This is a genomic window from Bacillus sp. FSL M7-0558 (assembly GCF_038003245.1).
GTDB lineage: Bacteria > Bacillota > Bacilli > Bacillales > Bacillaceae > Bacillus > Bacillus pumilus.
Genome location: NZ_JBBOOU010000001.1, coordinates 1,672,475 through 1,787,817, shown reverse-complemented (window position 1 = coordinate 1,787,817; position 115,343 = coordinate 1,672,475). Strand labels below are relative to the sequence as shown.

At 40.3% G+C, this 115,343-nt stretch carries 114 protein-coding genes and 2 pseudogenes (2 of these 116 running past the window's edge); 23 read left to right on the top strand and 93 right to left on the bottom strand.

The annotated features are described in order from the left end of the window. The 7 genes from MHB79_RS08895 to acnA form a co-directional block, all read right to left on the bottom strand. Positions 1-158, bottom strand: the 5' portion of a protein-coding gene (locus MHB79_RS08895) for a hypothetical protein (protein ID WP_050944893.1). 154 nt of this gene lie to the left of the window's left edge; only the first 158 of its 312 coding nucleotides appear in the window; its start codon is at positions 156-158; its stop codon lies beyond the left edge, outside the window. A gap of 3 nt (positions 159-161) precedes the next feature. After that, complete coding sequence (locus MHB79_RS08890) at positions 162-584, bottom strand: acyl-CoA thioesterase (protein ID WP_003211985.1); 423 nt, start codon at positions 582-584, stop codon at positions 162-164. Positions 585-687: 103 nt separating this feature from the next. After that, complete coding sequence (gene tlp / locus MHB79_RS08885) at positions 688-930, bottom strand: small acid-soluble spore protein Tlp (RefSeq protein ID WP_003211760.1); 243 nt, start codon at positions 928-930, stop codon at positions 688-690. Between the two features lie 13 nt (positions 931-943). Then, positions 944-1,087: an acid-soluble spore protein N gene (locus MHB79_RS08880; RefSeq protein WP_008357830.1), complete on the bottom strand. Its 144-nt coding sequence runs from the start codon at positions 1,085-1,087 to the stop codon at positions 944-946. A gap of 51 nt (positions 1,088-1,138) precedes the next feature. Beyond that, the gene (locus MHB79_RS08875; protein ID WP_003211002.1) at positions 1,139-1,264 is read right to left on the bottom strand and encodes an FbpB family small basic protein; all 126 of its coding nucleotides are present in this window, start codon (positions 1,262-1,264) and stop codon (positions 1,139-1,141) included. Between the two features lie 71 nt (positions 1,265-1,335). Beyond that, positions 1,336-1,839: a TlpA family protein disulfide reductase gene (locus MHB79_RS08870; protein ID WP_050944895.1), complete on the bottom strand. Its 504-nt coding sequence runs from the start codon at positions 1,837-1,839 to the stop codon at positions 1,336-1,338. Between the two features lie 72 nt (positions 1,840-1,911). After that, entirely contained in the window at positions 1,912-4,641 is a 2,730-nt protein-coding gene (acnA, locus tag MHB79_RS08865) for an aconitate hydratase AcnA (protein ID WP_050944896.1), read from the bottom strand. Between the two features lie 220 nt (positions 4,642-4,861). Between acnA and sspO the strand changes: the two genes are divergently transcribed. From sspO to MHB79_RS08845, 4 genes are all read left to right on the top strand, one after another. Further along, positions 4,862-5,008, top strand: a complete 147-nt coding sequence (sspO, locus tag MHB79_RS08860) for a small acid-soluble spore protein O (RefSeq protein ID WP_003210995.1) — start codon at positions 4,862-4,864, stop codon at positions 5,006-5,008. Positions 5,009-5,024: 16 nt separating this feature from the next. Beyond that, complete coding sequence (locus tag MHB79_RS08855; RefSeq protein WP_003211331.1) at positions 5,025-5,171, top strand: small acid-soluble spore protein P; 147 nt, start codon at positions 5,025-5,027, stop codon at positions 5,169-5,171. A 102-nt stretch (positions 5,172-5,273) separates the two neighbouring features. After that, positions 5,274-5,675: an Hsp20/alpha crystallin family protein gene (locus MHB79_RS08850; protein ID WP_050944897.1), complete on the top strand. Its 402-nt coding sequence runs from the start codon at positions 5,274-5,276 to the stop codon at positions 5,673-5,675. 260 nt (positions 5,676-5,935) lie between these two features. Continuing rightward, positions 5,936-6,364: a DUF2621 domain-containing protein gene (locus MHB79_RS08845; RefSeq protein WP_044141405.1), complete on the top strand. Its 429-nt coding sequence runs from the start codon at positions 5,936-5,938 to the stop codon at positions 6,362-6,364. 171 nt (positions 6,365-6,535) lie between these two features. Here the strand turns inward: MHB79_RS08845 and MHB79_RS08840 are convergent, their stop codons facing one another. Next, the gene (locus MHB79_RS08840; RefSeq protein WP_050944898.1) at positions 6,536-7,018 is read right to left on the bottom strand and encodes a CcdC family protein; all 483 of its coding nucleotides are present in this window, start codon (positions 7,016-7,018) and stop codon (positions 6,536-6,538) included. A gap of 94 nt (positions 7,019-7,112) precedes the next feature. After that, complete coding sequence (locus tag MHB79_RS08835; RefSeq protein ID WP_113387035.1) at positions 7,113-7,820, bottom strand: cytochrome c biogenesis CcdA family protein; 708 nt, start codon at positions 7,818-7,820, stop codon at positions 7,113-7,115. A 208-nt stretch (positions 7,821-8,028) separates the two neighbouring features. On the opposite strand from MHB79_RS08835, the gene MHB79_RS08830 reads away from it, so the two are divergent. Beyond that, a complete protein-coding gene (locus MHB79_RS08830; protein WP_371475009.1) occupies positions 8,029-8,202 on the top strand; it encodes an aspartyl-phosphate phosphatase Spo0E family protein in 174 nt (57 codons plus the stop codon). 263 nt (positions 8,203-8,465) lie between these two features. On the opposite strand, the gene MHB79_RS08825 is transcribed toward MHB79_RS08830, so the two are convergent. The 6 genes from MHB79_RS08825 to yneA form a co-directional block, all read right to left on the bottom strand. After that, a complete protein-coding gene (locus tag MHB79_RS08825) occupies positions 8,466-8,684 on the bottom strand; it encodes a YneF family protein (RefSeq protein WP_003212379.1) in 219 nt (72 codons plus the stop codon). Positions 8,685-8,768: 84 nt separating this feature from the next. Beyond that, positions 8,769-9,215, bottom strand: coding sequence for a sporulation inhibitor of replication protein SirA (gene sirA, locus MHB79_RS08820; RefSeq protein WP_050944900.1), 447 nt, complete (start codon positions 9,213-9,215; stop codon positions 8,769-8,771). Between the two features lie 198 nt (positions 9,216-9,413). Beyond that, positions 9,414-11,417 carry a transketolase gene (gene tkt, locus MHB79_RS08815; protein ID WP_137054580.1) on the bottom strand — a complete coding sequence of 668 codons (2,004 nt, stop codon included), beginning with the start codon at positions 11,415-11,417 and terminating at the stop codon, positions 9,414-9,416. Between the two features lie 187 nt (positions 11,418-11,604). Beyond that, a complete protein-coding gene (locus MHB79_RS08810) occupies positions 11,605-11,835 on the bottom strand; it encodes a DUF896 domain-containing protein (RefSeq protein ID WP_003211509.1) in 231 nt (76 codons plus the stop codon). Positions 11,836-11,904: 69 nt separating this feature from the next. Next, positions 11,905-12,552 carry a YneB family resolvase-like protein gene (locus MHB79_RS08805; protein WP_003211322.1) on the bottom strand — a complete coding sequence of 216 codons (648 nt, stop codon included), beginning with the start codon at positions 12,550-12,552 and terminating at the stop codon, positions 11,905-11,907. A gap of 17 nt (positions 12,553-12,569) precedes the next feature. Next, positions 12,570-12,881, bottom strand: a complete 312-nt coding sequence (yneA, locus tag MHB79_RS08800) for a cell division suppressor protein YneA (RefSeq protein WP_003211955.1) — start codon at positions 12,879-12,881, stop codon at positions 12,570-12,572. A 159-nt stretch (positions 12,882-13,040) separates the two neighbouring features. On the opposite strand from yneA, the gene lexA reads away from it, so the two are divergent. Further along, the gene (gene lexA / locus MHB79_RS08795; RefSeq protein ID WP_003212311.1) at positions 13,041-13,661 is read left to right on the top strand and encodes a transcriptional repressor LexA; all 621 of its coding nucleotides are present in this window, start codon (positions 13,041-13,043) and stop codon (positions 13,659-13,661) included. 45 nt (positions 13,662-13,706) lie between these two features. Here lexA and MHB79_RS08790 read toward each other — a convergent pair whose 3' ends face one another. Beyond that, positions 13,707-14,141 (bottom strand): hypothetical protein, encoded by a 435-nt coding sequence (locus tag MHB79_RS08790; protein ID WP_003212431.1) that lies wholly within the window; start codon positions 14,139-14,141, stop codon positions 13,707-13,709. A 294-nt stretch (positions 14,142-14,435) separates the two neighbouring features. Between MHB79_RS08790 and MHB79_RS08785 the strand changes: the two genes are divergently transcribed. Then, entirely contained in the window at positions 14,436-14,978 is a 543-nt protein-coding gene (locus MHB79_RS08785) for an IseA DL-endopeptidase inhibitor family protein (protein WP_003211360.1), read from the top strand. A 32-nt stretch (positions 14,979-15,010) separates the two neighbouring features. Here MHB79_RS08785 and MHB79_RS08780 read toward each other — a convergent pair whose 3' ends face one another. The 7 genes from MHB79_RS08780 to MHB79_RS08750 form a co-directional block, all read right to left on the bottom strand. Continuing rightward, positions 15,011-15,859 carry an STAS domain-containing protein gene (locus MHB79_RS08780; RefSeq protein WP_044141412.1) on the bottom strand — a complete coding sequence of 283 codons (849 nt, stop codon included), beginning with the start codon at positions 15,857-15,859 and terminating at the stop codon, positions 15,011-15,013. Positions 15,860-16,007: 148 nt separating this feature from the next. Beyond that, positions 16,008-16,388 (bottom strand): NucA/NucB deoxyribonuclease domain-containing protein, encoded by a 381-nt coding sequence (locus MHB79_RS08775; RefSeq protein ID WP_223251181.1) that lies wholly within the window; start codon positions 16,386-16,388, stop codon positions 16,008-16,010. 262 nt (positions 16,389-16,650) lie between these two features. Further along, positions 16,651-17,559: a trypsin-like serine peptidase gene (locus tag MHB79_RS08770; protein WP_106032497.1), complete on the bottom strand. Its 909-nt coding sequence runs from the start codon at positions 17,557-17,559 to the stop codon at positions 16,651-16,653. Positions 17,560-17,757: 198 nt separating this feature from the next. Then, the gene (locus MHB79_RS08765) at positions 17,758-20,901 is read right to left on the bottom strand and encodes a bifunctional cytochrome P450/NADPH--P450 reductase (protein ID WP_340989528.1); all 3,144 of its coding nucleotides are present in this window, start codon (positions 20,899-20,901) and stop codon (positions 17,758-17,760) included. A 21-nt stretch (positions 20,902-20,922) separates the two neighbouring features. After that, entirely contained in the window at positions 20,923-21,468 is a 546-nt protein-coding gene (locus MHB79_RS08760; RefSeq protein WP_050945461.1) for a TetR/AcrR family transcriptional regulator, read from the bottom strand. Positions 21,469-21,724: 256 nt separating this feature from the next. Next, positions 21,725-22,435: a DUF421 domain-containing protein gene (locus tag MHB79_RS08755; RefSeq protein WP_340989526.1), complete on the bottom strand. Its 711-nt coding sequence runs from the start codon at positions 22,433-22,435 to the stop codon at positions 21,725-21,727. 64 nt (positions 22,436-22,499) lie between these two features. Continuing rightward, positions 22,500-24,716 carry an RNA ligase gene (locus MHB79_RS08750; RefSeq protein ID WP_268458575.1) on the bottom strand — a complete coding sequence of 739 codons (2,217 nt, stop codon included), beginning with the start codon at positions 24,714-24,716 and terminating at the stop codon, positions 22,500-22,502. A gap of 110 nt (positions 24,717-24,826) precedes the next feature. On the opposite strand from MHB79_RS08750, the gene MHB79_RS08745 reads away from it, so the two are divergent. Beyond that, the gene (locus MHB79_RS08745) at positions 24,827-25,018 is read left to right on the top strand and encodes a hypothetical protein (protein ID WP_340989521.1); all 192 of its coding nucleotides are present in this window, start codon (positions 24,827-24,829) and stop codon (positions 25,016-25,018) included. Positions 25,019-25,030: 12 nt separating this feature from the next. Here MHB79_RS08745 and MHB79_RS08740 read toward each other — a convergent pair whose 3' ends face one another. The 8 genes from MHB79_RS08740 to MHB79_RS08705 all read right to left on the bottom strand — a co-directional run bounded on the left by MHB79_RS08740 (position 25,031) and on the right by MHB79_RS08705 (position 32,944). Continuing rightward, complete coding sequence (locus tag MHB79_RS08740; protein WP_050944906.1) at positions 25,031-25,939, bottom strand: DMT family transporter; 909 nt, start codon at positions 25,937-25,939, stop codon at positions 25,031-25,033. A gap of 143 nt (positions 25,940-26,082) precedes the next feature. Then, positions 26,083-26,805, bottom strand: coding sequence for a LutC/YkgG family protein (locus tag MHB79_RS08735; protein ID WP_340989519.1), 723 nt, complete (start codon positions 26,803-26,805; stop codon positions 26,083-26,085). Beyond that, a complete protein-coding gene (locus tag MHB79_RS08730; RefSeq protein ID WP_340989518.1) occupies positions 26,805-28,226 on the bottom strand; it encodes a LutB/LldF family L-lactate oxidation iron-sulfur protein in 1,422 nt (473 codons plus the stop codon). Before MHB79_RS08730 ends, MHB79_RS08735 begins: the two co-directional genes overlap by 1 nt. Before the next feature lie 21 nt (positions 28,227-28,247). Continuing rightward, on the bottom strand, positions 28,248-28,964 hold the full coding sequence (locus MHB79_RS08725) for a (Fe-S)-binding protein (RefSeq protein WP_113387071.1): 717 nt from the start codon (positions 28,962-28,964) through the stop codon (positions 28,248-28,250). 240 nt (positions 28,965-29,204) lie between these two features. Next, a complete protein-coding gene (locus MHB79_RS08720; protein WP_340989516.1) occupies positions 29,205-30,800 on the bottom strand; it encodes a M48 family metallopeptidase in 1,596 nt (531 codons plus the stop codon). Between the two features lie 255 nt (positions 30,801-31,055). After that, positions 31,056-31,907 carry an SDR family oxidoreductase gene (locus tag MHB79_RS08715; protein ID WP_340989514.1) on the bottom strand — a complete coding sequence of 284 codons (852 nt, stop codon included), beginning with the start codon at positions 31,905-31,907 and terminating at the stop codon, positions 31,056-31,058. 101 nt (positions 31,908-32,008) lie between these two features. Next, a complete protein-coding gene (locus MHB79_RS08710) occupies positions 32,009-32,422 on the bottom strand; it encodes an Rrf2 family transcriptional regulator (RefSeq protein WP_061407918.1) in 414 nt (137 codons plus the stop codon). 48 nt (positions 32,423-32,470) lie between these two features. Next, the gene (locus tag MHB79_RS08705; RefSeq protein ID WP_050944912.1) at positions 32,471-32,944 is read right to left on the bottom strand and encodes a VOC family protein; all 474 of its coding nucleotides are present in this window, start codon (positions 32,942-32,944) and stop codon (positions 32,471-32,473) included. 160 nt (positions 32,945-33,104) lie between these two features. On the opposite strand from MHB79_RS08705, the gene MHB79_RS08700 reads away from it, so the two are divergent. Beyond that, positions 33,105-33,548 carry a DUF2188 domain-containing protein gene (locus tag MHB79_RS08700; protein WP_268493759.1) on the top strand — a complete coding sequence of 148 codons (444 nt, stop codon included), beginning with the start codon at positions 33,105-33,107 and terminating at the stop codon, positions 33,546-33,548. Positions 33,549-33,571: 23 nt separating this feature from the next. On the opposite strand, the gene ku is transcribed toward MHB79_RS08700, so the two are convergent. Continuing rightward, positions 33,572-34,420: a non-homologous end joining protein Ku gene (gene ku, locus MHB79_RS08695; RefSeq protein WP_003211891.1), complete on the bottom strand. Its 849-nt coding sequence runs from the start codon at positions 34,418-34,420 to the stop codon at positions 33,572-33,574. Between the two features lie 116 nt (positions 34,421-34,536). Between ku and MHB79_RS08690 the strand changes: the two genes are divergently transcribed. Next, positions 34,537-36,402, top strand: coding sequence for a DNA ligase D (locus MHB79_RS08690; protein ID WP_340989511.1), 1,866 nt, complete (start codon positions 34,537-34,539; stop codon positions 36,400-36,402). Between the two features lie 34 nt (positions 36,403-36,436). Further along, on the top strand, positions 36,437-37,132 hold the full coding sequence (locus tag MHB79_RS08685; protein WP_268458595.1) for a YoaK family protein: 696 nt from the start codon (positions 36,437-36,439) through the stop codon (positions 37,130-37,132). A gap of 41 nt (positions 37,133-37,173) precedes the next feature. Here the strand turns inward: MHB79_RS08685 and MHB79_RS08680 are convergent, their stop codons facing one another. The 3 genes from MHB79_RS08680 to MHB79_RS08670 all read right to left on the bottom strand — a co-directional run bounded on the left by MHB79_RS08680 (position 37,174) and on the right by MHB79_RS08670 (position 39,551). Beyond that, a complete protein-coding gene (locus tag MHB79_RS08680) occupies positions 37,174-37,395 on the bottom strand; it encodes a hypothetical protein (RefSeq protein WP_008343948.1) in 222 nt (73 codons plus the stop codon). A gap of 458 nt (positions 37,396-37,853) precedes the next feature. Beyond that, on the bottom strand, positions 37,854-38,966 hold the full coding sequence (locus MHB79_RS08675; RefSeq protein WP_050944915.1) for a response regulator aspartate phosphatase: 1,113 nt from the start codon (positions 38,964-38,966) through the stop codon (positions 37,854-37,856). Between the two features lie 255 nt (positions 38,967-39,221). Further along, positions 39,222-39,551 (bottom strand): BclA C-terminal domain-containing protein, encoded by a 330-nt coding sequence (locus MHB79_RS08670; RefSeq protein WP_308218267.1) that lies wholly within the window; start codon positions 39,549-39,551, stop codon positions 39,222-39,224. 634 nt (positions 39,552-40,185) lie between these two features. On the opposite strand from MHB79_RS08670, the gene MHB79_RS08665 reads away from it, so the two are divergent. Beyond that, positions 40,186-40,557, top strand: coding sequence for an iron chaperone (locus MHB79_RS08665; protein WP_050944919.1), 372 nt, complete (start codon positions 40,186-40,188; stop codon positions 40,555-40,557). A 52-nt stretch (positions 40,558-40,609) separates the two neighbouring features. On the opposite strand, the gene MHB79_RS08660 is transcribed toward MHB79_RS08665, so the two are convergent. Beyond that, on the bottom strand, positions 40,610-41,191 hold the full coding sequence (locus MHB79_RS08660) for an undecaprenyl-diphosphatase (RefSeq protein ID WP_340989508.1): 582 nt from the start codon (positions 41,189-41,191) through the stop codon (positions 40,610-40,612). A 139-nt stretch (positions 41,192-41,330) separates the two neighbouring features. After that, positions 41,331-41,873, bottom strand: coding sequence for a GNAT family N-acetyltransferase (locus MHB79_RS08655; protein ID WP_340989506.1), 543 nt, complete (start codon positions 41,871-41,873; stop codon positions 41,331-41,333). Positions 41,874-42,080: 207 nt separating this feature from the next. Here MHB79_RS08655 and MHB79_RS08650 point away from each other — a divergent pair, with 207 nt between their 5' ends. Further along, the gene (locus MHB79_RS08650; protein WP_212046736.1) at positions 42,081-42,542 is read left to right on the top strand and encodes a macro domain-containing protein; all 462 of its coding nucleotides are present in this window, start codon (positions 42,081-42,083) and stop codon (positions 42,540-42,542) included. Between the two features lie 80 nt (positions 42,543-42,622). On the opposite strand, the gene MHB79_RS08645 is transcribed toward MHB79_RS08650, so the two are convergent. The 8 genes from MHB79_RS08645 to MHB79_RS08610 form a co-directional block, all read right to left on the bottom strand. Beyond that, positions 42,623-43,099 (bottom strand): immunity protein YezG family protein, encoded by a 477-nt coding sequence (locus MHB79_RS08645; protein WP_268458599.1) that lies wholly within the window; start codon positions 43,097-43,099, stop codon positions 42,623-42,625. Between the two features lie 6 nt (positions 43,100-43,105). After that, positions 43,106-45,031 carry a T7SS effector LXG polymorphic toxin gene (locus MHB79_RS08640; RefSeq protein WP_310023829.1) on the bottom strand — a complete coding sequence of 642 codons (1,926 nt, stop codon included), beginning with the start codon at positions 45,029-45,031 and terminating at the stop codon, positions 43,106-43,108. A 176-nt stretch (positions 45,032-45,207) separates the two neighbouring features. Beyond that, positions 45,208-46,365, bottom strand: a complete 1,158-nt coding sequence (locus tag MHB79_RS08635; RefSeq protein ID WP_340989502.1) for an MFS transporter — start codon at positions 46,363-46,365, stop codon at positions 45,208-45,210. Positions 46,366-46,657: 292 nt separating this feature from the next. Next, entirely contained in the window at positions 46,658-47,224 is a 567-nt protein-coding gene (locus MHB79_RS08630) for a flavin reductase family protein (protein WP_335355659.1), read from the bottom strand. Positions 47,225-47,523: 299 nt separating this feature from the next. Further along, positions 47,524-47,802: an ArsR/SmtB family transcription factor gene (locus MHB79_RS08625; protein ID WP_417894476.1), complete on the bottom strand. Its 279-nt coding sequence runs from the start codon at positions 47,800-47,802 to the stop codon at positions 47,524-47,526. Positions 47,803-47,873: 71 nt separating this feature from the next. Continuing rightward, positions 47,874-49,055 (bottom strand): MFS transporter, encoded by a 1,182-nt coding sequence (locus tag MHB79_RS08620; protein ID WP_335355657.1) that lies wholly within the window; start codon positions 49,053-49,055, stop codon positions 47,874-47,876. A 193-nt stretch (positions 49,056-49,248) separates the two neighbouring features. After that, positions 49,249-51,585, bottom strand: a complete 2,337-nt coding sequence (locus MHB79_RS08615) for a molybdopterin-containing oxidoreductase family protein (RefSeq protein WP_335355656.1) — start codon at positions 51,583-51,585, stop codon at positions 49,249-49,251. A gap of 100 nt (positions 51,586-51,685) precedes the next feature. Then, positions 51,686-52,243, bottom strand: coding sequence for an NAD(P)H-dependent oxidoreductase (locus MHB79_RS08610; RefSeq protein ID WP_268420691.1), 558 nt, complete (start codon positions 52,241-52,243; stop codon positions 51,686-51,688). 184 nt (positions 52,244-52,427) lie between these two features. Here MHB79_RS08610 and MHB79_RS08605 point away from each other — a divergent pair, with 184 nt between their 5' ends. Continuing rightward, entirely contained in the window at positions 52,428-53,306 is an 879-nt protein-coding gene (locus MHB79_RS08605) for a LysR family transcriptional regulator (protein WP_340989499.1), read from the top strand. Between the two features lie 109 nt (positions 53,307-53,415). Here MHB79_RS08605 and MHB79_RS08600 read toward each other — a convergent pair. Both MHB79_RS08600 and MHB79_RS08595 read right to left on the bottom strand, forming a co-directional pair. Further along, positions 53,416-53,611 (bottom strand): annotated as a pseudogene (locus MHB79_RS08600) (response regulator aspartate phosphatase); the annotation flags it as partial. A gap of 152 nt (positions 53,612-53,763) precedes the next feature. Next, positions 53,764-54,183 carry a MarR family winged helix-turn-helix transcriptional regulator gene (locus MHB79_RS08595; protein WP_340989497.1) on the bottom strand — a complete coding sequence of 140 codons (420 nt, stop codon included), beginning with the start codon at positions 54,181-54,183 and terminating at the stop codon, positions 53,764-53,766. 112 nt (positions 54,184-54,295) lie between these two features. Between MHB79_RS08595 and MHB79_RS08590 the strand changes: the two genes are divergently transcribed. Further along, positions 54,296-55,282 (top strand): YhdH/YhfP family quinone oxidoreductase, encoded by a 987-nt coding sequence (locus tag MHB79_RS08590; RefSeq protein WP_340989495.1) that lies wholly within the window; start codon positions 54,296-54,298, stop codon positions 55,280-55,282. 429 nt (positions 55,283-55,711) lie between these two features. On the opposite strand, the gene glnA is transcribed toward MHB79_RS08590, so the two are convergent. From glnA to spoVK, 5 genes are all read right to left on the bottom strand, one after another. Then, complete coding sequence (gene glnA / locus MHB79_RS08585; protein ID WP_340989493.1) at positions 55,712-57,046, bottom strand: type I glutamate--ammonia ligase; 1,335 nt, start codon at positions 57,044-57,046, stop codon at positions 55,712-55,714. A 59-nt stretch (positions 57,047-57,105) separates the two neighbouring features. After that, positions 57,106-57,516: a MerR family transcriptional regulator gene (locus MHB79_RS08580; RefSeq protein ID WP_050944935.1), complete on the bottom strand. Its 411-nt coding sequence runs from the start codon at positions 57,514-57,516 to the stop codon at positions 57,106-57,108. A gap of 91 nt (positions 57,517-57,607) precedes the next feature. Then, positions 57,608-58,888, bottom strand: a complete 1,281-nt coding sequence (locus MHB79_RS08575) for a methionine gamma-lyase family protein (protein WP_340989491.1) — start codon at positions 58,886-58,888, stop codon at positions 57,608-57,610. 18 nt (positions 58,889-58,906) lie between these two features. Then, entirely contained in the window at positions 58,907-60,169 is a 1,263-nt protein-coding gene (gene hflX / locus MHB79_RS08570; protein WP_106028917.1) for a GTPase HflX, read from the bottom strand. A gap of 121 nt (positions 60,170-60,290) precedes the next feature. Then, positions 60,291-61,250 (bottom strand): stage V sporulation protein K, encoded by a 960-nt coding sequence (spoVK, locus tag MHB79_RS08565; protein ID WP_003211912.1) that lies wholly within the window; start codon positions 61,248-61,250, stop codon positions 60,291-60,293. A 320-nt stretch (positions 61,251-61,570) separates the two neighbouring features. On the opposite strand from spoVK, the gene MHB79_RS08560 reads away from it, so the two are divergent. Beyond that, complete coding sequence (locus MHB79_RS08560; protein ID WP_003211781.1) at positions 61,571-62,329, top strand: N-acetylmuramoyl-L-alanine amidase; 759 nt, start codon at positions 61,571-61,573, stop codon at positions 62,327-62,329. Between the two features lie 67 nt (positions 62,330-62,396). On the opposite strand, the gene MHB79_RS08555 is transcribed toward MHB79_RS08560, so the two are convergent. The 9 genes from MHB79_RS08555 to MHB79_RS08515 all read right to left on the bottom strand — a co-directional run bounded on the left by MHB79_RS08555 (position 62,397) and on the right by MHB79_RS08515 (position 69,277). Further along, positions 62,397-63,014: a hypothetical protein gene (locus MHB79_RS08555; RefSeq protein ID WP_335355651.1), complete on the bottom strand. Its 618-nt coding sequence runs from the start codon at positions 63,012-63,014 to the stop codon at positions 62,397-62,399. 84 nt (positions 63,015-63,098) lie between these two features. Next, on the bottom strand, positions 63,099-64,079 hold the full coding sequence (gene nrdF, locus MHB79_RS08550) for a class 1b ribonucleoside-diphosphate reductase subunit beta (protein WP_003212452.1): 981 nt from the start codon (positions 64,077-64,079) through the stop codon (positions 63,099-63,101). A gap of 17 nt (positions 64,080-64,096) precedes the next feature. Then, positions 64,097-66,199 carry a class 1b ribonucleoside-diphosphate reductase subunit alpha gene (gene nrdE / locus MHB79_RS08545; protein WP_003212060.1) on the bottom strand — a complete coding sequence of 701 codons (2,103 nt, stop codon included), beginning with the start codon at positions 66,197-66,199 and terminating at the stop codon, positions 64,097-64,099. Beyond that, complete coding sequence (nrdI, locus tag MHB79_RS08540) at positions 66,159-66,551, bottom strand: class Ib ribonucleoside-diphosphate reductase assembly flavoprotein NrdI (protein ID WP_008360380.1); 393 nt, start codon at positions 66,549-66,551, stop codon at positions 66,159-66,161. Before nrdI ends, nrdE begins: the two co-directional genes overlap by 41 nt. 265 nt (positions 66,552-66,816) lie before the next feature. Beyond that, positions 66,817-67,029 (bottom strand): hypothetical protein, encoded by a 213-nt coding sequence (locus MHB79_RS08535; RefSeq protein WP_003212415.1) that lies wholly within the window; start codon positions 67,027-67,029, stop codon positions 66,817-66,819. A gap of 79 nt (positions 67,030-67,108) precedes the next feature. Then, positions 67,109-67,441, bottom strand: a complete 333-nt coding sequence (locus MHB79_RS08530; protein ID WP_003211073.1) for a YmzC family protein — start codon at positions 67,439-67,441, stop codon at positions 67,109-67,111. A 161-nt stretch (positions 67,442-67,602) separates the two neighbouring features. After that, a complete protein-coding gene (hfq, locus tag MHB79_RS08525; protein ID WP_003211269.1) occupies positions 67,603-67,824 on the bottom strand; it encodes an RNA chaperone Hfq in 222 nt (73 codons plus the stop codon). Between the two features lie 25 nt (positions 67,825-67,849). Further along, a complete protein-coding gene (miaA, locus tag MHB79_RS08520) occupies positions 67,850-68,806 on the bottom strand; it encodes a tRNA (adenosine(37)-N6)-dimethylallyltransferase MiaA (RefSeq protein ID WP_340989487.1) in 957 nt (318 codons plus the stop codon). 69 nt (positions 68,807-68,875) lie between these two features. Next, positions 68,876-69,277, bottom strand: a complete 402-nt coding sequence (locus MHB79_RS08515; protein ID WP_050944948.1) for a YmaF family protein — start codon at positions 69,275-69,277, stop codon at positions 68,876-68,878. 104 nt (positions 69,278-69,381) lie between these two features. On the opposite strand from MHB79_RS08515, the gene MHB79_RS08510 reads away from it, so the two are divergent. From MHB79_RS08510 to erbB, 4 genes are all read left to right on the top strand, one after another. Beyond that, complete coding sequence (locus tag MHB79_RS08510) at positions 69,382-69,648, top strand: hypothetical protein (protein ID WP_050944950.1); 267 nt, start codon at positions 69,382-69,384, stop codon at positions 69,646-69,648. Between the two features lie 112 nt (positions 69,649-69,760). Beyond that, positions 69,761-70,303, top strand: a complete 543-nt coding sequence (locus tag MHB79_RS08505; protein WP_050944952.1) for a TetR/AcrR family transcriptional regulator — start codon at positions 69,761-69,763, stop codon at positions 70,301-70,303. Between the two features lie 2 nt (positions 70,304-70,305). Further along, the gene (erbA, locus tag MHB79_RS08500; protein WP_003211368.1) at positions 70,306-70,623 is read left to right on the top strand and encodes an SMR family multidrug efflux transporter EbrA; all 318 of its coding nucleotides are present in this window, start codon (positions 70,306-70,308) and stop codon (positions 70,621-70,623) included. Between the two features lie 15 nt (positions 70,624-70,638). Beyond that, positions 70,639-71,007, top strand: a complete 369-nt coding sequence (erbB, locus tag MHB79_RS08495) for an SMR family multidrug efflux transporter EbrB (protein ID WP_034662159.1) — start codon at positions 70,639-70,641, stop codon at positions 71,005-71,007. Positions 71,008-71,054: 47 nt separating this feature from the next. On the opposite strand, the gene MHB79_RS08490 is transcribed toward erbB, so the two are convergent. Both MHB79_RS08490 and MHB79_RS08485 read right to left on the bottom strand, forming a co-directional pair. Then, positions 71,055-71,504 (bottom strand): OsmC family protein, encoded by a 450-nt coding sequence (locus tag MHB79_RS08490; protein ID WP_050944954.1) that lies wholly within the window; start codon positions 71,502-71,504, stop codon positions 71,055-71,057. A gap of 77 nt (positions 71,505-71,581) precedes the next feature. Further along, the gene (locus tag MHB79_RS08485) at positions 71,582-72,316 is read right to left on the bottom strand and encodes a poly-gamma-glutamate hydrolase family protein (RefSeq protein WP_003211920.1); all 735 of its coding nucleotides are present in this window, start codon (positions 72,314-72,316) and stop codon (positions 71,582-71,584) included. Positions 72,317-72,901: 585 nt separating this feature from the next. On the opposite strand from MHB79_RS08485, the gene MHB79_RS08480 reads away from it, so the two are divergent. Beyond that, on the top strand, positions 72,902-74,227 hold the full coding sequence (locus MHB79_RS08480; RefSeq protein ID WP_050944956.1) for a S8 family peptidase: 1,326 nt from the start codon (positions 72,902-72,904) through the stop codon (positions 74,225-74,227). 91 nt (positions 74,228-74,318) lie between these two features. Here MHB79_RS08480 and MHB79_RS08475 read toward each other — a convergent pair whose 3' ends face one another. The 3 genes from MHB79_RS08475 to MHB79_RS08465 form a co-directional block, all read right to left on the bottom strand. Beyond that, positions 74,319-75,467 carry a Rap family tetratricopeptide repeat protein gene (locus MHB79_RS08475; protein ID WP_003211287.1) on the bottom strand — a complete coding sequence of 383 codons (1,149 nt, stop codon included), beginning with the start codon at positions 75,465-75,467 and terminating at the stop codon, positions 74,319-74,321. Positions 75,468-75,632: 165 nt separating this feature from the next. Continuing rightward, complete coding sequence (locus MHB79_RS08470) at positions 75,633-76,382, bottom strand: poly-gamma-glutamate hydrolase family protein (protein ID WP_253622592.1); 750 nt, start codon at positions 76,380-76,382, stop codon at positions 75,633-75,635. A 313-nt stretch (positions 76,383-76,695) separates the two neighbouring features. Beyond that, positions 76,696-77,169: a CarD family transcriptional regulator gene (locus MHB79_RS08465; RefSeq protein WP_050944959.1), complete on the bottom strand. Its 474-nt coding sequence runs from the start codon at positions 77,167-77,169 to the stop codon at positions 76,696-76,698. Between the two features lie 568 nt (positions 77,170-77,737). Between MHB79_RS08465 and MHB79_RS08460 the strand changes: the two genes are divergently transcribed. Both MHB79_RS08460 and bslA read left to right on the top strand, forming a co-directional pair. Beyond that, positions 77,738-78,136, top strand: a complete 399-nt coding sequence (locus MHB79_RS08460; RefSeq protein ID WP_327840705.1) for a hypothetical protein — start codon at positions 77,738-77,740, stop codon at positions 78,134-78,136. Between the two features lie 125 nt (positions 78,137-78,261). After that, a complete protein-coding gene (gene bslA / locus MHB79_RS08455) occupies positions 78,262-78,798 on the top strand; it encodes a biofilm surface layer hydrophobin BslA (protein ID WP_050944961.1) in 537 nt (178 codons plus the stop codon). A gap of 208 nt (positions 78,799-79,006) precedes the next feature. Here bslA and mutL read toward each other — a convergent pair whose 3' ends face one another. From mutL to MHB79_RS08320, 27 genes and pseudogenes are all read right to left on the bottom strand, one after another. Next, positions 79,007-80,908, bottom strand: a complete 1,902-nt coding sequence (mutL, locus tag MHB79_RS08450) for a DNA mismatch repair endonuclease MutL (RefSeq protein ID WP_327840703.1) — start codon at positions 80,906-80,908, stop codon at positions 79,007-79,009. A 20-nt stretch (positions 80,909-80,928) separates the two neighbouring features. Continuing rightward, positions 80,929-83,505, bottom strand: a complete 2,577-nt coding sequence (mutS, locus tag MHB79_RS08445; protein ID WP_340989483.1) for a DNA mismatch repair protein MutS — start codon at positions 83,503-83,505, stop codon at positions 80,929-80,931. 124 nt (positions 83,506-83,629) lie between these two features. Then, the gene (gene cotE, locus MHB79_RS08440; protein WP_003212450.1) at positions 83,630-84,175 is read right to left on the bottom strand and encodes an outer spore coat protein CotE; all 546 of its coding nucleotides are present in this window, start codon (positions 84,173-84,175) and stop codon (positions 83,630-83,632) included. 265 nt (positions 84,176-84,440) lie between these two features. Next, complete coding sequence (locus MHB79_RS08435; RefSeq protein WP_003211238.1) at positions 84,441-84,875, bottom strand: RicAFT regulatory complex protein RicA family protein; 435 nt, start codon at positions 84,873-84,875, stop codon at positions 84,441-84,443. Between the two features lies 1 nt (position 84,876). Next, complete coding sequence (gene miaB, locus MHB79_RS08430) at positions 84,877-86,403, bottom strand: tRNA (N6-isopentenyl adenosine(37)-C2)-methylthiotransferase MiaB (RefSeq protein ID WP_012010025.1); 1,527 nt, start codon at positions 86,401-86,403, stop codon at positions 84,877-84,879. A gap of 158 nt (positions 86,404-86,561) precedes the next feature. After that, complete coding sequence (locus MHB79_RS08425) at positions 86,562-87,743, bottom strand: glycine C-acetyltransferase (protein ID WP_340989481.1); 1,182 nt, start codon at positions 87,741-87,743, stop codon at positions 86,562-86,564. Next, complete coding sequence (gene tdh, locus MHB79_RS08420; RefSeq protein ID WP_340989479.1) at positions 87,740-88,804, bottom strand: L-threonine 3-dehydrogenase; 1,065 nt, start codon at positions 88,802-88,804, stop codon at positions 87,740-87,742. Before tdh ends, MHB79_RS08425 begins: the two co-directional genes overlap by 4 nt. Positions 88,805-88,979: 175 nt before the next feature. Further along, positions 88,980-92,024 (bottom strand): efflux RND transporter permease subunit, encoded by a 3,045-nt coding sequence (locus MHB79_RS08415; protein ID WP_340989477.1) that lies wholly within the window; start codon positions 92,022-92,024, stop codon positions 88,980-88,982. A gap of 202 nt (positions 92,025-92,226) precedes the next feature. Beyond that, positions 92,227-92,487, bottom strand: a complete 261-nt coding sequence (gene spoVS / locus MHB79_RS08410; protein WP_003211281.1) for a stage V sporulation protein SpoVS — start codon at positions 92,485-92,487, stop codon at positions 92,227-92,229. Between the two features lie 201 nt (positions 92,488-92,688). After that, positions 92,689-93,483 (bottom strand): TIGR00282 family metallophosphoesterase, encoded by a 795-nt coding sequence (locus MHB79_RS08405; protein ID WP_003212177.1) that lies wholly within the window; start codon positions 93,481-93,483, stop codon positions 92,689-92,691. A gap of 88 nt (positions 93,484-93,571) precedes the next feature. Then, on the bottom strand, positions 93,572-95,134 hold the full coding sequence (gene rny / locus MHB79_RS08400; protein WP_003211958.1) for a ribonuclease Y: 1,563 nt from the start codon (positions 95,132-95,134) through the stop codon (positions 93,572-93,574). 233 nt (positions 95,135-95,367) lie between these two features. After that, positions 95,368-96,545: pseudogene (locus MHB79_RS08395) on the bottom strand (serine hydrolase domain-containing protein). A gap of 141 nt (positions 96,546-96,686) precedes the next feature. Next, the gene (recA, locus tag MHB79_RS08390; protein WP_050944976.1) at positions 96,687-97,724 is read right to left on the bottom strand and encodes a recombinase RecA; all 1,038 of its coding nucleotides are present in this window, start codon (positions 97,722-97,724) and stop codon (positions 96,687-96,689) included. 176 nt (positions 97,725-97,900) lie between these two features. Further along, complete coding sequence (locus MHB79_RS08385; RefSeq protein ID WP_034620034.1) at positions 97,901-99,151, bottom strand: competence/damage-inducible protein A; 1,251 nt, start codon at positions 99,149-99,151, stop codon at positions 97,901-97,903. A gap of 16 nt (positions 99,152-99,167) precedes the next feature. Next, positions 99,168-99,749 (bottom strand): CDP-diacylglycerol--glycerol-3-phosphate 3-phosphatidyltransferase, encoded by a 582-nt coding sequence (gene pgsA, locus MHB79_RS08380; RefSeq protein ID WP_003211136.1) that lies wholly within the window; start codon positions 99,747-99,749, stop codon positions 99,168-99,170. A 75-nt stretch (positions 99,750-99,824) separates the two neighbouring features. After that, complete coding sequence (locus MHB79_RS08375; protein WP_003212257.1) at positions 99,825-100,736, bottom strand: helix-turn-helix domain-containing protein; 912 nt, start codon at positions 100,734-100,736, stop codon at positions 99,825-99,827. Positions 100,737-100,759: 23 nt separating this feature from the next. Continuing rightward, the gene (locus MHB79_RS08370) at positions 100,760-101,551 is read right to left on the bottom strand and encodes a DUF3388 domain-containing protein (RefSeq protein ID WP_003211480.1); all 792 of its coding nucleotides are present in this window, start codon (positions 101,549-101,551) and stop codon (positions 100,760-100,762) included. Positions 101,552-101,682: 131 nt separating this feature from the next. Further along, positions 101,683-101,940 carry a DUF3243 domain-containing protein gene (locus MHB79_RS08365; RefSeq protein WP_003211590.1) on the bottom strand — a complete coding sequence of 86 codons (258 nt, stop codon included), beginning with the start codon at positions 101,938-101,940 and terminating at the stop codon, positions 101,683-101,685. A gap of 73 nt (positions 101,941-102,013) precedes the next feature. After that, a complete protein-coding gene (ymfI, locus tag MHB79_RS08360; RefSeq protein WP_106028933.1) occupies positions 102,014-102,742 on the bottom strand; it encodes an elongation factor P 5-aminopentanone reductase in 729 nt (242 codons plus the stop codon). A gap of 31 nt (positions 102,743-102,773) precedes the next feature. Further along, positions 102,774-105,893: an MMPL family transporter gene (locus MHB79_RS08355; protein ID WP_340989475.1), complete on the bottom strand. Its 3,120-nt coding sequence runs from the start codon at positions 105,891-105,893 to the stop codon at positions 102,774-102,776. Beyond that, positions 105,871-106,347 (bottom strand): MarR family winged helix-turn-helix transcriptional regulator, encoded by a 477-nt coding sequence (locus MHB79_RS08350; protein ID WP_003212512.1) that lies wholly within the window; start codon positions 106,345-106,347, stop codon positions 105,871-105,873. Before MHB79_RS08350 ends, MHB79_RS08355 begins: the two co-directional genes overlap by 23 nt. 152 nt (positions 106,348-106,499) lie before the next feature. Beyond that, positions 106,500-107,792, bottom strand: coding sequence for an EF-P 5-aminopentanol modification-associated protein YfmH (yfmH, locus tag MHB79_RS08345; RefSeq protein ID WP_106028935.1), 1,293 nt, complete (start codon positions 107,790-107,792; stop codon positions 106,500-106,502). Next, positions 107,789-109,069 (bottom strand): EF-P 5-aminopentanol modification-associated protein YfmF, encoded by a 1,281-nt coding sequence (yfmF, locus tag MHB79_RS08340; RefSeq protein WP_340989473.1) that lies wholly within the window; start codon positions 109,067-109,069, stop codon positions 107,789-107,791. Before yfmF ends, yfmH begins: the two co-directional genes overlap by 4 nt. 145 nt (positions 109,070-109,214) lie before the next feature. Then, positions 109,215-112,331, bottom strand: coding sequence for an MMPL family transporter (locus tag MHB79_RS08335; RefSeq protein WP_321998952.1), 3,117 nt, complete (start codon positions 112,329-112,331; stop codon positions 109,215-109,217). A gap of 317 nt (positions 112,332-112,648) precedes the next feature. Further along, complete coding sequence (locus tag MHB79_RS08330; protein ID WP_445661262.1) at positions 112,649-113,878, bottom strand: MFS transporter; 1,230 nt, start codon at positions 113,876-113,878, stop codon at positions 112,649-112,651. A 102-nt stretch (positions 113,879-113,980) separates the two neighbouring features. Continuing rightward, positions 113,981-114,706 (bottom strand): GntR family transcriptional regulator, encoded by a 726-nt coding sequence (locus tag MHB79_RS08325; RefSeq protein WP_050944992.1) that lies wholly within the window; start codon positions 114,704-114,706, stop codon positions 113,981-113,983. A 164-nt stretch (positions 114,707-114,870) separates the two neighbouring features. Next, positions 114,871-115,343, bottom strand: partial view of an FtsK/SpoIIIE family DNA translocase gene (locus MHB79_RS08320; RefSeq protein WP_340989467.1) — the final stretch only. 1,900 nt of this gene lie beyond the right edge of the window; the window shows 473 of its 2,373 coding nt (coding positions 1,901-2,373); its start codon lies off the right edge, out of view; its stop codon occupies positions 114,871-114,873.

The following is a 115,343-nucleotide window of genomic DNA, read 5'->3' as shown; positions in this document are numbered from 1 at the left end:
TCAATTAACTGCTTCATATCCTGACAGGCTGCTTTAGTGACGGTATTAGCATGCGGGAAACGGTCATCAAGCCAATAATGAGTTAAAAAGGCCATTTTTCCCTGCTGAACAGCTGATTTCCACGCATTTAGATCGCTTCTTTTAAGACCAAACGCCATAAGTTAAACCTGCTTCTTCGACTGTTCATATACTTTGTGCCAGGCAGGAAATGCTTTTCTAAATTGAATAGGTCTAAAGGTGTCTTTGTCTACACAAATATGCGAGGTTGTCCCTGTAATCGCTGTTTGTCCATCAGGCTTTTGAATTTCGTAGCCATACACCGTTTTGAGTCCATTGTATTCTTCAATCCAAGTATGAACGGTCGCTGTTTCACCGTACAGGAGTGGTTTTTTATATTTCACCTGCAAATCTATAACGGGTGCAAGAGCGCCGTCTGCTTCTAGCTGCGCATAGGAAAATCCTAATTCTTTAATCAGTGCTGTTCTGCCGACTTCCATCCAGATTAAATAATTGGCATGATACACAATGCCCATTTGATCTGTTTCTGCATAACGGACTTCTATTTCTTTTTTAGATACATACACGTTTTCATCGCTCTCCTATCAAAACCTAAGATCTCTGCCATTTTACCACAATCGAAATGGTTCTTCTAAAAGGAGGCAATAAAATAAACCAGGGATCCCTGGTTTATTCAGTATAGCCATTTTTTCTTGCTGCTTCTTCGTCCTTGATTTCAGAACGCATCGCATCTATGCTCATTTTTCGATTTTCATTTTTTTGCTTAATCATCTGTTTTTCTTGATCTGTCGAAAGGGCCATCGCTGCTTCAGATTCATCGATATTGTCAAGGGTGTTTTCAATCATATCTTGCAGCTTTTCAACATTATCAGAACGATCATCTGGATTGGATTGATATGACTTTCCATTCATCTTGATTCCCTCCTTATTCGCCCTTCGTCTGGATCACATCAGGCTGTTCATTTGATTTATTATGCATCTTTTTACCTTTATTGCGTTTGTATGCTACAGGTTTTGTCCCTAAATGGTCTGGTGTAAACTGCGCTTGTTTATCATGCTCTCTACCCATCATTCATCCCTCCCTCTTCTTTAGGATGAACGAAAAAGGATAATTCATAACTTATTTCTGTCTAAATCGCTCTTCCAACTTTTCTTCAAGCTGGTTTAAAAATTCCTCATTGCTTAATAATTCTTTTTTATTTTCAAGTACAAGCTCTTCAAATGTACGTCGTTTTCTTCTTCTCATTGTACTCACCTCCAGTGTTTGTATTTCATTTTCGCCAAAACATTTAGAAAATAAGCAAAAAAGCTGAATCATTATAGATCCAGCTCTTGCTCAATTTCTTTTTTTGTCAGCATTTGATGCTTCACAGACATGATGCGTCCTTTTTCATCTAATATGTATGTCGTGGGGTATGAAAGCACCTGATATCGTGCTTGAATGCCTTTTTGATCCAATAAAATAGGAAAGCTCAGCTTTAATTCATCTGCAAATGCTGCAACATGATCTTCACTTTTTTCAGTGGTCGTTAAATTCACTGCAAGTACTTCGACCTGATCATATTCGCTTCTAATTGCGTCTAGATCCGGCATTTCTGTCCTGCATGGCTTACACCATGTCGCCCAAAAATTGACGAGCACCTTTTTCCCTTTGTAATCAGATAACGAGGCCGTTTGACCATCAAGGGTTTTAAGTTCAAAATCAGGGGCTTGATCCCCTTTTTCAAGACCGATTGCGGGCTCTTTTGGTTCAAGTAAATTCCACACAAGTAAACCAATCAATACAAGTAAAACAGCGCTTGCTATTCCTTTTTTCCACATGATTGATCCTCCACTATTTTAAAAAAGAAGAGAAAGCTATCTAGGCGCCTTCTCTTCTTTGCTGTATGAGTATTAGTTGCTTGCCAATTTTTCACGAAGTACCATTTGAAGGATACCACCATGACGATAGTAGTCAATTTCGACTTCACTGTCAAAGCGAACAACCACTTCAAATGTTTTCTCATTGCCATCTGTATCAATTGCTTTCACAGTGACAAGATCACGTGGACGAACTGTTTCATCAACTTCAACTTCAAATGTTTCTGTTCCTGTTAGTCCATAAGTTTCTGCACTTTCTCCGTCTTTAAACTGTAAAGGAAGTACACCCATGAAGACAAGGTTACTTCTGTGGATACGCTCAAAGCTTTCAGCTAGAACGAATTTAATTCCAAGAAGGTTTGTTCCTTTTGCAGCCCAGTCACGGGAAGAACCCATTCCGTAGTCTTTACCTGCTAAAATCGCAAGACCTGTGCCATCTTCTTTATAACGCATGCATGCATCATAGATGGATGTCACTTCACCAGTTGGCCAGTACGTTGTATATCCGCCTTCTGTTCCTGGTGCGATTTGGTTCTTAATACGGATGTTTGCAAAAGTACCTCTCATCATGACATGGTGGTTACCACGGCGAGATCCATATGAGTTAAAGTCTCTAGGAGATACGCCTCTTTCTTGCAAGTATTTACCCGCAGGTGTGTCTTTACCAATCGCTCCAGCAGGAGAAATATGGTCAGTTGTCACAGAGTCACCGAACTTCGCAACGACGCGCAAGCCTTTAAGCGGTTCAACTTTACCAGGTTCAACTGATAGGTTTTCAAAGAATGGCGGGTTGTCAATGTATGTGGAATTTTCATCCCATTTATACAAAGCATCATCTGTCGTTTTAATTTCATTCCAGCGGTCATTGCTGTCAAATACAGTTTCATACTCTGAACGGAAAAGTTCAGGTGTGACTGTGCTTTTCACGACACTGTTGATTTCGTCCATTGATGGCCAAATGTCATTGAAATAAACGTTCTCACCGTTTTTATCCACACCGATAGGGTCTTTTGTTAAATCAATATTCACCGTACCAGCAAGTGCATATGCCACAACTAATGGTGGAGATGCAAGGTAGTTTCCTTTTACAAGCGGATGGATACGTCCTTCAAAGTTACGGTTACCTGATAAAACAGATGTGATCAGCAGATCATTTTCAGAGACAGCATCCTCAATTTCTTGTGCAAGCGGTCCTGAGTTACCGATACATGTTGTACAGCCATACCCAACGATGTTAAATCCAAGGTCTCTTAAGTATGGAAGAAGTCCTGAGTTCACGAGGTATCCTGTCACAACCTTAGAACCTGGCGCTAGTGACGTTTTCACGTAGTTTGGCACCTTCATGCCAAGCTCACTTGCTTTCTTCGCAACAAGACCTGCTCCGATTAAGACGTAAGGGTTTGATGTATTCGTACAGCTCGTAATCGCTGCAATCGCAATCGCACCTGTCTTCATCACAGCTTTTTCACCATTTGCTAGATCAAATTCAATTTGTTTATCCAGCTCTGATTTTTCTAATCCAAACCCTTGGTTACCAGCTGGGCTTTCGATGTGCTGATGGAACGTCTCTTTCATTTCTGAAAGTGGAATCAAATCTTGTGGACGCTTTGGACCAGATAAGTTTGATTCAATTTGAGAAAGATCAATTTCCACAACATCCGTAAAAATTGGGTCCTCTACATCTGGCGTATAGAATAAGCCATTTGCGCGAGAATATTCTTCAACGATATTAATTTGCTCTTCATCACGTCCAGTAAGGCGAAGGTAAGCAAGAGCTTCCTCATCTACTGGGAAGAATCCGCAAGTAGCCCCGTATTCAGGCGCCATATTCGCAATCGTTGCACGATCTGCTAGCGGCAGCTGTGCAACACCTGGTCCGAAGAACTCAACGAACTTGTTGACTACGCCTTTTTCACGCAGAACTTGTGTCACTTTTAATGCAAGGTCAGTTGCAGTCGTTCCGTTTGGAAGCTCTCCAACTAATTTAGCACCAATGACTTCTGGTACTGGGAAGTATGAAGGCTGACCGAGCATACCAGCTTCCGCTTCAATACCGCCAACGCCCCATCCAAGTACGCCGATACCGTTGATCATGGTTGTATGAGAGTCAGTACCAACCAATGTATCTGGGTAAGTGATGATCTCGCCATCTTCTTCAATCGCATGAACAACACTTGCAAGGTACTCTAAGTTTACTTGGTGAACAATCCCTGTTGCAGGCGGAACAGCTTGATAGTTATTAAACGCTTTCTTTGCCCAACTAAGGAAGTTATAACGCTCTGCGTTACGTTCGAATTCTAAATCCATGTTAATGTTTAATGCATCTTCAGTTCCAGCTTTATCAACTTGTACTGAGTGGTCAATGACAAGGTCAACTGGAATTTCAGGGTTGATTTTATCCGGATCCCCGCCTACATCTGCCATTGCTTTTCTTAATGAAGCAAGGTCAACGACGGCTGGTACACCCGTGAAGTCTTGTAAAATAACACGAGAAGGTTTAAATGGAACATCAATTTCTTTGACCTCGGCAGTTCCCCATTTTGCCAAGTTTTCAACGTGTTCCTTTTTGATCACTCTACCGTCTACTTGGCGAAGCACTGATTCTAAAAGTACCTTAATGGAATAAGGCAGCTTAGAAACATTTCCGATTCCTTGTTTCTCTAGTGCTTCTAACGAATAATAGTGATACGTTTTCCCATTTGTCGAAAACGTTTTTCTAGATTGAAAAGCGTCTTGTTTAGCGACTTGCTGCTGTTTCGACATATCCAAAATCCCCCTTTTGATGATCAAGATCAATTTCAATTCTCAGAAAAATCGTCGTATTTCACCACAATTTTCTCACAATTTCATCTTAAAACAAATTCATACATAAGTAAATAACAATGCTTTTATTAAATTCAATAAGTTTAACTTATCATTAGGAAATGATTACTCTTCATAAACGAAGCGGGGCGGGCTCATACTACAAATGAGGTGATAGAACATGACAAAACGTAAAGCAAATCATGTGATTGACGGCATGAATGCAGCCAAAAGCCAAGGTAATGGTGCAGGCTATATTGAAAATGACCAACTCGTTTTAACAGAAGAACAAAGACAAAACAATAAAAAACGTAAAAAAAACCAATAGGAAAGGAGCAAGCATCATGACGAATAAAAACACAGGAAAAGACATCCGTCAAAACTCGCCTAAGGAGCATCAGGGCGGACAGCCTGAGCCATTATCAGGCAGTAAAAAAGTAAAAAACCGCAACCATACAAGACAAAAGCACAATTCTCATCACGATATGTAAACATTCTCCTCTCATCCCGTGGCAAAACGGGATGTTTTAGGTCTTTCACACATTTCAGTTCTCAACATATCATTTATTATGAGATGTGATGGAGGAGTGTCTATGGAGAATGAAAAGCAATCGAATTCCTCTGATTTTCTAGAAATAGATGATTGGCTCAATGTTTTAATGGATGATCCATTTGCCTGGTATGATGAACACCTCCCAATTGACCTTTATGAAACAAGCCGTGATTATATTATTGAGATTGATGTCTCCACCCTATCGATCACCGATGTAAAGCTGACCTTCGCTGGACATGAGCTGACTCTCTGTTGCACGGTACAAAAGCCAAATGTTGAAGGCGAACAGCCAATTGAAAAAAGTGTCATGCTCCCTTTTTATTTGAACGACAAAGAGATTGAAACAGAATACGAAAACCGAATCATTTCGATAAGAATTAAAAAAAGTTCCGACCATCCACGCGGGGCATTTTCCTTTCAAATCCCGCACTTCAAACATTAAGAGCCCACCTTCATTTGGTGGGCTCTCTTCCGTTCGTGTCAAGTCAATACCTTTTGCGAACCACCATGGCCAAATAGTAGAGTCGCTATATGATAAGGTATTCTTTTTCTACTAGATGGTTTGGGTCTTTCTAGTAAATGGGCAGTTATGAATGAAAAAAGGCGTTCATAGAGATGAGAGACATACATTTTTGTTATTTTCTTCTATCATCGCTTCATGTAAAATAAGATAGAGAGACGAGGGGTATAAGGAGTGAGAACATGTTAAGCGGCTGGTTTTTGTGGTTCATTTTATTTTGGGGTACGGTGATGATCGGATTACTCGCAATCGGTGGCTTTTTTATGTTTCGCAAATTTTTAAAACGATTGCCGAAGGAAGATGGGAAATCAGAGCTTGATTGGCAGGATGAATATATTCAAAAGAGCCTCCACCTATGGCGGGAAGAAGACAAACAGCTTTTAAATGAGCTTGTATTACCTGTTCCAGAGCTGTTTAGAGATGTCGCCAAAGAAAAAATTGCAGGAAAAATTGGCGAGCTGGCTTTAAAAGAACAAGCTGCGAGCATTAATTTAGACTTAATCATTCGCGGCTATATTATCGCTACACCAAAGCGTGATCATAAGTTTTTATTGAAGCGCCTTCAAGAAAAAAACATCGATCATACGCCATATGAAGCATTATTAAAATAACCTCCTTTATAAAAGGAGGTTCAGCGTGTAGACAAACCCTCGCATTCTTTGTCAGTCCTGTGCGCTGGTGCTCACCCTTCCTAGACTTCAAAGGTTTTCTATCACGCTGAAAAGAAAGAAGACAAAGGGCTAAAATAAAGATCATTTTAGCCCTTTGTCAACAATCTGGGTTTAATTCATTTGAACCTGCTGCGGATCTAATTGCTTAGACAGCTTTCTAAACGACAAATACATGGCAACGCGCCAAGGTACAATCATACCAAAGGCAAGTATCCAAAACATTCCGCTTAGAGAGCCATAATCAATAGAAGAACTCAGGATCGTCTTCATCCCGATACGAAGAACAAGAAGTCCAATGAGAATAAATACAAATGCTTTTGACCGCTTTAAGTAAATCTCGTTCCCTCTAATTTCAAACTTCGATGTTTTAATTAAAAAGATGGAGAAAAACATCCCCACTGTGATCGCTTCAAGAAATTCAGCTCCAGTTACTCGAAACATAGGAACAAAAAACATCAAAGCTCCAGTGCTCATGAAAATAGGAGGTAATATAATTTTTTTCGCGGTTGCCGGTTTTGCAGATGACTTAATGCGAATAAACATGACGGCTACCGCCATACATATTGCAATTATAGAAGAGATTAAGACCATCATATCAAATCATTCCTTTATTCTTTAAGGTCAGCCTATGTATAATATACTCCAATTGACGAAAAAAAACCATTCGCCGCGACTGTAGAAAACGATTTCAAAAGCCTGTAAATCCGCCAAACAAGGATGAGAACATGATGATAATCCATGTGAGGAGATCAAAGAACAGCAATATCCCTACCACAATCATAATGATCCCGCCAATTTTCATGATGAGCTGCTGACGCTTTCTGATCCACGCCATTTTCGTAATGAAAAAGGAGAGAACAAAAAATGGAACGCCAAATCCAAATACATACGCAATCATATAAGGCACAGCCGACTCAGGATTGTTACTCGCCAGTGCGATAACAGCAGATAAAATAGGTCCTGTACAAGGTGTCCAACCAGCGGCAAAGCCCATTCCAATGAGAATCGATCCAAAAAAACCAGCAGGTCGGTTTTTGAACTGCATTCTCTTTTCGCCCATGAGGAAAGAAGGCTGAAATACACCAAGCGTCATAAAACCAAAGAAAATAATGAGGATAGCTCCAACCTGGCGAATCGCTTGATGGTAATCATCAAAAAACTTCCCAACAAACGATGTCCCAAAGCCTATCGCAATAAAGATAATAGAGAAACCAATTAAAAAGAATAAGGTATGAAGCAGACTTCTTCTTCTCAGCATCACCTTCTCAGATTTCACTTCATCCATACTAACGCCCGTAATATAAGATAAAAACGCTGGATAAAGCGGCAGACAGCACGGTGAGATAAAAGAAAGGAATCCTGCTCCGAAAGCTAAAAAGTAATTCAAATCTGTCAAAAGAACACCCCCTTCTTACAATATACAATAAGAGATGACAAAATCATTTCATTTTTTTTACATCCTCTCAATAAAGATGGTCTATTCTCTTAAAACCTTATATAATTTAATTTGACATCGAGATAACGAATCCTTTAAATTTGAAAATAAACCTGAAAATGGATATAATAGAATCGATTCTTTTTATCAAGATTTGCATGAAAGGAACATGACTTTGGTAAAAACATCATTATTAACTCAAATCGAAGAAAAAAGAGAAGAGCTGATGAAAGTTGTGATGCACAATGGGATGACATCAACAGTGACCATCGAACATAGCCAGCAGCTAGATCATCTCCTCTTACAATATCAACGACACTTACACTCAAACTCAGCCAACTAATCATATCTCATGATATTTATCATGCTGCACGATTTTTAGAACAGTTGATATGTGTGACCATAAACGAAACAAAAACCTCTGATAACAGGGGTTTTTGTTTTTTTACAGGAAGCTGACGCCAAAATAAAAACCACCTTCCCTGCTTCATTTAGGCAAGTACAGTGGTTTTAAAGCGTCTGATGAAGGTGAATTCAATAAAGAAAGGACAACGCTTGTCCATTCTTTATAACCATGTTCCATCTATGATCATAATATCCTACGTATTATTTCGCTTGGTTGTTCATGGCTTTCATCATTTGATTGATTTTCTTCTGGGACGGTTTCATGCCCATTTGCATCATCATCATTCGAAGCATTTGTTCATTAATTGGTGGATTCTTTTTCAAGTAGCTCATCATATACTTACGAGCAATAAAGAATCCGAGTGCAACTCCTGCAAGCAGTGCAACAACGCCTACAAGGATGACAACCCATAAATCCATAATTCTTCCTCCTTCATGTTGTCTCGTATAAAGTGTACTAAACAAAAGGCTATTATACAACATTTCACGTTCAATTTTATTTTTTTAAACAAAATTCCTCACTTTTACCGGATTGAGCCACCCGTGCTTCTTTGAACCGAAGTCCATCGCAAGGAAGCAAGGACTAATTTTTCTCAGCACTTCAAAAAACACTGCTTCTGCTTCATAACTACCGGTGGCAGACATTTGGATATAACGATCTTTTATGATAAATGCAGCCGTTCCTTTTCCATTAGGTAAGGAAGCGCTGTATATCGAGCCAATTTGTGTATAGTGAACGTTCGTTAAGTTGTTCATTAATCGCTGATGCATATGAAAAGCAGGGATTCGTTTCGTCACGTAATCCACTTGTTTCACAAGCATCACCAATTCATCTTCCGTGCGGTTCGTCCAGTGTAACGACTCAAACAAATGAAACAAAATTGATTCTCTGCCAAAATAATGATGCGCAAATTCATCCTCAATCCAATAAATATAATAATGGCGTTCCATGTCTATCCCTTCCTTTCACATTTCGTCAATCTCGTATATTGCTTGTATTATACAAAAATGTGAAAGAAAGAATTGTCTATATATGAAGCAAGAAGAAACTAGTTTTGTCAAAAAAACAAGAAAAAAGAAAAAAGTTTGCAGAGCGGATGAAAATGCTCTGCAAACAGATGAAAAAAAGCATGATGCTTGGAGACTTCGTTATTTGTTCAGCTTCGCTTTCACACGGCTGACGACATTACTGACCGTAAAGCCGTATTTCTCAATAATGGTTTCACCAGGTGCAGAAGCGCCAAATTTATCAATGGCAATTACGTCACCATCAAGACCAGTGTAACGCTCCCAGCCAAGTGAAGCCCCCATTTCAATCGCAATACGAGCCCGCACTGCTGTAGGAAGGACTGATTCTTTGTATTCGTCTGACTGCTGATCGAAACGATCCCATGCAGGAAGACTGACAACAGACGCGCGGATTCCTTCTTTTTCAAGTGCTTTTTGCGCTTCAATCGCTAAACCGACTTCAGATCCAGATGCGAGTAGAAGTGCTTCTGGCTGCGCATCAGCAGCTTCAACGACGACGTATCCACCCTTTTCTACTCCCTCATACGCCTTCTCAGGTGCTTGGTCAATCGTTGGAAGGTTTTGACGAGTCAGAACTAGTGCTGTCGGTTTATCCGTTGAAGATACAGCAAGTTTCCACGCTGCAGCTGTTTCATTTCCATCCGCAGGGCGAATGACAGAAAGGTTCGGCATCGCACGTAATGAAGCAAGCTGTTCAACCGGCTCATGCGTCGGACCATCTTCACCAACAGCGATACTGTCATGAGTAAAGACATAAGTGACTGGAAGTCCCATTAAGGCAGCAAGACGAATCGCTGGTCTTAAGTAATCTGAGAAAACAAAGAACGTTCCGCCGAATACACGAAGGCCGCCGTGAAGCGCCATACCGTTTAACGCGGCACCCATTGCAAATTCTCTGACGCCGAACCAAATGTTCTTACCAGCATAATGATCTTTACCAAAATCGTCTGTGTTTTTAATCGTTGTTTTGTTTGAACCTGCAAGGTCAGCAGACCCGCCAATGAAGAAAGGTACTTGCTTCGCAATGCCATTTAATACTTCGCCTGAAGAAGCGCGGGAGGCAAGACTTGAACCTGCTTCATAAACAGGAACCTCTTGATCCCAATTCTCAGGAAGCTTTCCTTCAATCGCAAGCTGCAATTGAGCTGCAAGCTCAGGGTATTCTTTTTCATATTGCGCAAATAATTCATTCCAAGCTGCTTCTTTTTTCTGACCAGCGTCTTTTACAGCTTCTTTGAAATGATCGTACACTTCAGAAGGTACATGGAAATCTTCTTCAAACGTCCAAGAGTAAGCTTCCTTCGTCAGCTTGGCTTCGTCGCTGCCAAGTGGTGCACCATGCACACCAGAAGTTCCTGCACGGTTTGGCGATCCGAAACCGATTGTTGTTTTCACTTCAATCAGTGTAGGTCTGTCTGTGCTTTGTTTTGCCTTTTCGATAGCAGCCGTCACTTCTTCAATGTTGTTGCCGTCTTTCACATAAAGAACTTCCCAGTTCATCGCTTCAAAACGATTCTTCACATTTTCAGAGAATGAACGATCTAGGTCGCCATCTAAAGAAATATCATTTGAATCATAAAGGACAATTAAACGGCCTAAGCCTAAATGACCAGCAAGGGAAGCAGCTTCAGAGGAAATTCCCTCCATTAAGTCTCCATCTCCGCAAATGCTGTATGTATAGTGATCTACAACATTAAAGTTGTCTTTGTTATACGTTTCCGCAAGATGTCTTTCTGCAAGTGCCATACCAACTGCCATGGCAATCCCCTGTCCTAAAGGACCTGTTGTAGCATCGACGCCCTCTGTATGTCCAAATTCAGGATGTCCAGGTGTTTTGCTACCCCATTGGCGGAATTGTTTTAGATCATCGATGCTCAAGTTGTATCCGCTTAAATGAAGCATGCTATATAGAAGCATAGAACCATGTCCCGCAGATAATACAAAACGGTCTCTGTTAAACCAATTTGGGTTTTGCGGACTTACGTTTAAGTGATTCGTCCATAAAGCGTATGCCATTGGCGCAGCACCCATCGGCATTCCAGGGTGGCCGGAATTCGCTTTTTCAATTGCGTCTATGGAGAGAGTACGTATTGTTGCAATAGATTTCAATTCAATCGTTTCCATATAAATCCCCTTCCGTATCTTGTGTACACCATTATCATAAATCTACTGTCCTTTTTTCACAACTATTTCACGCTGAAAAAGAGTGATTTTGTCACATTTAGTTTATCGATCACCTAAAAAGTTATGCAAATATGAAAAAAGATGAGAATATTCTTCCCATCTTTTCAAAATTCAAGTAATTATAAGCTTAATGAAGGTTTTGATCTCTTTCTCTTTTTAATTTTTCTGGTGTGACATCGTTTCCTTCAGGGTCAACGATTTTCACGGTTTTAAGTGTATTTTTCATAGAAGAACGAAAAGCTTTTAAATACTCTTCTCTTAATTGCTTTTGTTCTGTTTTTTCAGCGTCTGACAAACCGGTCTCTTTTGACTTTTTTGAAAGCTCATTGATTCTTGCAAGCTGATTTTTAGAAATCATGACTAACTCCTTTAAAGCATTTTCTCTACATACTACTAAATATCAATCATTTTGACAACAAATCAAGCTTTAGGTGGTCAGACCTTTTTCATATTCTTGATACCTTCTATGGACCGTTGCTTTTGAAATGTCAAAACCTAGTGCCTGAAGAGTTGCTGCGATTTCTGCGAAGGTCATGTTATTTTTTCTTAATCGAACAATTTCTGAAATCGGCACTTCAATACGCTCACGGCCAGGCGCATGATCCTGCTGTTTTAAATTCAGTTCGGGCTGATACCCTCGTTCAACGGCTCTTCTCATTCCCCGCTTGATTTTCAGGTTATGAATTTTTCGTTGATACTCTTCAACGACTCCTACGATCTCAATCACCATTTCATCTGCTTCTGAAAGCTCAAGTTCGCCTCTATGAAACGTACTGTACACCTTCACATTCTCTTTAAAAAGACAATGAAGAAGCGCAATTTTTGCTTGTCCTCTTCCGAGACGTGTTTCATCCTGGATAAGAACAGCATCAATTGACTCTTCTTTTAGTGTAGCTAGCATATCAAACACACCATCGCGATCTAGATCATACCCGCTTGCTTTTTCTTTAATGACTTTAACCACATTCATCTTGTGCATAGCAGCTAAAGCTAGCAATTCTTCTTCTTGTCTCTTCAGTGAGGTTTCCTGCTCTTCTTTGACAGTGCTTACTCTCGCATAGATGATTGCATTCATGTCTTCAATCGACCTTTCTACTGTACTGTTGCAAGTTGATATACGACTGGATGCTCTTTTTTGACTGGTATGACAAGGATGTCACCAGGCTGGATTTCTGTTGAAGCAAGATCGTTGTGCTGAGTGACCCAGTCAATAAACGCATTTTTATCGATTGATTTGCTGTCGTTTACTTGATCAGCTAACCCCCAAAGAGTATCCCCTGATTGAACTTCTATTTTAACATACTGATTTGGATCATTATGGCTTGTGACTGCAATAAGTGAGAGAAATATGCCAACGATGAATGAGAATACCCCAATAAAAATAATAGATTCTTTTAACCTCATAATGTCATCTCTCCTAATAGAATGTGTGTTCGTTCTTTCTGACACTTATTATAAATACGAACAAACGTTTCTGTCAAACGTTTTTTTCGAACCTATGTTTGTACTGTTAGGAAAAACATGCTATAATTTCTTTAAAATTGACGTTTTGAGGTGCAAAAGATGACGAAGCTATCAAAAAGACAACTCGATATCCTGACATTCATCAAAGAAGAAGTAAAAAGCAAGGGCTATCCCCCATCCGTTCGTGAAATTGGAGAAGCTGTCGGTCTAGCATCCAGTTCAACGGTTCATGGACATTTAGCTAGACTAGAAACGAAGGGCTTAATTAGAAGAGACCCGACAAAACCTAGAGCGATCGAAGTACTAGATGAAGAGGAAATGAATATTCCAAAGAGTGCTGTAATGAACGTACCAGTCATCGGAAAAGTAACAGCAGGCCTGCCTATTACGGCTGTTGAGAATGTAGAAGAGTACTTCCCTCTTCCAGAGACTTTTGCAGCACCAGATGAACAAGTATTTATGCTTGAAATTATGGGAGAAAGTATGATTGACGCAGGAATTTTGGACAAGGACTATGTCATTGTGCGTCAGCAAAGCACTGCTAACAATGGAGATATTGTCGTCGCCATGACAGAGGAAGATGAAGCGACAGTGAAACGTTTCTATAAAGAAGATACACACTTTAGATTACAGCCAGAAAATCCATCTATGGAACCGATTATTTTACAGAATGTAAGTATACTAGGTAAAGTGATTGGCGTATTTAGAAATATTCACTAAAAAAAGCCGGTATTTCATCAGTTAATGATGAGAACCGGCTTTTTTTTATGAACAAGAATAGGCAAGAATACTCGAGCTTGGGAAGGAACCAAATGTAAAGTTCGGCCAAATAAAGCCAGTTGTTCTCCCGAAAGGCTGTGAAGATAGAACATACATTAAAAATACTTGACCGTTTCTCATAAACACAATCGTCCACCTTCTATTACATCCCGCGGCAAATTGAACCGATTGCTGACCTCCACCTGTTTGCCCTGAAATAAGTGACTGCATGCTTTGAGGCTGTGATAATGCTTGCTGATATTGCGAAACGATATGCTGTGGTGGGGCTGGCGGGGCTGATCCACTAGATCCGGGCCCAGTGCCTCCTCCTCCGATTGGAAACCCTGGAAATCCTCCAACTTGAGAAGGGAGCGACGGCCAACCTTGCATCTGCCTATCATATGAGTACCCATTCCACATACCTTCATACGGATAATACATATTCAACACCACTTTCTTAGACATTCATCACGATAGTATATGTCATAAATGAAAAAGCGTGTTGAACGTCCAAACAGAAACTTTTCCAAAAAACGTTTTGTTCTTCTTTAGAACGGTTAAATAGTAGATATAAAGAAAAAATAAAAAAATGAAAACTTTTTGCCACCCTCAAACGTTATATATATAGAAAGAAAAGAAATAAAAAACATTTCAATTTAATACTTGTAATATCACTGTAATTATTGTAACATTTGTAACATAAGAAGTTTTCATTGAGAAAAGGAGGCAATCGCCTTGAAAAAATTATTCGTTTTATTAACTGCTATTATGCTTATGATCTCATTACAATCTACAACATTGGCCGCTTCTAAAAAACCAGCCACTTTGACAAATAAAGAAGCGTTACATATTGCCCTTGATGCACGGGAACACTTTTGGAGTGCGATGTCAGGCTACAAAATTAATGAACATTCTGATTACAAATTAAAATCATTTAGCTATAAAGACATGACTTACAACTATCTTTCTAAAACATTTGATACAAAGAAAAAACTAAACAGCTACCTATCTCAAGTTTTCACAAAAGAAGCCATCAATCAAGGTTTAAAAGACTACCAGTTCATTGTTCATAAAGGCAAAATGGCTGTTCCAGTCGGCGACGGAGACAATATGCTTAATTGGGATAAAGCGACACCTAAACTTGTCTCTAAAAAACAAACAGTCCGCACATATGAATTCACTGTCCCAACACTTGATGGACGCAAAGTACAAAGAACGGTTACGTTCGAAAAAGGACAAAAAGATTGGAAAGTCACTAAAATTGACGCTGTTATCTAAATAAAAACCAGGCCATTCAATCGGCCTGGTTTTTATATTGAAGTAAATTCAGTCATGCGGTCTAAGGCGTGAGCAAGTGATGATGCCGTGCGAAATTCATTAAAAGGAAGCCCGAGCTGCACAGCGGTTTGGGCAATTTCTGGTCTGATTCCTGAAATAGTTGTCTCTACTCCAATTAACCGAAGTGATGTGACAAGATCAAAGATTTGATGAGCCACCATTGTATCAATGATGACAACGCCCGATAAATCAATACATAAATGCTGTACACCTTTTTGTGAGCACTGTTTTAGCGTATTTTCTAAAATAATCTTTGCTCTTGCTGTATCAATATCACCTACTAACGGCAATAACGCAATATGACTTTTTAAGACAATGACAGGTGAGCTCAGCTCGTAAATCATGTCTCTTTGTGCCACGAGCTTCCTCGTTGTATTTTTCACATATTGCTGGATGAACATATGAATAGAAATATTAAACGCCTCTGAAATTAAATCATACCAATAAAAGATGCGGTCAATATCAATTTCATCTTGACGCTGTTTAATAAATTCTTTTAAGTAATGAAGGACCACTCTTTGATTGGACATGTATTCTCTCACAACATAATCTAATGGTGTGTTTAAATGCTTTGGGTCACTGGCTAAGTCTTCAGACCACTTTTTAAACTCAGTATGTAAATACGTCTTGTCTTCAATAAGAGCACGTATAAAATGCTGGTAATAATCTTGATTTTGCCGTTTTAGCTCTGATATGATGCTGGAATCTGTTGAACGATATATTGATTCTGGATCATCATCTTCAATTGAATCATACCAAGTTTCAGTCAGTTTCTCTGCATGTTGCATGAAATAATCGTATAATGCACGGTTCTTATCCATAAGCATATGTCCCTTCACATTTTCTTCTTGTCTGTCTTTGTACCTTATAGGATCCATTGTACCACTGAATCTTTTGCCCCTGCTAGCTCCAATACGCTCTGATCATCATCAAAAAAGGCACCTACTCACAGGCGCCTCTCTTTTAGTTTTATTTCACAATAAATAAAATTCTTTTCCCATCAGGATACCCGCTCATCTGGTGTCCGACCCATGAGCCCGCTCCCCTATTATCAGACGGACTGACATATTGAACACTCGCCCCTTTTCCTCCTTCAAGACAAACTGCCATCGGCCACTCATCTCGGTCGAATCCAGGCTTAGTCGGAATGCCTTTTAATGATTCTTGCCTGCGGGCATCTGCTCCATTTCGGTCTATCGTACACACATCTGAATGCCCTTTTCGAATGGCTTCTTGAATATGACTGCCTGTTTCAGGGTACCGTTCCTTTGGAAATTGAATAACATGATCATATCGATCCGCACCTTTTGCCGCATGTTCCTCCCCAAATCCACCTAGCAGCGTGCCCATCCATATCACAAAGCATAAGGCGACAGCAGTAATCCAGCCTCTTCTCATCTTCAAAAATGCGTGACCTCCTCATTTTTCTCAAGTAGAATCTTGACTTAAAGGAAATGTGTCATTTTAATGTATGAGTCGTTCACGAATGACATGTGAAAAAAATGAAGAGGCTGAAAACTCAATGAATCTTTCAAGCATAGACAGATAGACACTTGTATCCACATAAAAAAGCTTGTCCCCTATGAAGGAAACAAGCTTTATGTTCTAGCTTTTATTGCGCTTTTGCATAGTTGATAAATTCAACAAAGGCAGCTGTCGCTTTCGGACCGCCATTAATCGTTCCGTTTGAATACCCTGCGTTATGAACCCCAACGATTTGCTGATTTTGATCTAACATCGCTGAGCCTGAATTTCCGCTAAATGTATCAATCGTATAGTATGCGAGATTCGTATCTTCTCTTGTCACAGGACCTGACATCTCCCACTGCGACACCTTGCCAGTCGATCTCATTTTATCACCTGGATATCCAGAAATTTTAATCGTTGTTCCAGTTAAGTTTGTCACCTGACGGATAGAACGATAACCGACTGTATTGCCAATGTTCGTATCTGTTTTGATCACGGCAAAATCATATTGGCTCGCACCTGTATTGATATATCCGCTTGGTACATAGAACTCTGTCATATTTGCTGACCCATTTACCGCAGTGCTATCATTCATCCCTGGATACACCGATCCTTTTGCACTATAACTTCTCGATGCTGTATTGTACACGCAGTGTCCGTTTGTCAAAATTTTGTTAGGGGCAATGAGTGTCCCCGTGCAGCTGGAGCCGCCAAATGTAATATAAGCAATTGAATTATATGGTGCTACTCTTGTATTTGCTACTTTTGTTCTACCATCGTCTCCAATGACGACTTTAGTTTGAAAGTCTTTTACATATTTTGATAGTGGTTTTACTTTTTCACCAACAGTTGAAGATAGATCATCCACTTTATCAAAGGATGAGGGGGATTTCGAATCATTGTGGAAATCACTTGAAGAGATCACCTTTCCATCAGAAGTCACCATGTCATAATCAGATGTTAGTACTGAATCCGATGCGGCATGGGCAAAACTAGGCACACTTAAAGCACCAAAAACGAGTAGAGAAGGGAGTAACATTTTCACCTTTTTCATCATATTCCTCCTTTATGTCCTATATCAAAAATGATACGATTGTTCCATATCGGAGTAAATGAGAGAATATTCTTATTTTTTACAAAATATTTCATTTTCAAATTAGGTGTTTTGTATCTTTCAAACTTCCATTCTATCGATCTCACCTCTCTTGATGAAACAGAAAAAAAACCGCCTAATTGGCGGTCTTCCCTCTCGTCAGCTCCATACATCTTTTACATATCTATTATTATTCGCAAGGGTTGTCAGCCAATTTTCAGCTGCTTCCTTCGAGCATTGTTTCTCGTATTGATAGAGGTCGATCAGTGTAGCCTCTACATCTGGTGCCATGACTTTTCCGTCCCCGCACACGTAAAGATACGCACCTTGGTCAAGTAACTTGATTAACATGCCGCCGTCTTCTTTCAACAAATGCTGGACATATACTTTTTGCTCTTTGTGACGAGAATAAGCCCGGTGGATGTGGACAACTCCTTTTTGCGCTGCAAGCTGCATTTCTTCAAAATACAGATCATCTTCATGAGGGTGACGGCAGCCAAAATATAGGTGAGCTTCGCCTAGTGGTTTGCCTTCCTTCTGCCATACTTCTCTTGCCTGAACAAACCCTCTAAATGGGGCGATTCCTGTACCCGGTCCGATCATGATCATCGGTACTTCAGATGAAGGCGGCAGCTGGAATCCTGCCTGCGCTTCGTGGAGGAAGCAGGCGACTTCTTCTCCTTCCTGCAGACCGCATAAATAGTTTGATGCGACTCCGGCATATTCTCCGCGGCCGCTCCACGCTTTCCCTTTCACAACCGCCACTGTGATACTGACTCTTTTTTCATCGACCTTTGGTGAGCTAGAAATAGAATAATAGCGCGGCTTCAAACCTGGTAAAAGTGCTAAAAAGTGCACAAATGACAGCTCACATGCTTCATATTGATCTAGTAAGTCAAGCATGGTTACTCGTTTCTTTAAAATAGCTTCTTGATACGCTTCACCAGCCATTTGCTCAAGCTCCACGCGGTGAGGCGGACAAACTGTATATGCGGCGAGCTCTCTTAGCTGCGTACGTGTTGCAGGCTCTTGAAGCTCAACATGCGACGCAAGTAATTCTCTCATTTGAATCGGCTGATCTAAAGGTAAATGATTTGCTTTTTTCTCAGAAGAAAGCTTGATGTGCTGCTTAGGATCTAGATTGAAGCGATTGATCACCCGCTGAACGAGTGCATCACTATTTTTCGGAACAATTCCGATATGATCCCCTTCTTTGTACTTTTTCCCTTCAGGCAATTGCAGCTCTATATGTCTTGTTTGCCGCTCACTTTTTTCAGATTGTAATTCTTCATTTTTCAGTACAACAGCTGAAAAGGCACCATATGTTTTCGCCACAGGACGTTCTACTAGCTCATTGGTATAAGCAACTGATAGCTTTGGGTTTTCTTTACCTTTTTCTTGGAAGGTGAGCTTAAATTCTTTTGCGAGCTGCTTGAAGACCGTTTTCTGAAATGCTTCTTTATCCTCATCCATATCTCCGCCTGCATCACCTTCTCCTAAATCAGCTGCACGTTTCGCACCTTTTCTTTCAAGTGCTTCATCAATGAGACGAGGAATACGCTGGTACGTACTCGCCCAATTTCGATCTCCGCATCCAAACACAGCAAACGTCACGTTTGTTAAATCCTGCTCTTTATCCTGCGTGACCCAATCCACAAATTTTTTCGCATGGTCAGGCGGATGTCCATTATATGAAGCGGTCACGATGAAGACTGCACCCTTATCTGGTAATTGACGTGTATAGTCATCAAGCGGAGCAGTGGTCACATCAAACCCTTTTGCTTTTCCTTCTTCAGCCAATTCGTTTGCGATTTGTTGCGCTGTGCCAAGATTTGATCCATATAAAACAAGCAATGGTGTACCATGACTCTCCACTTTTGACTCATCAGATTTTGTGCTTTTTTTCGCCTCTTCTTTCGGTGGTGCCATAAAGAGTTGCTGCTTTCTTGGCCGCACTTTGATTTTAAAATCGTTTGGCTTAATCGTCAGAGATTCTTTTAAATCAAGTTCATATGATGTGTGATCAATCAATTCCAGGTTGTGCAGGACCATTGCCAGTACCATTGTGGCTTCATGAAGGGCGAATTGCATGCCGATACATGCACGCTGTCCATTCCCAAAAGGCTTGTAGGCATGCTGCGGGATCTTTTCAGGGTGTAGAAACCGCTCTGGTTTAAATTCTTCCGCATCCTCTCCCCATACCGCTTGATCACGATGTAACTTAGGTAGCAGCACGGAGACACTTTGGTTCTTTTTAATCGAATATTTCCCTCCGATGACGGTGTCCTCTTTCGCATAAAAAGAGAACGTAGGCGCTGTTGGCCAGAGGCGAAGAGATTCATTTAAAACCATACGTGTGTAATTTAGTTTTTGTACCTGCTTAAATGTTGGCAGTCCGCCTTGCAGCACATCATCTGCTTCTTGGACAGCTTTCTTTAATTTTTCAGGATTCTTTAATAAGAAATAAATCGCAAAGGATAGCAGCCCGCTTGTTGTTTCGTGCCCAGCTATTAAGAAGGTAATGATTTGATAGCGAATATTTTCATCTGACAGGCGCTCTCCTGTTTCAGGGTCCTTTGCATGCAGCATGAGGGACAGTAAATCATCGCCCGTTTTATCTTGTTTTTTCCGTTCTTGAATAATGTCATCTACTAATTGCTTCATAAAATCGACATTTTCTTCAAATTTTTTTCTTCTTTTGATCATTAGCTTATCTGCAACCGGCAACCGGCTCGCCTGATCCATCGCTTCGCTTAAACCATTCACCATACTTTCAATGAATGGATGCTGATTTTCTTTATAAAAACTGTTAAACCTGAAATCAAAACCACAAAGTCCGATCGTATCTAAAGTAAGCTTTGTCATATCCTCTGCTACTTCAATTTCTTCATCACGGCCTGTTCTTTGCCATTTTTGTACAAGCTGTGTGGCAATATCGAGCATCATTTCATGATAGCCCTTCATGGCCTGCTGACTAAACGCCGGCATCAAGATGTGGTGAGCCTTTCTCCAGTTCGGTTCTTCTGTCCAGCTCGTAAATAACCCATCCCCTGCAAATGCTCTTACTTTATTGAGACTAGTCCCAATGTATTTATCAAAACGGCTCTCATCACATATTTCTTGGAAAAGTTCATGATTAGAAACAAAAATACTTGTTGCTTTTGAAAATTCAAACTGAAAGATCGGTCCTAATTCATCTGCCAGCCGCCAAAAGGTTTGAGAAAGCTCCCCCTTTTTGATATGGGGAATATTTTTAAAAGGTCCGTATGTTTTTGGTTTTGGAATGATTGATGTTTGTTGCATGTGCCCACTCCTTTTCATTCATTAAGATGCGACGCTGATAGCGCGCCATAAACTTTGCTCAATGTCCTCTAGAAATTCAATCGTTGGCTCTATTTCTTCTGCAAGAATTTGTTTATGCAGCTGTACAAAGGCACCAAATACAATCGATAAAATGGTTCTACCTGAAAGATTTGGATGAATCCCATCCTTTTTCCCTTCTTCAAAGATAAGGAATAGCTCATGTAACAAATGCTGCATTTTCTCTTTGCTCGTCTCGTCTAAGTAATGGGATCGTTTATCAATTTCTAAGAAATATAGCCCGCTTGGATTCTCCTTTGTAAATAAAACCAAGCAATAAAATACATGCTTAAAGTACGCCCGAATACTCGCCTTTGGATCTGGACTGTTTGTGTTCATTTTTTCGATAAATGCAGAAAGGCTGCGCTGGTACAAAATATTGACGAGTGCCTCTTTACTGTCGAAATAACGGTAAATGGTTCCCGCTCCGACGTTTGCTCTTTTTGAAATCATTGGCATCGTGGTCCCATCAAAGCCCCGTTCAATAAATAAGTCTAGTGAAGCCTTCATGATCTGTTCTTGTTTATCAGTCACTGCTTGCACTTCATCCCCTCCTCGCCACAGGAATGAACGTTCATTCCGCTAACGGTATATTATATTAATATTTTAATTTGTTCTATATACACTTAAACACATTTATTTTTTTCCGTCATCACATTTTCTGAAAATAATAATAATTGAGAAATGATGCCTAGTCAGACAGCATCCAAACGACTTATAAACATTGACGGATATGTGTCATGCGGGTGACCTCCGCACTATACCTTCATTCTTGATCAATCGGAGAGTGAATGTGGTCGTCATATGTATCAATATATAAGCTGCCATTACTTGAACGGACTGCGTATACAATGTCCTTTAAGGCGAGCTGCCTTTTCTTAAGCTCTTCATCTATCCACTCCACCGTTAATTGATTTTCATGAATGTTTTTCAAAATGAGCTTTCCGTCCATGATCACTTCAATAGGCATGTAGCCCTCTGCCTTCATATACAATTGAAGATCCTTTCGAGTGACATTTTCAAACGAAGGATATTTTTTCACTGACATATGTCCATCTGTTTCAATTATGGCAAATTCAACTTCGCTAATATCAAAAATGTCTTTTTCTCTCAGCTGCTGATTTAAATAATCAAGGGTATATCTCATTCCCTTCATATTCTCTTCAAGAATTTTGCCATTTTGTATGACAAGGGTTGGTTTACCGGCCATAAATCCTCTCAATTTTCGGCTCCTTAAAGCAATGAGCGAAATCACATAAATGATCATGACAAGCGTGACAAAGGAAATCGTCGTGTGATGAAACGGAAGCGTTGTATTAAACGCGAGACTCGCCGCAATTGAACCTAAGCTAATGGCTGCTATAAAATCAAAAATATTCATTTGTGCTATGGTTTGCTTTCCAAGAAGACGTGCTCCACCAAATAAAATCGCAAAAGCAAACATCGTCCGTAAAATGACTTCAATATGGTCAGGCATGTAAGGGTCCACCTTTCAATTGCATCAAAAAAAGCCTTTTCCTTAGAAAAGACTCCTTTTTAGACTATGCATTTATTCCATCATTATTCAATTGGGCTGCATCGCTTTGCTCAAAATGTGAGCGCAGCTCAATAATGGAGCTATTTCTGACAGCATTGGCATCTTGCTCAAGAAGCCACGTATAAAATCTAGCTTGCTCCGCTGTTTGCAATGCCTGCATATATTTATGCGTGGAACGCTTCTCTGCAACGCGCTGTTTGATCGCGCGCATCTGCTTCCAGAATTGATAATAAGGAAGCTTGAGCTTGGTCATCAAGCCGCGATCATCCTCAATGACATATCCCTCTTCTTTGATCGAGTCGTCATGAGAAACGGCCTGATACCATTTATAAAAAGACGTCCAATCATGGAACACAGCCACTTCCTGCTTGCTGGATATTCCAAGCTGTTCGCTTACTCTTTTCACTTCAGTAAATGGTGCCTTTTCATAGCTTAGCTGACGCTTCACTATATCAAGCAAAATGAGTTGATCATGATCATATGTGATAATATGTGGGTCTTTCTCTGGCAAAATGACTTCAAACACAAGAGATGCATTGTGGTCACGTACGTATGATTTGATGTAGTCGACCTGCACGTCTCCGAAGGTCTGATAGAATAACTCCTCGACCCAGGAAGCATGCTGATTTTGTTTCACATGAGATGTATACGATTTGGACGTAAACACCAATTCATCTTCCATTTCGTTATACCCAACCGTCCCTAAATATCCATTTGCTTTATCATAGACGGTGACAGGAAATTGAAGGTGGTTCACTAGATGATGCATTTTTGTCTCCGGACGCTCATCAATGTTAAAAAATTTGTTGTAGCTTCTTGAAACAATCTGCTTTGACACCATATTGACAAACAAGCCTCTTGCCTTCACATTCACATCATCCCACTGTCGTTCACTAAACGCTTTTTTCGTAAAATTAAAAGATGAAATATGGTGCGGAAGCTTTAATTCCTGTACATACTCATGCTGATCTAAGTGAGCTAAAAAGTCATCTAGTGAGATATCTGGTTGAATAGCGGCTGATGGTTTTTTCTCAGAAGCTCTATAGATTGGGTTGTCAATTTCATGAGTCTCAATCCCGTCAGCTGTGATTTTCAACACCCTCAGCTGTCCCCCGAATTCAACCTGGCCTTCTAGATTATAAGACCTTTCCGCTGCTTGAATAGGCAGCCTGTATAAATTGCGATGCCCGTGAATTTGAATGACATCTAATCCAGCAGTATTTTGAACAAACAAGTGATCAATGTCATCTGAATATTCACCTACACCGTGGATGAGTTGCTGTGTTGAGACATGCAATAGCTCTTCTGGCAAATGAGCAAGCCCCCCGTGGGTAACAAGAAATGTCTTGCCATGGTACGTAAAATAAGTAAGCTGATGAAATGTTCTGACAAACTTTCGTACTTCTTTTAAATCAAAGTCTGCTGCTTCAATCTCAGGTGCAGTATGCCGGTTAAACATATTACTTCTTACTTTTTCACCATGTGCAAACCGGTATAAATGCTGATCATGATTGCCCTCAATCACGATGACATTCCGGCATTCTCTATGTGCGAGCATCCATTCTAATACTTCCTTGTTTTCTATACCTCTATCAAGCAAATCACCTGCAAAGATATAAAGTTCATTTTCTTTAATATCTCCTTGTAAATAGGTGGTCAGAGCGGTATGACAGCCGTGAATATCTCCAAAAACATGAATGGCCTCATATTGATCGAAGGATCGAGGCTGATAGGTCATCACTTGCGGATATTCCTCAGGCTGCAAGACAGTCACCCATGATGGGACCTTTTCTGTTTTTAACCGCTCATTCATTTGATATAAAACAGACTCCCGCACAACTTTGTGAGCTTCCCGTGAGCGATTTTGCAATAGAGCTGTTTCAAGCGACACCTGCGTGAAATCGACGACATACACCCTGTAACGATACGATGTGGCCAGCGATTTATATTGAGATATCGATTTGCTTGAAATATGCGTGGCATCAATCACAGTAAAGTCTCCGCGTTCCATACGTGCTGTAAGCAATTCAAATAATAAAGACCAGACTTTGTGGTCATGCTTGCTTGAAATTTCTGGTTTCCCATTGACAGATAACTGTGGAGGCTGGGTCAAAAGACGAATCTGATCCGCTGATAATGTGTAAGGCTCTAAGCCTTGGGCTTTGATCCAAGTTGATTTCCCTACGCCTGGGAGACCTCGTAAAAGGACTAAAGTTCTCATATTGGTTCTCCTTTAATAAGTGATATTTTACCTATTATAGATAAATGATGGATAAATCTCAATCTTTTATCGATTATGGTAATATATAGATAGAAAGGGAGGTTTTACGTATGTCTAATGGGGAGAATATGGCATTTAATATTGGTGATCTTCTATTTCAAGTGTTCTCTCTTCTATTCATTGCTGCTATCGTGACGATCATTGTCATCGCTTTTCGAATGATCAGAAGAAAACGAATGAAATTGAAGAAGGTTGAGGAAAGATTGAACAAAGTGATTGAAAAAAACGATTTAAAAGAGTAAAAAATCCGGAATTTAACCGGATTTTTTTTGTTTCATCACAATCCCTTGCCGCTGCTGCATCAAAAAGAAAAAGACGCCTAAAAGGACAAGAAAACCGCCACACATTTGGAGCAGCGTGACTTTCTCTCCAAGCAGCCATACAGCAAGAATCGTGGCTCCAACAGGTTCGCCAAGGATACTCATTGAAATGGTTGTGGCATTGACATAGGTTAAAAGCCAATTATTAATGACATGAGACATGGTGGGAATGATCGCAAGCAATAAAAAGATTCCCCACTCTTTACCCGGATAGCCTGTAAAAGGCGTTTGCTGAATCAAATTGAATAAAATTAAAAAAAGACCGGCAAAACCAAACACACAAAAACTATAAATCCAATGAGATATCTTTCTGACAGCCTGTTGACCTATTAATAAATAACAAACAACCGCGATCACACTTAAAAAGGATAAAATGTCTCCTAGGATGGCTTCCTGGCTATGACCTATGTCTCCCCACCCAATCATAAGTGCACCAACAATTGCGGCACACATCGTCAAGAGTGCAGGCAGCGTGGTTCGTTCACGGAAAAAGAGAAAGCCGCCTAATAAGGAGACCATCGGCTGAAGGGCGATGATAATAGTAGAGCTTGCCACAGTCGTCAGCTTCAGTGAGCCAAACCACAACACAAAATGGAGTCCTAAAAAGAAGCCTGACATACATAAGAAAAACCAATCTCTTCGCTGAATCGAGAGAAATTCTTTTTTTCGTGGCAGAATAAACGGCAGCATAAAAATCGCGGCAAAGATCATTCGATACATGCTTAAAATAGCAGCAGGTGCATTTGACCATTTCACAATGATAGCAGAAAACGAAATGGCAATAATTGAAATCACAAGCGGTAGTGCAATTGATTTCTTTTGAGCAGTTGACTTCATGTCCATAAGCAGCTTCCTTTACATCAGCAGTAGATGAGAAGTTCATCTTGTATGTCGTCATCTTACTATGTCCAATCCGCTAGAGGCAAGATGATTTTAAAACTTATGTACGCTTTTTTGCATGAAAAAAGGCTTTCTTCTCGAAAGCCCTATTCATCATCTATCAATAGATAAACCGCCCGAACTGGACCATGAACCCCTACTACTAAATTCATCTCAATATCCGCAGAGTTACTCGGACCTGATATGAAATGAATAGCACCTTTCGCCTGCTCTCCCTCCTCTACTGAGCGATTAAGAGCCGAAACAGCTTGAATCATCCGCGGAACCACCGTGCTTTTTTCGATACACACGATATACATCATCGGTAAAAAATGGAGCGCTCTTCCTTGGCCCTGATGGGATGAAAGGACGACTGTACCTGATTCTGCTAAGGTGTAATCACTGAATACAACCGAATACGCCGCTTGCTCTGCCAGCCTGATATTTTCTTCCCTTGAAGCCTCAGCATTCCAACTGGTGACTGCGAATCCTTCGTGCAGCAAGGTGTCAAACATCGGATAAAATCCATATTGTTCAAAACGATGATCGCCCGATGTCATCACAGAACCCTCTCCATACTCTGTCATCAATGATCGTAATACAGAGGGCGCTTCCTCTGGTGTTGTTTCGACCACTCTTGTATGAATTCGTTGACATTGCACCTTCAATTGCTCGACTAGCTCTTCTTTAGACAAAAGTCCGTTTGTTTCCCACTGAACTTGATGCTTCCAAGCTGGACGCTGAATAGATGCAGGCGAGGAGGAATCCATCCCTAATTGCTTACGGATATGAGCTAAAAACGATTCTCGGTGAGAAATGGTTCCCTTCATCACTGTTCCTCCTTCTGTCTCTTTTTAAACCAATCCCTGAATCTTTCTTTACTTGGAGCTGGCAGGTCACGAATATCTGTCCAATTCTTTAAAGGACCTATTCCTTTTGAAATCTGTCCGTTTGAAGCCATACGATTCATCAATACAGGAGCTGCTTTTGTTCCGAATTGATACATCCCGGGAGTCGAAGCGCCCATTCCGAACATTTTCATCGCCATCATTTCAGCTTTAGACGCTCTCCCCTCTTTTTCCACGATGACTTGACGATGTTTTATTAATAACTCGTGAAGCGGGATCTTTACTGGACAAGCATCTGTGCAGGCCGCGCAAAGGCTGGATGCAAAGGGGAGCTCTTGGTAGTCATCATAGCCGCCAAGAAGCGGCGATAAAACAGCACCAATTGGCCCCGGATAAATCGATCCGTATGAATGTCCGCCCACATGCCGGTAAACTGGGCACACATTGATGCAGGCTGCGCACCTGATACATTGGAGAACAGGCTGAAAGGCAGTACCTAATATATTGGACCGCCCATTGTCCACAATGACCAAGTGAAATTCTTCTGGTCCATCCACTTCTTCTTCTCCTTTTGGTCCAACGACAGAAATGTAACTCGTTAATTTCTGACCGACTGCACTTCTGCACAAAAGACCAACGAGGACATCCAGCTCCTCCATCGTTGGAACAATCCGTTCCATGCCCATAACGGCGATATGTGTCTTCGGGATAGCCGTGACAAGATCCGCATTCCCTTCATTTGTCACAAGGCAAATGGAACCTGTATTGGCGACAGCAAAATTACAGCCGGTGACACCAATATCTGCTTCGAGGAACTTTTCACGTAAGATGGCTCTCACAAAACTCGTCATATCTTCAGGTGTCTCTGACATCTCATATCCGAGCTTTTCGTGAAAGACTTCTCGTATTTGTTCTTTCGTCTTATGAAGAGCAGGTGCCACAATATGTGAAGGAGGTTCATGATCATCTACTTGCAGAATATACTCGCCAAGATCGCTTTCCACCACCTCACAGCCGATCTCTTCAAGGGCTTGATTCATTTCAATTTCTTCTGTGACCATTGATTTTGATTTAACGATCTTTTGGGCCGCCTTTTTCTGTGCCACATGTTGAATATACGCCGATGCCTCTTCCTTTGTTTTTGCAAAAAAGACATGTCCTCCGCGTGCACTAACACTTTCACTTAACTGGTATAAGTAGTCATCAAGATGCGTCAGCGTATGCTGCCGGATTTCCTCGCCAAGCTCACGCCACTTTTCCCAATTGCCAAGCTCTTCGCTCGCAGCTAGCCGCCTTTCATACAGGCGTTCCTGTGCTGAGGAAACAGCACCTCTCATGACTTTATCTTCTAACCCTTCCCCGATTCGTTCTTTAAAGGCCTTCTCTCCAATTTTCATACTCATGTGCCGTTCCCCCTCTTAAAGTCAGCGGCTATTTAATACCTCTGCGATATGCATCACTTGAATGGGCTTATCAAGACGATTCAGCCTCCCGCCAATATTCAGCAGGCAGCCGCAGTCAGCACCAATGATGTATTCAGCTTGTGTCTCCTCTATGCTTTGGACTTTCTCATCGACCATTTGCTCAGAAATAGGAGTCATCTTTACTGAAAAGGTTCCTCCAAATCCGCAGCAATTTTCGGCGCGCGACAATGGTGTCATCGTCAAATCTTTGACATTTGACAACAGTGTGAAAGGGGCTTCCTTAATTCGCAGCAGTCTCGTCATATGACAGGATGTGTGATAGGTTGCGTTTCCTTTCAGGCTCGCTCCGACATCTGTGACATGTAATATATCAACAATAAACTCGGTTAATTCATATGTTTTCTCAGCAAGTGCCTTAGCTTTTGCTGACCACACTGGGTCTTCTTTTAAAAGATGAGGATATTCTAAAAACATAGCCTTACAAGAACCTGACGGCGTCACGACATATTCAGCTGATTCAAAGGCTTTGATCATGTTTTTTGCTGCTTTAATGGTTTCTTTTGTATAGCCGCTGTTAAAGGCTGGCTGCCCGCAGCACACTTGTGCCTCTGGAAATTCCACTTCTACACCGAGCCTTTCTAATACTTCCACTGTGGCCTTTCCTACATTTGGCTGCATGGTGTCAATTAAACAAGTAACGAATAAATGGACTTTCATCGGCGAACTTCCCTTCTTTGCTGCAATTTGATTCATCAATTTGGTCATCTGATGACGAAATAACAGGCCTTATTTTCATTTTAATCCCAAATTTCTGAAATTTCAACGAGGTGATTTGTCTAAATTTGGACATATGGCTCGTGTAGCTTGAATGAAAAAAACGCCCTTTTGATAGGACGTTTGAGAAAATTTATTTTGTAATCATTTCACGAATTTTTTCGTTAATAGGAGTGAGATGGCCTAATTTTTCTTTATGTTCTCAATTCTTTTTTCGAAAGAGGGATGACTTTCACGCCATTCAGACTTTTTTCCATAATCTCCATCTTCTTCTTCAATAAGGCTGCTTAATTTAATCAAAGTATTGAGATACAGTGTTTTATTCCCAAGGTGGAAAACAGCAAAGTTATCAGCCTGAATCTCAAATAACCGGCTGATTTTCTTTGGCAACCATTCCGTAATGAAGATCATGAGAATTACTCCTACTGGGAAAATAAGAACATATTGCCACCATCCGTTAGCAAGCATAACCTGTCTGGCATAATACATACTGATGCCCATAAATAATGTTACGATCAAAGTTAGAAACATGGTATAATGCGCATGTTTTAACTTCGCATGCCCCATTTCATGGTATAAGATGGCACGAATTTCATCTTTTTCAAACTTATCTAACAACCCTTCTGTCACATACACATCAACTCTTCTTTTAAATGGAAGTTTAAAAGAATATATCCAGGCATTCACATCCTGTTGAGAGTCTTTTTTCACCCAAATATTTACCTTTTGGTTTGTCTTATTCTCAATATCTTTGCGAATATTCATGAATGCTTCCGTATTTAAAAGTTCATATTTGTTTATTATTTTTTGTATGATTGAGTAACCAAAAATAAATAATATGATTAGGGCGAAGTACCAGCCACAAAAGAGAAAAAGGTTATCCATGATCTTCGCTTGAAATGACAAAGGAAGTAATAAATATGATCCGAAATATAGCAAAGATAATGTGGCAGCACCAAACAAAACAACTTGCTCCCTAACATTCATTAAAAACGAATTTCCTGACGCACCTTCATTCTCTTCTAAACCTTCAGGCGTATCTTTTGTAGTATACTCAAATGAATAAGCTGTCAATAAGACTGACAGGAAACTAGGTACAAGTATAGAGAGAATGATGCTTAATACATAAGAGCCTGTTATTGATAGCGCATATCCCATTAAGAAAAAATAATTTAATCCCAAGGGAAGAAAAATGGCTAGAACAAAGGGAATAAATAATGTGAATAGGTTTTTCATAGATTCATGAAGATTAAAAAATAAAAATAACATACATGGAAAAATAATTCCTATTAAGGTAATTAATATAATATATGTGGTATTATGCTTAAAACCTGTTTTGACCTTAGTACTTTCTGTTAGATTCGTTAGATTGTATTTAGAGAAAAAAGGATTTTGCGATACCTGTTCCATCTTAATTTTATCATCATGAATAAGTACAAAACCTCTTCTTAGAAAAACCATTGCTTTTTCTTTCATTAATTTGTTAGTTTCAATCGTGCTAACTCTATTCCTAGATGAAATCTCCGTGAAATTTACTTGCTTTCCCCCCAATTGAAAGGCTGCTTCTGAACGATCTTTGGAGTCATCATCTTGATAGGTTAATAAAAAATCACCCTGATAAAGAGAATGGGAGATTAATACTTTTGGATTGTTATCTTTGTTCGAATCAAGTAGAACAAAAGGAGAAACAACTGCTGAGCGGATACCAACTTCAATCAAAATGACTATTATTGTTATAATGCTTGCAATAAGATAAGAAAGGGAGGCTTTTCGTAACATTTCGTCACATCCTGCTTATGTAGATTTTAAAAGGTTGCATATGTTAAGAAAGAGTAATAACCATTATATACGTCCATTATTCAGAAGAACTAATTGAAAATCTAACCTTTATTATTAGCTTCCCTATGCTAGCAGGAAGAATAAACAAATAATAAGCCTAAATTCCATTTTAGTCCCAACTTCCTGCAATTTCAATGAAGTGCTCGTATAGCTTGAATGAAAAAAACGCCCTTTTGATAGGACGTTTGAGAAAATTTATTTTGAAATCATTTCACGAATTTTTTCGTCGATAGGTGTTAACGGCCGTCCTAATAAGGTTTCGAAATCATGGCTTTCAACGGCTAAGGCACCATCGCGAATCCCGCTTTGAATGGCTTTGACAAATGGCACAGCTTCTTTTGGTACACCATTTGAAGCTAAAAATTCTCCAAATGTGTCGACATCAATTTGCTCCACTTTGATCTCTTTTCCGCTCACCTCACTGACAATGCGCGCAAGTTCAGTGTGTGTCCGAAGAGGGCCTGACAGTTCATATATCTCCTTGTCATGTTTAGAAAGTGTTAACGCATTTGCCGCCGCTTCTGCGTAGTCATTTCTTGTTGCCCAGCCAACCTTGCCATCACCAATTGGACTTAAAAATGGTGCGCCGCTAACGGCTGCTAGTATTGTATCTTTTTCGTTTTCTACATACCAATTGTTTCTTAAAAACACATGAGGAATGCCAGAGGCCACAATGGCTTCTTCAGTTTTTGCGTGGTCGTGTGCAAGGACAAGCTGACTCTCTCTTGCATTCACAACGCTTGTATAAGCAATAAAGGATACACTGGCTGCTTTCGCCGCTTGGATGGCAGCCGTATGCTGCTGCACGCGGTCACCATCCGCAGTTGAAATGATCAAAAGGCGGTCAATGCCTTGAAAGGCTGCCTTAAGGGTGTCTGGCTGAGTAAAGTCTCCGCGGCGTATATCCACCCCGGCTTCCTTTAAATGTGCTGCTTTTTGCGGATCTCGAACACTCACCGCAATTTGTTCAACTGGTACCTTTTTAAGTAAATGCTGGACGACGAGCGATCCAAGCTGTCCTGTTGCGCCTGTTACTAATAATTTCATTTGTTTGACCTCCTCATTTTTCATTCAACGGTGATGTGCATACGTTATAATCAAAATGGTTACAACAAAGGTGTAAAAAAAGCTCCAATGTATGAGCTTTTTTATTCCGCCTCTGTCAATAATTGCTGAATTGTCACTTGCTTTAGGTGATTCTCAAGTGCAGCTTGTGCTTCTTTTAGTTCATGCCGCAGTCTCGTATCCATCGCTTGACCAATCGGGCATGCGATGACGGGCTGATGAAAGTTAAATAATTCTTCATCCTCGCTTACATCGACAGCGCGGTACACATCTAATAGCGTGATTTCCTCAGCCGGTCTTTTTAAATAAGCACCGCCTACTCCGCGGCGGATCTCAATAAGATCCGCCCGTTTGAGCATTGCCATCATTTTTCGAACAATGGCTGGATTTGAATTCACGCTCTCTGCAATAAAATCACCTGTACACTCTTTTGGAACACCTGCAATAAATGACACAATATGAACAGCAATCGGATACCTGCTGCTAATTTGTTTCACAATCTTTCACCACCGTTGTAATCAATATAGTTACAACGAGTGATTTTGTCAATCAATAAACGGATTTTTCTTTCGATCCCAGTCCTCATATGTCATGATATCGTGGTCTTCTTCTGTATCAAGCTCAAGCGGGGCAATGCATTCAAGCAGATTTCCATCTGGGTCAAGAAAATAGATCGCTGCATGAAATTGCGGCGGATTATCGAGAACTAAAGGCTGCTTCTCTTCTGAAAAGCCAAACATTGGGTGAATGCTGATGCCTTTTTCAACCAGCCAAGCCTTGATTTGTTCGATACTAGAGGTTGTAATTTGAAAAGCAACGTGCCGTGTCGAGGGATGATATGGGAAGTCATTGATATCTACTTTCCACAAGCCAAGCCAGCTCTTCCCTTTCTCAATCCATAAAAAAGCAACTCGTTCATTTGCGTGAGCAAGTGTCAATTCCAATTTTTCATAAAACGCAATAGATTTCTTTAAGTCACTCACAGGTAAATGGGCTTCATACAAACCTTTTATCATCATCAAAATCACTCCTTTTCTACCTTCTATTCTGCGGGAATTGATGAGATTCTGCCTCAGCAAAACGATGTATTTTATCCCCTTCATTGGTTTGAGAAGAATGATATGTTTGATCGATTACATATGGGGGAAGTTGTTCAAATAAAAGAAAGGAGCGCTTTATATGCCTTGGACGATGAATGATTATCCTGCTTCATTTAAATCATTAGACAACGTCATTCGAAAAAAAGCGCTTGAGATTGCGAACAAAATGATGCAGGAAGGCTATGACGAAAGTAGAGCCATCCCAATTGCAATCAGTCAAGCGAAAGAATGGAAAAAGAACGCAACGGAGAAAGAGATCGAGAATGTCTCAGCTCATGGTTCTGTCACGCCATCTAAAGACAGCAGCTCCGCAAGACCAGAGCTTATGGATCATGCGCAGCATGTCGTCAAACACGAAGAAGGCTGGGCGGTTCAAACAGAGAAAGCAAAACGAGCAAGTGAGGTCAAAGAAACGAAACAAGAAGCCATCGACCGGGCAAGTGAGATTGCATCTAATAAAGGGACTTCTGTTGTTATCCATAGAAAAGATGGGAGCATTCAGGATGTGTTAAAACCGCAGTAAGACCGCTCAAAAGCGGTCTTATTTTATGCATTCTTTTCTTTTTTCGCTGGTGCTTTTCTTTTTTTAGGTGCTGCCTTTTTCGCTTTGGCTGGTTTTGATCGGTCGATTGAAGCCTGTAGAGCTGCCATTAAATCGGTCACATTGGATGCAGGATCTTTTTTGCCTGTCGTTTCTGGCTGAACTGTATGTTCTCCAGATATTTTATCTCCAATTAAATTCATCAGCTGTTCTCTGTATTCATCCTGATAGGCAGCTGGATCGAAAGTTGTGGTTAATTGCTCGATTAAAAGAAGCGCTGTATCTAACTCCTTTTTTACAATGTTTTCTTCTTGGGGGATATTCGGTACATCTGATACCTGTCTAATTTCATCAGGGAAATGAATGGTTTCCATCAGTAAAATATGTTCATAGCATCTAACGATTGCTAATTGCTCCTTTGAGCGGATCATAATCTTTGCGACACCAATTTTCCCCGATTCCTCTAAAGCTTTTCTTAATAATGAATAAGCCTTCGCTCCGCCGGTATCTGGTGATAAAAAGTAACTTCTTTCATAATAGATTGGATCAATCTCTTCTATCTTCACAAAATCAATGATTTCAACGGCTTTTTCTTCATTTTCTTTTCGCAGCTTTTCAAGCTCTTCCTCGTCTAATTCAATGAATTTATTTTTCGCATACTCGTACGCTTTGACGATTTGTTCTGGTGCCACCTCTTCACCGCAATTGGCACATACTTTCTTGTAGTTAATGGGCGTGTGACACTCTTTATGCAGCTGCCTTAATTTAATGTCTTTGTTCTCTGTAGCGGTAAACAGCTTCACTGGAATATTGACTAGTCCAAAGCTAATGCCGCCTTTCCAAACTGTATGCATCGCGTCACCTCCGTTCTTTTCTCCTTACTATGCAATGTTTTCGTTAGACTTATGTATGTGAATGAAAATTTCATCCCACTCTAAGAACACATTATACGAGGAAGTGACATGCACAAATGAAACCTATGCGATTAACGGCTGCACATGAGGTTCCTACCGGTGCAGACTGGGTGTATGAATTAAAATATGACGGCTTTCGAGCCATTCTGACGTGGGATCAAAACGAGATTCATTTAGAAAGCAGAGCCGGAAAACGATTAAATGAACAGTTTCCTGAGGTGATTGAACAGTGCGAACAATTAAGGGATCAGTTTGCTCTTTTTTTACCTCTGACGTTTGACGGGGAATTGGTCTTTTTACTGGATGAACAGCAAAGCGATTTTGCGAGGGTTCAGCAAAGAGGCAGGCTGAAAAACAAAGAGGCGATTAAGCAACAGGCTGAGCGGTTTCCATGTCATTTGATCGCATTTGATCTATTAAGATGCAAAGGGCAATCTCTAATTGATTTACCGTTGATAGAAAGGAAAAAACAGTTACAGCAAGTTTTCCAAGCAGCAAAACTTCCTCCATCTGTACTGCTTGAACACCCTTCCCTTCTTCAACTCATTCATACAGACACAAATCCTGAACATATGAAAAAGCTGATGACGACGTATTTAGCAGAAGGACTCGTTGCGAAAAAAGGGACGAGTAAATGGCACGACAATACCCGGTCAAAAGAATGGTTGAAAGTCAAAAACTGGCGATATGTCTCTGTCATAGTGACTCATTTTGATAAAGAAAATGGCTACTTTCAAGGCTGTATTTATCAAGATCATCAACTCACCGAGGTTGTCCAATTCAAGCATGGATTTTCTAAAGAAGAAGAACAAACGCTTCGTACGCTCTTTCAAACAAAAGGCAAGCAGGCAGGGGCATCAGGATATGAAATCCCACCTTCTATCGTCGCGAGCATTGCTTGTATCTCCTTTGATGGATCCGCCTTAAGAGAGCCGCGTTTTTCTTCCTTTTTACTAGATACTGATCCAGCGACGTGTACGTTTCAGCAAATGCTCAAACAGCTATATCCGCTCCCTGCTGTGATTGACATCACTCATCCCGAAAAACCGATTGTGCCAGCTCTTCATCTGAACAAGGCAGATTACTTACTTTATTTAAGACAAGCCGCTCCCTATCTCTTGCCCTTTTTACGTGAAAGACGGCTGACTTTAATTCGGTTTCCTCATGGCGCCGGGGATGAATTCTTTTATCAAAAGTCGACACCTGATTATGCGCCAGATTATGTGTTGACCGATCAAGCTGATGATATTGCTTACACGGTCTGTAATGACCCTCAGACGCTTCTTTGGCTTGGCAACCAGCTTGCAATGGAATTTCATATTCCTTTTGAAACAAGGGATACGAACCGGCCGGTCGAAATCGTCTTTGATTTAGACCCGCCGTCTGTTAACGAGTTTCATCTAGCCATAGAAGCTGCCAAGCGAATCAAAACGCTTTTAGACGGTCTCTTTCTCACAGCCTTTATTAAAACAAGCGGTGGTAAAGGACTGCAAGTTTATATTCCATTAAAGAAAAATGCCTTCACATATGAAGAAACGAGGACATTTACCGCGTTTATATGCCAATTTTTATGTGAACAAGCCCCTGAGCTATTTACTTTGGAACGTCTTAAGAAAAAACGCGGCAAGCGCTTGTATTTAGACTATATTCAGCACGATGCTGGAAAAACAATCATTGCGCCCTATTCACCAAGAGGAAATGAGCTTGGACTTGTAGCAACACCGCTTGAATGGGACGAACTCCATCAAGATGGACTTCATCCTTCTTTGTTTACCATGCCAGCTGTGATAGAGCGTCTAAAGGAAAAAGGCAATCCATTCCGACGCATGAGGCACCTTGCAAATGATGACACTTTCAGACAAGTTTTGCACCGGCTTGAGGACATTATCCCGGCACATAAGATGGACATACGCGGTCATTAAGCGTTACACTTACTCATTAGAGAGTAAGAAAGGGATGACCATTTTGACCGCACATTCATTTCGAAATATAGCACTTATTTTCTTGTGCCTTGCAGCAGGTATTGTGGATGTGATTGGCTATTTGAGCTTAGGGCATGTATTTACAGCCAATATGACAGGTAATATTGTGCTACTTGGCATTGCAGCAGGAAGCTCCTTGCAGCTTACGGCCCTTCATTCCATCACCGCACTGAGTGGATTTGTATTAGGGATTTTACTTGCTGTTGTGATAGGCGGAAAGCATGAGAAAACATTTTGGCCGAAAGCCGTTACACGTATCTTTATCATAGAAGTCCTGATACTGCTTCTATTTGTTCTCATGACCATTTTCCCTTATACACAAGGTGCTTATTTTATGCTCATTATCCTTTTAAGCATGGCCATGGGCCTGCAGACAGCGGCCGCCCGCAAATTAAATGTGGCTGGCATTTCCACAACGGTTCTAACGAATACACTCGCCAACCTATTTGAGGATTTGGCTCAGCGCATTTCACATCGGGAAAAAAGAACAGCTCCCATTCAGCATGTCAGTTTCATGCGAATAGGCTCTATTGTCTTTTACTGCCTAGGTGCTGCATTAGCGGCATACACAGATGCATTCGATCCGTTTATCATCATTTGGCTGCCTATCTCTATCCTAGGGGTCATTGTGATCACTGCTGCATTCAAGCACTTTCATCAATTGAAATAGCCAATCGAAAGATGGCTATTTCAATCTCTGTAATGAAACCACTAATAACTTCTTACATAAAAACCAGGAGGACGCCCCATAATGAACGTGGAGCCGTATGGAGAATATCCAGAAAATGTCCCGAATCCACCATATCCAGGATAACCTCCTAAACCAGAGAACACGCCAGGGCTCACATAATACCCGCCAAAGCCAATATGTGGCCCCACTGCTCCTCCGCTAAAACCGCCTCCATGAAAACCTCCATATACCCGTGGGTCCATACAATCACCTACCTTCTAGATACACTTCATCTCATCATATGCATGACAAATGGAGCGGTGTTCCCGCTTTTTCTTTTACTTCTATGTACAATAGACCAATTTGAGAAAATTTGAATGAAAAGTCCTGCAAAAAATTAAATTAAGCAAAGAAAGGTGACCTTTTTAACTTGTTGCTCTGCCCTATGTTTATTTAGAATAATGAGGCAGGTAACAAATTTGCACACCCCCTTTGTTGCGAATTCTTCTTATTAAACGTTCTTGTAGCGTTTAATAAGAAGAGCCTATTAAAAGACAAAAAACCCTTGCTGACGATAATCAACAAGGGCAAGAGATAAATGGTGGATTAACCACCAATGATTTTTTCTGCTACTTCGAAAGAACCCGCAACGTTTTGAGTAAGAACTGACGCAGCGATCGCTAAACCTACAACGAATAATACTTTTAAACCTGTTTTCATCTTAAATCAACCCCATTCTTTTCATATGTAAATCCGCTTCTAAACTTTTGTTCAAATAAAAAACAGACTGCTCATAAAGTGCTTGCTTTTCACAATACTTAGCCGCAAAATGTGAAAGCTCTTTTACTTCATGATATTCATTCTTCTCTTCTAACTTTCTTAATTTCTCATCAATTTGTTGAAATCTTTGTGGTGCATTCGTTAAGTAAAGGTCATGGACGATGCCTATTTTCAGCTGAAACACTTCATGAGAAGCATCTTTTATTCTCGCATACGCAGCCTCTATATAGTGGCTTGCACGCTGCTTTTCACCAATCACACAGAGTTCCCGGCTCATCAGATACGTAGAATGGAAAAAGAAATCCGACTCGTAATATTCTTGATGGGACAATGCTTTTTCAAGATGACGTATTGATTCTTTCGGTTTATTCCAAAATGAATATAAAATGGCCACATTGTGATGAAGCTGAGCCAGCATAAAATCATCCTGCTCGCTTGTCAAAACCTCTTCCGCCAAACGATAATTTTCAAGCGCCTCTTCATACCGGCCGATCTCTGTTTGATTCGCCGCTATGAGGGAATATGAAAGTGCCGTTCTTCTTTCATAATGCTTGTGCCGTTTATAAACGTGAAGGGCTCTCCTGATATAGCTTAGTGAGAGCATGATATGACTAAGCCGGTAGTAAAGCCAGGCCACCTTAAAATCAAAATCAGCACGTTCGATCTCACTTGGAATTTTATCTAAGAGCTTTTCAGCACTTTGATACATTTGCAATGCAACCTCGTAATTCCCTTGATGCTGCTCATACACACCCTCATAAAAATCAAAATAGTAGGCAAGGCGGTTAGATAAGTCATCCTCTTTTTTCCCGTGGAGACCTTCCATACTTTTCGTTGAAACACTGCCCTTTTGACCTCTTAAATTGTACATGAGAATGTGATGCCTCTTCTCAAGAAGAGAATAGTACATAAGGATGTCCGCATCATCAATTTCCTCTACTGCTTGTTTCGCTTTAGCAAATAGCCGTTCTGCCTCATCTGCATGATCTTTTTTAATTTCCATGTTCCAGTCATTTAATAATGATGCCAATTCCGCAACAGGAATCTTGCTCATTCTACACCCCCAATCACCTTCAGCTGCATCACATGATTTCACTAAATATGGAACTTCTATTAGCAATTGCTAATTAGTCCATTCGAGATCATTTTAATATGAATCACTTAAATCTTCAATAACCGTTTCCTTTGAAAAAGCTTTTCTTTTTTCTAACCAATGATGTTTGCGTAAAAATTCCGTCTTTTTTCGGTTTTAAAATAAACAATCATCTCGGATGAAATGAAAAAAGCCCTTTTTGGGGGCTTTTTGTACTTATTCCAATCGTATGATGGTAAGTGCCGCTCCAACAGAACCTCCCCCAAGTAACACCACTGTTGCGACTAAACCGAAAATTTGGAGAGAAATTTGGTTACCTGCTGCAAGTGTTGTAATGAGTGATACGTTGTAGGTAGATGCCGATAAAGCGGGTGTTAATATAGAACCAGGAATGGCAGATCCGCTGTTAACCAGCCTTGTTCCAGCAAGCAGCGCTGCATTTGTGTTCACTTGATAAGTGATGAAATAGCGACCCGAGACTGGCACTGTAAAAATCGTATTTCCACCACTTGCCGTAAAACCATCTAAACTCTGATTATTAGGCAAAGAAACCGCTGTCCCGCCTAGGACAACAAGCACTGGAGGCGTACATTGAGTTAGCGGTTACAATTGTGCAGGATCGGTTATTCCTGTTGGACACTTCTATCAAAGAACACCCATGAGTAGAAAGATTCCGCATATTTCCTGATGAGCAATAAAGGAGAACTTATTGGACGTTTGTGAGTAAAGCTTTCATTTTTTGTTTGATTGTTTATCTCTTTCAGTTTACTCATCAACAGGTTTGTCACTTTCCATCAGCCCAATTCAATGCTGTATACAAATCCATATGGTCTTTTATCATATGTGCCTATGACTATTTTGTGCGATTCGTCTAAAGATCAGTAAACTTATTATCAGCGCAGCTTTTCATTTATCCAGTTTCTTTATATAATATGATCAATAACTTCCGCGCCTCAGTAGCTCTAGAAGGGAAGAGCGCCGTAAAACAAATTGTAGCTGGCGGGTCGCAAGGCAAGGGTTTCAGAAGCACCGAAAAGTACATGAGCTGAGACAGGCGAAACTCCTGTCGGTGAAATTCCGTAGGGAAGCGTGTTGCCCCTAGCCTATGCTTACGAAAGGAGTGCGGGTTCGAATCCCGTCTGAGGCTTATGAGGTCGATGGAATGGGAGGATAAAACATCATGCATGTGTTTAAAGAATATGTAAGCAACATCGGTAACCCAGAGCTGAAGCAGCGCACGCAAGACATTTTACAATGGATATTAGACACATTCCCTCAACTAGAACCAAAAATTGCTTGGAATCAGCCCATGTTCACAGACCATGGCACATTTATTATTGGGTTTAGCGTGGCAAAACATCACATTTCTGTCGCACCAGAAGGAAAAGGAATCGATCACTTTTCAGCTGACATTGTACAAGCGGGTTACGATCATGGAAAAAAGATGTTTCGCATGAAGGAAAGCTTACCAGTTGATTATCCTCTCCTAAAGAAAATCATCGAATTTAATATCGAAGATAAAGCGGATTGTACAACGTTTTGGCGAAAATAAAAAGTACCCCGATCTGAGCCATTATCAGATCGGGGCATTTTGCTGCAACATGTTATTTTGTTCTCTTCCTTACAACGTTCTGCTCAAGCCACTCATAACATGACAAGATGGCATTCACGCTCCTTTGACATATCGGCAAATAGACAACTGCAACCGCTATTAAACACGCTATAACAGCCCCTGCTAAGACATCAAAAGGATAATGGACACCTACCCATATCCTAGAAAAACCAACGGCGCACGCTATGATCAGCCAATAAACATGGCGTTTGTGAAAAAGCCAAAAGATCAGACATACAGAAAAAATAAAGATGGTATGATCACTCGGAAAAGAGTTATTCACTTCCTTTTGAATCAAAAGATTGACATGACTCATTTCGGCAAAGGGCTGCTGGTTGGAATAAAAAAATCCTGCAATTTTCCCAGTTAACTCTGCCAATATGAAAGTAAGTCCAGCAGATACCACCATCCCCCTATTGGTTTCACTTCGATTTTGAAACCATATGAACAGACACGTGAGCGCTGCTAACAGCACAGTATATTCAGCTAGTCCAATGAATATCGGATTCAAATAACCATGATCGATACTGAGCTGATTCACCCACCTAAATAAATCTTCATTATATCGCTGCATCTCATTTCATTCCTTTTTCCTCGATTTATGACAAGGATAATTGAAATAAGATGACTCTTCCATCGATTGAACGAACAAACCATGGAACCATATGACATGTTTGTCACTTTGCTGTCACTGACATCATTTACTTACTGCTCTATAGAGAGTGATGCTGCTCCCATTCCTTTTTAAGTAAAGCATATTGGTACGTGTTTTCATATTTAGGGGTGCCATCCTCATATGTAGTAAATGAAATAAACTCAAGAAAAAGGCCTTCTCTCCGCATGCCTAATCGCTCACATAATGCCTGCGAACGGACATTATCATCTTCTACATAGGCATAAAGCCGCCTTGCTGCCTTTTCTACAAATAAATAGGACAAAAGCGCCACAGCGCTCTCTCGTGCATATCCCTTTCCTTCATATGCTTCATTGAAATTCCAGCCGATTGAATACGTATCGGGATCCTCTTTTAAATGAAACAACTCACCGATAATCTGCCCACTTTCTTTTAAACAAACCGCTACATATGAATGGTCTTTTTTTCTCTTTTGCACTTTAGCCAAAGCTTCTTCTAATGAAGAAATTCGATCAGCGAGGAAACAATTTACTCTTGGATTAGACAAGTACTCAAGCATCCCTGCTGCATCTTCATCGCAAAACGGTCTAAGCATTAAACGATTCGTTTCTAATTGATTCATAAATGACTCCTCACTGTTTTTGCTTTATTTCGTGTTTTCTAGTCTCTTCATATTTTAGATGACATGCACCAGCTTTGACAATCAAGTTATTCTGAAGTGTCTTCAAATAAACGAAACTCATAAAAAGCATTTTGCTATTAAATCATTTGGTCAAAACTGATAAAATAGAACTTATGTTTCTATTTTATGAAAAAGGGGTTACACGATATGATCAAAACAGTGGATGGCAACATTTTAGAGGCAAGTGAAGACATCATCTGTCACCAGGTGAACTGTAAAGGGGTCATGGGCGCTGGATTAGCCAAACAAATCAAAAGCAAATACCCCAATGTGTACAAAGAGTATAAAGAATTATGTACAGAACAAGGAGATGACTTGTTAAGCTCCGTTCAACTCATCACAACTAATGACGGAAAAACAATTGCCAACTTATTTGCTCAAACCGGATACGGAAGAAAAAGAATGCAAACGGACTACGATGCCTTACGCAGCTGCTTACAAAGCCTAAAAGACACAGTAACCCATTCAAATGAAAAGAAAAACCATACTTCCATCGCCATTCCCTACGGGATCGGCTGCGGACTGGCGGGCGGCGATTGGGCGATTGTGGAAGGCATGATTGAAGAGGTATTGGGTGGGTGTGAAGTGACGGTTTATCGGTTTAGATAAGTGAATTGAGGTATTTATATTATGAAATATATAAAATTCAGGCATACAAAAACCCTCCTTGATTAGGAGGGTAATTCGTGTTAGTTGTTGTCTTTATTTTTTAAATAATTTAATACAGCTTCTTTATCTTCCTCATCTTCAGGGAGAAATCCAAAGGTTTCATATTCCCAAACTGCTATTCTCTGTATATTGTCAATTCCTAAAGAATAAACATCTTCGTATCCAAAATCAATAGTGAATTTCCCTGAAACATCTAATTGGAGAGTAGCTGTTGTCCAAGCACCTAAATCATTTTGTATATATGTCTTTTTCAACTCTTCAAAAATTTCACTAAGTTCGTATAATAAGTGGATGTATGTTGACTTACTTACATTATATTTATGAGGAATTTGATGTCCATTTACATATTCTTTTTCATTTTGCTCATTAAAATAAAACACTATCTCAGCCGAATCATCAAGTATTTCTGCATACATCCAAACTTTATCCCAATCACATGGTATTAATTCATTAATTGATTCTGCTATTTTTTTATAGTTTATTTCTAATTCTTCCATTGAGTTTTAACCTCCAGGTTGATTCTTAATAAATGCTTGAGAATAACGTTCTCCAATTTTATACTCCACAGAGAAACTAACAGGTCGTAATGAATCTCCTTTATAGATAGGTTCAATGCTCACTGCTACTTGTTTAGGTGGGTTTGAATTTAAAGCTTTCAACCACCGTTGCTCCATAGTGTACCATTTCCCGCCACTACGATTAATCTGTGAATTCATCGGAAGCAGGTTATCAATATCACCTGAACCTTTAAAAATTGACGCAATTAAATGCCCACCATCATCATCCAGTAATCGATCTGGCTTACCTGAATTAGATTGGGCGTATTGGTTTCTTTTGACCTCTCCGTATTTTAAATCACTTGCTTCAACTTTGACAATACGTCCGTAGTGATCGGTTGTGTAGGTGTAGCCTTGCTTTGTTGAATAAACGACATTTGGTTTTAATACTTTTTTACGTTTCCATCTAACATAGTGATCTCCGTAACTGACAACAGCCGGTGGTGATTTAGGTGCTGGTAATCGTCTGCCTGTCTTAGAGATTCCGTAGCCTGAATTGTTGTCGAGACGCTTTGCCATGGAGAGGAGTTTATTTTTGAGATTTTCGCCGTCAAATACATTGTACGGAAGCTTCGGTCCACCAGCCATTTGAAACTTTGGTGAGTACGGCAATAGATTCGGAATAGAGACTCTGTCTAATGATTTTGCTCCTTGTTCAAGCCCTTTCTTCACTGTAGTTTTGGCCGCGGTTGTCCCTGTTTTTGTGATGGCTCCTGCCCCTTTGGAACCAAAGACGATTTCTGCTAGTGAACCAGTCGCATAGGCGAACCAGTGTGAACGAGAATACGCATCACCATCTATGACTTCTTTTTGGAATGAGTCTGAAATTGATTTTCCAATCGCTTTCGATGTTTCAATTGGATGAGAAACAGCCGTAATGACTGATTCTACGGCACCACCAGGGTCTGTCACAAGATCATATATTCCGGTCACTGTATCTTTGGCCACATCATATAGACCAACTGCAGCACCTTTTACACTATCAACGAATACCTCTGATGCTTCTTCCTGCGCTTTGATTTGGAGCAGCTGGCTGTAATACATCTTTTGATCGTAAGAAAGATTTTCATATCCAATTTCGTCTACAATCTCAAAGTATTTCGCTTCTGATATACACGAAGGATCATTGAGCTTTTCTTTCAATTCTTTAATTCTTCGTTTCTCTTTTTCTTCTTTTTTCACTTTTAAATATGCTTTCACCTGTGCATCGATTTTATCATGATTCTTGTACACATCTGTCTCATGAAATGCTTTTGCATCATAATACATGGGCTGAGCGTTCTTTCCTTTTCCTGTAGCAGCCATCATCTTTGCATAAAAAGTTTTGAGGTGATTCTCAATCGCTTCTGATTTTGCGTATTCTGTTTTTAGCTCATGATCTATTTTATGTAAAGCATCAATTGTCTCTTTTCTTTTTTTGTTCGCATCGTCTAAATGTTCATTGACCTCTTTACTTGAAAATGTGTGTAATTCAATCAAATCACTGATATCGTCAAAAATAGTGGAAAGAGCTTCTTTTTGTTCCTTGACCATATCTTTATTGTTCTGAATGCCTTGCTTCAATTGAGCATCTAGGAAGTGCTCATCAATAAATGTACTCCCGCCTAATGATTCATCATCCAGCTTTCCTTTCACTCCATCTAAAAAAGCTTTTTGCATATCGATAAAATCAAGATAAGTGTCTGTGTATAGTGCAAGATCATTATAAAAAGCTTTGATATTATCTGCACCTTTTCCAGTAAACTCATCACCTAATCCCGATACACCTTTTAATGCTTTTTTCACAAGTTTCATCTCTTCTTGAAGCTCATGATAGGCCTTTGACCTCTGTTCGACAGCTGATAGTAAAGATGGAGCATCTAATATTTTCATATAAAAAAGACTCCTTTTATGGAATATTCTTTTACTAGAATACCATAAGGAGCCTGACACTTTAATCCACTTTATCGTTTTTTAACCAATTATCCTCCAGAGCTGCCTTTGAATGCCACTATTTGGGCATTATTATGCAGAAGTTGAATCATATACAAAGAGGACTCTGAGTTTCTTTAAACTGTTTTTCGTTTAGACAGAACGTTGTCAACTACAGTAACTACGACAGCAATAGCAAGGGTAAAAGCCCCAATCCAAGAAAGATAATTCAACAAACCATTTTTGACAGCAATACCGCCGATACCAGCTCCACCTGCCATTCCAAGTTGTCCCAAAGCACTGTGTAAACTAAGCACAATACTTGCTGCAGCAGGAGCAAGACTTATTAGCTGAAATTGTATTGGCGAGCCGGAAGACCAAGCTGCAAGTGCCCAGAAAATAAGCAATACATAGAAAAGAAAAGCAAATTGACCGATAAACGGGAATAACAATAGTGCAATAGCGTGGAGTACCATTCCTCCAGCTAATGTCCTAAACGCCCCCCACTTATCTGTACTAAAGCCTCCTAATTGGGCTCCAATAGCACTAGCGATACCAAATATAAAAAGAGCTGTCGTTACCCCATGGTTACTCATTCCGAATATGTCTAGGAAATATGGTGAAATGTACGTAAATACAACCGAATATGCACCTAACCATAGAAAAGTGATGAGCAAGTATGCTGCGATACGTGGTTTCATAAAAAATTTAAACTGTTCACGCAAAGGTACGGGTTCTTCATCAACTGTTTTTGGTATAGCGAACAACGTTAAGACAGAGAAAAGTAATCCTACTGCCCCAAGTCCAATGAATATGACATTCCAATCATAATGTGAAGCCACAACTCTTCCTATAGGTACACCTGCAACCAAAGCAGAACTTTGTCCCATAATAACTGTAGCAATCGCACCCCCTTGCTTTCCTGGAGCTGCTAAAACTGCTGCGAGGGTTAGAACTGTGACCTGCATAACACCAGCACTTAGGGCAGAAATGATTCTAGCCGCCATTAGCATTTCATATCCTGTTATCATCGCAATAAGAATATTAATGACAGAGAAAACGGTTAAAGCATAGACAAGAAGTTTTTTTCGGTCCATTCGAGCCAACATAGCAATTAGAAAGGGGGTCCCTGCACCAAAAGCTACTGAAAACACAGTGATTAACTGTCCTGCAGATGAAACTGAAATGTGATTAGCCTCAGCAATTTTGTCTAAGATTCCCGCAATAACATATTCTGATGTACCATTAAGAAAACTAATGGCAGCTAATAAATAAATTTTCCATATATTTGACAAAATAATTCACACCTATTTGTTTTATATTTCGATATTTCTAGAAATACAGATTTATTTTCATAAATTAACCGAGCGCTTGAAAAATTAACTGTAAAGAGCTTAAAGTGTTACGCTTCTTATACTTTTGGAGAACTTGCTTTGACTGGCTTTTACAATGTAGACAGGAACAAGTTCCAATTAAGTTACAGGTTCTGAAAAAGCAGTGGTAGTTGGAAATGTAACTCTCAAACAAGATAAGTAAGAGCTATGGGCGCCCTCCTTGGTAGAGAAAGGCCACTTTTTTGCTGATTTTTTACTTGTTCTTAAGATACAGTCCATCCTCAAAAGCATCCCCTACTTTCTCTCCTATTTTATGGTAATTTCTACTTCCCCGATCAAATACAAGCGGACTGAATTTATCCAGATTGACTTTACCTTTCTCATCTAGTATATCCTCCTCAACACTGATGTTCACGATTTCAGCAATCATGCGCCATTCTTTTTCATCATAACTTTTCACTTTACACTCTAACGCAAATGGAAGTTCCTCAATCAGTGGTGCATCAACAAAGTCCGCCTTAACTGCATGAAATCCAGCTCTTGCAAATTTATCTGGAACCTCGTTTCCAGTTTCATTCCCAAGATAATCACATGCCTCAAGAAAAGACGCATCTGACATGCTTACGGTAAATGCACCATGCAGCATGATATTCTTTAACGTCTTTCGTTCTGAACTAATGCAGATTGAAATTTCATTTTCATTACTAATACCGCCCCATGTAGAAGCCATGGCATTCGGAATTCCATTTTCGTCATACGCTGCAATAATAAAAACTGGTTGTGGTAACACGTAAGATTTTGCTCCAATATTTTTTCTCATCATCTTTCTCCTTTTGGTTTTATATTTCGGTATTTCTAGAAATTTAGATTTAATTTCATAAATTAACCGAGCGTTTGAAAAATTAGCTGTAAAGAGCTGATTTTTGCATGTAGAAAAAGTGACCTTTACAGTTTCTTTAAAAATGTTTTATAAAGGTGACACCCATGAATTTAACGCGCTTATGATAAAGATAGATGATTCGCTTTAGCTTTTTTATATAAAGTACTAGTAATGGATCTACTCAAAATTTAGATGAGAATACCTATCGAGTAATTTAGCCATAATCCGGACAAGAAAAATTACTCCATCACATATGGAGCATACTTTCCAATCAATTCACGGTCTAGGCTGTAGTATATATATGTACCTTCTTTATAAGTACTTATTAGCCCGCAATCAGTTAATTGTTTTAAGTGATGGGATAAAGTTGATCCGGCAATTGATTCAAGTTTTATTCCTATATCTGAACAACATAAATTTGCTTCATTAGCAAGCAAACGAGCAATTTTTAATCGGGTTGGTTCACCGAGTGCTTTATATATTTTTGTCGCCTGCTGTAACTTCAAGTTATCCTCCATCATTATCACCCCCTTTCCTGAATAAATACTTCAAATGAGTACTGGCTAACCTTACAGTTATAAGAATAGATTTATTTCACAGATACCCCGTCTCCTTTAGCATGTACTGGCTTAGTGATTTTCCATCCCAATAACATAACAATGAAACCTAAACATATTAGAAGATATAATGTTGGAACGAAGCTACCTAGAAAATCATGAAGAAAACCGATGATAAATGGACCCGTTGCACCAATCATGTATCCAATTGCTTGAGTCATTGCTGACCAAGTACTTGCTTCCATAGGGGACGATGCCTTATCTATTGGTAATAATAAAGTGAGTGAGACAAGACCACCACTGCCAATCCCTAGACATATACTTGAAACAATTGGTGTCACGTTTGTAAAACATAAAAGAGATAAGCCCGTCATTACACTAAGGGTAAAGATTATAATCCATAGTCTTCTACTTGGCAGCTTCTTCAAGAGACTAGGCAATAAAAGAGTAGCTGGCAGCTGAGCAATCATAGCTATTGTACCTACAAGACCACCAAATGCTGACGTCCATCCTTTTTCCTCCACAATGGCTGGTAGCCAAGCTGCAAAACAATAAAACATAAGAGTAACAAGCCCTACAAAAGAGGTTAATAACCACGCCTTTTTATTTTTTAATGGCAAAATGGCATTTCTCTTTTGTGATGCTGTTTGTGTATGAGATTGTTTAATGACCATAAGCCATAGTGGGACAGCGATTAACGCAAGAATACTCCAGAATGCTAATCCATTTTTCCATGAATTATTGAGCCAATGTTGAAGTGGTGACGTTAACCCAATAGAAATGGATGCTCCAACGACCATTGAAGTAGAATATATGCCTATCATGGAGGCTGCCTTCTCCGGAAAGTGACTTTTGATGAAACCAGAGAGTAAAGGACTTACAATTCCGATTCCTGCGCCAATGAATAAAGCCGTTATCAATAGATAGATTGACGAGTTTGTAAAGAAACGCAAAAACGTTACAATACCTATAAAAGCGATAAAAAATGTGATGGTTTTCTCTGATTGATAGCGATTTGCTAAACGACCAGCGAATAACGAGCAAAAGCCAAAACATAATAAAGGAATAGATGTAAGTAGACTAGCTGAAGCAGAACTCATCCCTAATTCATTTGATATTCCGTGCAAAACTGGACTAACTGATGTTATACCAGGCCTAAGATTAAATGCAGCTAATATAAGTGCAAATAGAAATAATATATGACGACTGATCAAATTTGTTACCTCCGATACTTTTCTTGATGTGTAATCCTATTTAATGGTACATGAAGCCATAACATAAATAAAATGCATATTAATCATGTAACACATAAACAAATTGATATGACATTTTTAGTATAAAAGCAAAAAGCTGAAGCCTCCACCTCTGGGAGTCATCAGCTTTTTTGCTTTAATTAGGGCAAAGGATCTATCCTATCTTATAAATCTGACATCGATAAGATTTTAATGGTTCAGAACCTGATATGGGGTCAACCTCATCGGTACCTATTAATTGATTGACATTTGCACCTTCTACTGAAAATGGATCAAATCCAGCTAATTCAAGTTCATCACACTCATCCCACCAGCCCGCTTGAGTATATATTGTCCCCACGGGTATACTTTCTGTCAGTCGAGCGACTGCCTTCATCCTGCCGAAAGGAGAGGCTAAATAAATCCATTCACCTTCATTTAGCCTATACATTTGAGCTGTTTGGGGATGAATTTCAGCAAAAGGATCGGGATGCAGTTTCCTTAGTCTAGCAATATTACGATGCTGGCTATGACAAAAACCTTTTAATTTAAAAGAAGAAAGAACTAACGGAAAATCATTCGATTGATTCTGATATTGCGGAACAGTTAATGGTTTTTCAAATTGGGGCAGTGGATCATATCCATGCTCTAACAAAAACTCGGAATAAATCTCCAGCTTTCTTGTCGGAGTAGAAAAACCTTTGACTCTTTCATTCATTTTTTCTCTATATTTACAATATTTTATTTTTAAGGGCACAGACAGACCTTCAGGGTGAGATCGAAGTTGGTCTAATGTGACATTCACTGGTTTAAGATAGTCATTAAACGCTTTCTCAATATTTCCATTCCAAAACTCTTCTTGATAACCCATTTCAACCGCTATTTCCATGATTATTTGTAGATCAGGACGAGCTTCCCCAGGAGCCTTTGACATTGCAGGTTTGTATTGAATATGTTGAGCCGTTTGTAAATTCCCTTCAAAGCCTGCCAACAAACTTGGGGACTCCCATGCATGTGCAGCTGGTAATACAATGTCTGCAAACTTCGTCATTGGACTATGAAACATGTCAACGTGTACATGAAATTCTAATTTTTTCAAGGCTTCTATCATATTCTTGGTTCCAGGGTTTTGAGTGACCATATTACCCCCAAAACTTAACAACCCTCTCATATAATACGGAGATTCGTTTAATACAGCATGAACAAAATCATACCCTGAAGCAGATATTTTTGGAGCACCTAAAGGTCTCTGATCTAATCCTAAACGCTTCTGCTCTTGTGAAGTTGGCAGTAAATCTTGAACTTTTATTAAGTTTACTGGTAAAGACGGAAGGATAATATTCCCCCCTTGCTTATCAAAACAACCGGTCAGACTATAAAGGATACATAATGCTCGATTGGTAGATGAACTATTTACATGCTGTTCTAATCCATTCCATGAATAATAGGCTATCGGATTTTCTTGGCTTAATAATTCCCCAAGTTCCGTTAATTTCTCAGCTGGAATACCCGTTATTTTTTCCACATGTTCCATTGTAAATGAAGATACTTGTTTCAATAATTGAGAAAAAACGGTTTCTGAAGAAACGTCCTCATTTTCGTATTCGCCTGAAAGTAAAATATGTTCTGACCATGTCTCAGGATCTGCCCGAGTATCGATTTTAAATGGCTTCTGTTTTTGATCAAGAACTAAAAATTCATATGGCTGATGATGTGCTGGTCGAAGGAATTTTCCTGTTCGCTTATCCACTAAGAAAGGGGCATTGGTCCATTGGAGAAGAAATTGCTCATCATACGAATGGTTCTCAATTAAAAATTGAAGACACCCTAATATTAAAGCGATATCAGTTCCATGATTCGGAGCAATCCATAAATCTGCTGCGGCAGCTGTCGTTGTTCGGCGTGGATCGATGACTACTAGTTTACTGCCTCTTTTTCTAGCTGCCATGAGCCTTTTCCAAGTCTGAAGATTCGTATCTGCTGGATTGTGCCCCCATATCAATATCAAGCTAGCATGTTCAATGTCGGGTTGAGGCAATCCAACACCATATGTGTATTTTGATCCCTCGTCCCTTGCCCACTGGCAGACATTGGTATGAGAAATATAGTTGGGGGTGCCGTATAGATTCATCAAGCGCTGTAAATATGGCCCCCAGCTAAAACTTCCGCTTGCACCAACTGTTGGAAAAGTGTAAGAAACTGTTTCTGCCCCTGTTTCAGAACGAATCTGTTTTAGTTTACTTGCAATGGTTTGGATGGCTTCTTCCCATGTGATTTTCTCCCATAGTGGATCTTGCCCCTTTGGGTTAGTTCTCTTTAAAGGAAAAACGATGCGATCAGGATGATTGACGATTTGAGGTGCTGCTGCTCCTTTTGGACAGATTCCCCCATTCGGATGATTTTTATCCGGGAGCACCTTTACTAACTGATCATTTTGTGTAACGGATATCACTCCACATTTTGAAACGCATTGCGAACAAAATCCCGCTCTTCTTTTTTCACTAGTACTCATCATCCTTCTCTCCTTTTTAAGATTGAAGTCATTGGTCAAAACTAGGAATTTTTTCGGGCGAATGGTGAAGCATACATCTCAAATACGGATTTCTGTCATTTTAAGATAAAGAAAATACCTCTTCTAAATGCTGATCCGTCTTTTCAAATACTTTCTCCATGTCAGGCTTGAGCGCCGAATGATTTGAGAGTGTTTTTAATGGTTTCATCCCTATGAATTGCTGTGCTTTGTGCATTGCAACTAGGACCTCGTCTACTTCCTTCCCCTCAAAGAAAGGCTGCTCTATCGGATTATCGAACACCCATTCACCTGCACCCCAAGTAACAGAAAGCATGTAATGACGTCCTTCTAATAAACCTCCTTCACCATAAATATCTGTCCCTCTATAAAAAATTCCGTGCTCATATACAGTATCCATGTACTTCTTAAATGCAGCAGGATAGTGATACCAATAAACTGGTGTTTGAATAATCACAAAATCAGCCCATTTGAATTTTTCCTGTTCTTCTTTTACATCATAGTGATTTGCAACAATTGTGGTTTTAACATGATAAAGTGGGCTTAGCTTGTCTACCATTCTTTCTACTAATGTCTGGTTTAATTGGCCTTTGGCCATCTCATGGTACTCATGTGCGTTAATGATTAAAATATTTTTCACGTTAATCCTCCTATAAAATTCAAACCCAAAATGATAAGGTTATGATGATCATCACCTTAATGAGTATGATTAACCTCACTTATTGTCTCGGATTATATCTTGAAGTTCTATTTTCTTTTATGGTACATTAAGTTCCAATATAAATGAAATGCATATTAATCATACAGGAGATAACAAAAACGCTATGAATAGATCGCAAATTCAACTAATTGTCCAAATTTCTGAAACAGGAAGTTTTACAAAAGCCGGTGAGGAATTACATATGACACAGCCGGCTGTAAGTCGAGCCGTAGCGACAATTGAATCGCAACTAGGAACAAAGTTAATTGAAAGAGATAAGAAAAATGGCTTGTTTTTCACAGATATAGGAGAACGTATATTGGTTATTTTCAGGAAGGTTCTAAGTGAATTACAAAAAGTAGATGAATTAGTTGCAGCTGAACAAGGGTTAGAGATTGGGAAGATACATATAGGAGCTTACAGAACTGCTTGTACTAGATTTATTCCTAAAATCATACGTGCAATGGAGAATCAATATCCAGGCCTAGAAATCAAACTTTCAGAAGGGAGTGTAGATCAAGTTAAAGAGTGGTTACGTTCTAAATACATTGATGTGGGCATTATTATTCCACCTGATAAAGATTTTGATACCGTACATTTAATGAAAGATCAACTGATTGTACTGATGCATTCAAGCCATCCTTTATATCAGAAAGAAATAATAAGTATTCCCGACTTACAAGGTGAAGATATACTATTGGGGAAAGGGGGTTATGAGGTACAAGTTCATGATTTATTTAAAAAGTATAACGTAACTCCTCACGTTCGGTTTGAAATGGAGTATATAGAGACAGGGTTAAGTATGATACAAGAAGGTTTAGGAATAACCATTACAACTAAAAAAAATATTTGGTCACTGCCAGACCAAGTCGTTTTTCGTGAATTAACACCAGATACGTTCAGAGATATCAATATTGCAGTGCTTGATATGAAAGATATATCCAAAGCAACAGATGTCTTTATTCAAACAGCTCTTAGGCTTTTTGCTACCGAAGATGTTTAACAGTCTCTGGATAATTATTAGTATTGCAGCATACCAGAAAGTTGATGATTTGACTTTTCGTTTTTATCAACGAAGTCTGCAATAGATAAAGACCGCTGCTGTGAGGATTTTATATAATCAAGCATAAGCTGATGGCGAAAGCAAATTAATTGATAGTAGATCAGTAAATCCTGGTCTTCTTCTATTTATTCAATCTTTTGTTCTACCTCAGCTTTCAAAATCTCTGCGTCTGGGACACTGAATTGCAGGATCATTTTATACCATTCATTTATTTTCACACCAACATGTGAAAGAACTTTCTCCATGCCTCACTCTCCTTCCACCAAATCTCCTTATGTGACATTTATTATGACTTGCAGAAATTCACAAAGCATCGAACAGAAACCGCAAAAAGGCTCCAGTAAAAGAGCTTTTTTGCGGTTATGGATTTAATATGAAGCTTGTTTATAAAAATACATCATTGGAAATTATTTATAATTGTATTCAATGCTTTCTTTAGCACAACCTTATCATGTTTTGACAAGTTTTGAAGCGCTGTTTTGTTCAGCTCAATTGTTGCTGCCTCAACTTGATCTCTAATGACTAAAGATTTTTGAGTAGCATCTACTAAAATATTTCTTCGGTTTTTTGGATCTATTGTGCGTTCAATTAAGTCAGCTTTTTGCATTTTATCTAAAATTCCAGAAACTGTTGAGGCTTCTAAATACACAAGTTCTCCAATTTGTTTGGGAGATAGCTGGCCCTCTCTCCACAAACAGTTCAACACACCATATTGAGCGGGTGTCAAATCACATTCCTCTAAAAGCTTACTAAAGTACTTAAACACTTTATTTTGACTAACACTTAGTAAAAAATTTATGCACTCTGATAATTCCATCGTATCTCCCCCACATTGACTTCACCTATAATATCATGGTATTTTTTTAATTGAAATACTTTTGCACCAGAAATGTTTTGTCATAATATATTTTTAGAGAGGAAGATAAATAGTGGATTCATTTAAAGCGATTCTAGTTACAGAAAAAAATGATCAAGTTAGTTATGATCTTCAAAATGTAAGTGTTAATGATTTATCTGAGGGAGAAGTATTAATTAAAGTTGCATATTCTTCAATCAATTATAAAGATATGCTGGCTGTTCAAAAAAATGGAGGTGTTATTCGTAACTATCCGATGATTCCCGGAATTGATTTAAGTGGAACGATCGTTCATACAACAGATAATCGTTTCGTAGAAGGTCAACAAGTTATTGTAACAGGTTTCGCTATGGGCATGAGCCACACTGGAGGTTTTTCAGAATATGCTAGAGTACCTGCGGATTGGATTGTTCCTTTGCCAAGTAACTTGACTTTAAAAGAAGCGATGATTTTTGGAACAGCAGGCTTTACAGCCGCTCTTTCGATCATGGCTTTACAAGAAAATGGTATGAATACAAAAAATCAACCTAATATACTCGTTACGGGCTCAACTGGTGGAGGTGGTAGCATCGCTATACAATTATTATCTAAAATTGGGTACAAAAATATCTTTGCTTTAGTGCGTAAAGATAATCAAGTTGACATAGCAAAATCTTTAGGAGCAACTGATGTCATTTTTGCAAACCAGTTAGGAGAGCTAAAAAAACCATTAAACAAGCAAAAATTTGACTTCGTATTAGATACTGTTGGAGGAGATGTAGCTTCTGTATTAATCCCTCAAATTTCTTACGGTGGAAGCATGAGCATGTGCGGAAATGCAGGTGGAATTAAATTAACAACAACTGTGTTACCTTTTATTTTAAGAGGGATCAACCTTCTAGGGATCGATTCTGTAAATGTGCCAATCAATAAACGCAAAGTAATTTGGAACGAGATAGCAAACGAGTGGAATATCTCCCAAACGACTCTAGTCAATGAGATTACTCTCGATACGTTACCTGAAAAAATTGAAGCCATTAAAAATGGCCAACATTTGGGAAGAACAATTATTAAATATTAAAATAAAACAAACTTTATTACACAAGACAAAAATTGAATTTATTGATACAGCTACCCCATCCGGTTCAAGATGGGGTACATTTGTTTTAATATCCCGGATAGAAGTATACAGCAATCAGAGTCTTTTACTGATAATTAAAACTCTTGATTTTAGAGCAAAAAATCAAATGAGCTATTGAGACCCAAAACCTTTACATCAAAACGGCTCATAACATGACGCTAGACTCGTTCTTAGTGACGTTTACCTGTATGAGTTGAATTTAGTAACTCTCATTGAAAGATGGATATCCCCTACCGAAATCATCTTTATTCAATACATATGATCGTATACTTAAACAAGTAGCCATACCGAAAATGCTCATCCATGCCCTTCGCTATACCCACAAAAACAAAAACCCCCTGAAGCCAATGGCTCCAAGGGATTCCTCTATTAATACTGAGACATATACTGATCGCGTTCCCATGGGTGTACTTGGGTTCTAAACATATCCCATTCGATTTCTTTTGATTCGATGAAGTGCTCGAATAAGTGATCGCCTAGCGCGTTGACCATGACTTCGTTTGATTTCAGCAGCTCAAGTGCTTCTGCAAGTGTTGCAGGCAGATCAGAGATGCCGTTTTCAAGGCGCTCTTCTTTGTCCATGACATAGATGTTTCTGTCAATTGGTGCTGGTGCGTCTAGTTTGTTTTTAATTCCGTCAAGACCTGCTGCAAGTAATACGCTTAGTGCAAGGTATGGGTTTGCAGATGGGTCTACGCTACGCACTTCTACACGTGTGCTGATGCCGCGTGATGCAGGGATACGGATTAATGGGCTACGGTTTTGTGCACTCCATGCCACGTAGCAAGGTGCTTCATAACCAGGTACAAGACGCTTGTAAGAGTTCACCGTTGGGTTTGTGACCGCTGTAAAGCTAGTTGCATGCTTGACGATACCTGCGATAAAGTGTCTAGCCGTCTCGCTTAATTGTAAATCTGCGTTTTCATCAAAGAATGCGTTTTTGCCATTTTTGAATAATGATAGGTTACAGTGCATACCAGATCCGTTTACACCAAACAATGGTTTTGGCATGAATGTCGCATGAAGACCATGCTTTCTCGCGATCGTTTTGACAACGAGTTTGAACGTTTGAATGTCATCACAAGAACGGATGGCGCCTGCATATTTGAAGTCAATTTCATGCTGTCCAGGTGCTACTTCATGGTGAGACGCTTCAATTTCAAAGCCCATTTCTTCAAGCTCAAGCACGATATCACGGCGGCAGTTTTCGCCTAGATCTGTTGGTGCAAGGTCAAAGTATCCACCTTTATCGTTTAATTCAAGCGTTGGCTCGCCTTTTTCATCTAATTTAAATAAGAAGAATTCTGGCTCAGGTCCAAGGTTGAAATCACTAAATCCTAGGTCTTCCATTTCCTTTAAGACACGCTTTAAGTTGTTACGTGGGTCTCCATCAAATGGCGTCCCGTCTGGCTTGTAAATGTCACAAATAAAGCGTGCAACTTTACCTTTTTCTGCTGTCCAAGGGAATATAACAAATGTGTTGAGATCTGGGTATAGATACATATCTGATTCTTCAATACGTACGAAACCTTCAATAGATGAACCGTCAAACATACATTTGTTATCGAGAGCTTTTCCTAACTGGCTCACAGGAATTTCAACATTTTTAATCGTTCCGAGAATGTCTGTAAATTGCAGACGGATGTACTTTACATTTTCCTCATTTACTAATTTTACGATATCTTCTCTTGTGTATTTTGCCATTTCGTAAAACTCCTCCCCTACAAAAGGTAAAATTGTATAGCAATGCTTTTGCTAATTGGTTAACGGAAGAACCTTGACATATCCCCCTGCCTAAAGGTCGTTCCTTGTTGGAAACGTCCAGCCTGAATGAGTTCCTTCTTCAGTAGCTTCCTGAGTTCATCATCTGTCAAGTTGTGCTTCGCTGTGGATTTCTCCTCGGTCTTTGCATCAGACGCTGGATGTTCTGCCTCAGCTTTGGCAAAAAGTTTTTTGATTCCTGCCATGTTTACACCTTGTTCGATGAGGTTTTTAATTTCTAGTAATTTATCAACATCATGGAAAGAAAATAATCGGCGATTCCCATCACTTCTTGCTGGAAATACTAAACCATTTTCCTCATAATAGCGAATTTGCCTTGCAGATAATTCTGTTAGCTGCATGACAATCCCAATTGGGAATAAAGGCATTGAGCGGCGAATGTTATCACTCATCTCAACTGTCTCCTCCTCTTTGCTTAAATTTATTATATGTCATGTTATATTATGTGTCAACATTATGTTAGGAATATTAACATGGATTTTTTTATCGAGCAGGTATGTCGATAAAACCTTGTTCCATTAAGGCATCTACAGCACTGCAAATCGCATTTTTCACATGGGCATACGTGAGTCCGCCTTGAACGTAGGCTGTATAAGGCGGTCTGATCGGTCCATCTGCTGACAATTCGATACTAGCTCCTTGGACGAAGGTGCCCGCTGCCATAATGACATCATCCTCGTAACCCGGCATATAGCTTGCATGCGGTGTGACGTGACTGTTGATCGGAGATGCATATTGAATCGCCTGACAGAATGCAATCATTTTGTTAGGATCACCAAATTCGACGGATTGAATTAAATCCGTTCTTTTCGCATTCCACGCCGGGTTCGTTTGGAACCCGAGCTTCTCAAGAAAACGAGCCGTGAACACTGCACCCTTTAAACTTTGCGCCACAACATGCGGTGCTAAGAAAAATCCTTGATACATTTCCTGAAGCGCATAAAGCGAGGCACCCGCTTCACTGCCGATGCCCGGAGATGTCATTCGATAAGAGCAAGCTTCTACCCATTTTTCTTTTCCAACGATGTAGCCGCCTGTTTTGGCAAGCCCGCCGCCTGGGTTTTTAATAAGGGAACCCGCCATAAGATCCGCTCCCACATGACATGGCTCTTGTAATTCAGTAAATTCACCATAACAGTTGTCCACAAACACAATGATTTCTTCATTGATCTCTTTTACAAATGAAATCATTTGCTTGATTTCTTCTATTGTAAAGGAAGGTCTTGAAGCATAGCCTTTTGAACGTTGAATGCCGATCATTTTTGTTTTAGAGGAGATCGACTCTTTTACTTTGTCATAATCGACGGATCCATCTTGCCTTAAATCAATAGCCTTGTAATCAATCTGGAAGTCTTTTAATGAGCCTGTCCCTTCTTTGCCGCGAATCCCTACAATTTCTTCTAGCGTATCGTATGGTTTTCCCGTCATATAGATCAATTCATCGCCAGGTCTCAGCACACCAAATAACGCAATGGAAATGGCATGTGTGCCGGAAATGATCTGCGGACGCACAAGGCCGCTTTCTCCCCCGAAGACGTCCGCATAAATTTTTTCTAGCGTGTCTCTTCCCATATCATCGTAGCCGTATCCAGTTGTTGGATTAAAGTGAGAGTCACTGACTCTATGCTTTCGGTAGCTTTCAAGCACCCGCCACTCATTTTGTTCACTCTTTTGATCAATTTGCTGATGCATGTGAAAAATGTCTTGTTCTGTTTCTGCTGCTACTTTTTCTAAAATACTGCCGTGTTTTAATGTATGAAACATCTTGATTTAATTCCTTTCTTACAACATATACTTCTTGATTTGACCTAATATGGTCTGCTCCTCACCGCTAAACCCGGTGATGTCATAAAGTTCTGCTTCTTTTTGAAATTCTAGCGATTCGACGAGCGTTTCTGATTTTAATGCGGAGATGAGCTTTCCTTCATACGCTGGAATCTTCACATGGTATGGCTTTAAAAAGGTTTTTTTCAGTTCAGCCATGATATCTTCTTTTAACCGCTTCACATCTTCTTCGCGTCTCGCACTGATTAACAGATGACGATGCTTTGAAGATGGGATGAAATCCGGTCTGATTTGATCTTCTTTGTTATAAACCGTCAGCATCGGTATACGGTCTGCTTCTAGTTCTTCTAATAACTCATGAACCGTCCGTTCGTGACCTTCGTAATCCTCATTAGAAGAATCAATGACATGAAGCAAATAATCGGCTTCCTTCACTTCTTCAAGAGTGGAACGAAATGCCGCAATGAGTGTTGTTGGGAGGTCTTGGATAAAACCAACGGTGTCTGAAATCAGCACACTGTAGCCAGATGCTAATGTCATCTTACGTGTCATTGGATCAAGTGTCGCAAATAGCAGATCCTCTTCATGACTATCTGCATCTGTTAATTGGTTAAACAAAGTAGATTTTCCGGCATTCGTATACCCAACAATGGCAATTTGGAACACACCATTTTTCTTCCGGCGTTCCCGGTATCTTGTCCGGTGTTCTTTGACTGTAGATAATTGCCCGTTAATTTCGTGAATACGGTTTCGAATATGGCGTCTATCTGTTTCAAGTTTTGTTTCACCTGGACCTCTTGCGCCAATTCCTCCGCCTTGCCTTGAGAGGCTGATCCCTTGTCCGCTTAGTCTCGGCAAGGCATACTGAAGCTGGGCAAGCTCTATTTGCAGCTTCCCCTCTCTTGTCCGGGCTCTTTTTGCAAAGATGTCTAAAATCAATTGTGTCCGATCGATAATTTTCACATCTAAGGCAGTTGCCAAAGCTTTTAGCTGACTTGGAGACAGTTCATCATTAAAAATAATGACATCACATTCGAATTCCTCACAAAGCACTTCAAGCTCTTCTACTTTCCCTTTACCGATATATGTTGCGCTGTCTTGTCTATTTCTCTTCTGCGTCATTACGCTGACAGCTTCACCGCCAGCCGTTTTGGTTAAGGAAGCTAATTCTTCCATTGAGTATTGAAAGCGTTCATCCGTGACATGCGGCAATTGACAGCCGACAAGGATCGCTTTTTCTGTCATTTCATGTTCATTCAACGTCAGTTGTTTCCTTTCTGTACTTAAGTTTTCAGTAGTACCATCATACCAAACACACCACACGTATACCACTATTCGGATGGTTTATTTTAGTATCTCTTTATAAAAAGGATACGCCATTTTAAGTAGGCGTATCCTCTTTCATTTGGAGATCGTGACTTTTAATCGTGAGCAAATCTTTTTTATCATAATGATCCACAAGCAGGAGTCTCATCGCTTGGGTTCGAATGGCCTTTTCAATCGTGTTTCGCACAAAACGGCCGTTGCTGAATTTTGCAGGACTCGTGGTGCTTTTAATGTGCATTAAGTAATCTCGCAGCTTCCATTCAGCTTCTTGAGTAAATATATATTCTCTGTCAGCCATCATCCGTTTGGCAATGTCCATGAGCTGATCGACGGTATAATCAGGAAAGCTGATATTGATTGGAAATCTCGATTGCAGGCCGGGGTTTAATGATAGAAAATGATCCATTTCCTTGGAGTAGCCAGCAAGAATGAGAATGAATTCGTGCTGTTTGTCCTCCATATGTTTGACTAGGGTATCAATCGCTTCTTTCCCAAAATCCTTTTCGCCTCCGCGGGCAAGAGAATAGGCTTCGTCGATGAACAAAATGCCGCCTAGTGATTTTTTAATTAAATCCCTTGTTTTTTGAGCAGTATGACCGATGTACTCGCCGACTAGATCTCCGCGTTCCGCTTCAATTAAGTGACCTTTTGAGAGGACATTCATTTCAAAGAAAAGCTTCCCGACAAGTCTTGCAACCGTTGTTTTCCCTGTGCCCGGATTCCCTTTGAACATCATATGAAGCGCTTGTTTACCTACCTTTAACCCTTGTTCCTGCCTTTTTTGATTGACAAAGATCCAAGCATAAATCTCTTTTATGTTTCGTTTCATTTCATCCATACCGACAAGGCTGTTCATTTCACGCTCTATTTCCCGTAAGATGCTGTGTTTTGCCTCATTTTTCTGCAAGGCTTCTAGGTATTCTGCCTCTGAATCTGCATCAACCAATACTTGCTTTTGTCCGTTAAGTATAATATTGATTTGGCCGTTGTTTTTATATGTGACAGCTCGCTCCAACGTATTCACCTCTCGCTCTTCTCTCTTTATTCTATTCGGGTGGAGCTGTAATCGTGACAATCGCCCGCTTAAGCCCAAGTTTGCTGTCAAAATGACCCGAGATTCCGAATATTGTAGGGATTTCTGCGGTTTCCCAGGAAATGATGTGCTATTTCCATTGTATTCATCCCATTTAGGCGGACAAACCAACAATTTGTTTTTTCTTAGAAAAATGTAGCTTTCTCATCACAAATTGTGCAGAAAAGAGTCTCAATGATTTCCGCATTTTGTACAGGCAATTTTTCTATTTTCTCATAAAATAAAGACGAGGTGATGAATAGATGGTGAAAATTTTTATTGATCCTGGCCATGGAGGAACAGATTCTGGAGCTGCTGCTAATGGACTTTTGGAGAAAAATATCACACTGCAAATCGCGATTTTATTGAGAGATATGTTGATTAGTGATTATGATGACGTTTCCGTCCGCTTAAGTCGTTCAATTGATCAATCCGTTACTTTGGCCCAGCGTACAAATGCGGCAAACAGCTGGGGAGCTGACTATTTCGTGTCTATTCATGTTAATGCAGGCGGGGGCACAGGTTTTGAAAGTTATGTGTATCCTGGCGTTTCAGCACCAACCACCACGTATCGCAATGCCCTTCATGATGAAATTGTTCGCTCGGTGGATTTTGCCAACCGCGGCAAGAAAACAGCGAACTTCCACGTTCTTCGAGAAACTTCTATGCCCGCTATTTTAACAGAGAATGGTTTCATCGATACGACAGCTGATGCAAATAAGCTCCGCAACGCAACCTTCCTTCAAGGCATCGCTCGCGCTCATGCCACTGGATTAGAGAAAGCCTTTCAGCTGAAAAAAAAAGCTAGTAATCTTTATAAAGTTCAGGCTGGAGCTTTCAAGGTGAAAGCCAATGCAGATGAATTAGCAGCCACGCTGAAATCCAAAGGCTTTGACGCCTTCGTTGTATTAGAGGGCGGCATGTTCCGAGTGCAAGCCGGGGCTTTTCGTACAAAGCAAAATGCGGATGACCTCGTCGCAAGATTGAAACAGGCCGGTCATGACGCATTCGTTTTCCAATAACTGAAGCTTGTTATAACGAAATAAACCGGCTCAAGTCTGCTGCTGAGCCGGTTTATGATTGATTCCTTTATGCTAAAATGTTCACGACAAATTGAGACCACGTTTCAAGTCGATCGAAGTATTCAGGCTTTTTCAAATCGGATGCTTTCATCCATTTTCCTGAGATTTGATCTGTTTCTTTCACTTCTACATGAGCGCCTGGAGATAATTCAAGCGCCGATAACAGTCCAATGTGCACACGGCCGACACTGTTGTCATCATCATTAATTAAACCAAGGGTTTTCATCTCAAGTTTGTCTTCTTCTTGAATAGAAAGTTCCTCGTCTAGTTCACGATCCGTATTTTCTTTTAGAATTTCAGCAAAGTTTTTGCCTTCGATGAAATTCATGTGACCACCAAAGCCAAGAGATAACTTATGATGCAATCGAGTCTCTCCCCCGCCTTGAAGCCTTTCATATACATACACTTCGTCCTCACGCTTAATCACGACATAAGGAATCGGCTGCTTGAAGTCAGGATTTTCTTCCGCATCGCCTCTGCGCATCTGCTTGAAGTGCTCTTCGATTTCTTTCATAATGGTGTTGATTGTTTTCTCTTCACTATTCACACCATTAAACGCAAGCGATTCGTTTTGGAATACGCGTGTGCGCGGTGCAACTAGTATGATTTCATCCATTTTCCCCATGTTCGGTAACCTCCAGTATGTAACGCATTATATGAAATGGCAAAAAGCCAAAACGAGTGATGCGTTTTGACTTTTACGCCTTACTTATGATTCATCTCCAAAGAAGAAGTCGTCATCTTTTAACGGCTCAACCGTTGCTTTTTTGTAGCCGTTCCCTTTCATTGAGAAGAAGTCATGCGATTTTGTTTTTGTATTGAGTCCGTTCAATACAATTGGATTGATCTCTTCTTCTTCAAAGTAAGGGGCAAATCCAAGGTTCATTAACGCTTTATTGGCATTGTAACGAATGAACTTTTTCACATCATGCGATAAATTGACTTGGTCATATATATCTTCCGTGTAATGAAGTTCATTTTCATAAAGCTCGTTCAAGAGGTCAATCGAGAAATCATATAGCTCTTTTTGCACGTCAGGTGTTTGTTTGTTGTAAATTTCTTGTGCTAATAATCCAACATATACACCGTGAATCGCTTCATCACGCAAAATCAAGTTGATGATTTCACCACTTTGCATGAGCTTTCCTTGTCCATAGAAATAAAGCGGGTAGTAAAAACCACTGTAAAATAGGAAGCTTTCTAAATAAACAGAAGCAACCATTGCTTTAAAGAGAGAAATCGGATCGTCCTTTTGAATCGAACGGTATAAACTGACAATCATATCTGCTTTCTTTTGCAAGAATTTATTCTTTTTGACCCATTCAAACACTTCACTGATCGTTTCAGTTGGTGCGAGTGTCATGAAGATATTTGAGTATGATTTCGCATGTACCGCATTTTCCATCATCGCCATAAAGTTTAATACCGCTTTACGCTGATGGCCTTCTACATGTTCAGCCACAATCGGCATCCCTGTATTTCCTTGTTCTGTATCAAGTAAAGTCAATCCAGCAAGTACCTTCATGTACGTATCTCGCTCTTTTTCACCTAGATATTTCCATGTTAAGAGGTCCCCGTTTAAGGAAATCTCTTCAGGAAGCCAGAACTGCTTCACATTTTGGTTGTAAAACATTTGTGTAAAATCATCTTCGTGTTTTGACCAGTTGGCTGCATCATAAATTTTTGTCACGTTAAACTCTCCTTTAATCAAACAACACAAGAAAGACAGCCTTCCTGCCCTGTATCCTTCGTTCTTGCATAATAAAGTGTCTTAATGCCTTTATGGTGTGCATACAGATCGATGCGGTTTAGGTCACGCGTTGTCATCGTATCTTTCAGGAATAGTGTAAAGCTGATTCCTTGATCGACGTGCTGCTGAATCGTTGCGATCATATCGACCACTTTAAACATATCCATATCGTACGCTTCTTTATAGAAGAACCAGTTTTGCGCTGAAAGACCTGGCATTGGGTAATACGTTTTGCTGTTGCCATATGTTCTTTCTTCGATACGTTCCATAATTGGCATAACAGAGGCTGTTGCCGATTGCACATAAGAAATGGAACCTGTTGGTGCAATACATAAGCGGTAGCTATGGTACATGCCATTTTCCGCTACAAAGTCTTTGAGTGCTGCCCAGTCTTCTTTTGTTGGAATGTGCATGCCTTCAAATAATGCTGCTGCTTTTTCTGTTTTTGGTGTGAAATCATTCTCCACGTATTTATTGAAGTACTCGCCCGTTGCGTAGCCAGAGCCTTCATAACGATGGAATGTTTCTCCTTTTTCTTTTGCAAGCTCACTTGAACGTTTAATTGAATAGTAGTTCACCATCATAAAGAACGTATTCGCGAAATCTCTTGCTTCTTCACTTTCATAGGCCATTTGGTTTTGAGCCAAATACCCGTGAAGGTTCATCGCACCAAGTCCGATTGATTTCATCGCTTTGTTCGCTTTTCGAACAGCCGGTGCATTGCGAATATCTGTTGTTTCAGATACAAGCGTGAGTGAGTCTGTTGCTAGTTTGACCGTTTTTTCGATCGATTTGTTTTTCATGACATTCATGATATTTAATGAACCAAGGTTACAAGAAATATCAAGACCAATTTCATCTTCTTGATCATAGTCCGCGTAAGAAGAGACCTCTGAAGCTTGAAGCACTTCTGAGCAAAGGTTTGAGAATTTCACTCGTGAAATATGGTTTAATGCATGCTCTCTATTCACATTATCTTGGAACATGATATATGGATAGCCAGATTCTGAGCGAAGAACAGCCAATTTTTCAAGAAGCTTTCTCGGATTGACTTTTTCTTTTTTGATTTTCGGGTTTTCTACAAGCTCATCATACATTTCTTCCATGTCCATCTCATCAAGATGCTGTCCATATTCTTTATAGACTGTGTGCGGATAGAAGGTGTAAGCTGTTTTATCTTCTCTGGCAAGCTCAATAAATTTATCCGGGATGACGACACCGATGGACAATGTTTTCACACGCACATCTTCATCTGCAGAGATTTTTTTTGTATCTAAGAAATCATTAATATCTCTGTGGAAAATATTAAGGTAGGCACTACCTGATCCTTGTCTTTGTCCCATTTGATCTGCATATCTGAATGCATTATCAAGAAGCTTCATCACGCCGACGACACCTTTTGTCGCGTTTTCAACATCTTTAATTGCTTCGCCTTTTGCACGAAGCTTTGACAAGTTCAAGCTGACGCCGCCGCCTAATTTTGAAAGCTGCATTGAAATATCAATCGCTCTTGAAATATCGTTTAATGAGTCATTCACTTCAAGCAAGAAGCAGCTCACAAGCTCACCTCGTCTTTTACGTCCAGCGTTTAAGAATGTTGGTGTACTTGGCTGGTATTCCTGATTGATCATCAGTTCTACAAACTCAAGGGCTTTTTCTTTATCTCCGCCCGCAAAGAAAAGCGCTACAACTGAAATGCGGTCTTCATAGCGTTCAAGGATTTTCTTTTTATCATTTGTTTTCAGTGCATAGTCGTTGTAAAACTTAAACGCACTCATGAATGATGGGAATCTAAATTTCTTCGCATATGCAGCTTCGAATACCTCTTTAATATCTGCCATGCTGTATTGTCTTAAAAATTCTTCCTCATAGTAGTCGTTTTCTATTAAGTAATCAATCTTCTCTTCTAAGTTGTGAAAGAAGACTGTGTTTTGATTAATATAATCTACGAAATAACTATGTACAGCTTCTTTGTCCTTATCGAACTGAAACTTTCCTTCTTTTTGAATCATAATCTCGTTATTTAATTGTATCCACTTTGGAACCTGATTTTGTGACAATTCTTTCTACCTCCTGTGTAAACAATTCAACATCCCTTTTTGTTCCGCTTAGTTCAAAGGTGTGCAAAATAGGAACTTGATATTGTTTAGAAATCGTATCGGCGCTTTTGGCAAAATTATCTCCCCATACTTTGTTTCCACTCACCGCTACACCTAGTAAAAGGTGAGCATTTTTCTCTAAAAAGGATTGAGTAGTACTAGGGACTTGTCCAAATCCTGTCGTAAAGGTGACGAGAATAAACGGCGTATCCAAAAACTCTTCTCCAGTCAATTTTCGTTTGTCTGTAAAAGGGGTCTTGTCCAAAAAGCGTTGAACATTTCCTGTTTTTGAATCAAATACGATTTGAATCAATTCCATCACGACCTAGTTTTTAGTATTGTTGATCATTTCGTTATTCACTATATATAGTATACTATGTTTTTTCAAAACACAACATATAGATGTTCGAAACGAAAAAAATCAACCAACCCGGCCGAACATTCATAGCCGAACTCGTACGTTCAAATAAATAGAGCAGAACAGGATCTAAAAATAGACTGCTCTACTCTCTATTCAACTGAAACCGAAATCTATCATAACACGAAAAAAAATCGCTTAGTAGACTAGACTTTTTGTTTTATTTTTTGTAGGCATCGCACTGTAAATCTTCTGACACTTCTGTAATTTCCACTTCAACACCTAATTCTTTTAGCACCGCTTCAAGCGCAGAGACGATTGAAGCTTCTCTGACTAATTCTTTCCCATTTACAGAAACGCTTGTTCCATATTCAAAACAGGAGTCGTCTTCACAAGTTTGTTCCCAATGATTAATTTTAATTTTGTGTGTCATGAACTCATCCTTTTCTGTCTAGATGTCTGATGCATGATTATAGTGTAGCGACTTCACATTCATTTGTAAATTTACGTGCTTACTCTTCTACAGAATCGTCATCATCATCATAATCTTCGTCCCACTCATCTATGTATTTTGTTTTAATAAGGGTCAGTTCTCCCTCTTTTTCATCAAACCGGTACACATGTACTTCATCATCTTTCACAACAGCAAAGTGATTATTTTTTAGTGCAACAGCTGATTGTAATAGGCCATCTATATGTCCATGATCATCTTGATTAGAATAGTTATGCCAGCTTTCCTGTCTTGATTCAATGTTTGAAATGGCGCATGATCCAAATAAGACAACAATCCCAATCAATAGAAGGATCACTCTAATCCTTCTTAATTCAAGCTCTGCATTTTCCATATCGCTTCCCTCACCTTTCTTCATATCCAATAAGGGATTATACGCAGAATAGGCAGAAAAGTTTCATGGCATGCAAAATAGCCCCTCTGCACTGACAAAAAACGTAGCGGGTTCCGGCCGGTTTATTCGCAGATGCATGGGGCTATTAGGTCGAACATATCCTATTCTAATTCTAGATTTACATTCTTTTGAGGTGCAAATGTAGAAATGGCGTGTTTATAAATAAGCTGCTGCTTCCCTTCTGTTTCAAGCAGCACCGTGAAATTGTCAAAGCCTTTCACTTGACCGCGAAGCTGAAAGCCATTCAGTAAGAATACTGTAACAAATGTATTGTCTTTACGAATTTGATTCAAAAATTGGTCCTGAATATTAATCGGTTTCATGTTTCGTCCTCCTTGATTCTGATAACTACAGTTTCGCTTTAAGTCCAAGCTTTCCTGCTATATATGCGAAAATTTCCTCTTTTTTGTCTGAAAAGTGGCAAGGCGGTGTCATGTCGAACCAAGTGACATCCATTTTATTACGGAACCACGTGAACTGACGCTTCGCATATCTACGGGAATTTTGCTTTAATTGCTGGATAGCTTCATCAAGTGAGCAGTCACCTTGAAAATACGCATACAGCTCTTTATAACCAATCGCTTGAACCGATTGACAATCCTTCAAGCCAGATTGATAAAGTGCGCTCACTTCCTCAATTAAGCCTTCATCTATCATCATATCAATTCTTTGGTGAATGCGCTCGTACAAAAGCTCTCGATCCATTTTGAGCCCAATGAAGGCTGTATCATAAAGAGGAACTTCTTGATGACCATTTTGCATCTCCGACATTTTCTGACCTGTTGTATGGATCACTTCCAGCGCCCGGATCACGCGGCGGACATTATTCGGATGAATGGCTTTTGCAGCATCAGGGTCTACTGCCTTTAGCTTTTCGTGTAGCTGAAGGGAGCCATGCTGCTGTTCAAACAGCGCCATTTCTTCTCTAAAAGCAGGGTCACTTTTCTCATCGGTAAATGTGTAATCATATAAAACAGATTGGATATACAAACCTGTTCCGCCGACGATCATGGGTGTTTTCCCTCTAGCGGCAATCTCTTTGATTTTCATACGGACTAGTTGCTGAAATTCAGCTGTAGAAAAGGATTCGTCCGGCTCTTTCATATCAATTAAGTGGTGCGGGACACCATCCATTTCTTCAGGGGTGATTTTAGCTGTTCCAATGTCCATTCCTTTATAAATCTGCATAGAATCACCACTGATAATTTCTCCATTAAATGCTTTGGCTATATGTATGCTCAGTTTTGTTTTGCCGACAGCCGTCGGTCCTACTAATACAATCACTGGTTGTTTCGTTTTTTTCATAACATCACTCTCTTTTACAAACTGCCTACAGTATAGCATAACTTCTCTTTCTCTCCTATATAATGCCCATCACCAGCCGAGTGGTTCATTTCCGACCACTTCATATGTTTTTCCTTTAAAACGATGGGTATGCGTTGGCCTCTCTTGATCTGGACTATAGACGACACCTCCGTATCGGATGGGGACAGGATCTGTATAAGCAGAATACGTGACCTCCTGGATTTCGTGATAATGTGTGCCATCGGCTCTTGGGATAGCAGGTCCTGTGATGCCATAGTATCTGTGAAAATGGCCTCTTTCAAAAGAGGTGACCCCGCGATAGTAATGCGTATGCTTGTCAGTACTGCTTCCATTTACAGGCTGAGAGATCCCTTCAATTAAATGATAATGCTCTTCTGTTATATCCGTTCGTGCTTTATAGGCATGAGCATGCGGCGGACAATTTGCCCAATCAGATGGATACAGGCCCATTTTTGACATTCCTCCTTATATTAGGCGGTCACCCAAACACATGTAGGCCATTTGAATACACTGATGTCAGTTACAGTGATTTTATGTGAGAGGAGCCTTTTTTTATGAATTATTTTGAATCACCACCGTTTATTCAAGAAGACATGAGAAGACCTTTTGGATTTGGACGCCCTGGGTTTGGTTTTGGAGGCCCAGGATTTGGTTTTGGAAGACCTGGATTTGGTTTTGGGAGACCTGGATTTTTTGGAGCTCCATTTTTAGGTGGTTTTACCGGAGGACTACTTGCTGGGTCCCTGCTTGCTCCAGGCTATGGCTATGGGTACCCTTATCCGCCTCCGTACCCGCCATATGGACCATACCCTTATTATTAAACATGTCTTTTAAGTGAAAACAACCTTTCATAAAATGAATCGATTGACACACTAGTTTTTCATGGGTTAACATTTACTTTACCGACCGTTCAGTAAAGTAGGTGTTTTTTTTATGTCTAAAACCAAAAAAGAGCAAATTTTTGAGGCAGCTGCTCGTACGATTTTAAAAGAAGGATTAAGTCAGCTTACCCTTCAACATGTAGCAGAGCATGCACATATGACCAAGGCCGGCCTGCTTTATCATTTTTCAAGCAAGGAAGAGCTCATTCAAAAAATGAATGAGCACGCGATTGTCTGCTTTCGTCAGCAGCTTGAGTCGTATCAGGAAACATACAAAAACGAAAAGGCTCCTTATGTACGTGCATATATTTTGGCGACATTAAATGATCTTGATATGCAAAACACGACCCAGTTATGTACAAGTATGCTGGCCACCATGTCATTTGATGAAGCGTTATTGAACCCTTGGCGTGATTTTTATGCAGAGTTCAAAGCGAAAGCAGCTGAGGAAATCAATGACCCTGCATTGAGCCAGCTGATCCGCCTTTCATGTGATGGAATATGGTTTTCAGAAATGTTTCAGCTTGAACCGCTGAACCGAGAGGAAAAAACCCTTTTACTTCATCGGATTTTACACCTATTAGAGGAGGGATAATCATGATCCTCGGATATCTTTTTCTAGCTGTGGCCATTTTTTCAGAAGCCATTGGCGCCGTGATGTTAAAATTCTCAAATGGCTTTACTCGCTTTAAGCCTAGCGCTGTCGTTGTTGCTGGGTATACACTTGCCTTTTATATGCTGTCATTGACACTGAATATCATTCCGCTTAGCATGTCTTACGCAACATGGTCTGGGGTTGGTACAGTCCTCACGGCTATTTTTGGCGTGCTTTTTTTCAAAGAAACCTTGAACCAAAGAGCAATCATTGGGATGGCGATGCTTGTCTCAGGAGTCGTACTTTTAAATATGTCATAAAGGATGTGAGAGATCATGAAAGGAATGCTCTATTTAACAGGGGCTATTTTGACAGAGGTTTTTGGCAGTACGATGCTGAAGCTTTCCCAAGGTTTTTCGCAACTGCTGCCGAGTATTGGGGTCCTGATCGGATTTGGGTGTGCCTTTACCTTCCTCAGTCTGGCACTTAAAACGATTGACCTTTCGTCTGCTTATGCAACATGGTCTGGCGTTGGAACAGCACTCACTGCTCTTATCGGACTCGTGCTGTTTAACGAAACCATTCACATAAAAGGCTTCATCGGTCTTGCACTAGTGATATGCGGCGTGATTGTCTTGAACCTGTCAAAAAAACAAAAGGAAGAAAACAAAGAACAAATCGATCAAACCGAATGGACGTCATAAAAAAAGTCATTTTCTCCATTTCATTAAGAGAAAATGACTTTTTGTTTTTACCCGCCGACTTGAATGGTTTCTTCTAAGGAAATGTCCACATTTCCTTGAACAGCTCTTGAGATCATACATGAGCTTTCGGCTTTGTGCGCGAGCTTGCGGGCCAGCTCAATATCTTGCGGAGAAGCAGAGGCTTTGAGGATGATGACAGGCCGGTGAATGATTTTTTCATATGTAAACACACCATTTGTCACATCTACGACAGCCTCAGAACTCATTGTGAGATCCTCTTTTTCTAATTGGCTCCGCTCCATCATAGCGGCAAGTGTAATAATATAACACGTAGCCGCTGCACCTAAGAGCATCTCATCTGGATTTGTTCCGATGCCGGGACCGTCCATTTCTTTTGGAATTGAAATCTTCGTTTTTAACTGTTCGCATGAGATTGTACCCACATCGTTACGCAGGCCAGGCCAGCTCGCCTGAAGATGAAAATGATGACGCGCCATATTCGTCTCTCCTTTTGTTATCACTTTTTATAGTGTAACAAGAATTCACGCTGCTTGTCTTAACATGTGCACCATCTTTATGTATATTCCTCATCCAGCACTGTCCGAATCGCCCTGACATACCGGTAGAACGTCTCGTTTTTTGTACTCGACCGCCGCCGAAAGTCAAAACTGTCAAATAAAGCTTCACGCTGACTTCTACTAATCTCTAACTGTACACTTTGCCCTGTTTTAGTAAGATTATTAATATTATGATTGCTTGTTCCGCTCAGGGTTGCGTGTGCGACAGCCAGTTCAGCAGAAAATCCGTTCCGCTCTAATGAGTTCACTATTTTTTCTGCACGGTCGTAATCTGTTCCGCCAACGAGCGTATGGTCAATGCCTTCCTCACCTTTGTATCCATGCACTGCTAAGATATAATCGTGTGCTTTTGCCTGCGCGACGCCGACTGGCTCATCAAAGTTTGTACTTGTCACATGAAGTTCTGATGCATTCTCTCTTAAACCTTCAAACAAATACGTAGAGAAATCATTATCGAAAAAATGGACGATCTCACTCACGCCGCCTTCAATTCTCCCGCCATGGGGTGACATCACAAGAAGACGGCTTCCAGGCACTGGGTTGGCTGTAATTTGATAGCTGCTTGTTGATTCGTTTTCTTCCAGTTCTTTAAAATTGCGATAAATATCATTTGAACCGCTTTCGTCTTCCCCACCTGATGACAATGGCTCATCATGTTCCTGTGCTTGCATTGTATAATAAACGCCCCATCCGATCGCAAGCAGGAGAAGCAAAGCAAAAAACTTCTTCATTCCCGTTCTCCTTTAACAGATTTCTAAGCCGTTTCTATGATTTATATTGAATCATCATTTCTTTTCATTTTTTCCACTTTTTCTCTTCAAATTTGATCATAACACTCTAGATCATGAGATTCCTCAAAAATAAGATAATTGCATTTATATACACAGAAACGCCTCTCGTCTTTGAAAACAGAGTTAGAATAGTATGACAGACAAACGAAGTTATGTTTAAAATGACCTAGTTCTATCCAGTCTGTTTTCTTTAATTCGGCTTGTTTTTATATGGATTTGATTTTTTTCCTCTGTGACAAGTCACATTTGTATGAGCATTGACCCTGTCTAACCCCTCCTTTTTTTCTGCAAAATCGTTTGTTTCACCGGTTCTCTAAGAAGAACTCTCCCACCTATCATCGGCTGATTCTACATGTTTTCCACCTTTTTCTATTATTTTACAAAATGTAAGCGCTTTTCTTTTTCATCAGAAATGAGTAAGCCGCCAATATGAAGAAAAGAAGGGACAAGAATCCGAACAAAGCAGCTCTCATTCTCATAACGTAAGAGTGTACAAGAATGGATAGCTAGAATGGAGGGCATCACATGTTTGGATTTTCTATGGTGCAAATGGTCAGGACACATGCTAGTAAACTAGATCAGCCTTTAAGAGAGACCGTCCTTCACCTTTATAAACCTTTTAAATGGACGCCATGCTTTCTTCATCGTTTCTTTGAAGGAAGATTAAAGAAGAGAAAGAAGCTTCGTGTAATTATTGAATTTAAGGAAGACGCGGTCGAAGCAGGGATTCAAAGCACAAAACAACTCATGAAAAAAAGTAGAAAAACAAATATCAAACGGCACTTTTCACATATCGACTGCTGCGCTGCAGACATAACACCGGCCGCTTTAGAGGAGCTGTTAGCAAATGGTGAGCATATTCGTAAAATTTATTTAGACCGGAAAGTTCATGCACTTCTGGATGTGGCCACACAAGCCAGTCACGCGGATGAAGTCTTCCGCAACGGTACAGCCTTAACTGGGGAAGGCATTACGGTCGCTGTCATTGATACAGGAATTTATCCGCATGAAGATTTAGAAGGAAGAATTCGCGATTTTGTGGACTTAGTCAAGCAAAAAACAAAGCCTTATGATGATAACGGGCATGGTACTCACTGCGCTGGAGATGTAGCTGGAGACGGAGCGGCCTCAGATGGCTTGTACAAAGGACCTGCTCCAAAAGCTCATTTAATTGGCGTAAAAGTGTTAAATAAACAAGGGGCTGGATCGCTTTCTACTATTATAGAAGGGGTTGAATGGTGCATCCAGTTCAATGAAGATCACCCTGATGATCCGATTCATATTATGAGTATGTCACTAGGCGGAGATGCTCAGCGTTATGATGACGAACAGGACGATCCGATGGTGCGTGCTGTCAATGCTGCTTGGGATCAAGGCATTGTAGTATGCGTCGCAGCCGGAAACTCTGGTCCTAACAGTCAAACGATTGCGAGCCCTGCCGTCAGTCAAAAAGTGATTACGGTTGGCGCTTTTGATGACCGGAATACACCAGAATCAAACGATGATATCGTGGCACCATTTTCAAGCAGAGGTCCTACTGTTTATGGTGAGACAAAGCCTGATATCCTTGCACCAGGAGTAAACATCGTCTCTCTCAGATCACCAAGATCCTTTCTAGATAAACTCGACAAATCAAGCAGAGTCGATGATGATTACACGACGTTATCTGGCACATCTATGGCAACACCGATTTGCGCTGGTATTTGTGCTCTTCTATTAGAGCATTCACCAGATTTAACGCCCGATGAGGTCAAAACCCTGTTAAAAGAAAATACAAGCAAGTGGTCTGGGGATGACCCGATGATTTACGGGGCAGGTGCCATTGACGCAGAAAAAGCCATCAAAGAATAAATAAAAAAGCCCTTTACGTTGATTCGTAAAGGGTGTTGTTTTTGTCTGTTATTACGTGTGAAGTCTTTCATCTACTTGATCAGCTGACATGTTATGCTTCGTTCTCATACATCTCATCTCCTTTTTGAATGTGCGTACGCGCTTCGATCACAATCTCAAAAAAAGTGGAGGATTCCTTGTACATGTCGCGTTCCTTATAATAATTAGCCGCATCAAGTGCTAATTCCTCTAAATCAGCAAACATTTTTTTGCTTCGCAGTCCAAATAGTGCCGATCTTAATTGCTCACAGCTGTCTTTTTCTATATAAAGCGCCTGTAAAAATTGAAATTTCAACTGATAAATTTCATCTTCCAATAAACAAGCCTCGTTCATTCCTTTACGTATAGCCTCACCCGCCCGCTCGATATCTCCGAGTTTAAACCAGGTAAGAGCAAGTGAAAATAATGATTTGATCATCGTGGATGCTTGATCTTTTTGATAAAGGGAAATGGCTTGTTCAAAAAAGACTGTCGCTGTATGGTACGTTCCCATACTATAATGACAAGCTCCTAAGTTATTAAGAGCCATCGCTTTAAAATAAGATGTGCACTCTTTCCGCTCCATCGCTTCACAAACCTTTAACGCTTTTTCTAAGTAAGGAAGCGCTTTTTGGTGCTGACTCACATCAATACAATTACCTGCCATGACAAAATCACATTGAATGCTTCTTTTTCCATAAAGCTGATGTTTCTTATAAATGTCTCTCGCCTTTTTAGCATAATGCATGGAGAAATAAGTTTGTTTCATATGATAGTATACTTCAGCGATTTTATAGTAAAATTCCGCTTTTTCAATCTCATCTGTCACTAAGATCAGTTGATGTTCCGCATGCTTGTAATAGGAAATGGCCTCGATGTATCGGCGCTGGATAAACGCATACATTCCATGAAAAAAATGAAAGTAATAGCCAAGTAAGCCTGTCATCTCATCTTCTCCATCTTCCATTTCTTTCGGAAAAGACACGGCTTGAAGTGTTTCACTCCCTGCATGGACTGGCGTTAAATGCTGAAGCATCAGTTGATGGCGAAAATCCATTAGAGAATAATATAGAAGCAAATCTTGATCCTCTTCCATCTCATGAATTTCTTCTTCAACAAGGCGCTTCATATCGTTTGCTTGTTCGACTTCAAATTTGCAAATATGCGTGTACCATTGATTGATCTTTACACCTACTTCGGAAGATGGTATTTTATGTGCCATCCACTTCAGCCCCATTCTATCATATCAAACTGATAACTATTATTTTACATAATTTATGTTTTTAAGGCAAATTGTAATTTATTGCATGATTTATGTTCATTTCGCATATTTCTATCTTTTTTACCAAGTTTAAATGGAGTACTTTTACCCATCAAAACGATTTTACTACGAAGTTGGGTCAAATTCTCTTAATACTTCTTTTAAAGCACGGATATAACGTCTGAATGCTTTTTTCTTTCCTTTTCTCGTATCAAAATGGTCGAAAAAAGATTCTCTCTGCGCCGTACTAATTTCTAGCTGAACGCTTTCACCACTTGCATTTCGATTATTAATATTTTTAGGATCTGTTCCTGAAAGCCGTTCGCCTTCTTGCACCATTTCTGCAGAAAATCCTCGATCTTTTAACTCTCGTACAACTGCTCTTTTCATTTTTTCGTTTGTCCCGCCAACTAGCGTGTGCTTTTTATCACTTTTATAGCCGTGGATGGAAATGGAGAAGGGATACGTTTTAATCATTTGGACCAATATCGGTTCATCAAACTTGGTGCTTGTAATATGCAAATCACGATTGTTGTCTTGTTTCGTTCCTTCAAACAAATACGTCGAGTATCTTTGTTGAAATGCTTCTACAATTTCACTTGTTCCTGGTTCAATTTCCCCTCCATGAGGAGAAAAGACGAGTAAATCACTTCCGCCCTTTTCGTGAAATTCTATTTCATACCCTTTTCTTTCATGCCGAATAAGCTGTTTAAAACTGTCGTATCGATCCCCTTTTTTTCGCTCTTTTTGATACTTTTCTACCTCTTCTTGATGTTGCTTTTGCTCTTTTTTTTCTTGAACAGAATGGCTGCATTTCACCATTAAAAGAGCACATAGGATCAGAAAGATGAATCCACATATCAGTAGCCTTTTCATTTCACCGCTCCTTTTCATTCTCTTAGGTGTCATCTTATCGCATTATTTTACTATCAATGGCTAACAGAATTCAAAGGTTGTCCGGCTCATTTAAATGAATCAGGAGAACTTTCCTGTTTTTTTATGCCGCTCTAGGTATTTCTGACTTCTTTGAATCATTCGCTGCTTGAATAAAAAACTGCATCGTATGACCTTATTTTAGCTTTAGTTAAAATCACCTACAAAAATGGACATGTTTTTCTGATTTCAAACAAAAAAGCCGCAAACAAAAGGGATGCCCTTCTGTTTACAGCCAATTATTGTATATCCATCATTAAATTCTTAGTTCATTCTCTAAAGCTGAAAGGACTTCATCTTGTGAAAGCCCTTGTGCAAGAGAAATTTCACTCACTAACATGCCTCTAGCATCTTCAAGCATCTTCTTTTCACTTGAATTTAATGCTTTCTTCTGATTTCGTCTCATCAGATCTTTGACAACGTCTGCACCGTCTTCGATCGCACCTGTTTTTAGCTTTTTCATATTTTCATCATATCTTTGCTTCCAAGTAAGCGTGTCGTCGTTTGTTTCTTCTGCAAAATTGTTCATCACAACTTTCAGCGTTGCTTGATCTGCTACCTGACGAATACCTAGTTGATTGATTCTGCCTCTTGGGATCATCATCTGCATATTCGGCATTTGAATCAGAAAATATTCCTCCGTCTTACCTAAAATCTCTTTTTCTTCCATTCCTTCAATCACACCGGCACCATGCATAGGATAAACAATTTTATCACCTATTTGAAACAAATCCGCCACCTCCGAAAGTATTCACAATTTGATTATAACACATTTCATCGTTGGATAAAAATTTATATTTTATCATGTTATTTTAGCACTAGTCAATTCTTTTCATTTGAATTTTTGAGAAAAAGCCTTTTTTTACAGAAGATGCGCCACCATCCAGTCCCCTTGTCTTATTCGTGCATATACTAGCATTGAGTCACATTTAGGAGGGATGACAATGTGCAAATGCAAGTGCAAACATTCCCACTCAAACTGTTATAAAAAGCATGACGATCATTGCCATGAGGACCCATGTAAAGAAAAAAAGTTTCATCATAAAAAAGATGATTGGTTTGAGAGCGATTTCTGGGATACTTCTAGAAGCTACGATCCCTATTATTACCCTAAAAGTGTCTGCAGCAGTTGTAAGAAGCGTCGTAGAAGAAGACATGGCTTCTCATATTAGCACCTGACGCTTTCAACTGCTTTTTGTTTTCCCGGCTGAAAAGCCGGTTTTTTTCATATGGATAGGCTCATGAAACGGATCATGCTCATAGGATATGGCAACCTGACATAAAGGATGAGATATCAAATGAACAATATGAATAGCCAAATGAATTATCATCACGAAGGAAATCCGTACCATACGTTTGAGAATGTGTATACAGCCAATCATGAGCATGTGGTCGCGCCAAACATGCATGATCATATGAATATGCCAAACCATTATCATACCGGTAAAAAGGATAAGTACAGCGGACATTATCCGCATCATCATTCAGCCTATCCGCCTTTTCCAAATCAGCATGACCCCTTTTCGCATGTTCCAATGAAGGATCACCATCATCATGGCCACTATGGTGGATCTGGAATGATGCCATATCATCCATACGGATATCAAGATATGCATATGATGATGCCGAATCAGCAAATGCCAGGCTTTGGTTACGGAATGAACCAACCAAATGCGCATTTTCCCCGTTATTACTAAACAAAATGACAAAATAAGGGTATAATATACCATTTAATACCATGTAGGGATATGGTAACATTATAGGTAAATAATGGGTGTAATCATCTATTATTTACCTATATTCAACAAGGGGGAAGGAAGAAATGAAAAAAACATGGACGATGATCATGATGGGGATGCTCACATTGGTTATGGCGCTGTCAGTGCCGCTTTCTGCATCTGCTGAAGGAGCCAAAACAGAGGAAAGCAAAGCATCAACCAATGCAAAACCAGCTGCCCTTTACGCAAAAATTACAGGTACAAGTAAGCAGGAATGGTCTTTTTCTGACATTGAACTAACGTACAGCCCAAATTCTATTTTAAGTCTTGGTGCGGTTGAGTTCACACTGCCAAAGGGTTTCCAAGCAACAACTAAAGACATTATGAACGGTAAAGCATTAAAAGACAGCTACATTTTGAACAACGGACAAACCGTCCGTATTCCGCTTAGATTGGATTTACTTGGAATTTCCAAATATACATTAAAGCTTTCACATAAAGTACTCCCTGCCGCAGGTACATATACGTTCCGCGCAGAAAATCGAGCAATTAGCATCGGTTCCACATTTTATGCAGAAGATACGATTGATATTAATACACGACCAGTTGTGGTCACACCGCCAGATCCGTGTGGATGCTAAATAAAAAAGCGCTCTAATAAGAGCGCTCCAAATGACAAAGGGCAAAATGATGTTTATTTTAGCCCTTTGTCTTCTTTTCAGTGTGATAGAAACCTTTGTAGCTTAGGAAGGACGAGTTCTGGCGCGGATTAGACATTCGTGAGCACCAGCTCGCGCAATAGTTTGTCTACACGCTGAGGTGCCTTAATAAGAGCGCTTTTTTATTTGATCACATGACCCGTTTAAACATTTTCTCCATTTCATATGTCGAGTGATGAATGATGATCGGCCGGCCGTGCGGACAAGTGAAAGGGTCCTTTGTCTGCCTGAGTTCATCTAATAGGGCTTTGATTTCATCATTTCGCAAATGACGATTTGCTTTGATAGAGCCTTTGCAGCTCATCATGATTGCCGCTTCTTCTCTTAATTTTTTGATATCTACACGCTTCTCATCCAGCACTTGCTCAATAATCTCTTCGATCAGTTCAGCCTCTTCTCCTTTTGGAAACCACTGCGGATGCGACCGTACAATGTAGCTTCCTGAACCAAAAGGCTCTAAGAAGACACCCACTTTCGTTAGTATCTCTTTATGCTCTTCAATAATCAGCATATCGTTTTTCGAGTAATGGAATGTTAATGGGACGAGCATTTCTTGCACTTCCTGTTTGATCTCTCCTACTTTCTCACGATAATACTCATACTTGATTCGCTCCTGGGCCGCATGCTGATCAATAATATAAAGCCCACGTTCATTTTGAGCCAAAATATATGTGCCGTGCATTTGTCCGATGGGATACATGACAGGGACGCGTTCGTTTTCTGAAATGGCTTCTGCAGCATCTTCTCTTAGTTCTGACTCTTCATATTCTAGTGAAGCGGCGGATTCCTCTAACTGAACTCGCTCAGATGAGGCTTCTTCATAAAATACTGGTGATGATGGTTCCGTCTTCTCTTGATTAGGCATTCCGTATGCTTCGGTATGGCTTGTCTCATATAAGACCGATTCGAGCGGCTCCGGCTGATAGGATAGCGGCGTTTCCACCTCGCTTGTGTTTCCTTTTTTCGCATCAAAGGTTAAGGATTGCTGCTCATTTTTGATCGCTGGCATTGGTGCTTTTTTTGGCACCGAAGCACTTGGAATGAGCTGCTGCTTTTGAAATACGTCCTTAATTCCTTGCTTAATTAACTCATGAAGTTCCTGCTCTTTACTAAGTCTCACTTCAAGCTTCGAAGGATGAACGTTCACATCCACTAAAATGGGGTCCATCTTCATCTCTATAAATGTAATCGGGTGGCGGCCAATCGGTAGCAGCGTGTGATACCCTTCATGGACCGCTTTCACGAGCGGAAAATGCTTAACATATCTGCCGTTTACAACAGAAGACATATAATTCCGTGATGCCCTTGTCACTTCTGGCAAGGAGATATATCCTTTCACTTCAAAATCAAGTGATTGCACGTGAAGCGGCACCATTTTTTTCGCAACAGCTGTTCCGTAAATGGCCGCAAGCACATGCCGCACATCCCCGTTTCCATTCGTCTGAAGCAGGACTTTTCCTTGATGACGCAAGCGAATCGATACTTCTGGGTGAGCCAGCGCAATTCGATTGACGACATCTGATATATTGCCAAGCTCCGTATGAACGGTTTTCATGTATTTTAGGCGGGCCGGTGTATTGTAAAATAAGTTGGTAACGACGATCTCGGTACCGCGGCGACTAGAGGTTTTTTTCTCTGAAATGATCTTTCCGCCTTGCAGCACCAGGTGCGTTCCAGCTCCTTCACCAGTACTTGTTTTCATTTCTAGATGAGAGACAGATGCGATACTTGGCAGCGCCTCTCCCCTGAAACCGAGCGTTCTGACACGGAACAGGTCATTTTCATCTTTGATTTTACTCGTTGCATGGCGCTGAAAGGCGAGCTTACAATCTTCAGCATCGATTCCAACACCATTATCAATCATTCTAATAGAAGAAAGACCTGCTTCTTCTACATCGATTTCAATCACTGTACTACTTGCATCGATTGCATTTTCCATAAGCTCTTTTACGACAGAAGCTGGACGTTCGACTACTTCACCTGCAGCAATTTTATTGGATAGGTCATCGGATAACTGAATAATCTTTGCCATTTTGCTCACCTCACCTTACATTATAATTTCTTTTGCAATTCATATAGCTTAGTCATCGCTTCGAGCGGAGTCATATCCATTAGATTGAATGACTTTAATTCCTCGATCACCGCTTGATCTTTCTGTTTTAGAACTGGTTTGGTTTGCGGTTTTTCTTCTACTTCAAAGAAAGAAAGCTGCTGCTTTTCCTCTGCCTTTTCTGTTTTTGGAGCTGCAGATACGTGCGGGGTCACTTCATGTGATCCGCTCTCAAGCTCCGTCAAAATGGTCTGGGCCCTATCGATGATCGCATCAGGCAATTCAGCAAGCTGCGCTACATGAATACCATAGCTTTTATCAGCTGCACCCTCTTTGATTTGATGTAAGAAAACGACCGTGCCCTCATGCTCTTCAGCACGTACATGGACATTTTTCAGCTCGCTTAATTGAGATTCAAGAACTGTCAGCTCGTGATAATGTGTGGAAAAAAGCGTTTTGGCACCAATATGATCGTGAACAAATTCAATGATCGCCTGCGCAAGAGCCATTCCATCATAGGTGCTTGTCCCGCGTCCAATTTCATCAAATAAAATCAAGCTGTTTTTCGTTGCATGCACCATCGCATTTTTTGCTTCGAGCATCTCTACCATAAAAGTACTCTGACCAGAAATCAAATCATCTGCCGCCCCAATGCGTGTAAAGATTTGGTCAAAGATCGGAAGAGTCGCCTTCGATGCCGGCACAAAGCAGCCAATTTGCGCAAGAATGGAGATAAGCGCCATTTGTCTCATATACGTACTTTTCCCTGACATATTTGGTCCAGTAATGAGTAAGGTTTGCCGGCCATTTCCCATACGGCAGTCATTTGGTACATACTCCTGGTGATCCATCACTTTTTCAACGACTGGGTGACGACCATCTATGACATCTACCTCATCCTCTGAGAATTCTGGACGGATATAACGGCGTTTTTCACTGACAGTCGCAAAGCATTGAAGCGCATCCAGCTCACTCATTTGTTTTGCAAGCAGCTGTAATCTAGGAATATAACCTTTCACTTGCTCCCTGAGAGCTGTAAATAGTTCATATTCCAATTCGTTGATATTTGATTCTGCTTCAAGTATCAGTGCTTCTTTTTCTTTTAATTCAGGTGTGATATACCGCTCTGCATTGGCAAGCGTTTGTTTTCTTTCATAACGGCCTTCCTCCAGCAGATGTGTATTTGCGCGTGTCACTTCGATATAATAACCAAACACTTTATTAAACCCGACTTTTAAGGAGCGAATGCCGGTATATTCTCTTTCCTGCTGTTCAAGACGTGCAATCCAGTCCTTTCCGTTTCGGCTGGCATCACGGTATTCATCTAATTTTGCATTGTAGCCATCTTTAATCAAATTGCCTTCTTTTATCGTCATCGGCGGATTTTCATAAAGTGCATCTTCTAATAAATTAAGCAAGTCACCACAAGGATCAATCGCATTCGCTCTTGATTTTGCCATTTCCTCTGGCAGTGAGTGCACAAGCTCTTTAATGGCTGGTACTTGTTTTAAGGATTCCTTTAACTGAATGAGATCACGGGCATTTACGTTGCCAAATGCGACGCGGCCCGCTAAACGTTCGAGATCATATACTTGCTTTAACCGTTCACGCAGATCCTCTCGTTCAAAGAGATGGTCCATGAGAATTTGCACCATTTCCTGGCGTTCTTTAATGTGCGAAAGACGAATTAACGGCCGGTCGATCCATTGCTTGAGCAGCCTTCCACCCATCGCTGTTTTTGTTTCATCTAACAGCCATAACAAAGAGCCCTTCTTGCTTTTTGAGCGGATCGTCTCTGTTAATTCAAGATTTCGTTTTGAGTAAAGATCAATTTTCATTGTTTGTTCGAGCTCAAACACTTGAACTTGCTGAAGGTGATCGAGGCTTCTTTTTTGCGTTCTTCTTAAATAAGCATATAATGTCAAAAAGGCCGATCTTAGTTGCTCACTCAGGCGAGACACGAGCCGCTCAGCTTCATCGATCAATTCATCACTATCTTCGTATGAAATGGTCGCTTGGCACCGATCCTTTAAGGTCTTGACTGTTTCCTCATCCAGCTGCTTTGACACCACAATTTCTTTTGCACCGACAGAATAAATTTCAGACACGACTTCATCTAATCGATCAATGAAAGCCGCCATGTTTTCACCAGTAGATAAATCGGAAAGTGCAAGTCCATATCCATTTTCAAACTTTGTCACAGAGGCAATGAAGTTGTTTTCATTTTCACTTAAGCCTTTACCATCCATCACCGTACCTGGTGTAATGAGTTGAACGACTTCTCTTTTGACTACACCTTTTGCCGTTTTAGGATCTTCCACCTGCTCACAAATCGCGACCTTGTAGCCTTTTGAAATCAATTGTTCTATGTATGCAGAAGCAGAATGATAAGGAACACCGCACATTGGTATGGTCCCGCCATCTCTGCTTGTTAGCGTGATTTCTAATTCTTGTGACGCTTCTTTTGCGTCATCAAAAAACATTTCATAAAAATCGCCTAAGCGAAAAAATAAAAAGGCATCTTGATACTCTGCCTTGATTTTTAAATATTGCTGTATCATGGGCGTATAACTTGCCATATTTCTAATCCCTCACTATATTACATTCGAATTCATACCATCTTTCATTATAGCATAAAAAATCACCTTTTTTCTCCTAGATAGGACACAAAAAAACTAGGGGGATATGCGCCCTAGTCATCAATTACTCTTCTGGATCACCCGCTAGGAATTCTGGATGAATATCCTCTAACTCCTCATCCACCTCTTCTTCCCACTCATGATCATCTTTTTCTTTCCAGCTTGAATTGACCTCTACAACAATTTTTGTTTCTCCTACCACTTCAGCAATGAATTCACGCTCTGCCTGAACGATAATTTTATTGCCGTTTGGAGAAATGGTCACTTCTAGACAATTCGGCTGCTGCAGCACTTTTGCAATCACTTCGTGCTCATCATCAAGGAAATTTTTATCTTTATATCTTAGTTTGATGATGTCTACATATTTCACCCGTTCTGTGACGACTTCTGTTTTTGTGTTATCAGCGTAAGAATACCATACGTTAATATCAAAGGTTCCTTCAATCTCAACAGTTTTACCGACCTTTTCAGCATCATACTTATGATTAATGATCCAACCACCTAGGATGCTGGTTGGTTTTTGCGATGGAGAAATGGTGTGTGTGCTTTGGGTGAATTTCCTCCCTTTTGCAACCACCGCTTTTGTAATAATTTCTCTGTATTCAGACATTCCGGCATGCCTCCTTGTTCTTGATCGTTTTATCTTATGCTGGGCATTCGTCTAGTGTGTCACGATTTTGAACTTCATGTTCAATTAAATTCATTTCTGTTTCAGTGTATGCATGGTCGCCCATAAACTTGCCTTGAAAATTGGAAAAGTTGGAGAGTGAGAGATTTTGGGGTGACGAAACAAGAAGTAGAATGGGAAGTGTGATTTTTGTTCTTTCAAAAAATGATGATAGCAAAACAAAAAACCCCGCATTTGCGGGGTTTTCTCATTTAATGGAGCAACTTGGTGATGAGTTTTTCACTTTTGAACCGGTTTCTCCTAATAAGAGGTCACCGCCGGTTGAAAGAATGATTTCATCTGTTACTTGATTAGAAATCGTATGCGCTACGAGCTGAAGCAGGGAATTGACTTCCACTTGTGATTCTTTAAATTCTTGAATCACTGGAATTTCATCCAGTTCTTCTTGCAGGGCATCGATTTTTTCTTCGACTTGCTTTAAGGCTTCATGTTTGCCGTAATGCTTTAAATTCACAGCTTGTTTTTGAAGCGCCTTAATTTGATTAATAATCGTTGAAATTTTTGTATTTTCATTGATTTGCGCTTCTGCTTTCTTGAAGAAATCAACTTCTTCTGTTTCAGAAATCATTTTAGCGAGCTCTCTTGCGCGCTCGACAATCTCTTTTTTTGAATAAAGCGTCATTTTAATTCACCTCGATAGCTTCTCCAACCATTTCTCCGTCAAGAGACCAAGTTTTGGCTTGTGTGATTTTCACTTTGACGATGTTGCCAATCGCTTCTTTTGGTGCTTTAAAATTCACAAGCTTGCTTTTACTTGTATATCCGGCTAGGATTTCAGGGTTGTTTTTACTTTCACCCTCTACTAATACTTCGACAGTCTGCCCTTCATATTCCTTCATTTTTTTCGCAGAAATTTCATTCACGAGGGCATTCAGGCGCTGCAGACGTTCTTTTTTCACATGCATTGGCACGTTGTCTTGCATTTTCGCTGCTGGTGTTCCTTCTCTTGGAGAGTAAATGAACGTATAAGCAGCGTCAAACTCAACCTCGCGATAGAGGGAAAGTGTTTCTTCAAACTGCTCATCTGTCTCATTTGGGAACCCAACAATAATATCCGTTGTTAATGAAGCATTTGGCATCGCTTCTTTGATTTTGCGCACAAGATCAAGGTAACGCTCACGGTCATATTTTCTCGCCATAAGCTTCAAGACAGAAGAACTGCCTGATTGAACTGGCAAATGAATATGATCGAGAAGGTTCCCACCCTTAGCAAGCACTTCAATTAAGTGATCGTCAAAGTCACGCGGGTGGCTTGTTGTAAAACGGATACGCGGAATATCGATTTTACGTAGCTCATCCATCAAGTGTCCAAGACCATATTCCATGTCTTCAAAATCTTTTCCATACGCATTCACGTTTTGACCAAGAAGGGTAATTTCCTTATATCCTTCTGCCGCTAAACGTCTGACCTCTTGAATAATTTCGTCAGGGCGGCGACTTCTTTCCTTACCGCGCGTGTAAGGGACGATACAGTATGTACAGAATTTATCACAACCGTACATAATATTCACCCAGCCCTTAATTTTTCCTTGGCGGGCTCTTGGAAGGTTTTCAATGACATCGCCTTCTTTTGACCAAACCTCGATGACCATTTCTTTTGAAAGATAGCATTCAGATAACAGCTCTGGCAGGCGGTGAATGTTGTGTGTACCGAAAATCAAATCAACAAATGGATGTTTCTTCAAAATACGGTTGACGACAGATTCCTCTTGAGACATACATCCGCAGACACCTAAAATTAAATCTGGCTTTTCACGCTTTAATGCTTTTAAATGACCAAGCTCTCCGAACACTTTATTTTCCGCATTCTCACGAATTGCACAAGTGTTTAATAAGATGACATTTGCATCCTCCGTTGAGTTTGTCGGTTCATAACCAAGCGCCATAAAAATACCAGCCATCACTTCTGTGTCATGCTCATTCATTTGACAGCCATATGTGCGAATATAAAACTTGCGCCCGTTTCCTAACCCTTGAAAACGCTCGTCAATTTGAAATTGATTGTATTCGACTTCTTCTTTACCCCGTTTTTTTGCATCTTTTAAGGAAGGCGGAATGTACACAGCTTCAAAATACTGGCTATAGTCCTTCTCGGATTTTTTGTCCGATGAACTTACTTGTCCGCTCGCTTTTCTCTGCTCTTCATTCATGAATTTGTACTCCTTTCAAACCAAGCTCCACCCTACAGTATAGACTATTTTGTGATGAATTGAAAATAAATTCATATACAGTTTTTCTATAAAAAATGGCTATTCAGCAAGAAGGTCACAGCCAATCTCTATATTAAAAAAAGAGAGCCTGCGCTCTCTCAATCAAGTATGTTCAGTTTTTTTGCTTCTTCTTCGATGATCGTCAGTGCACGGTCCAGTTCTTCTTTTGTGTGCTCTGCTGTGATGATGGCTCTAATTCTCGCTTTTCCTTTTGCTACAGTTGGGAAAGCGATGCCCTGGGCAAACACGCCTCGGTCTATTAAAGCCTTTGAAAAGCGGAACGTAAGAGCTTCGTCTCCAATCATGATTGGAATAATTGGTGTTTCTGTCGGAGCAACTTGAAATCCAAGGCTGACGACTTTTTCTTTGAAATAGGCGGCGTTTTCCCAGAGCATGCTAATTCGCTCTGGTTCGTCTAACAGCACTTCAATCGCTTCTTCACACGCTCTAGTCACAGCTGGCGGATGTGAGGTGCTGAATAAAAACGGTCTTGCTTTATGCTTTAAATAATCAATTAAAACGGCTGATCCCGCTACATAGCCGCCGAGCACTCCGACAGCCTTACTAAGTGTCCCAACCTGAATATGCACTCTGCCGTCGAGTTTAAAATGGTTGACTGTCCCGCGGCCATTTTCACCAAGCACGCCCGAGGCATGTGCATCGTCTACCATCACAAATGCATCATATGCTTCTGCGAGCCTGACAATCTCAGGAAGTGGCGCAATATCTCCATCCATCGAGAACACACCGTCTGTGACGATGAGACGAACGCGGTAATTCATAGATTTCTTTAAAATTTTCTCAAGCTCTTCCATATTGGAATGACCATATACTTTTTTATCTGCTTTTGTTAACCGAATGCCGTCAATGATTGAGGCATGATTCAGTTCATCTGAAATCACAATATCATCTTTTGTCAGGATACTTGATAAGACCCCTTGATTGGTCGTAAAGCCTGATTGGAATACAAGGGCTGCCTCGGTCTTTTTAAATGCAGCGAGCTTTTTTTCAAGACGTTCGTGCATCGTCATTGTGCCAGCGATCGTTCGTACCGACCCCGTACCAGCACCGAATTCATCAATGGCCTCTTTTGCCGCTTTCATCAACCTTGGATGTGAGGTGAGGCCTAAGTAGTTATTTGAGGAGAGCTGTATGACAGGTTGTTCATTTAATGTCACAGTGGATGATTGTTTTGAGTCAATCTCTTTCAATGTTTGGTGAGTGCCTTGCTGCTTCATTGTTTCCAGTTCATCTTGTAAATACGTGAATTCTTTCATCATTTCTTCCCCCTTTGATTTGATGGCATCATCAGTACGACCTTTCCGCACATCCCATTTCTCATGAGTTCAAATCCCTTTTCGAACTGTTCAAATGGTAGTGTATGGGTGACAACTGGCTTGACATCGATGGTATTTGTTCTTAATAACTCAGATACTTGACGCCACGTTTCAAACATTTTTCTCCCCGTGATCCCTTGCACGGTTAATCCCCTAAAAACAATTTGATTCGTAATGTCAATTGTCACTGGTCGTTCTGGCAAGCTTAGTATATTGACTTTCCCTCCATTTGCACAAGCTTCGAGAGCTTGATTAATGGCAACTGGATGTCCTGACATCTCGCATATCACATCTGCCCCCTCCATCCGCGTGAACTGCTTAATCACCTCAACAGGATCATCTTTTCCAATATCCACGATATGGTCTGCCCCCATTTTCCGGGCAAGATTCAGCCTGTATTCGTTTTGATCGACAGCAAACACTTGGACAGCACCGGAAGCTTTCGCGACGGCGATCGCCATTAAACCGATTGGTCCGCAGCCAAAAATCGCCACTGACTTACCTGAAACAGGTGTGTGCAGCACTGTATGAACCGCATTGCCAAGCGGCTCTTGAATAGACGCAAGCTCTACTGGCATTTGAGCTGGATTGTGCCACACATTTTGTTCAGGTACTTTGACATATTCAGCAAAACAGCCGTCAATGTCTACTCCTAAAATTTTCGTTTCATTGCACAAGTGCTGTTGACCTGTTAAACACATAGAGCACTGATTACATACAACATGTGTCTCTGCCGATACAAAATCCCCTACTTTTGCACGTGAGACTTGCTTCCCCGTCTTGACAACTTCCCCTGTAAATTCATGTCCAAAAATGTAGGGCGCTTTAACTCTTCCCTTTGCCCAGTCATCCCAATTGTAAATATGCACGTCTGTTCCGCATATCGAAGTGGCTTTCACCTGAATCAATACTTCGTGATCATTGATTTCTGGAATCGGCATCTCCATCAGCACCGCTCCGTAAGCGCTTTCTTTTTTAACAATTGCTTTCATCGTTCCACACATGACGTACAACCCCTTTGTTAAAAAACTTCTCCCACTGAGATTTTAACACGTCTTATTTTCGTCGTAAATACCATTGTCTACTGTAAAAAGACAAATGAACACTCCACATATTTTTTTGGATATTTTTCTAAAAAAAAAAGCAAATCCCCATAGAAAAGGAGATTTACTTTTTGATTCACCGTCTTTTTGAAACGGCAATATATAAGGCTGGCACAATTAATAGTGTCAAAATTGTTGAGAAAAAGACACCCGATACAATGCAGATTGCCAGCGGCTTAAAGAGCGGATCATTACTTAATGCTACAGGCATTAGGGCAACAAGTGCCGTAAATGCTGTTAGTAAAATTGGCCTAATCCTTGCTCTTCCCGCTTCAATGACAGCTGTCTGTTGATCGAATCCCTGCTTACGCCGCTGCTCAATAAACTCGAACAAGACAACCGCATTTCGGACCACGATACCAGCTAATGAGACAATTCCCATTGTTGCCATAAAGCTGAACGGTGTTTGTGTGACAAATAGTCCGATAACAGCTCCAGATATCGCTAAGTAAACCGTTCCTAGAACTAATAGTGGAAGCATCAATGAATTGAACTGGAAAGCGATGGTCACATAAATGAGAAGCAAGACAACCCCAAATAAGAGACTAATTTCAATAAAGAACTTGGTTTGATCTTCATTTTCTCCGCCTTGAGAAATAGCTAGATCCTTCGCTGCATCTGTTTTTCCTACTTGATCGACGACTTCTTTCATGTCGTCTTTAAACGACTCTGACGTGCCAGGGTACGCCTTCAGCGTAATGGTCGGAATTCCATTTTCATGTGGAATGCTTTCGTACTGCTCTGTTTCTTTTTCTTTTACATATCGGCTAAGTGGCTCGAGTGAAGGCATACCGCCTTCATTTGAATTGACAGGCACTTTTATTTCTTTTAGCTTTAATCCATTTTGATGTGTACCTACATCCTGTTTGACCACTAAATCGATATCTTTTGTTCCTTGTTTAAAGCTGCCTAATGGCATGCCTTCTGTCACAAGACCGAGCTGTCTGCTGACAAGCTGAGCGCTGAGGCCATCCTCTGCCATTCGGTCACGGTTTAGTTCAAAGGAGATCGTTTTTACCGGCTGATTGACATCGTCAGTGATCAAGCTCGCTCCTTTTTCTTTCATTTCACTTGTGAGCGTTTCTTTGACATCAATGAGCTTTGCAAAAGAGTCACCCGCAATGGTTACTGTCACAGGTGCACCAGTTGGAGGTCCTTGAACAATGGTTTTCATAAAGATATCAGCATCTTTAAATTTCTTACGCAATGGCTCTGTCATACGATCGATCAATTGTTTACTCGTCATCTGATCATTGTCTACTCTCACGACAACCTGACCAGTATGATCACTTGCATTTGAGATACTTTCATTAAACAGGTTCGGTACACCGCCGCCTGCAAAGATCGCCGTCTCTTCAATGCCTTTCTGCTGTTTCATCTCTTGTTCTATTTTCTCTAATGTTTCATTTGTTTTGTCTAATGTTGTTTCACTTGGAAGTGTGACAGTGACAACCACTTCTTTCTTATTCGCTGCAGGGAAAAATTCAAATGGTGTGACGAAAATCAATAAAAAGGCAAGCGTTGCAACAAGCAAACCACTAAAGCCAATAAGCAGCGGACGCTTCACAATGTTCGTCAGCACACGGTCTGCATAAAAATCAGCTAATTTTTTTAACGGTTTGCCTAGGAATCCTGGCTCTTTTTGAATTTTCTTGTTCTGTCTTTTTCGGTTCACGGTATATTGGTAGACTGGCACTAGTGTCAGAGAAATTACCATAGACGCAAGTACAGTCGTTACGAGGACAGACGGTAATGCTCGTATAAATGAACCGTTTGCACCTGATAGGAAAACAAGTGGCAAGAAAGCAAACACAACCGCAAGTGTTGAGGTCAAAATAGACCCTGCAACTTCTTTGACCCCTGCAATCGTTCCTTTCAGCGGACTTTCATATTTTTTCATTTGCCTTAAAATATTATCGTTGACGACAATGGCATCATCGACAAGTATTCCTAGGGCAATGATAAATCCGATAATCGATATCTGATTGAGGTCCACTTGTAAAAATGGCAGCGGAATCGTTCCGATTGTGATTGATAATGGGATGGCAAGTGAAACGATGAACGCACCGCCAATGGTCAGACCAAGTGTGGTGACAACAATAACAGCGATGACCGCAACAATGGCTTCTTTTATCAAATCATTAAAAATGGCATCCACTTCACTTTTTTGTGAATAGTAGTTTACCCACTCGACACCACTTGGAAGCTGCTTCTCTTTCTCAATAACATCACTGACTTTGTCATACATTTTAGGAATATCAAGCCCTGGTTTGATATTGACTGTAAATGAATAGGCAGGCTTTCCGTTATACGACACAATGTCACTTTTCTCTTTTTCTACTTCTTTTAAGCTGCCAAGCTGACTGATTGTGACCGGTTCACGGTTCGTTTTGGAGAAAAGCTCAAGCTTTTTCACTTGATTCAAACGGTCGTAGGCATCGATGGACAGCTTAACCTTCTCACCGCCTGTCCGAATGTCGCCTAGTGGAGATGTGTCAAATTCCTGATTGATGGCATTTGTGACATCCGTTACACTTAACCCTTCATCCTCCAGTTTACTTGAATCTAAGTTTAATACCGCTTGTTTGTCATTGAATCCTTTGATGACGACACTGTCTACCCCATTGATGTCCTCAACCTTTTCCTTCAACGCACGCAGCGATTCCTGACTTTTTGCTAAGTCTGCTGATTGACTTGCCACAGCCATATAAGAACCAACCGGCACGCTGCCAAACTCATCCTTTACATCAGGCTCCATCACTCCATCAGGAAAGGACGACGCAGCACTTGTGGTTTCGTTCTTAATTTGACTTGCCACCTTTTGAAAGTCGGTTTGATCATCAATTTCAAGCACAATATTTGAAAACCCAATGGCAGAAACAGAGCTCGTTTTCTCTACACCATTGATATCAGATATGGCTGATTCGAGCTTATTGGTTACATCACTTTCCACCTGTTTTGCATCCGCACCTGGGAACACGGTGGAAATCGTGACGATATTCGCTTGGAATTCTGGCAGTTCTCGCTTAGGAAGCTGCGTAAATAAATAGCCGCCAGCAATGAGAACAATAAAAAATAAAATAAAAACAAGCTTTCCTCTTTTCAAAAAAGCTTCAACCATTATTTCACCTACTTAAATATTTATTTTTGATGAAGTATTTTTAACTTAATCTTAATTTATCATCATGGTGAAAAAATGCAAGCTCTAATATGTCATTTTTATCTATTTCATGAACTGAATATGTTATATAAGAAATGTATAGTGGTAAACAAAAACAACCTGCTTACATGATGTAAGCAGGTTGAAAATAATAAAATTAGAATTATCGTGGCTCAACAATCAATTTGATGGCTGTTCTTTCTTCTCCATCGATAAGAATGTCAGTAAAGGCTGGAATGCATATCAAATCCACTCCACTTGGTGCAACAAATCCCCTTGCTATGGCTACAGCCTTGACCGCCTGATTCAGCGCTCCAGCGCCGATTGCTTGTATTTCCGCTGCACCGCGTTCACGTAAAACGCCTGCTAATGCTCCTGCTACTGAATTCGGATTTGACTTTGCTGAAACTTTTAAAATTTCCATTTCTGCTCCCCCTTAAATTTACAATGGATAAGTGAGTGTTCATTAGAACAATCTTTGTTAGATGATGCTATTTTTTGAAAATCCATCCCCAAAATGTTTTTCAAAAATAGCAGGCTACCTACCATTTTTACTATATTCACGATAGAGGGCGCATATTCCTTCTTTCTGATTAATATTTTTCTGAAATAAATATGTGAACATTTATTCAAAGAAAATATGGTCATCATTTATCAAAATTCGATCAATTTTGACAGCTTTTTTCGACTGTTCGTCAATTTCTACGATTACTGCACTTAATGTCGTGCGTCCTTCCGCAATCTCAAAACGGACTGGAAGACTCGTTTTGAATCGTTTAATAATCGTCTCCCGATCAACACCTAAAATGCCATCATAAGGTCCTGTCATCCCCACATCTGAAATATACGCAGTTCCTTTTGGCAAAACGCGGTTATCTGCTGTTTGAACATGTGTATGCGTTCCAACGACACATGATGCACGGCCGTCTGTATACCAGCCCATCGCTAGCTTTTCACTTGTGGCTTCACCATGAAAATCAATAAAAATGAACGGTGTACGTTTAGATGCTTCCGCAATTAACTCGTCTACTTTTTGAAATGGGCAGTCAAGTGGGGGTAAAAAAGTACGTCCTTGCAGGTTGATGACGGCTAATTCTTTCCCTTGTTTTTTGATAAACGTAAGACCTTTACCAGGTGTACCTTCTGGGAAGTTCGCCGGACGAACCATGTTGGCTGCGTCATCAATGAAATCAAAAATGTCTCTTTTATCCCATGTATGGTTGCCCATTGTGAGCACGTCAGCTCCTGCTTGCAGCAGTTCATGATAGATTTTTTCAGTGATCCCTTTTCCATGAGCAGCATTTTCTCCATTTACAATGGTAAAGTGGGGCTGATATTTCTTCTTTAGCTTTGGCAAGTATTCTTTCAGTGTGTCTCGTCCAGGTGAACCGACAATATCTCCAACAAATAATATTTTCATGCGCTTTGAACCCTTTCTCTTATAAATTGACTTCTTATCAGTGTTGCATATTTACACAAAAAAATAAAGCGGCGCTAAGCGCACCGCTCTATTTTGCATACTCTACTGCGCGAGTTTCTCGAATGACCGTCACTTTAATGTGACCAGGGTAATCGAGCTCGTCCTCAATCCGCTTACGAATATCCCTTGCTAGACGGTGAGCTTCAAGATCATTAATTGAATCCGGCTTCACCATAATACGTACTTCACGTCCAGCCTGTATCGCAAACGATTTTTCAACACCTTCATAAGATTCAGAGATATCTTCTAATTTCTCAAGTCTCCGAATGTAATTTTCAAGCGTCTCACTTCGTGCACCAGGGCGTGCTGCAGATAATGCATCTGCTGCCGCAACAAGAACAGCGATAATAGATGTCGGTTCTTGGTCACCGTGGTGAGAGGCAATACTGTTGATGACAACAGGATGCTCTTTATATTTCGTCGCAAGCTCAACGCCAATTTCTACGTGGCTTCCTTCTACTTCATGATCAATGGCTTTTCCAATGTCATGCAGAAGACCTGCTCGTTTTGCAAGCTTTGCATCTTCTCCAAGCTCTGAAGCCATGAGACCTGCAAGATGTGCAACCTCAATTGAATGCTTCAGGACATTTTGTCCATAACTTGTACGGAATTTTAAGCGACCGAGAATTTTGATGAGGTCCGGATGCAGACCGTGAACTCCGACTTCGAATGTCGTTTGCTCACCCATCTCACGGATATAATCATCGACTTCACGGCGTGATTTTTCCACCATTTCTTCAATTCGTGCAGGATGAATGCGGCCATCCTGGACTAGCTTGTCCAGAGCTATCCTCGCTGTTTCACGTCTAATCGGATCAAAGCCCGATAGGATAACAGCTTCAGGTGTATCATCTATGATCAAGTCAATACCTGTTAACGTTTCTAACGTACGGATATTTCGTCCTTCACGTCCGATAATACGACCTTTCATCTCATCATTTGGAAGATTGACTACAGATACCGTCGTTTCAGCTACATGATCAGCTGCACAACGCTGTAACGCAAGTGAAAGAATATTTTTCGCCTTTTTATCAGCCTCTTCTTTCGCTCGGTTTTCAGATTCTTTCGTCATGACTGCAATGTCGTGGGAAAGCTCATTTTCAACTTGATCCAGAATGATTTGTTTCGCTTCATCTCGAGTTAAACTTGAAATACGTTCCAACTCGGCTTTCTGCAAACGAATCATATCATCCACTTTGCTTTCCATCTCTTCAATATGTTGTTGTCGTTCATTCAGAGAATGATCTCTCTTCTCCAACAGGGACTCCCGTTTATCTAAAGATTCATCTTTGCGATCAAGATTTTCCTCTTTTTGAAGTAAACGGTTTTCTTGTCTTTGAAGCTCATTACGTCTTTCACGAACTTCTTGCTCCGCCTCTACACGAAAGGAATGAATTTCATCTTTCGCTTCCAAGAGCGCTTCTTTCTTCAATGCTTCCGCATCACGCTTTGCATCCTCAACAATTTGTTCGGCCATGTTTCTTGCGCCGGATATTTTTGCTTCTGCAATGGTTTTACGAACAAAGTAGCCAACAACTAAACAGATTAGGCTCAGCAAAATGGAGATGATCGTAAACATCGTAGGCGACATATTTTCACCTCCTCTTGCTATGAACTTGGTTTTACAAATAAAGTGTCGGCATGTACATTGTTTTGTGTCTCAACATACAGGGCCTTCACAGGGAATGAGATCCTCACTGCCCTTGTCAAGTTTAAATTAGTTATCAATCATGTTAAGAAAAACAAGTGATACATTTCCATTGTAATTGTGTCGGAAATACTTGTCAAGCTTGCTATCTTAACGTTTGCAAAAGCAGATCAGAATTATTCTTGATTCAGCAGCTGATATATTATATTGTTCACTTGGCCCAGTTTCGTGTTATTTTGAATGTTTGACAACAATACAACAATGGTTTGTCCAGATTTGCTAAAGCTGTTCAAAATGTTGAAACCCGGCATGACACCATGGTTTGAATAGCTGCCGGGAGCAACATAAAATCCCATTCCGTATGTGGAGCTGCTTCCTGGCGTAAACATCTTTTTATAGCTCTTCTGTGAATACAGTTTGCCGTCTATCAGTGCTTGGTCAAATTTGCACATATCTATAGCACTCATATAAATATCTCCAGCACCATACAGCTGAGATAGATCAGGCATATACGGTGTAACCATTCTGCCGCCTTTCAGTTTATACCCTACAGCAGGATAAGGGTTTTTTTCATATGTTTTTTGTAAAAACCTGCATGCGTCATTCCTGCCGGTTTAAAAATATGATTCGTTATATATTGTTCATAGGACTCACCGCTTACTTTAGCAACAATATAAGCAAGAACAGAATAGTTGGAATCCTTGTATTCCCATACGCCCGGCTGACGATTAATTCCCTGACGTTCTATATCTTTTATTAAATTGTCCGGAGTAATTGCGCCGTTTCCTTCAATATGTCCGTTTATTCCCGATGTATGTGTAAGCAGATTTTTCAAGGTAATCTTTTGTCCGTTAGGGAAATGAGGTAAATACATGCTTACCGGATCACTTGTCTGAAGTTTCCCCTTTTCCTCAAGCTGCAAAATAGCGGTTGCTATCAGCGCTTTTTGTGACGAACCGACATAAAAAGATGTCAATGGATTATTTTGAATTTTTTGTTTACGGTCTGCATAACCAAAACCTTTATTTGTTACGATTTCTCCATTTTTAACCATCATGGCTGTTCCGCTGAAACCGATCTCATTTAAATAGCTGCTGATATTTTGATTGCGGTCTACTGTTTTGATTTGTTCCTCTGATTTTTTGACGGTTTTCTTTTTGACTTCTTTTTTCTGGCTAGTACTTGAAGCTGCTGCAGTTTGTTGAAACGGGTTGTTCTCTTCACTATTTCGATGAAGCACATTCCACATCGTTAAGTAAATCATCGCTGCTAAAAAAACAAGCACAAGTTTTCCCCTCTGATTTGGTTTTCTCTGTCTGCGTTTTGCAGTTCTACTGCGGGTTGGGCTTGTCATTACCTTTTCCCCCCAAAATAAATTCCATTTTATATTTTAGACGGATGAAGTACTGAAAAAGTTGTCGAAAGTTTTTTGCAAAATAAAAAAGGCTGAGTTTTTTCACCCAGCCTTTTGTATCATTTCATACTGATTTTATTTTTATTCTAATTCTTCTAGCGCCTCTTCAGCTTCCTGCTGCGCTACTCCGTTATTATCCAAGCCGTAATGTTCGCGAATTTGCTCCTGAATCATTAGCATGATATCTTTATTTTCTTTCAGGAACTGTTTCGCATTTTCGCGGCCTTGTCCAAGACGTTCCTCTTGGTAAGAATACCAAGCACCGCTCTTTTGTACGATATCTAGTTCGCTTCCAAGGTCGATGATTTCGCCCTCTTTTGAAATTCCTTCACCGTACATAATGTCTACTTCTGCAATACGGAATGGCGGTGCTACTTTGTTTTTCACTACTTTAATTCTCGTTTTATTCCCCATAATGTCATTGCCCTGCTTCAGCTGTTCAGCACGGCGCACTTCTAAACGAACAGATGAATAGAACTTCAGCGCACGTCCACCTGGCGTTGTTTCAGGGTTACCGAACATGACCCCAACTTTTTCACGAATTTGGTTAATAAAGATGGCAATGGTTTTTGATTTATTAATGGCACCAGATAGTTTACGAAGTGCTTGGGACATCAAACGTGCTTGTAGACCAACGTGTGAATCACCCATGTCTCCTTCAATCTCTGCTTTTGGTACAAGAGCAGCTACTGAGTCAATAACAACAATGTCAACTGCACCACTGCGGACAAGAGCTTCTGCAATTTCAAGTGCTTGTTCTCCTGTATCAGGCTGAGAAAGTAACAACTCATCAATATTGACACCTAGTTTTTGAGCGTAAACTGGATCGAGCGCATGCTCTGCATCAATAAATGCAGCTTGTCCTCCCTGCTGCTGAACCTCGGCAATGGCATGAAGTGCTACTGTCGTTTTACCAGAACTCTCTGGACCATATACTTCAATAATACGGCCACGAGGATATCCACCTATTCCTAGTGCAGTATCAAGTGCTAACGAACCACTCGGTACTGTTGAAATACGTGTATCTGTTCGCTCTCCTAGTTTCATAATAGAGCCTTTACCAAACTGTTTTTCTATTTGTTTAAGAGCCATATCTAAGGCTGCTTGACGATCACTCATTCTATTGTTTCCTCCTTTATCAATTCCACTATCTATACTATACCTTGTTTCACCTCATTTGCCAAGAAAAAAACGAACACATATTCGATTTTTTCTTGGCAGATTTTTAAGAAAAGAGTGATTTCTATTAGAAAAAACACTCTTTTATAAAGGAGTAAACCTAACAAAAAACAAAATTAACTTTCTTTTAATAAATTGAGCAAGTGATGCAAACCGTATTTCACAGCGCGCTTTCGAATGCCCGACCGGCTTCCTGTAAACATCCATTCAAACACGTCTGTATGGTCTTTCGTAGATAGCCCGATGAACACTTTTCCGACAGGCTGTCCCTCGTGGGTATCAGGGCCTGCTACACCCGTAAAGCTAATGCCAATATCACTTCCCGTAAGCTTTCTAGCACCTTCAGCAAGCTCTAAAGCACACTCTTTGCTAACAGCACCATGAGAAGACAATGTTTCCTCACGGCAGCCAAGCACCTGCTGTTTGACTTGGTTTGTATAACAAACGATACTGCCGCTTAAAATCGACGATGCACCTTCAAGATCTGTCAGCCATTCAGAAAACATTCCGCCTGTCAGGCTCTCAGCCGCTGCCACTGTTTTCCCGTGTTCGTGCAGAGCCTTGGAGGCTTCACGGACAAGTGATGTATCACCATACCCGTAGAAGTACTCTCCTACACGCGCTAAAATTTTCGCTTCCGTCTCTTTTAACAGACGCTCCGTTTCTTTTTCATCCTTATGCTTGGCCGTGAGCCTAAGTGTCACTTCACCGTCAGATGCGAGAGGTGCAATCGTTGGGTTGGTTTGAGCATCAATTAAATCTTCTAGGTCTGTTTCAAGCTGTGATTCACCGATTCCGAAAAAGCGAAGAACAACAGACACGATTTTTTCCTTCAAATCCAGTTTCTCAGATATCAGCGGCTTCGCCTCGTTCTCAAACATTGGATGCAGTTCACTTGGTGGACCAGGAAGAAGCATATAAAACGTATCGTTTTCTTGAATAAACATACCTGGAGCCATTCCAAACCGGTTCACGAGCACATCAGATCCTTCTAGGACGAGTGCCTGCTTCCGGTTATTCGGTGACATGTCTCGTCCAGTCTTTCGAAAGTATTCTTGAATGGATTCAAATGCTTCTTCATTTAGCACGAGCTCTTTTCCAAGCGTACTCGCGATGGTTTCTTTTGTTAAATCATCTTTCGTTGGTCCAAGACCACCTGAGAAGATAATAAAATTCGATCTTTCCTGCGCCACTTGAATGGCCCTTTTTAAACGCTCTGGATTGTCACCAACTGCTGTATGGTAATAAACATTCACACCAATTTCAGCCAGCTGTTTGCTGATGAATTGTGCATTCGTATTCGTAATTTGCCCTAGCAATAGTTCGGAACCGACTGCAATAATTTCTGCTTTTCTCTCTGACTTCAAAGCGTACACGTCCTTTTTAGTTAGCATTCTTTAAAGCTTCCCAGTTTTTCACAAAGTAATCCCAGCCTGACACAACAGTGAAGAACACTGCTACCCACATCGCAAGGTCACCAAACGGGAATGATACAAGTTCGAACGGCAGGTTATGCAATAGAAGAGCTGAAATCGCAATGATTTGCGCCCATGTTTTCACTTTTCCAAGCATATTAGCTGCTACCACTTCACCGCCTCCAGCTAGTACAAGCCTTAGACCAGTTACAGCAAATTCACGGCTAATGATCACAATCGCCATCCATGCCGGCGTGAGGTTGTACTGAACAAGTATAATTAAAGCAGCTGAAACAAGCAATTTATCTGCAAGCGGATCTAAAAATTTACCAAAATTCGTCACTAAGTTCAGTTTACGCGCATAGTACCCATCAATCCAGTCCGTTGTCGAAGCAACAATAAACAGGATTGCTCCAACAAGATGTGTCACTTCGATGCTGACGTGACCAAAACGCGCAACGCCCCAATCTAAAGGTGCAAGCATAATAATCATAAAAACAGGGATCAAGGCGATCCTAGAAAGAGTTATTTTATTCGGTAAGTTAAACATGAATTTCAATCCTCCAATAAGCCATTTTTTTATGTATATATAATAGTAGGAACAAAAGAAAAGTCATCTACTTGCTTAAGATGACTTTTCCTTTCCTTTATTCACAATCACAATGTTTTGTGTCATGGTGTTCTTAGGGTCTAATTCGTACTTAAGCGTCTCGTCATTCACCTTAATATCAATTCCAGTCGCATTGCCTAGACGGATATCGACCTGAGAGAGCTCAGACAAGTCTGTTTTAAACGATTCGCCATCTTTAAGTTCACCCATTTTCAGCACTTTTCCAGATTCGTCTCTGACGCGCAGCCAAGAAGCTTTTGTAGCAGAAATGGTTAACTCCATCTCATCTGCGCCTGACACTTCATACGTTGTCGTTGAGCCTTCTGTATTCGCTGCCTTCAAAGAGACCGTTTCATCGTCTTTGGATGAATCCTTTGATGAGTCATCTTTTTTAGATGATTTTTCTTGATCATCTGACGAAGCTTTTTCTTTTTTCTTTTGATCCTTGGCAAGAGATGAATCCTCAGATACTTCATACTTAGATTCTGACTGCTGAGGAGCCGTCTGGTTGTTCTTCTGTCCGCTATCATGATTGACCGCCTGCACGATGACATAAATGATCGCGATGACCACAAGGACGCCTCCAATAATCAAGATGGTCGGCAGCAGCTCAAGCACCTTCGAGGCAGGCTTAGGCAGCTCTCTTTGCGGCTTAATATTTGATAATTTATCAGATACTTCATCGTTATATGTGCTCGGCACATCTTTACGAAATTCTTCGAACAATTGTTCAGGATTTAGTCCAACGGCTTCGGCATATTGTTTAATAAATGCTCTGACGTAAAATTTACCTGGAATAATATCATAGTTTCCTTGTTCGATTGCTAGCAAGTAGCGCTTTTGGATTTTGGTCACCGTCTGAAGATCCTCCAGCGACATCCCTTTTTCCTCTCTGGCCTCAATGAGCCGTTTTCCCAATTCAGTCAAAACAAACACCTACCATTACCATATTAAAAATCGAAGCCAGAAAAACCAGAATGATCAAACACTTGTGGTTCTTCAGCGTGCTCATATGTAATCTCTTCGTCTGCACTATTACGCAATTCAATGATATAGTCGAAATCATCCATTGTATATTCTGAATTTTGAATAAAGATGTCTGGATGCTCAACTACTTTTGTTGCCGGCAGTCTCATAATTTCTCTTAAAAGCTGCAAGTGCTTCTCAGAACCTCTTCGCGTCGACACAATCCCATCAATAATAAAGACGTTATCTGGGCTGTATTCATCCGCAATCAGCTGACTTCGGATCGTCTGTTTCAAAAGAGTCGACGATACAAATAGCCATCTCTTGCTGGCACATACACTTGAAGCCACAATTGATTCTGTTTTTCCGACACGCGGCATCCCGCGAATCCCAATCAATTTATGTCCTTCTTTTTTAAATAGTTCTGCCATAAAATCAACAAGAAGACCAAGCTCGTCCCTTTCAAAACGGAACGTCTTTTTGTCATCTGCATCACGCTGAATATATCTGCCGTGACGAACCGCTAAGCGGTCACGAAGTTTTGGCTGTCTTAATTTCGTTACTTTTATCGTTTCCATTGTATTTAAAATTGATTCAAGGCGCTTAATTTGATCTGTATGGTCACAGCGCAAAAGCATTCCGCGTCTTGATACATCAACACCATTAATTGTCACAATATTAATTGAAAGCATCCCCATTAGAGATGAAATGTCTCCTAAAAGTCCGGGACGGTTTACCTGTATCTCATATTCAAAATACCATTCGAGCTTTGCCAAATGATATTACCCCCTTCATTGTGGCAAATTTTTACCTTCCTATATCATAAAGCATTTTCACATTTTTAGAAAGCACAATGTTGTGAAACAGTTAAAATAAAAAGAGAGGCACAAACGACCCCTCTTTTTGTTTAGTGCGAGCTATTATTTTCAACCAGTTTGACCATCATATTGGCAATTGCGCGCTGCTCATCTTCTGATGCAACGCTCCAAAGGTCAGCAAGTACTCTTTCTTGCTCGTTCTTTGCTTCAACTTCGTTAGCTAAATATCCGCCAATTTCATACGCAAGGTTATTGATGGTATCATCTTTTAAGCCTTTATCCTGCGCATGATTTAAGCGGTCACCTAAAAAGTTTTTCCAATGGTCCCAGTTCTCAAGTACTGACATGTCGATTCCTCCATTCGAAAAGATGAATTACAGCCATAGCTTTTGTCATGGAGTTACGAATTATACACGTTATTTAACAGTACCAGCCTCCATTAACGGATAAAATTTGACCTGTCATATAACTTGACTGCTTTGAGGCGAGAAACCAAATGACATCTGCAATCTCCTCAGGTGATGCAAGCCGGCCAAGCGGGATTTCTTCCTCCAGCATGTCAATATCTTCTTGTGTGAAGCTTTTCATCATGTCTGTATGGACAGCACCTGGCGAAACAGCATTTGCTCTAATTCCACTTGGGGCAAGCTCTTTTGCCAGACCTTTAATAAACGCATTTTGCGCCCCCTTTACCATGCTATACAGCACTTCACACGATGCACCTGTTTCTCCCCATATTGAGCTTACCGCAACAATATGACCTGCTTTTTTTTGAATCATGGCTGGCAATAGGTGCTGGGTGAGCTCATATGGACTTGTGACATGAAGCTGCACCATACTGGCTAATACGTCTTTTTCTGTATCTGTCACTAATCCGACATGACTCTTACCGCTATTTAATACAAGAATATCTGGACATACAGGCAGACGGCTGACGAGCTCATCTGCTCCGCCCGTTTTAGCTAAATCCGCTTGAACGACATGCGTCTGAATATGACATGTTTCTTCCAGCTCAGCGGCAAGCTGCACGGCTGTCTGTTCATTTTTGTGATAATGGAGTATCACATGGCAGCCTTCCTGGGCAAGCTTTTTTGCCGCAGCCTGCCCAATCCCGCCACTGGCACCTGTTATCAGCGCCCAACGACTCATCACATGGATTCCTACTTTCTATTTGAAATATCTATTCTTTTCGTTTAAATGGGAACCAGTTCGCTGATCCGAACAATTTCACCATCACAGGTACGAACAATGGTAGCACAACGAGTGCGTACAGCAAAAGTCCTGTGAGAACAAGTGTTGCAATCTGCAGGAGAGACAGCACTCCTGAAGGAAGCATGGCTGCAAATGTTCCTGCCAAAATAACAGCAGCAGACATAATGACAGAGCCCATATTCTTCATTGATTCGGTCATCGCAAACTGAATGTCTTTTGTTTTGTATTCATTGAACCTCTCCATTAAGAAAATCGAATAATCGACTCCGAGCGCCATTAATATGACAAATCCAAAGAATGGAACCGCCCAGTTAATGCCCGGATATCCGAAGAAATGAGTGAAAATAAATTCTGTCATTCCGATAGCTGTAAAGTAAGTCAAAATAAGTGAACCTACCAAGTACAGTGGCATCACAAGCGAACGGAACAGGATCACAAGTATGAGGAAAATACCGATCATCATGTAAAGAACCGTCTTATTGAAATCTTGGTCTGAAAGCTGTTTTAAATCAGCATTCATACTTGATACACCTGAAACACCAAATGATGCATCTTTTAAATTTGTTTCAGGAAGTGCCCGCTCGACAGAAGCTTCTACTTGTTTGATCGTCGACAAGGCTTCATTACCATATGGATTTTTTTCTAAAATGACATCAACCTTTGTCATCTTGCGGTCATCCGACATGTATGAATCAAATACTTGCTTAAATGCTTTATTTTTCAGCACATCTTTTGGGATAAACCAGCCGGCCATGTCTTGATCTGGTGCATTTTTCAGTTCGTCTAAGTAGTCACCTGCACCCATTAATCCGCTTGAAATTTTCTCTAAGCCATCGACGCTTTTGTTCAGCCCATCTGTCAGTTTGGTCAGGTTATCACCAAAGCCGCCAATCTTTTCTTTCATTTGTTTTTGACCATCAATCACTTGCCCGGCACCATTAGCAAGCTTTGGCATATTATCAGCTATTTGCCCTTGACCTTTAGACGTTTTATCCAATCCAGTTTCAATTGCATCTAAGCCAGCAACGAGTTCATCGATTTGACTCGTCAAAACTTTTTGCTGCTCTCTAGCTTTTGCGATAAAGGCATCCGCTGCTTCAAGCTGTTTTCTAGCTTCTTTCGCTTGTTTGGCATAGCTGTCTGCCTGTTTCGCCCCTTCTTGCAAGGTCGTAGAAAGTTCATTATATGAAGCTTTGATGGCTTGATACGATTGATTTTCTTTCACTTGCGGAATTTGTTTTTCAAGTGTACTAAATTGTTTATTTGCTTGTGTGATTAATGCTTTTACATCTGCTGCGGCAGAGGAGGACGTATCCACCTTCGCTAATGCTGCCTTTAATTCTCTGGAAATGCTTTTATATAGCGACACTTGCTGATTCACTTGTGCGACTTGAGCCGTTAATTCTTTTTTCGCACCTTTAATTTTTTCTTTAATCTGTGCAACACCGTTTTTGTTTTGATCGATTCCGCCTTGTAAATCTCTTAACGATTTTTCGATGTTTTGAATGCCTGTTTTCACTGATTCTGTACCAGAAATCAATTTGTTAATGCCTTTTCCAGATGATTTGATTTGCGGCGTTTGATCCTCAATGGATTGACTCATTGTCGTCAGTGCATCTTGGATTTTTTTCAAGCCTTCATTACTTTTATCAAGTCCGGTATTTAGTTCTTTTGCTTGTGATTTCACGTATAGATCACTCAGCCCTTTACCGACAGGACGTGTCGCACTTCTCACTTTACTTACGCCATCTGTTTGTTCAATTGCACGGCTGAGTTTTTCAACAGCAATCAGCCCTTTATTGTTGTCTAACAGATCAGCTGATTTCACGACAATCGTTGCAGGTAGAGCTTCTCCTGGTCCAAATTTGTCAGAAATCGTATTGAATGCATTGACTGATTCATATTTATTACCGATTTCATCTAAGCTATTATAAGAAAGCGTTCCTTTATACATGAGAATGGGCGGAAGCGTAATGATTCCTACGATTAATAAACTGAAAAGTGGTTTTTTAAATGAAAAGCGTCCTGCTGTTTCCCACATTTTTGACTGCGGATGCGCAATATCACCTTTAATCGGCCAAAATAACACTTTACCTAAAACCGCCATAAAGAACGGAACAATCGTGAGAAGCGCCACAATGAGCACAGCGACACCAACTGCTACTGCAACAGCCGATTTATAGAGCTGAAACTGTGCCAGGCCAATACATGTAAAACCGATGAGCACAGCAATTCCGCTGAATAAAACAGTCTTTCCTGCTGTTTTATACGTAATGAGAATTGCCTCAATTTTATCTTTACCGTGTGCGATTTCTTCTTTAAAGCGGCTGAGAAGTAGAATGCAGTAGTCCGTTCCTATTCCAAACATGATCGCGACCATGAAAATTTGGGTAAAGGTCGAGAGCGGGAAGTCGAGATATTTAACTAAATAAGCCACGATGGATTGACTCACCAAGTAAGACAGAGCTACTGCGACTAATGGAACGAAAGGCGCCACAGCTGATCTAAAGACAAGGACAAGAACGATAAGAATAAACCCAATCGTAATGAACTCTGTTTTCTTCAGACCTTCTTGCGAGCTTGTGATCACGTCATCATCAATTAACGGCTGTCCTGTCATTTCATATGTGAGATTTAAGCTCTTCAGCTTTTCATTGACTCTTTCTTTAAAATCGGAAGCTTTGATTTTGTTTGAGTCATATGTAACTGGAACAAGGAGCGTCGTGCGATCTTTAGAAAGCATCTGTTTTTTGATATCTTTATTGGCGTCAAAATAAGAAGTGATGTCCTCGACATGTAGATCTTGGTCCTTTTCTAAAATCTCCATTGCCTTTTTTAAAGATGTTTCTCTTTCTTTGGCAATGTTCTTTTCTTGAAAGACAATGACAATTGATTTTTCTGTATCACCGTTTTCAGACATTTTCTTTAATAACTGATTTGCATATGAGGACGGATAGCCGTCTGGGACTGAAATTTGCCCTTTTTCTTTTGTTAATTGCGCCATATTAGGAGCGGTGATGAGTAACACTGCCGCTAATACGATCCATAAAATCGTGATCAGCCATCTACCCTTTATGATTGCTCTCATTAGTACTTTGTGCCTCCTCTTCGATGATTACTTGATAGATCTTTTCATATGTTTGAATAAATGATTCCATTTCTTTTTCTTCCAGCTTTTCAAAATAAGATCGAACGAGATCCTGAAGCTGCTTTTCCATTCGGCTGACCACATCTTTGCCCTCTGGCGTGACGTAAAGGTGAACATTTCTTCGATCGGCTTTATCGTGCTCACGGACAATATAGTTTTTTGTAAAAAGACGATTGGTCATGGAGGTTACCGCACTTTTATTCACATTGCATACATTTGCAAGGTCAGTAGACGTACATCCAGGATGTAAATTGATGTATCGAAGCGAGTAATACTGATCAAGCGTCAGCTCTTTATCAAGCTTTTCCGTGATCATACTCGATACCTTTTTTTCCATCATAAGATAGACGTCTGCATATCTCTGAATGAGCTGTGCAATTTTATTTTGTTCCATACGCTGCTCCTTTTTTAGTTTAAGTGTTTAACTATTAAAGAGTTTAACTAATGAACAAAATGATTGTCAATGAAAATCCATACAAATCACAGGCTTTTATTCATTAGAGACAAAAAAGACAAACTCATTTATCTGAGTTTGTCTCTCTTTATTTATTTGGTTTTCGGGACGACTTTGAAAACGGACATCCGTTCTTCATCAATTTCTTCCTCTAAAATTTGCTGAATGTCGGTTAATTGGATCTGTTCCAGCATAGTCACGACATCAAATAAGCTCATGTCTAAAAATGCATATCGGGTAAATTGGTTTGCAATGTATTCAGGAGAGTTCATCGCTTTTAAAAAGCTTCCGATTTTCTTCTTACGCGCGAGCTCAATTTTCTCTTCTGAGATCAAGTTCTTTGCTTGAAGAAGGGTTTCTTTTAATACTTTCGCCAGTTGATCAGGATCATTTGTGTCTCCGCCAACTGACGTGAAGCCAAAGCCGCCTTCTTCCGTATAATCGTAGCTGAAGGTCTCATCAATTAAACCTTTTTCATACATTTGTTCATATTGTAAGGAGCTTTTACCAAACAGTGTCTCTAAAATGAGATTCATTCCGAGCTCATGTTTTAGCAGCTCATTTCCTTTTTTATGAGGATTTTTTGTTTTTAATCCAAACATACATTTCGAGCCTTGTACGTTCATTGGAAGTTCGTATTCTTTTCGGTACACACCTTCAGGCTCATTGATGTCTTTTCGTTTGATCTCTGGCTGGTCTGTAAATGGCTTTTTCGCCTGATTTGCTCGCACTTGATCTAATATTTGCTTCGGATCAACGGGACCGACAACAAATAGAAGCATATTGCTCGGGTGATAGAACGTTTCATAGCATTCATACAAATGATCTTTTGTAATCGGAGCAATGCTTTCTACTGTTCCAGCTATATCAATTCTCACGGGGTGCTCTTGATATAGATTTTCAATCAGACCGAAGAATAAACGCCAGTCCGGATTGTCATCATACATGTTAATCTCTTGACCAATGATGCCCTTTTCTTTTTCGACCGTTTTTTCAGTAAAATAAGGTTCCTGAACAAAATCAATGAGTGTCTCAAGATTTTGTTCGACATTTGAGGTGCTTGAGAATAAGTAAGCTGTTCTCGTAAATGTCGTAAAAGCATTTGCGGATGCTCCTTGTTTACTAAATGTATGAAATACGTCTCCGTCTTCTTTTTCAAACAGTTTATGCTCTAAGAAATGGGCAATTCCGTCAGGCACTCGAATCATGTCTTCTTTGCCAAGCGGCACAAATTCGTTATCGACAGAGCCATATTTGGTTGTAAAGGTCGCATAGGTTTTGTTAAACCCTTGCTTTGGGAGCACATAGACGTCAAGTCCGCTCTCCATTTTTTCGTGATAGACCGTTTCTTGTAGCTGGTCGAATTGAATTGTTTTCACTGTCATGAAGCACCCTCCGTTCCTTTAAGAAAATAGGTCGTATCCCATTCGATTTTCTGACCCACTTTGATGATGTCCTCTTTTGTCACTCGGTCAAGTGCTTCTAAAAAGGAATCAAGCGTTTCCCCTGTTGGCACAACGGCATGCTGATACAGGTATTCCGCTGTCCCATAAGATGTATCGATCGTTTCAAGCAGCTGATTTTTGACGACAGCTTTTGTTTGGTCAATCGCTTCATCTGAAAAATCACCTTTTTGCATCGCTTCAAATTGTTCTTTAATGATGTCTACTGCCTGCTCATAGTTGCCGACTTCAATCCCTGACATGACCATCATCAAGCCTTTAAAGCTCTCAAGTCTAGACACAGCGTAGTACGCAAGACTTGCTTTTTCCCGAACATTGATGAATAGCTTCGAGTGTGAGAAGCCGCCGAATATGCCATTAAACAAATGCAAAGCCGGATAATCGTCATCTGCAATCGTCGTATGCGTGCGAAAGCCGATATTCAGTTTGCCTTGCTTCACGTCTTCTTCGTCGATGACTTCTTTTGCTTCTCTTTGCGTGCTTGCTGATTCAGCGTGTTGTTTAACCGGTTCTCTATCACTTGTTTTGAAGTATTGAGAGACCATTCGGCTGATGTCTTGTTCGTCTACATCTCCCACAACATAAAGATCAAGCTGATTTGTTTGAAGCGCATGCTTATATGCTTCAAACAGCGATTGAGCTGTGATCGTTTCGATATCTTCCATTTCTCCATTGACGTGCAGTGCATACGGTTCACCTTTGCACATTTCCTGCACAAGCCTTAAGTTCGAGTAACGCATTTTATCATCATACACTGCTTGAATTCGCTGTTTTAAAGTACGTTTTTCTTGATCTACATATAATTGACTAAACGCTCCATTTTCAACATACGGATGGAATAGTAGATCAGATAGTAAGGCAATCCCTTTTTCTAGTAAAGGGGTTTGATCCTTTAAATATTTCTCATTCGCCATTTCCAGGCGGAAGGTAATGATGTGATTCTCCCCTTTTTTCGCCATGTCTGCTGAAACCGTAGCACCATAAAGCTCATCAAAATAAGCACGCAATTCTCCTGTTTTCGGCATTTTCTCTGTTCCTCTTAACAGCACATGCGGGAAAAGTGAACGCATGGTGACGTCATCTTTCGATAGAGGCGCGAGCATTTTAAAAAGGATTGTGACCGTTTTAAATTTTTCTGTTTTGACAATATGAGTATGAAGACCATGTGTGTCTAGTGTCTTCTCTTGTAAGTACGTCATGAGAAACCTCCTTTGTTCATCCTATTTATTATGTATTAGAACATAGCTGATATATACGTAAAACAGCCATTTAATAGACATTATATCAATCAGAGGAAAGGATAGGAAATAAAAACGCCTCTGCTATAAGCAGAGACGCCGGTCGTTATTTCATTCTAAAAGGCCACCAATTCCATTTACCGAAAATACGAACCATGACCGGGATGAAGAGCGGTAATACAACAAAAGCATATAATAAAAGCCCAATGAGTATAACCGTTGCAATTTCAACAAGTGATAATACACCGGACGGCAGCATAGCAGCAAAGGTCCCCGCTAATATCGCGACTGCTGAAATAATGACGGAACCCATATTTCTCATCGCTGATATCATTGATGCTTGCACATGCTCTCCCTTCCATTCATTAAAGCGATCCATTAAGAAGATCGAATAATCAATGCCAAGGGTGACAAGAATGACAAAGCTGAAAAATGGGACAGCCCAGCTGAGACCGTCGTAGCCAAAAAATGTTTTAAAGATCCATTCTGTTAAACCGACGGATGTAAAATACGTTAAAATGAGTGAAAGTGTTAAGTATATCGGCATGACGATTGACCGTAATAATATAATTAAAATGATAAAGATGCCAACTAGCATGAAAATGACCGTTCGAATAAAGTCACCGTCAGATGTTTCTTTTAAATCTACATTTAAACTTGAGATACCAGACACACCGTAATTTGCATTCTTTAACCCGCTGACAGGTAAATATTGATCAAGGGTGTCCTCAATTTTCGCAACGCCTTTCATCGCTTCATTGCTGTATGGATTCACATTTAAAATAACTTCAAAGGTTGTTAATTTACGATCTGGAGACATATACGTATGAAAGATTTGCTTAAATTCATGGCGTTTCAGCACTTCTTCTGGAATAAACCAGCCTGTTATTTCTTCATCTGGCGCTTTCTGAAGCTGCTTTAAATAGCCGTCCGCCTCTGTGAAGCCGCTTTTGACCTGCTCAAGCCCTTCAATACTTTCATCTAAACCATCTGTTAACAATGTGAGTTTTGATGAAAGCTGGCTAAATCCTTTTTTGATGGCTTTTTGACCGTCTGTCAGCTGGTCTGCGCCATCTTCAATTTTAGGCATTTCTTTAATCAATTGTTTTTGACCCTCATTTGTTTGATCAAGACCGGCATAAATTTGATCCAGTCCTTCCATGAGCGCTTGTACTTGACGTTTTACTTCTTTTTGCTTGCTTGATAGGCTTTGAATCACTGAATCTGCTTTCTTGATCTTTTCTTTAAAGACAGAGGCTTCCTCTTCATACAGACTCATTTGGTCCCCTGCTTGATCAAGCATTCCTTTTGTGTCTTTGAAAACTTTCTTTATTTCTTTATATTCATCCATATCTTTTACTTCTGGAAGCCGTTTTTCAAGTGCTTCAAACGATACATTTTCATACGAACTTTTTACTTTTTTAATGGTGGTTATTAGCTGCTGATTTGATTTCGCATGACGTTCCAGCGTACTCACCATTCGTTTAAGCTCTTGAATCATCGCTTCACTGCTTCGATATTCTTGCTCTAATTCCTTTTTTGCTTCTTTGATTTTACTTCGAATGGTTCCGACGCCATCTTTACTGCGCCTCACCCCATCTTCTAAAGAGATCAGGGACACCCTTACTTCTCCAATGCCGCTTTTGATCGCTTTTGTTCCATCAATCAGCTGATCAATGCCTTTAGCGGATTCTTGAATTTTTGGTTTTTGTTTAAGAAGGGCAAGATTTGTTTCGGTCAAACCATCTGAAATTTTTCCGATTCCTTCATGGCCTTTTCCTAATTCTCCGCCCAGCTCTTTTGCTTGAGAGGTGACGTAAAGCTGACTTAGCCCGTCCCCAACAGGCCGAGTGACACTGCGAACTGTTTTTACTTCGTCAATGTCATTTAATTTACGGGTCAGTTTTTCAATTATGACAATCTTTTCTTGGTTATCTAACTTATTGTCACTTTCAACAAGTACATTCAGGGGCAGCGCTTCCCCAAAGCCAAATTGCTCTGATATCGTATTAAATGCAGACACTGATTCATACTTTGTCCCAATCTCATTTAAGCTGTTATAAGAAAGAGTCCCGTCGTACATCAGAATAGGAGGCACCGTAATGAGTGCAACTAAACCTAGGCTGATCAGCGGCCTTTTAAATGAAAAACGCCCAGCCCATTCCCACATTTTACTTTGCGGGTGGCGAATGTTTTCTCTTTTAGATGGCCAGAAAAGGGATTTTCCAAAAACAGACATAAAAAAGGGAACGATGGTGACAAGGGCGATCAGCAGGATACCAACTCCAACAGCAACACTAACGGCTGATTGATACAATTGAAATTTGGCAAACCCAATGCTTGAGAAGCCGACTAACACGGCTAAGCCACTGAAAAGGACCGTTTTCCCTGCACATTTATATGTGATGATAATCGACTCTTTGACATCACGACCTTGACCGATTTCTTCTTTAAAACGGCTTAACAGCAAAATACAATAATCTGTTCCTATACCGAACATAATCGCTACCATAAAAATCTGAGTAAAATTAGATAGAGGAAATTGCATATATTCTACTAGAAAAGCCACAATACACCGGCTGACAGCATAAGAAATGCCGATCGTAATGAGCGGAACAACAGGTGCCAAAATCGATCTGAAAACAATGATTAAAATAAAGAAAATAAAAATGATCGTTATAAGTTCAGTTTTCTTCAGACCTTGTTGAGAGCTTTGAATGACATCTGAATCCACAAATTTTTGTCCCGTCATTTCATATGAGACATGATAGGGCTTTAAAACTTCCTCAATTTGTTCTTTAAGCTTCACAGCTTTTGTTTCGTAGTGGTCGAATTTGAATGGAACAAGAAGTGTACTTTTATCCTTTGATAAAAGTTGTCTTTGAATGTCCGGATCTACATGAAAATACGAAGTAATTCCGTCAACGTGGAGGTCTGGAGCATGTGTCATGAGTGCAGATAAAGCCTTTTTTAATTCCTGCTCTTTCTTTGGGAACAGATGTTGTTCGGAGAATACAATGACACCCGTATCTTTTTTCCCGTTTTGATCTGTGAGCTTATCCAATAAGTGAAGTGCCTCAGCTGTTGGTGTCCCCTCCGGAACCTTTAATTGCCCTTTTTCTCTTGTTAATTCCTCTAAATTGGGCGCAGTAATAAACAGAATCACAGCTGTTATCATCCACACCACTAATACAATCCATCTTGCTTTAATTATTTGCAACATAGCTGCTTCAAGCTCCTTCTAGTTCATCAATCAATTTGCTATATTTGAGCGTGTCTGAAGTGCTGACTGCGTCTCCTTCAACGTGCTAATGGCAGGATGACCTATTCAATTGTCTTTTCGTGTTGAAGAAACACACATTCATCATCACCACGCGAACTCAATTTCCGCCTAAAGAAGGACAGAAAATGAATGTTTTTGAACACCTCCCGTTTGGAATAATTTAAAAGATATTACTATACATTAGTTTAACTATCAAAATTTTACATGTCAATTTATAAAAAAGAAAAAAGATGGCAAAATACCGTCTTTTTTCTAGATTAAACCGTTTTTAATTGTTCACTTTCATCCTCTTCATCTGGCTGGATGAAGAAGATGACCAAAAATAGAGAAATAAGACTGCAAATGGTCGAGAGAATAAAAACGATGGAGTCCCCTTTATCCATGAGATAAGCGTAAATCGGAGGTCCTAAAGCGACACCGATAAAACGCATACTGCTGTAAAACGACGTAATGGTTCCGCACTGCTCTTTTTCAATTCCTTCTGTGATCAGGGCATCAAGTGCAGGCAGGACAATACCGATGCCAACACCGCCAATGCTTAAGCAGATAAACAATACATAAAAGCTGTGATTCCACCATAAAAGCATATAGGAAAGTGATAACAAGACCATGCCTACGATTAAAAAGATTCTCATTTTCCCTTTTTCTTTTCCAATTGTTTTCCCAGCAACGTATGAGCTGATGGATAGAAAAAGGAGCGGAATGCTAAGCAGGAGCCCTTTTTTGACACCCTTAATTTGATAAGCTGCCTCTAGGTTATCAGATAAGTAAAAAAGCACACCAAAAAGAAGAAACATAATAAAACCGCCAATTGCAAAAATGGCATACAGCCAGCGTCCCTCATGCTTAAATATGGTCTTTGTTGATTTTAAAAATTCTTTGAATGAAGGTGGGTCCTCCTCTTTTTTCGCGGATTCTACCATGAACAGTACCATGAGAAAGCTGATGATTGAGAAGAGCGGAATAAACCAAAATGGCACAAACCAAAACCATGAAGCCAAAAGCGCCCCAATAATCGGGCTCAATACCTTTCCAGCTGTGTTAGAGGTTTCAATGGCGCCTAGTCCCGCACTGACTTCTTCATCATCATGAAACAAATCTCCAATAAACGGCATCACGACAGGTGCTGCCCCGGCTGAGCCAACACCTTGAAGGACCCTGCCAAATAGAATCCACATGTACGGTTCTTTCATGATCGTTGAGGCAACTGCTGCCACAGCCCCTCCAAGTCCTGCGATTAACAGACACGGCAGGAGTACCTTTTTTCGCCCGATTCGATCTGATAAATAGCCGGCGATCGGAATACATAAGATCGCGACAACGGAGTATACCGTAATAATGAGGGAGACTTGAAAGGAAGTAATGGAAAGTGTCTTTTCTATCTGTGGCAATACGGGAATGAGCATCGAGTTCCCAAGTGTCATGATTAAAGGCACTGATGATAATGCAATAATATTCTTTTTACTGACTGTTTTCTCGCCCAACATCATTCACCCAATTCTATATACTGTTACGTATTAGTGTGGCAAGTTTTACGGGTATTATGTATGGGCAAACAAAAAGCAACCGCTTATGAAAGCGACTGCTCGTTAAAATCGTTTACGTATCACATGAAAGCTGAATTTATCCGCTCGAAAATAATTAAGCGAGTATAAGACCGGCTGATCATCCTGATCATAGTGCATTTGTTTCAGTAGTAATAATGCTGTTTCAGGGTCACATTCTAGTATCGGTGAAACCTGATCGTGGTAGCCGATTGGTTCAATGTCAGCAACTGCATATTTTATCCCGCTGTGTGGTTCTCTTCCAAACAGCTCAAAAAGAGACTCTTCTTCATGTGTAAAAGAAGCGGGAAGATGCTTGACCGGAATTTTATCTAAACAGTAAACCACGGGCTGTCCATCTGCCGTCCGAACGCGCTCCATTGAAAAAATCTCATCAGATTCATCACACTGAAAACGAATCACATCATTCTCTGTTGGCTCCCCTTCTTGGGAGGATAAAAAGATGGTTCCAGGCGTCATATTGACCTGCTCTATCATTTTCGTGACACTTGCCAGCTGTTCTATGCCTGTTGAAAAGAGTGGTCTTGTGTTGACGAACGTACCCACACCATGCCTTCTAATTAAATATTTCTCTTCTTCTAATATACGAAGGGCTTCACGCAGTGTCGCTCTGCTCACGCCTAAAAGCTTTGAGAGCTCAAACTCAGAAGGCAGCTTTTCTTTTTCGGCATATACGCCTGATTGTATATCTTCTTTAATACGGTCAATCACTTTCAAATATAAATGGCGATTGTCTGTTTTGGTCGACATGTTTTCCCTCCGTCTAATCAATGCAAATGATAAGATGAGAAATCTCTATTCCGAGATAAGTTGAACATAACTATATCATGTTTTTGCAAATAAATAAATAGTCTGACTTCCAGTTAACATAATCATACTATCGTTCACTTCTTTTTTAGAAAGCTCTCTTCGATTTATGAAGAGAGCTCATCATATTGTTCTTTTGAAAGCAGGACTTCTCTCGGTTTACTTCCTTCATAAGGACCGACAACGCCTCGCTCTTCCATTGCGTCAATCAGGCGGGCGGCCCGGGTATAGCCGATGCGGAATCTTCTTTGAAGCATAGAGACAGAAGCCGTCTGCATGCCGATGATGAGTTCCACTGCTTCATCATATAAATCGTCATCCACAGCTGTAAGCTGATCCTGCGTTTCTTCAGTTGGAATCATTTCTTCTTGATATTGCGCTTTTTGCTGAGTGATCACATGGTCAACGACATGCTCTACTTCTTCATCTGATAAAAAGGCGCCCTGCACACGAACCGGTTTGTTTGCTCCAACTGGCAGAAACAGCATGTCCCCTCTGCCGAGCAGTTTTTCTGCGCCCCCCATATCAAGGATCGTCCTTGAATCGGTTTGCGAGGACACGCTAAAGGCGATGCGAGATG

Excerpts from the sequence above, each read along its gene's own strand:
- MHB79_RS08560 (WP_003211781.1), top strand. The coding sequence starts at position 61,571 with ATGGTGAAAATTTTTATTGATCCTGGCCATGGAGGAACAGATTCTGGA.
- MHB79_RS08855 (WP_003211331.1), top strand. The coding sequence starts at position 5,025 with ATGACGAATAAAAACACAGGAAAAGACATCCGTCAAAACTCGCCTAAG.
- spoVS (WP_003211281.1), bottom strand. The coding sequence starts at position 92,487 with ATGGAAATTTTAAAAGTTTCAGCAAAGTCAAATCCGAATTCAGTAGCA.
- yfmF (WP_340989473.1), bottom strand. The coding sequence starts at position 109,069 with ATGACGTACTTACAAGAGAAGACACTAGACACACATGGTCTTCATACT.
- acnA (WP_050944896.1), bottom strand. The coding sequence starts at position 4,641 with ATGTCGAAACAGCAGCAAGTCGCTAAACAAGACGCTTTTCAATCTAGA.
- MHB79_RS08625 (WP_417894476.1), bottom strand. The coding sequence starts at position 47,802 with ATGGAGGATAACTTGAAGTTACAGCAGGCGACAAAAATATATAAAGCA.
- MHB79_RS08555 (WP_335355651.1), bottom strand. The coding sequence starts at position 63,014 with ATGGGGAAAATGGATGAAATCATACTAGTTGCACCGCGCACACGCGTA.
- MHB79_RS08755 (WP_340989526.1), bottom strand. The coding sequence starts at position 22,435 with ATGCCTGACCATATTGAAGTCATTTTACGGACGATGTTTGCTTTTGCG.
- hfq (WP_003211269.1), bottom strand. The coding sequence starts at position 67,824 with ATGAAACCGATTAATATTCAGGACCAATTTTTGAATCAAATTCGTAAA.
- MHB79_RS08680 (WP_008343948.1), bottom strand. The coding sequence starts at position 37,395 with ATGGACCCACGGGTATATGGAGGTTTTCATGGAGGCGGTTTTAGCGGA.
- MHB79_RS08355 (WP_340989475.1), bottom strand. The coding sequence starts at position 105,893 with ATGAGAGCAATCATAAAGGGTAGATGGCTGATCACGATTTTATGGATC.
- erbA (WP_003211368.1), top strand. The coding sequence starts at position 70,306 with ATGATCCTCGGATATCTTTTTCTAGCTGTGGCCATTTTTTCAGAAGCC.
- tlp (WP_003211760.1), bottom strand. The coding sequence starts at position 930 with ATGAATGGAAAGTCATATCAATCCAATCCAGATGATCGTTCTGATAAT.
- MHB79_RS08745 (WP_340989521.1), top strand. The coding sequence starts at position 24,827 with ATGTCTAATGGGGAGAATATGGCATTTAATATTGGTGATCTTCTATTT.
- MHB79_RS08405 (WP_003212177.1), bottom strand. The coding sequence starts at position 93,483 with ATGAAAATATTATTTGTTGGAGATATTGTCGGTTCACCTGGACGAGAC.
- MHB79_RS08530 (WP_003211073.1), bottom strand. The coding sequence starts at position 67,441 with ATGGAAAATGCAGAGCTTGAATTAAGAAGGATTAGAGTGATCCTTCTA.
- MHB79_RS08765 (WP_340989528.1), bottom strand. The coding sequence starts at position 20,901 with ATGCAACAAACATCAATCATTCCAAAACCAAAAACATACGGACCTTTT.
- mutL (WP_327840703.1), bottom strand. The coding sequence starts at position 80,908 with ATGGCAAAGATTATTCAGTTATCCGATGACCTATCCAATAAAATTGCT.
- MHB79_RS08740 (WP_050944906.1), bottom strand. The coding sequence starts at position 25,939 with ATGGACATGAAGTCAACTGCTCAAAAGAAATCAATTGCACTACCGCTT.
- MHB79_RS08880 (WP_008357830.1), bottom strand. The coding sequence starts at position 1,087 with ATGGGTAGAGAGCATGATAAACAAGCGCAGTTTACACCAGACCATTTA.
- MHB79_RS08790 (WP_003212431.1), bottom strand. The coding sequence starts at position 14,141 with ATGTATTATCCGTATGAAGGTATGTGGAATGGGTACTCATATGATAGG.
- sirA (WP_050944900.1), bottom strand. The coding sequence starts at position 9,215 with ATGGAACGCCATTATTATATTTATTGGATTGAGGATGAATTTGCGCAT.
- MHB79_RS08535 (WP_003212415.1), bottom strand. The coding sequence starts at position 67,029 with ATGACACACAAAATTAAAATTAATCATTGGGAACAAACTTGTGAAGAC.
- recA (WP_050944976.1), bottom strand. The coding sequence starts at position 97,724 with ATGAGTGATCGTCAAGCAGCCTTAGATATGGCTCTTAAACAAATAGAA.
- MHB79_RS08660 (WP_340989508.1), bottom strand. The coding sequence starts at position 41,191 with ATGCAGCGATATAATGAAGATTTATTTAGGTGGGTGAATCAGCTCAGT.
- glnA (WP_340989493.1), bottom strand. The coding sequence starts at position 57,046 with ATGGCAAAATACACAAGAGAAGATATCGTAAAATTAGTAAATGAGGAA.
- MHB79_RS08690 (WP_340989511.1), top strand. The coding sequence starts at position 34,537 with ATGAAACCTATGCGATTAACGGCTGCACATGAGGTTCCTACCGGTGCA.
- MHB79_RS08425 (WP_340989481.1), bottom strand. The coding sequence starts at position 87,743 with ATGATGAAAGAATTCACGTATTTACAAGATGAACTGGAAACAATGAAG.
- MHB79_RS08875 (WP_003211002.1), bottom strand. The coding sequence starts at position 1,264 with ATGAGAAGAAGAAAACGACGTACATTTGAAGAGCTTGTACTTGAAAAT.
- MHB79_RS08665 (WP_050944919.1), top strand. The coding sequence starts at position 40,186 with ATGCATGTGTTTAAAGAATATGTAAGCAACATCGGTAACCCAGAGCTG.
- MHB79_RS08630 (WP_335355659.1), bottom strand. The coding sequence starts at position 47,224 with ATGAGAAAAAATATTGGAGCAAAATCTTACGTGTTACCACAACCAGTT.
- MHB79_RS08480 (WP_050944956.1), top strand. The coding sequence starts at position 72,902 with ATGTTTGGATTTTCTATGGTGCAAATGGTCAGGACACATGCTAGTAAA.
- MHB79_RS08575 (WP_340989491.1), bottom strand. The coding sequence starts at position 58,888 with ATGTTTCATACATTAAAACACGGCAGTATTTTAGAAAAAGTAGCAGCA.
- MHB79_RS08605 (WP_340989499.1), top strand. The coding sequence starts at position 52,428 with ATGAATAGATCGCAAATTCAACTAATTGTCCAAATTTCTGAAACAGGA.
- MHB79_RS08700 (WP_268493759.1), top strand. The coding sequence starts at position 33,105 with ATGCCTTGGACGATGAATGATTATCCTGCTTCATTTAAATCATTAGAC.
- MHB79_RS08870 (WP_050944895.1), bottom strand. The coding sequence starts at position 1,839 with ATGTGGAAAAAAGGAATAGCAAGCGCTGTTTTACTTGTATTGATTGGT.
- MHB79_RS08460 (WP_327840705.1), top strand. The coding sequence starts at position 77,738 with ATGAACAATATGAATAGCCAAATGAATTATCATCACGAAGGAAATCCG.
- tkt (WP_137054580.1), bottom strand. The coding sequence starts at position 11,417 with ATGGAAACGATTGAATTGAAATCTATTGCAACAATACGTACTCTCTCC.
- MHB79_RS08650 (WP_212046736.1), top strand. The coding sequence starts at position 42,081 with ATGATCAAAACAGTGGATGGCAACATTTTAGAGGCAAGTGAAGACATC.
- MHB79_RS08485 (WP_003211920.1), bottom strand. The coding sequence starts at position 72,316 with ATGAAGAAGTTTTTTGCTTTGCTTCTCCTGCTTGCGATCGGATGGGGC.
- ymfI (WP_106028933.1), bottom strand. The coding sequence starts at position 102,742 with ATGAGTCGTTGGGCGCTGATAACAGGTGCCAGTGGCGGGATTGGGCAG.
- mutS (WP_340989483.1), bottom strand. The coding sequence starts at position 83,505 with ATGGCAAGTTATACGCCCATGATACAGCAATATTTAAAAATCAAGGCA.
- MHB79_RS08830 (WP_371475009.1), top strand. The coding sequence starts at position 8,029 with ATGACTTTGGTAAAAACATCATTATTAACTCAAATCGAAGAAAAAAGA.
- MHB79_RS08470 (WP_253622592.1), bottom strand. The coding sequence starts at position 76,382 with ATGAAAAGGCTACTGATATGTGGATTCATCTTTCTGATCCTATGTGCT.
- MHB79_RS08780 (WP_044141412.1), bottom strand. The coding sequence starts at position 15,859 with ATGGATAAGAACCGTGCATTATACGATTATTTCATGCAACATGCAGAG.
- MHB79_RS08775 (WP_223251181.1), bottom strand. The coding sequence starts at position 16,388 with ATGGGCACGCTGCTAGGTGGATTTGGGGAGGAACATGCGGCAAAAGGT.
- MHB79_RS08435 (WP_003211238.1), bottom strand. The coding sequence starts at position 84,875 with ATGACGCTTTATTCAAAAAAAGAGATTGTCGAGCGCGCAAGAGAGCTC.
- tdh (WP_340989479.1), bottom strand. The coding sequence starts at position 88,804 with ATGTGTGGAACGATGAAAGCAATTGTTAAAAAAGAAAGCGCTTACGGA.
- MHB79_RS08505 (WP_050944952.1), top strand. The coding sequence starts at position 69,761 with ATGTCTAAAACCAAAAAAGAGCAAATTTTTGAGGCAGCTGCTCGTACG.
- MHB79_RS08615 (WP_335355656.1), bottom strand. The coding sequence starts at position 51,585 with ATGAGTACTAGTGAAAAAAGAAGAGCGGGATTTTGTTCGCAATGCGTT.
- MHB79_RS08595 (WP_340989497.1), bottom strand. The coding sequence starts at position 54,183 with ATGGAATTATCAGAGTGCATAAATTTTTTACTAAGTGTTAGTCAAAAT.
- MHB79_RS08715 (WP_340989514.1), bottom strand. The coding sequence starts at position 31,907 with ATGAAATTATTAGTAACAGGCGCAACAGGACAGCTTGGATCGCTCGTC.
- MHB79_RS08645 (WP_268458599.1), bottom strand. The coding sequence starts at position 43,099 with ATGGAAGAATTAGAAATAAACTATAAAAAAATAGCAGAATCAATTAAT.
- miaA (WP_340989487.1), bottom strand. The coding sequence starts at position 68,806 with ATGAAAAAAACGAAACAACCAGTGATTGTATTAGTAGGACCGACGGCT.
- yfmH (WP_106028935.1), bottom strand. The coding sequence starts at position 107,792 with ATGACAGTGAAAACAATTCAATTCGACCAGCTACAAGAAACGGTCTAT.
- MHB79_RS08725 (WP_113387071.1), bottom strand. The coding sequence starts at position 28,964 with ATGAAAGTCCATTTATTCGTTACTTGTTTAATTGACACCATGCAGCCA.
- erbB (WP_034662159.1), top strand. The coding sequence starts at position 70,639 with ATGAAAGGAATGCTCTATTTAACAGGGGCTATTTTGACAGAGGTTTTT.
- MHB79_RS08350 (WP_003212512.1), bottom strand. The coding sequence starts at position 106,347 with ATGGAACAAAATAAAATTGCACAGCTCATTCAGAGATATGCAGACGTC.
- MHB79_RS08825 (WP_003212379.1), bottom strand. The coding sequence starts at position 8,684 with ATGGATTTATGGGTTGTCATCCTTGTAGGCGTTGTTGCACTGCTTGCA.
- MHB79_RS08735 (WP_340989519.1), bottom strand. The coding sequence starts at position 26,805 with ATGAAGGGAACCATTTCTCACCGAGAATCGTTTTTAGCTCATATCCGT.
- MHB79_RS08675 (WP_050944915.1), bottom strand. The coding sequence starts at position 38,966 with ATGAGCAAGATTCCTGTTGCGGAATTGGCATCATTATTAAATGACTGG.
- MHB79_RS08490 (WP_050944954.1), bottom strand. The coding sequence starts at position 71,504 with ATGGCGCGTCATCATTTTCATCTTCAGGCGAGCTGGCCTGGCCTGCGT.
- MHB79_RS08510 (WP_050944950.1), top strand. The coding sequence starts at position 69,382 with ATGAATTATTTTGAATCACCACCGTTTATTCAAGAAGACATGAGAAGA.
- MHB79_RS08845 (WP_044141405.1), top strand. The coding sequence starts at position 5,936 with ATGTTAAGCGGCTGGTTTTTGTGGTTCATTTTATTTTGGGGTACGGTG.
- MHB79_RS08705 (WP_050944912.1), bottom strand. The coding sequence starts at position 32,944 with ATGATGATAAAAGGTTTGTATGAAGCCCATTTACCTGTGAGTGACTTA.
- MHB79_RS08750 (WP_268458575.1), bottom strand. The coding sequence starts at position 24,716 with ATGAGAACTTTAGTCCTTTTACGAGGTCTCCCAGGCGTAGGGAAATCA.
- bslA (WP_050944961.1), top strand. The coding sequence starts at position 78,262 with ATGAAAAAAACATGGACGATGATCATGATGGGGATGCTCACATTGGTT.
- MHB79_RS08640 (WP_310023829.1), bottom strand. The coding sequence starts at position 45,031 with ATGAAAATATTAGATGCTCCATCTTTACTATCAGCTGTCGAACAGAGG.
- ku (WP_003211891.1), bottom strand. The coding sequence starts at position 34,420 with ATGCATACAGTTTGGAAAGGCGGCATTAGCTTTGGACTAGTCAATATT.
- MHB79_RS08515 (WP_050944948.1), bottom strand. The coding sequence starts at position 69,277 with ATGGGCCTGTATCCATCTGATTGGGCAAATTGTCCGCCGCATGCTCAT.
- cotE (WP_003212450.1), bottom strand. The coding sequence starts at position 84,175 with ATGTCTGAATACAGAGAAATTATTACAAAAGCGGTGGTTGCAAAAGGG.
- MHB79_RS08840 (WP_050944898.1), bottom strand. The coding sequence starts at position 7,018 with ATGATGGTCTTAATCTCTTCTATAATTGCAATATGTATGGCGGTAGCC.
- MHB79_RS08730 (WP_340989518.1), bottom strand. The coding sequence starts at position 28,226 with ATGAGTATGAAAATTGGAGAGAAGGCCTTTAAAGAACGAATCGGGGAA.
- pgsA (WP_003211136.1), bottom strand. The coding sequence starts at position 99,749 with ATGTTTAACTTACCGAATAAAATAACTCTTTCTAGGATCGCCTTGATC.
- MHB79_RS08850 (WP_050944897.1), top strand. The coding sequence starts at position 5,274 with ATGGAGAATGAAAAGCAATCGAATTCCTCTGATTTTCTAGAAATAGAT.
- MHB79_RS08475 (WP_003211287.1), bottom strand. The coding sequence starts at position 75,467 with ATGGCACATAAAATACCATCTTCCGAAGTAGGTGTAAAGATCAATCAA.
- MHB79_RS08805 (WP_003211322.1), bottom strand. The coding sequence starts at position 12,552 with ATGAATGCAATCATCTATGCGAGAGTAAGCACTGTCAAAGAAGAGCAG.
- MHB79_RS08770 (WP_106032497.1), bottom strand. The coding sequence starts at position 17,559 with ATGAAAAAGGTGAAAATGTTACTCCCTTCTCTACTCGTTTTTGGTGCT.
- MHB79_RS08760 (WP_050945461.1), bottom strand. The coding sequence starts at position 21,468 with ATGAAGGCTTCACTAGACTTATTTATTGAACGGGGCTTTGATGGGACC.
- MHB79_RS08415 (WP_340989477.1), bottom strand. The coding sequence starts at position 92,024 with ATGGTTGAAGCTTTTTTGAAAAGAGGAAAGCTTGTTTTTATTTTATTT.
- MHB79_RS08655 (WP_340989506.1), bottom strand. The coding sequence starts at position 41,873 with ATGAATCAATTAGAAACGAATCGTTTAATGCTTAGACCGTTTTGCGAT.
- MHB79_RS08720 (WP_340989516.1), bottom strand. The coding sequence starts at position 30,800 with ATGTTACGAAAAGCCTCCCTTTCTTATCTTATTGCAAGCATTATAACA.
- lexA (WP_003212311.1), top strand. The coding sequence starts at position 13,041 with ATGACGAAGCTATCAAAAAGACAACTCGATATCCTGACATTCATCAAA.
- miaB (WP_012010025.1), bottom strand. The coding sequence starts at position 86,403 with ATGAATGAAGAGCAGAGAAAAGCGAGCGGACAAGTAAGTTCATCGGAC.
- MHB79_RS08330 (WP_445661262.1), bottom strand. The coding sequence starts at position 113,878 with ATGTTGGGCGAGAAAACAGTCAGTAAAAAGAATATTATTGCATTATCA.
- sspO (WP_003210995.1), top strand. The coding sequence starts at position 4,862 with ATGACAAAACGTAAAGCAAATCATGTGATTGACGGCATGAATGCAGCC.
- MHB79_RS08810 (WP_003211509.1), bottom strand. The coding sequence starts at position 11,835 with ATGATTTCTAAAAATCAGCTTGCAAGAATCAATGAGCTTTCAAAAAAG.
- yneA (WP_003211955.1), bottom strand. The coding sequence starts at position 12,881 with ATGAGGTTAAAAGAATCTATTATTTTTATTGGGGTATTCTCATTCATC.
- MHB79_RS08685 (WP_268458595.1), top strand. The coding sequence starts at position 36,437 with ATGACCATTTTGACCGCACATTCATTTCGAAATATAGCACTTATTTTC.
- MHB79_RS08335 (WP_321998952.1), bottom strand. The coding sequence starts at position 112,331 with ATGTTGCAAATAATTAAAGCAAGATGGATTGTATTAGTGGTGTGGATG.
- MHB79_RS08365 (WP_003211590.1), bottom strand. The coding sequence starts at position 101,940 with ATGTCAGTACTTGAGAACTGGGACCATTGGAAAAACTTTTTAGGTGAC.
- rny (WP_003211958.1), bottom strand. The coding sequence starts at position 95,134 with ATGTCGCCTACGATGTTTACGATCATCTCCATTTTGCTGAGCCTAATC.
- MHB79_RS08580 (WP_050944935.1), bottom strand. The coding sequence starts at position 57,516 with ATGAGTGATAACATTCGCCGCTCAATGCCTTTATTCCCAATTGGGATT.
- MHB79_RS08325 (WP_050944992.1), bottom strand. The coding sequence starts at position 114,706 with ATGTCGACCAAAACAGACAATCGCCATTTATATTTGAAAGTGATTGAC.